Source organism: Actinocorallia aurea (genome assembly GCF_054783995.1).
In genome coordinates, this window is record NZ_BAAGPQ010000002.1 from 846,870 (window position 1) to 959,071 (window position 112,202).

At 71.3% G+C, this 112,202-nt stretch carries 102 protein-coding genes (2 of these 102 cut by a window edge); 61 read left to right on the top strand and 41 right to left on the bottom strand.

Features of this window, described 5'->3' with window-relative positions; all coding sequences use genetic code 11:
* On the bottom strand, positions 1–644 hold the 5' portion of the coding sequence (locus ACYVOM_RS04110; protein WP_460301845.1) for an alpha/beta hydrolase. The gene continues 298 nt to the left of window position 1, outside the view; 644 of the gene's 942 nt are visible here — the first part of the coding sequence; the start codon lies at positions 642–644; the stop codon falls past the left edge of the window.
* Positions 645–770: 126 nt separating this feature from the next.
* Here ACYVOM_RS04110 and ACYVOM_RS04115 point away from each other — a divergent pair, with 126 nt between their 5' ends.
* Both ACYVOM_RS04115 and ACYVOM_RS04120 read left to right on the top strand, forming a co-directional pair.
* Positions 771–2,021: a DNA recombination protein RmuC gene (locus ACYVOM_RS04115; RefSeq protein WP_460301846.1), complete on the top strand. Its 1,251-nt coding sequence runs from the start codon at positions 771–773 to the stop codon at positions 2,019–2,021.
* Complete coding sequence (locus ACYVOM_RS04120) at positions 2,018–2,569, top strand: DUF6542 domain-containing protein (protein ID WP_460301847.1); 552 nt, start codon at positions 2,018–2,020, stop codon at positions 2,567–2,569. The genes ACYVOM_RS04115 and ACYVOM_RS04120 overlap by 4 nt, the downstream gene beginning before the upstream one ends.
* A gap of 2 nt (positions 2,570–2,571) precedes the next feature.
* Here ACYVOM_RS04120 and ACYVOM_RS04125 read toward each other — a convergent pair whose 3' ends face one another.
* On the bottom strand, positions 2,572–3,561 hold the full coding sequence (locus ACYVOM_RS04125) for a 4-hydroxy-3-methylbut-2-enyl diphosphate reductase (protein ID WP_460301848.1): 990 nt from the start codon (positions 3,559–3,561) through the stop codon (positions 2,572–2,574).
* A gap of 196 nt (positions 3,562–3,757) precedes the next feature.
* On the opposite strand from ACYVOM_RS04125, the gene ACYVOM_RS04130 reads away from it, so the two are divergent.
* The gene (locus tag ACYVOM_RS04130; RefSeq protein WP_460301849.1) at positions 3,758–4,438 is read left to right on the top strand and encodes a hypothetical protein; all 681 of its coding nucleotides are present in this window, start codon (positions 3,758–3,760) and stop codon (positions 4,436–4,438) included.
* 65 nt (positions 4,439–4,503) lie between these two features.
* Positions 4,504–5,112 carry a DUF1707 SHOCT-like domain-containing protein gene (locus ACYVOM_RS04135; RefSeq protein ID WP_460301850.1) on the top strand — a complete coding sequence of 203 codons (609 nt, stop codon included), beginning with the start codon at positions 4,504–4,506 and terminating at the stop codon, positions 5,110–5,112.
* On the opposite strand, the gene glpX is transcribed toward ACYVOM_RS04135, so the two are convergent.
* A complete protein-coding gene (glpX, locus tag ACYVOM_RS04140; RefSeq protein ID WP_460301851.1) occupies positions 5,090–6,112 on the bottom strand; it encodes a class II fructose-bisphosphatase in 1,023 nt (340 codons plus the stop codon). The two genes, ACYVOM_RS04135 and glpX, sit on opposite strands and share 23 nt — an antisense overlap.
* A 130-nt stretch (positions 6,113–6,242) precedes the next feature.
* Between glpX and ACYVOM_RS04145 the strand changes: the two genes are divergently transcribed.
* Positions 6,243–6,851: a TetR/AcrR family transcriptional regulator gene (locus ACYVOM_RS04145; RefSeq protein WP_460301852.1), complete on the top strand. Its 609-nt coding sequence runs from the start codon at positions 6,243–6,245 to the stop codon at positions 6,849–6,851.
* A complete protein-coding gene (locus tag ACYVOM_RS04150) occupies positions 6,848–7,483 on the top strand; it encodes a DUF4245 domain-containing protein (protein WP_460301853.1) in 636 nt (211 codons plus the stop codon). Before ACYVOM_RS04145 ends, ACYVOM_RS04150 begins: the two co-directional genes overlap by 4 nt.
* A 26-nt stretch (positions 7,484–7,509) precedes the next feature.
* Here ACYVOM_RS04150 and ACYVOM_RS04155 read toward each other — a convergent pair whose 3' ends face one another.
* Entirely contained in the window at positions 7,510–7,728 is a 219-nt protein-coding gene (locus ACYVOM_RS04155) for an exodeoxyribonuclease VII small subunit (protein ID WP_460301854.1), read from the bottom strand.
* 39 nt (positions 7,729–7,767) lie between these two features.
* Between ACYVOM_RS04155 and xseA the strand changes: the two genes are divergently transcribed.
* The gene (gene xseA / locus ACYVOM_RS04160) at positions 7,768–8,988 is read left to right on the top strand and encodes an exodeoxyribonuclease VII large subunit (RefSeq protein WP_460301855.1); all 1,221 of its coding nucleotides are present in this window, start codon (positions 7,768–7,770) and stop codon (positions 8,986–8,988) included.
* Between the two features lie 39 nt (positions 8,989–9,027).
* On the top strand, positions 9,028–10,224 hold the full coding sequence (locus tag ACYVOM_RS04165) for an MFS transporter (RefSeq protein ID WP_460301856.1): 1,197 nt from the start codon (positions 9,028–9,030) through the stop codon (positions 10,222–10,224).
* Positions 10,225–10,235: 11 nt separating this feature from the next.
* On the opposite strand, the gene pdxR is transcribed toward ACYVOM_RS04165, so the two are convergent.
* A complete protein-coding gene (gene pdxR, locus ACYVOM_RS04170) occupies positions 10,236–11,561 on the bottom strand; it encodes a MocR-like pyridoxine biosynthesis transcription factor PdxR (protein ID WP_460301857.1) in 1,326 nt (441 codons plus the stop codon).
* A 156-nt stretch (positions 11,562–11,717) separates the two neighbouring features.
* Between pdxR and ACYVOM_RS04175 the strand changes: the two genes are divergently transcribed.
* From ACYVOM_RS04175 to ACYVOM_RS04190, 4 genes are all read left to right on the top strand, one after another.
* Positions 11,718–12,689, top strand: a complete 972-nt coding sequence (locus ACYVOM_RS04175) for a DMT family transporter (protein WP_460301858.1) — start codon at positions 11,718–11,720, stop codon at positions 12,687–12,689.
* Positions 12,620–14,263, top strand: a complete 1,644-nt coding sequence (locus ACYVOM_RS04180; protein ID WP_460301859.1) for a fumarate hydratase — start codon at positions 12,620–12,622, stop codon at positions 14,261–14,263. Before ACYVOM_RS04175 ends, ACYVOM_RS04180 begins: the two co-directional genes overlap by 70 nt.
* 98 nt (positions 14,264–14,361) lie before the next feature.
* Positions 14,362–15,684: a serine/threonine-protein kinase gene (locus ACYVOM_RS04185; RefSeq protein WP_460301860.1), complete on the top strand. Its 1,323-nt coding sequence runs from the start codon at positions 14,362–14,364 to the stop codon at positions 15,682–15,684.
* Positions 15,685–15,808: 124 nt separating this feature from the next.
* Positions 15,809–17,197: a class II fumarate hydratase gene (locus ACYVOM_RS04190; protein ID WP_460301861.1), complete on the top strand. Its 1,389-nt coding sequence runs from the start codon at positions 15,809–15,811 to the stop codon at positions 17,195–17,197.
* A gap of 64 nt (positions 17,198–17,261) precedes the next feature.
* On the opposite strand, the gene ACYVOM_RS04195 is transcribed toward ACYVOM_RS04190, so the two are convergent.
* The 6 genes from ACYVOM_RS04195 to ACYVOM_RS04220 form a co-directional block, all read right to left on the bottom strand.
* On the bottom strand, positions 17,262–18,449 hold the full coding sequence (locus ACYVOM_RS04195; protein ID WP_460301862.1) for an aggregation-promoting factor C-terminal-like domain-containing protein: 1,188 nt from the start codon (positions 18,447–18,449) through the stop codon (positions 17,262–17,264).
* 508 nt (positions 18,450–18,957) lie between these two features.
* Complete coding sequence (locus tag ACYVOM_RS04200) at positions 18,958–19,479, bottom strand: aggregation-promoting factor C-terminal-like domain-containing protein (RefSeq protein WP_460301863.1); 522 nt, start codon at positions 19,477–19,479, stop codon at positions 18,958–18,960.
* Positions 19,480–19,820: 341 nt separating this feature from the next.
* Positions 19,821–20,489: an aggregation-promoting factor C-terminal-like domain-containing protein gene (locus ACYVOM_RS04205; protein ID WP_460301864.1), complete on the bottom strand. Its 669-nt coding sequence runs from the start codon at positions 20,487–20,489 to the stop codon at positions 19,821–19,823.
* Positions 20,490–20,882: 393 nt separating this feature from the next.
* On the bottom strand, positions 20,883–22,202 hold the full coding sequence (locus tag ACYVOM_RS04210) for a PhoH family protein (protein WP_460301865.1): 1,320 nt from the start codon (positions 22,200–22,202) through the stop codon (positions 20,883–20,885).
* Positions 22,203–22,337: 135 nt separating this feature from the next.
* On the bottom strand, positions 22,338–23,150 hold the full coding sequence (locus tag ACYVOM_RS04215) for an isoprenyl transferase (RefSeq protein ID WP_460301866.1): 813 nt from the start codon (positions 23,148–23,150) through the stop codon (positions 22,338–22,340).
* 55 nt (positions 23,151–23,205) lie between these two features.
* The gene (locus ACYVOM_RS04220; RefSeq protein WP_460301867.1) at positions 23,206–23,736 is read right to left on the bottom strand and encodes a hypothetical protein; all 531 of its coding nucleotides are present in this window, start codon (positions 23,734–23,736) and stop codon (positions 23,206–23,208) included.
* A 138-nt stretch (positions 23,737–23,874) separates the two neighbouring features.
* Here ACYVOM_RS04220 and ACYVOM_RS04225 point away from each other — a divergent pair, with 138 nt between their 5' ends.
* Together ACYVOM_RS04225 and ACYVOM_RS04230 are read left to right on the top strand one after the other, a co-directional pair.
* On the top strand, positions 23,875–25,299 hold the full coding sequence (locus tag ACYVOM_RS04225) for an MFS transporter (RefSeq protein ID WP_460301868.1): 1,425 nt from the start codon (positions 23,875–23,877) through the stop codon (positions 25,297–25,299).
* The gene (locus ACYVOM_RS04230; RefSeq protein ID WP_460301869.1) at positions 25,277–25,915 is read left to right on the top strand and encodes a TetR family transcriptional regulator; all 639 of its coding nucleotides are present in this window, start codon (positions 25,277–25,279) and stop codon (positions 25,913–25,915) included. Before ACYVOM_RS04225 ends, ACYVOM_RS04230 begins: the two co-directional genes overlap by 23 nt.
* Here the strand turns inward: ACYVOM_RS04230 and ACYVOM_RS04235 are convergent.
* The 3 genes from ACYVOM_RS04235 to ACYVOM_RS04245 all read right to left on the bottom strand — a co-directional run bounded on the left by ACYVOM_RS04235 (position 25,881) and on the right by ACYVOM_RS04245 (position 30,235).
* The gene (locus tag ACYVOM_RS04235) at positions 25,881–27,050 is read right to left on the bottom strand and encodes a C40 family peptidase (protein WP_460301870.1); all 1,170 of its coding nucleotides are present in this window, start codon (positions 27,048–27,050) and stop codon (positions 25,881–25,883) included. The two genes, ACYVOM_RS04230 and ACYVOM_RS04235, sit on opposite strands and share 35 nt — an antisense overlap.
* A gap of 168 nt (positions 27,051–27,218) precedes the next feature.
* Positions 27,219–29,183, bottom strand: a complete 1,965-nt coding sequence (locus ACYVOM_RS04240; RefSeq protein WP_460301871.1) for a thioredoxin domain-containing protein — start codon at positions 29,181–29,183, stop codon at positions 27,219–27,221.
* 62 nt (positions 29,184–29,245) lie between these two features.
* Positions 29,246–30,235: a hypothetical protein gene (locus ACYVOM_RS04245; RefSeq protein WP_460301872.1), complete on the bottom strand. Its 990-nt coding sequence runs from the start codon at positions 30,233–30,235 to the stop codon at positions 29,246–29,248.
* Between the two features lie 470 nt (positions 30,236–30,705).
* Between ACYVOM_RS04245 and ACYVOM_RS04250 the strand changes: the two genes are divergently transcribed.
* From ACYVOM_RS04250 to ACYVOM_RS04260, 3 genes are all read left to right on the top strand, one after another.
* Positions 30,706–34,818 carry a hypothetical protein gene (locus ACYVOM_RS04250; RefSeq protein ID WP_460301873.1) on the top strand — a complete coding sequence of 1,371 codons (4,113 nt, stop codon included), beginning with the start codon at positions 30,706–30,708 and terminating at the stop codon, positions 34,816–34,818.
* Between the two features lie 62 nt (positions 34,819–34,880).
* Positions 34,881–36,269, top strand: a complete 1,389-nt coding sequence (locus tag ACYVOM_RS04255) for a lipase family protein (protein ID WP_460301874.1) — start codon at positions 34,881–34,883, stop codon at positions 36,267–36,269.
* 35 nt (positions 36,270–36,304) lie between these two features.
* Positions 36,305–38,290 carry a pentapeptide repeat-containing protein gene (locus ACYVOM_RS04260; RefSeq protein ID WP_460301875.1) on the top strand — a complete coding sequence of 662 codons (1,986 nt, stop codon included), beginning with the start codon at positions 36,305–36,307 and terminating at the stop codon, positions 38,288–38,290.
* Between the two features lie 13 nt (positions 38,291–38,303).
* On the opposite strand, the gene ACYVOM_RS04265 is transcribed toward ACYVOM_RS04260, so the two are convergent.
* The 3 genes from ACYVOM_RS04265 to mca form a co-directional block, all read right to left on the bottom strand.
* Positions 38,304–39,131 (bottom strand): glycoside hydrolase family 16 protein, encoded by an 828-nt coding sequence (locus tag ACYVOM_RS04265; RefSeq protein ID WP_460301876.1) that lies wholly within the window; start codon positions 39,129–39,131, stop codon positions 38,304–38,306.
* 64 nt (positions 39,132–39,195) lie between these two features.
* Positions 39,196–39,411 (bottom strand): hypothetical protein, encoded by a 216-nt coding sequence (locus ACYVOM_RS04270; protein WP_460301877.1) that lies wholly within the window; start codon positions 39,409–39,411, stop codon positions 39,196–39,198.
* A complete protein-coding gene (mca, locus tag ACYVOM_RS04275) occupies positions 39,411–40,292 on the bottom strand; it encodes a mycothiol conjugate amidase Mca (protein ID WP_460301878.1) in 882 nt (293 codons plus the stop codon). Before mca ends, ACYVOM_RS04270 begins: the two co-directional genes overlap by 1 nt.
* A 130-nt stretch (positions 40,293–40,422) precedes the next feature.
* On the opposite strand from mca, the gene ACYVOM_RS04280 reads away from it, so the two are divergent.
* The 7 genes from ACYVOM_RS04280 (at position 40,423) to ACYVOM_RS04310 (ending at position 47,374) form a co-directional block, all read left to right on the top strand.
* The gene (locus ACYVOM_RS04280; RefSeq protein ID WP_460301879.1) at positions 40,423–40,794 is read left to right on the top strand and encodes a DUF4307 domain-containing protein; all 372 of its coding nucleotides are present in this window, start codon (positions 40,423–40,425) and stop codon (positions 40,792–40,794) included.
* A 136-nt stretch (positions 40,795–40,930) separates the two neighbouring features.
* The gene (gene greA, locus ACYVOM_RS04285; protein WP_460301880.1) at positions 40,931–41,434 is read left to right on the top strand and encodes a transcription elongation factor GreA; all 504 of its coding nucleotides are present in this window, start codon (positions 40,931–40,933) and stop codon (positions 41,432–41,434) included.
* A gap of 95 nt (positions 41,435–41,529) precedes the next feature.
* A complete protein-coding gene (locus ACYVOM_RS04290; protein ID WP_460301881.1) occupies positions 41,530–41,844 on the top strand; it encodes a DUF4190 domain-containing protein in 315 nt (104 codons plus the stop codon).
* Positions 41,845–41,944: 100 nt separating this feature from the next.
* The gene (locus ACYVOM_RS04295) at positions 41,945–42,898 is read left to right on the top strand and encodes an RDD family protein (RefSeq protein ID WP_460301882.1); all 954 of its coding nucleotides are present in this window, start codon (positions 41,945–41,947) and stop codon (positions 42,896–42,898) included.
* A gap of 58 nt (positions 42,899–42,956) precedes the next feature.
* On the top strand, positions 42,957–44,444 hold the full coding sequence (locus ACYVOM_RS04300; protein WP_460301883.1) for a M1 family metallopeptidase: 1,488 nt from the start codon (positions 42,957–42,959) through the stop codon (positions 44,442–44,444).
* Between the two features lie 88 nt (positions 44,445–44,532).
* Positions 44,533–45,909, top strand: coding sequence for a M1 family metallopeptidase (locus tag ACYVOM_RS04305; protein ID WP_460301884.1), 1,377 nt, complete (start codon positions 44,533–44,535; stop codon positions 45,907–45,909).
* Between the two features lie 67 nt (positions 45,910–45,976).
* Complete coding sequence (locus ACYVOM_RS04310; protein ID WP_460301885.1) at positions 45,977–47,374, top strand: M1 family metallopeptidase; 1,398 nt, start codon at positions 45,977–45,979, stop codon at positions 47,372–47,374.
* Between the two features lie 4 nt (positions 47,375–47,378).
* On the opposite strand, the gene ilvA is transcribed toward ACYVOM_RS04310, so the two are convergent.
* The 3 genes from ilvA to ACYVOM_RS04325 form a co-directional block, all read right to left on the bottom strand.
* Positions 47,379–48,590, bottom strand: coding sequence for a threonine ammonia-lyase (gene ilvA, locus ACYVOM_RS04315; RefSeq protein ID WP_460301886.1), 1,212 nt, complete (start codon positions 48,588–48,590; stop codon positions 47,379–47,381).
* Positions 48,591–48,641: 51 nt separating this feature from the next.
* Positions 48,642–49,124, bottom strand: coding sequence for a hypothetical protein (locus ACYVOM_RS04320; RefSeq protein ID WP_460301887.1), 483 nt, complete (start codon positions 49,122–49,124; stop codon positions 48,642–48,644).
* Positions 49,125–49,223: 99 nt separating this feature from the next.
* Positions 49,224–49,760, bottom strand: a complete 537-nt coding sequence (locus ACYVOM_RS04325; protein WP_460302344.1) for a Dps family protein — start codon at positions 49,758–49,760, stop codon at positions 49,224–49,226.
* A 327-nt stretch (positions 49,761–50,087) separates the two neighbouring features.
* Here ACYVOM_RS04325 and ACYVOM_RS04330 point away from each other — a divergent pair, with 327 nt between their 5' ends.
* From ACYVOM_RS04330 to ACYVOM_RS04350, 5 genes are read left to right on the top strand one after another with little or no spacing between them, the layout of a single operon-like run.
* Positions 50,088–50,561: a hypothetical protein gene (locus tag ACYVOM_RS04330; RefSeq protein WP_460301888.1), complete on the top strand. Its 474-nt coding sequence runs from the start codon at positions 50,088–50,090 to the stop codon at positions 50,559–50,561.
* A 34-nt stretch (positions 50,562–50,595) separates the two neighbouring features.
* Entirely contained in the window at positions 50,596–52,056 is a 1,461-nt protein-coding gene (locus ACYVOM_RS04335; protein ID WP_460301889.1) for a catalase, read from the top strand.
* A 4-nt stretch (positions 52,057–52,060) separates the two neighbouring features.
* On the top strand, positions 52,061–52,672 hold the full coding sequence (locus tag ACYVOM_RS04340) for a sulfite oxidase-like oxidoreductase (RefSeq protein ID WP_460301890.1): 612 nt from the start codon (positions 52,061–52,063) through the stop codon (positions 52,670–52,672).
* 16 nt (positions 52,673–52,688) lie between these two features.
* Positions 52,689–53,435 carry an FAD-binding oxidoreductase gene (locus ACYVOM_RS04345; protein ID WP_460301891.1) on the top strand — a complete coding sequence of 249 codons (747 nt, stop codon included), beginning with the start codon at positions 52,689–52,691 and terminating at the stop codon, positions 53,433–53,435.
* A gap of 14 nt (positions 53,436–53,449) precedes the next feature.
* Entirely contained in the window at positions 53,450–53,710 is a 261-nt protein-coding gene (locus tag ACYVOM_RS04350; RefSeq protein WP_460301892.1) for a DUF6510 family protein, read from the top strand.
* Positions 53,711–53,713: 3 nt separating this feature from the next.
* Here ACYVOM_RS04350 and ACYVOM_RS04355 read toward each other — a convergent pair whose 3' ends face one another.
* Positions 53,714–55,660 carry a vWA domain-containing protein gene (locus tag ACYVOM_RS04355; protein WP_460301893.1) on the bottom strand — a complete coding sequence of 649 codons (1,947 nt, stop codon included), beginning with the start codon at positions 55,658–55,660 and terminating at the stop codon, positions 53,714–53,716.
* 58 nt (positions 55,661–55,718) lie between these two features.
* On the bottom strand, positions 55,719–57,107 hold the full coding sequence (locus ACYVOM_RS04360) for a sigma 54-interacting transcriptional regulator (RefSeq protein WP_460301894.1): 1,389 nt from the start codon (positions 57,105–57,107) through the stop codon (positions 55,719–55,721).
* Positions 57,108–57,196: 89 nt separating this feature from the next.
* Between ACYVOM_RS04360 and ACYVOM_RS04365 the strand changes: the two genes are divergently transcribed.
* Positions 57,197–58,387: an FIST signal transduction protein gene (locus ACYVOM_RS04365; RefSeq protein ID WP_460301895.1), complete on the top strand. Its 1,191-nt coding sequence runs from the start codon at positions 57,197–57,199 to the stop codon at positions 58,385–58,387.
* A gap of 17 nt (positions 58,388–58,404) precedes the next feature.
* Complete coding sequence (locus tag ACYVOM_RS04370; RefSeq protein WP_460301896.1) at positions 58,405–59,334, top strand: ROK family protein; 930 nt, start codon at positions 58,405–58,407, stop codon at positions 59,332–59,334.
* Between the two features lie 183 nt (positions 59,335–59,517).
* Here ACYVOM_RS04370 and ACYVOM_RS04375 read toward each other — a convergent pair whose 3' ends face one another.
* Entirely contained in the window at positions 59,518–60,669 is a 1,152-nt protein-coding gene (locus ACYVOM_RS04375) for a cystathionine gamma-synthase (protein WP_460301897.1), read from the bottom strand.
* A 263-nt stretch (positions 60,670–60,932) separates the two neighbouring features.
* Between ACYVOM_RS04375 and ACYVOM_RS04380 the strand changes: the two genes are divergently transcribed.
* The 4 genes from ACYVOM_RS04380 to ACYVOM_RS04395 all read left to right on the top strand — a co-directional run bounded on the left by ACYVOM_RS04380 (position 60,933) and on the right by ACYVOM_RS04395 (position 66,084).
* A complete protein-coding gene (locus ACYVOM_RS04380) occupies positions 60,933–63,086 on the top strand; it encodes an MMPL family transporter (RefSeq protein WP_460301898.1) in 2,154 nt (717 codons plus the stop codon).
* A 161-nt stretch (positions 63,087–63,247) separates the two neighbouring features.
* Positions 63,248–64,570 carry an AAA family ATPase gene (locus tag ACYVOM_RS04385; RefSeq protein WP_460301899.1) on the top strand — a complete coding sequence of 441 codons (1,323 nt, stop codon included), beginning with the start codon at positions 63,248–63,250 and terminating at the stop codon, positions 64,568–64,570.
* Positions 64,530–65,324, top strand: a complete 795-nt coding sequence (locus ACYVOM_RS04390; RefSeq protein WP_460301900.1) for an RloB family protein — start codon at positions 64,530–64,532, stop codon at positions 65,322–65,324. The genes ACYVOM_RS04385 and ACYVOM_RS04390 overlap by 41 nt, the downstream gene beginning before the upstream one ends.
* A 259-nt stretch (positions 65,325–65,583) precedes the next feature.
* A complete protein-coding gene (locus ACYVOM_RS04395) occupies positions 65,584–66,084 on the top strand; it encodes a hypothetical protein (protein WP_460301901.1) in 501 nt (166 codons plus the stop codon).
* Between the two features lie 52 nt (positions 66,085–66,136).
* Here the strand turns inward: ACYVOM_RS04395 and ACYVOM_RS04400 are convergent, their stop codons facing one another.
* Both ACYVOM_RS04400 and ACYVOM_RS04405 read right to left on the bottom strand, forming a co-directional pair.
* Complete coding sequence (locus ACYVOM_RS04400) at positions 66,137–66,325, bottom strand: DUF397 domain-containing protein (RefSeq protein ID WP_460301902.1); 189 nt, start codon at positions 66,323–66,325, stop codon at positions 66,137–66,139.
* Positions 66,309–67,064, bottom strand: a complete 756-nt coding sequence (locus ACYVOM_RS04405; protein ID WP_460301903.1) for a helix-turn-helix domain-containing protein — start codon at positions 67,062–67,064, stop codon at positions 66,309–66,311. Before ACYVOM_RS04405 ends, ACYVOM_RS04400 begins: the two co-directional genes overlap by 17 nt.
* Positions 67,065–67,252: 188 nt before the next feature.
* On the opposite strand from ACYVOM_RS04405, the gene ACYVOM_RS04410 reads away from it, so the two are divergent.
* The 3 genes from ACYVOM_RS04410 to ACYVOM_RS04420 all read left to right on the top strand — a co-directional run bounded on the left by ACYVOM_RS04410 (position 67,253) and on the right by ACYVOM_RS04420 (position 70,225).
* Entirely contained in the window at positions 67,253–67,513 is a 261-nt protein-coding gene (locus ACYVOM_RS04410) for a hypothetical protein (RefSeq protein ID WP_460301904.1), read from the top strand.
* A gap of 521 nt (positions 67,514–68,034) precedes the next feature.
* Complete coding sequence (locus ACYVOM_RS04415) at positions 68,035–69,855, top strand: reverse transcriptase/maturase family protein (RefSeq protein WP_460301905.1); 1,821 nt, start codon at positions 68,035–68,037, stop codon at positions 69,853–69,855.
* A 181-nt stretch (positions 69,856–70,036) separates the two neighbouring features.
* Complete coding sequence (locus ACYVOM_RS04420) at positions 70,037–70,225, top strand: ATP-binding protein (RefSeq protein ID WP_460301906.1); 189 nt, start codon at positions 70,037–70,039, stop codon at positions 70,223–70,225.
* Here the strand turns inward: ACYVOM_RS04420 and ACYVOM_RS04425 are convergent.
* Positions 70,210–71,577 carry a cystathionine beta-synthase gene (locus ACYVOM_RS04425; RefSeq protein ID WP_460301907.1) on the bottom strand — a complete coding sequence of 456 codons (1,368 nt, stop codon included), beginning with the start codon at positions 71,575–71,577 and terminating at the stop codon, positions 70,210–70,212. The two genes, ACYVOM_RS04420 and ACYVOM_RS04425, sit on opposite strands and share 16 nt — an antisense overlap.
* Positions 71,578–71,778: 201 nt before the next feature.
* Between ACYVOM_RS04425 and ACYVOM_RS04430 the strand changes: the two genes are divergently transcribed.
* The 3 genes from ACYVOM_RS04430 (at position 71,779) to ACYVOM_RS04440 (ending at position 75,512) form a co-directional block, all read left to right on the top strand.
* A complete protein-coding gene (locus tag ACYVOM_RS04430; protein WP_460302345.1) occupies positions 71,779–72,771 on the top strand; it encodes an SGNH/GDSL hydrolase family protein in 993 nt (330 codons plus the stop codon).
* 92 nt (positions 72,772–72,863) lie between these two features.
* Entirely contained in the window at positions 72,864–74,195 is a 1,332-nt protein-coding gene (locus ACYVOM_RS04435; RefSeq protein WP_460301908.1) for an outer membrane protein assembly factor BamB family protein, read from the top strand.
* Between the two features lie 99 nt (positions 74,196–74,294).
* Positions 74,295–75,512 (top strand): acetyl-CoA C-acetyltransferase, encoded by a 1,218-nt coding sequence (locus ACYVOM_RS04440; protein WP_460301909.1) that lies wholly within the window; start codon positions 74,295–74,297, stop codon positions 75,510–75,512.
* Between the two features lie 64 nt (positions 75,513–75,576).
* Here ACYVOM_RS04440 and ACYVOM_RS04445 read toward each other — a convergent pair whose 3' ends face one another.
* The 7 genes from ACYVOM_RS04445 to eno all read right to left on the bottom strand — a co-directional run bounded on the left by ACYVOM_RS04445 (position 75,577) and on the right by eno (position 81,879).
* A complete protein-coding gene (locus ACYVOM_RS04445) occupies positions 75,577–76,356 on the bottom strand; it encodes a Bax inhibitor-1/YccA family protein (protein ID WP_460301910.1) in 780 nt (259 codons plus the stop codon).
* Positions 76,357–76,448: 92 nt separating this feature from the next.
* Entirely contained in the window at positions 76,449–77,552 is a 1,104-nt protein-coding gene (locus ACYVOM_RS04450) for a class I SAM-dependent methyltransferase (protein WP_460302346.1), read from the bottom strand.
* Between the two features lie 266 nt (positions 77,553–77,818).
* Positions 77,819–78,436: a uracil-DNA glycosylase gene (locus ACYVOM_RS04455; RefSeq protein ID WP_460301911.1), complete on the bottom strand. Its 618-nt coding sequence runs from the start codon at positions 78,434–78,436 to the stop codon at positions 77,819–77,821.
* A gap of 173 nt (positions 78,437–78,609) precedes the next feature.
* On the bottom strand, positions 78,610–79,527 hold the full coding sequence (locus ACYVOM_RS04460) for a Ppx/GppA phosphatase family protein (RefSeq protein WP_460301912.1): 918 nt from the start codon (positions 79,525–79,527) through the stop codon (positions 78,610–78,612).
* Positions 79,528–79,636: 109 nt separating this feature from the next.
* The gene (locus tag ACYVOM_RS04465) at positions 79,637–80,143 is read right to left on the bottom strand and encodes a DUF501 domain-containing protein (RefSeq protein ID WP_460301913.1); all 507 of its coding nucleotides are present in this window, start codon (positions 80,141–80,143) and stop codon (positions 79,637–79,639) included.
* Between the two features lie 29 nt (positions 80,144–80,172).
* Positions 80,173–80,508, bottom strand: a complete 336-nt coding sequence (locus ACYVOM_RS04470; protein WP_460301914.1) for an FtsB family cell division protein — start codon at positions 80,506–80,508, stop codon at positions 80,173–80,175.
* Positions 80,509–80,595: 87 nt separating this feature from the next.
* Entirely contained in the window at positions 80,596–81,879 is a 1,284-nt protein-coding gene (gene eno / locus ACYVOM_RS04475) for a phosphopyruvate hydratase (protein ID WP_460301915.1), read from the bottom strand.
* A 239-nt stretch (positions 81,880–82,118) separates the two neighbouring features.
* Between eno and ACYVOM_RS04480 the strand changes: the two genes are divergently transcribed.
* The 4 genes from ACYVOM_RS04480 to ACYVOM_RS04495 all read left to right on the top strand — a co-directional run bounded on the left by ACYVOM_RS04480 (position 82,119) and on the right by ACYVOM_RS04495 (position 85,354).
* Entirely contained in the window at positions 82,119–83,195 is a 1,077-nt protein-coding gene (locus ACYVOM_RS04480; protein WP_460301916.1) for an ABC transporter substrate-binding protein, read from the top strand.
* A complete protein-coding gene (locus tag ACYVOM_RS04485) occupies positions 83,192–83,992 on the top strand; it encodes an ABC transporter ATP-binding protein (RefSeq protein ID WP_460301917.1) in 801 nt (266 codons plus the stop codon). The genes ACYVOM_RS04480 and ACYVOM_RS04485 overlap by 4 nt, the downstream gene beginning before the upstream one ends.
* Positions 83,982–84,863 carry an ABC transporter permease gene (locus tag ACYVOM_RS04490; RefSeq protein WP_460301918.1) on the top strand — a complete coding sequence of 294 codons (882 nt, stop codon included), beginning with the start codon at positions 83,982–83,984 and terminating at the stop codon, positions 84,861–84,863. The genes ACYVOM_RS04485 and ACYVOM_RS04490 overlap by 11 nt, the downstream gene beginning before the upstream one ends.
* An 80-nt stretch (positions 84,864–84,943) precedes the next feature.
* Positions 84,944–85,354, top strand: coding sequence for an Rrf2 family transcriptional regulator (locus ACYVOM_RS04495; protein WP_460301919.1), 411 nt, complete (start codon positions 84,944–84,946; stop codon positions 85,352–85,354).
* Between the two features lie 64 nt (positions 85,355–85,418).
* Here the strand turns inward: ACYVOM_RS04495 and ACYVOM_RS04500 are convergent, their stop codons facing one another.
* The 4 genes from ACYVOM_RS04500 to mfd all read right to left on the bottom strand — a co-directional run bounded on the left by ACYVOM_RS04500 (position 85,419) and on the right by mfd (position 93,052).
* Positions 85,419–87,785, bottom strand: coding sequence for a transglycosylase domain-containing protein (locus tag ACYVOM_RS04500; protein ID WP_460301920.1), 2,367 nt, complete (start codon positions 87,783–87,785; stop codon positions 85,419–85,421).
* 67 nt (positions 87,786–87,852) lie between these two features.
* Positions 87,853–88,755 carry a nucleoside triphosphate pyrophosphohydrolase gene (locus ACYVOM_RS04505; protein WP_460301921.1) on the bottom strand — a complete coding sequence of 301 codons (903 nt, stop codon included), beginning with the start codon at positions 88,753–88,755 and terminating at the stop codon, positions 87,853–87,855.
* Between the two features lie 157 nt (positions 88,756–88,912).
* Entirely contained in the window at positions 88,913–89,530 is a 618-nt protein-coding gene (locus ACYVOM_RS04510) for a hypothetical protein (protein WP_460301922.1), read from the bottom strand.
* A gap of 9 nt (positions 89,531–89,539) precedes the next feature.
* Positions 89,540–93,052, bottom strand: coding sequence for a transcription-repair coupling factor (gene mfd / locus ACYVOM_RS04515; protein WP_460302347.1), 3,513 nt, complete (start codon positions 93,050–93,052; stop codon positions 89,540–89,542).
* A 172-nt stretch (positions 93,053–93,224) separates the two neighbouring features.
* On the opposite strand from mfd, the gene ACYVOM_RS04520 reads away from it, so the two are divergent.
* The 6 genes from ACYVOM_RS04520 (at position 93,225) to ACYVOM_RS04545 (ending at position 98,476) form a co-directional block, all read left to right on the top strand.
* On the top strand, positions 93,225–93,962 hold the full coding sequence (locus ACYVOM_RS04520; protein WP_460301923.1) for a class I SAM-dependent methyltransferase: 738 nt from the start codon (positions 93,225–93,227) through the stop codon (positions 93,960–93,962).
* A 60-nt stretch (positions 93,963–94,022) separates the two neighbouring features.
* Positions 94,023–95,498, top strand: a complete 1,476-nt coding sequence (gene cysC, locus ACYVOM_RS04525; RefSeq protein WP_460301924.1) for an adenylyl-sulfate kinase — start codon at positions 94,023–94,025, stop codon at positions 95,496–95,498.
* Positions 95,499–95,649: 151 nt separating this feature from the next.
* Positions 95,650–96,576, top strand: coding sequence for a sulfite exporter TauE/SafE family protein (locus ACYVOM_RS04530; protein WP_460301925.1), 927 nt, complete (start codon positions 95,650–95,652; stop codon positions 96,574–96,576).
* A 150-nt stretch (positions 96,577–96,726) separates the two neighbouring features.
* Complete coding sequence (locus ACYVOM_RS04535) at positions 96,727–96,942, top strand: hypothetical protein (protein ID WP_460301926.1); 216 nt, start codon at positions 96,727–96,729, stop codon at positions 96,940–96,942.
* 10 nt (positions 96,943–96,952) lie between these two features.
* The gene (gene rfbD / locus ACYVOM_RS04540; RefSeq protein WP_460301927.1) at positions 96,953–97,819 is read left to right on the top strand and encodes a dTDP-4-dehydrorhamnose reductase; all 867 of its coding nucleotides are present in this window, start codon (positions 96,953–96,955) and stop codon (positions 97,817–97,819) included.
* A gap of 72 nt (positions 97,820–97,891) precedes the next feature.
* The gene (locus ACYVOM_RS04545; protein ID WP_460301928.1) at positions 97,892–98,476 is read left to right on the top strand and encodes a hypothetical protein; all 585 of its coding nucleotides are present in this window, start codon (positions 97,892–97,894) and stop codon (positions 98,474–98,476) included.
* A gap of 36 nt (positions 98,477–98,512) precedes the next feature.
* On the opposite strand, the gene ACYVOM_RS04550 is transcribed toward ACYVOM_RS04545, so the two are convergent.
* Positions 98,513–99,565: a hypothetical protein gene (locus ACYVOM_RS04550; protein WP_460301929.1), complete on the bottom strand. Its 1,053-nt coding sequence runs from the start codon at positions 99,563–99,565 to the stop codon at positions 98,513–98,515.
* 1 nt (position 99,566) lies between these two features.
* On the bottom strand, positions 99,567–101,018 hold the full coding sequence (locus ACYVOM_RS04555) for a sugar transferase (protein WP_460301930.1): 1,452 nt from the start codon (positions 101,016–101,018) through the stop codon (positions 99,567–99,569).
* Positions 101,019–101,390: 372 nt separating this feature from the next.
* Here ACYVOM_RS04555 and ACYVOM_RS04560 point away from each other — a divergent pair, with 372 nt between their 5' ends.
* The 5 genes from ACYVOM_RS04560 to ACYVOM_RS04580 are packed head-to-tail and all read left to right on the top strand — an operon-like array spanning position 101,391 to position 106,579.
* Complete coding sequence (locus ACYVOM_RS04560) at positions 101,391–102,044, top strand: polysaccharide deacetylase family protein (RefSeq protein WP_460301931.1); 654 nt, start codon at positions 101,391–101,393, stop codon at positions 102,042–102,044.
* Positions 102,041–102,964 carry a glycosyltransferase family 2 protein gene (locus ACYVOM_RS04565; protein ID WP_460301932.1) on the top strand — a complete coding sequence of 308 codons (924 nt, stop codon included), beginning with the start codon at positions 102,041–102,043 and terminating at the stop codon, positions 102,962–102,964. The genes ACYVOM_RS04560 and ACYVOM_RS04565 overlap by 4 nt, the downstream gene beginning before the upstream one ends.
* Complete coding sequence (locus ACYVOM_RS04570) at positions 102,961–104,043, top strand: GNAT family N-acetyltransferase (protein ID WP_460301933.1); 1,083 nt, start codon at positions 102,961–102,963, stop codon at positions 104,041–104,043. Before ACYVOM_RS04565 ends, ACYVOM_RS04570 begins: the two co-directional genes overlap by 4 nt.
* The gene (locus ACYVOM_RS04575) at positions 104,040–105,365 is read left to right on the top strand and encodes a nucleotide sugar dehydrogenase (RefSeq protein ID WP_460301934.1); all 1,326 of its coding nucleotides are present in this window, start codon (positions 104,040–104,042) and stop codon (positions 105,363–105,365) included. The genes ACYVOM_RS04570 and ACYVOM_RS04575 overlap by 4 nt, the downstream gene beginning before the upstream one ends.
* Positions 105,362–106,579 (top strand): glycosyltransferase family 4 protein, encoded by a 1,218-nt coding sequence (locus ACYVOM_RS04580; protein ID WP_460301935.1) that lies wholly within the window; start codon positions 105,362–105,364, stop codon positions 106,577–106,579. The genes ACYVOM_RS04575 and ACYVOM_RS04580 overlap by 4 nt, the downstream gene beginning before the upstream one ends.
* Here the strand turns inward: ACYVOM_RS04580 and ACYVOM_RS04585 are convergent.
* Positions 106,522–107,340 carry a glycosyltransferase gene (locus ACYVOM_RS04585; protein WP_460301936.1) on the bottom strand — a complete coding sequence of 273 codons (819 nt, stop codon included), beginning with the start codon at positions 107,338–107,340 and terminating at the stop codon, positions 106,522–106,524. The two genes, ACYVOM_RS04580 and ACYVOM_RS04585, sit on opposite strands and share 58 nt — an antisense overlap.
* Positions 107,341–107,360: 20 nt before the next feature.
* On the opposite strand from ACYVOM_RS04585, the gene ACYVOM_RS04590 reads away from it, so the two are divergent.
* A complete protein-coding gene (locus ACYVOM_RS04590; RefSeq protein ID WP_460301937.1) occupies positions 107,361–107,912 on the top strand; it encodes a dTDP-4-dehydrorhamnose 3,5-epimerase family protein in 552 nt (183 codons plus the stop codon).
* Here the strand turns inward: ACYVOM_RS04590 and ACYVOM_RS04595 are convergent.
* On the bottom strand, positions 107,845–108,627 hold the full coding sequence (locus ACYVOM_RS04595) for a phosphatase PAP2 family protein (RefSeq protein ID WP_460302348.1): 783 nt from the start codon (positions 108,625–108,627) through the stop codon (positions 107,845–107,847). The two genes, ACYVOM_RS04590 and ACYVOM_RS04595, sit on opposite strands and share 68 nt — an antisense overlap.
* 290 nt (positions 108,628–108,917) lie before the next feature.
* Here ACYVOM_RS04595 and ACYVOM_RS04600 point away from each other — a divergent pair, with 290 nt between their 5' ends.
* The 4 genes in view from ACYVOM_RS04600 to ACYVOM_RS04615 are tightly spaced (at most 11 nt apart) and all read left to right on the top strand, a layout consistent with a single transcriptional unit that may run on beyond the window.
* Entirely contained in the window at positions 108,918–109,775 is an 858-nt protein-coding gene (locus ACYVOM_RS04600; RefSeq protein ID WP_460301938.1) for a hypothetical protein, read from the top strand.
* A gap of 11 nt (positions 109,776–109,786) precedes the next feature.
* On the top strand, positions 109,787–110,440 hold the full coding sequence (locus ACYVOM_RS04605) for a YveK family protein (RefSeq protein ID WP_460301939.1): 654 nt from the start codon (positions 109,787–109,789) through the stop codon (positions 110,438–110,440).
* A complete protein-coding gene (locus ACYVOM_RS04610; protein ID WP_460301940.1) occupies positions 110,437–111,822 on the top strand; it encodes an O-antigen ligase family protein in 1,386 nt (461 codons plus the stop codon). Before ACYVOM_RS04605 ends, ACYVOM_RS04610 begins: the two co-directional genes overlap by 4 nt.
* A protein-coding gene (locus ACYVOM_RS04615) for an acyltransferase family protein (protein WP_460301941.1) crosses the window boundary here: on the top strand, positions 111,819–112,202 show its 5' end (the start). The gene runs 819 nt beyond the window's last position; only the first 384 of its 1,203 coding nucleotides appear in the window; it begins with the start codon at positions 111,819–111,821; its stop codon lies beyond the right edge, outside the window. Before ACYVOM_RS04610 ends, ACYVOM_RS04615 begins: the two co-directional genes overlap by 4 nt.

Sequence of the window (112,202 nt, forward strand, 5' to 3'; positions counted from 1 at the left end):
GCCGGGATCACGTGGTCGGTCTCGGCGTTGGACGTGTGCGAGCCCGCCTCGCACAGCAGGTCGGCCCAGGGCGAGATCGCCACGACGGCCCCGGGCTGCGCGTCGCCGCGCCGCTTGAGCGCGTGCAGCAGGGAGAGCGCGAGATGTCCGCCCGCCGAGTCTCCTGCCACGGTGATGTCTCCGGGCGCGTGGCCCATGTCGATCAGGCAGTCGTAGGCGGTGAGGGCGTCTTCGAGGGCGTCCGACGGGGTGTTCTCCGGAGCCAGCCTGTAGTCGAGCACCAGGACGGGACGCCTCGCGGCCGCCGAGAGCCGCCAGGACAGGCCCCGGTACATGAGGGGCCCGCCGAAGAAGTACCCGCCTCCGTGGAGGTAGAGGACGACTTTGCTCTCGTCGGTCTTCCCGGCCCGCACCCACTCCGCGGAGAAGGCGGGGAACTCGTGGGGGCTGATCCGGACGCCCTTGGGCGCGCGGGTGCGCAGCGCGCCGTTGATCTTCCGGAAGCGGACGAGTCCGGCGTCGGTCGAGGCCGACGCGGCCCACAGGCGCCGCCCCGAGTTGCGGATGACGGTGTTGAAGATCCGCGCCTGGCGGCTCGGGGGCGCGTCGGGGCGCAGCGCGAGATCGTGCCGGAAGGTCGTCATGGTCCGGATTCTTACGCCGGACGGGCCGCGCCACAACCGTCCCTGCCGCATTCGGGGACGACGCACAACCGAACTCGCCCTGCGTCGTGGAGAACGATTCCGCCGGGTCCGTGCAACGATCAGGTCATGAGTGCGGGACTCCTGGCCGGACTGGTCATCGGCGTTGTGGTGGGCTTCGCGCTCGCCACCGCCCGGCAGGCCGCCCTCATCGCCCGCGCCAAGGCCGCCGAAGACAAGCTCGCGTACGCCGAGAGCGCTATGGCCGAGCGTTTCGAGGCCCTGTCCGCCCGCGCCCTGGACGCGTCGAACCAGCGTTTCCTGGAGCTCGCCGACACGCGGCTGAAGGCCGCGGGCGCGGAGGCCGCCGGGGAGCTGGAGCGGCGCAAGCTGGCCGTGGAGCATCTGGTGGCGCCGCTGCGCGAGACGCTGGGCCGCGTCCAGGAGCAGCTCACCGAGCTTGAGGCGAGCCGCCGGGAGTCGCACGCGATGCTCGCCAAGCAGGTCGACTTCGTGCGCCAGACGTCCGAGCAGCTGCGCGGCGAGACCCGCACGCTCGTGCGGGCGCTCCAGCGGCCGGAGGCGCGCGGCAGGTGGGGCGAGCTCCAGCTGCGCCGGGTGGTGGAGCTGGCGGGCATGACGCCGCACTGCGACTTCTCCGAGCAGGCCTCGGCGGTGACGCCCGACGGGACGGTCCGGCCCGACCTCGTCGTCAGGCTCACCGGGGAGCGGACGATCGTCGTCGACTCCAAGGTGTCCCTCGCCGCCTACCTGGAGGCCGCCGAGGGCAAGGAGAACCGTCTGGACGCCCACGCGCGCCACCTCCGCGACCACGTCGACCGGTTGGCGGCGAAGACGTACTGGCAGGCCTTCTCGCCCGCGCCCGAGTTCGTCGTCCTGTTCGTCCCCGGAGAGGCGTTCCTGGCGCCCGCTCTGGACCGCGACCCCGCGCTGCTGGAGTACGCGATGGCCCGCCGGGTGCACATCGCCACCCCGACGACCCTGATCAGCATGCTCCGCACCGCCGCCTACACCTGGCAGCAGGCCGCGCTGTCCCGCAACGCCCGCCAGGTCTTCGACCTCGGCCGCGAGCTGTACGAGCGGCTGGGCACCCTCGGCGGCCATCTCGACGAGCTGGGGCGCGGCCTCACCGGCGCGGTGCGCGCCTACAACAGGACCGTCGGCTCGCTGGAGAACCGGGTCCTGGTGAGCGCCCGGAAGCTGCACGACCTGGGCGTCACCGACGCCGTCCTGGACGGTCCCCGGCCCGTCGAGGAGTCCCCCCGCGCGCTGTCGGCCGCCGAGCTGCTGCAAGGCGCCGTGCCGCCCGCCCCCGATCCCGTCCACCATGCCGGTCCGCGTCCGGAGGATGCCCGATGAGCAGCACGGAGACCCAGAAGACCCCGGAGACCCGGGAGAAGAAGCCCGCGGGCAGGAAGCGGCGCAAGCCCGCCGAGGCCCCGGCGGCGCGGGCGAGGAAGGGCCCCGCGGTCACGCTGACCGCGCGCGGGGCCGTCGCGGTGATCCTGGTGGGGACGTTCGCGGGGGCGCTCGCGGACTTCTGGATCCTGCCGGGCGTGCTGTTCGTGGCGGTCTGCGTGCTGGCGGCGCTGGCCGTCCGACCGGACGACCTGCCGGTCCTGGTCGTGGCGCCGCCGGTGCTGTACCTGATCGGCACGCTGCTCGCCGAGGCCGTCGCCATGTTCGGCGGGCGCTCGTTCGTGCAGAGCATGCTGGTGGCGCTGCCGCTGGACCTCGCCGTCCGGGCCCCCTGGCTGCTGGCGGCGACGCTGCTCACCGGGGTGATCGCGGTGCGCCGCGGCCTGCTCACGGCCTGGCGGGAGCTGTCGCTGAAGGCCGACGGCTTCCGGCTGACCCGCGAACGCCACGCCGAGGAGGATCCGGTCCGGTGGGACGAGCGGACGTGAGGTCAGGCGCGCAGGTCCTTGCGCAGCTCGTGCGGCAGGGCGAAGTGCATGCGCTCCTGGACCGGCTCGACCTCCTCGACGTCGTCGAAGCCGTGGGCGGCGAGGAAGTCCAGGACGCCGCGCACCAGGATGTCGGGGGCGGAGGCGCCGCTGGAGACGCCGACGGTCTCCACGCCCTCCAGCCAGGCGGGGTCGATCTCCTCGGCGTAGTCGACGAGCTTGCCGTCCTTCGCGCCGTAGTCCTTGGCGACCTCGACGAGCCGGACGGAGTTGGAGGAGTTGCGCGAGCCGACGACGATCACCAGGTCGGCGCGGGGGGCGATCTCCCGGATCGCGGTCTGCCGGTTCTGGGTGGCGTAGCAGATGTCGTCCGACGGGGGGCTCTGCAGCGACGGGAAGCGGCCCTTGAGCGCGTCGACGGTCTCGTTGGTCTCGTCGACCGACAGGGTGGTCTGGGACAGCCAGACGATCTTGTCGGGGTCACGGACGGTGACGCTCGCGACGTCCTCGGGCCCGTCGACGATCTGGACGTGGGCGGGCGCCTCGCCGGAGGTGCCGATCACCTCGGGGTGGCCCTGGTGCCCGATGAGCAGGATGTCGTAGTCGTCCTTCGCGAAGCGGACCGCTTCGCGGTGGACCTTGGTGACCAGCGGGCAGGTCGCGTCGATCGTCTTGAGGCCGCGCTCGGCCGCCTTGTCGTGGACGATCGGGGCGACGCCGTGCGCGGAGAAGATCACGATGGCGCCTTCGGGCACGTCGTCGGTCTCGTCGACGAAGATCGCGCCCTGGCCTTCCAGGGTCTTCACGACGTGCTTGTTGTGCACGATCTGCTTGCGCACATAAACAGGGGCGCCGTAGAGCTCCAGCGCCTTCTCCACCGTCTGGACGGCGCGGTCGACCCCGGCGCAGTATCCGCGGGGCTTGGCGAGAAGGACCTTGCCCCTCGCGGCCGTGCTCTGCTCGCCGGTCTCACGCGTGCCTGTAGCGGTCATGCCCACACTTTACGTTCCGCGATGCCCGGACCGATACCCGTGCGGGCGTGTGACCCAATGCACGCACCGCCCCGCGATATTTCCGTTTACCGGTGGTGACCGGAAACCCACGATTACGGCACAGTTGGAAAGAACACTTCCCCCGTAGTGCCCAAAATACGGTGTGTTCTCGGATGAGCAGGGAGCAGAGATAAAGATGTCGCGTAACCCGCGAGAGGTCGGCAAGCAGGTCCAGGAGTCCCTGAACGAGCAGGTCAGGGATCTGCCCATCCACGCGGCACGGCTCGCCATGTTCGGTGTGGGCCGCGCCCTCCTGCTCACCGACCGGGTGACCAAGGACGTCCGCAGCGTCCGGGACCGCGACTTCGGTCCCGTCCTGGACAGGCTGCTCGCGGACGCCGAGAAGCTGACCGCCAGGCTGGAGGGCACGCCCGTGGGCAAGGTCCTCGAACTCGTCGTGCCCAAGCCGTCGCCCGTGCCCGTCGAGGAGTCGGCGCCGACCCCGGTGGCCGCGCCGCCCTCGGAGATCTCCGTGGGCAAGCCCGCCAAGGCGCCCGTCCACCTGGAGGAGGAGCTCGACCCCGTGCCCGGTGTCGAGGCAGGGCCCGCGTCGGAGACCGTCGAGCTGGACGAGGCCGCGGACTCACCGGAGGCGGGCCTGTCCGCCACGATCGCCGAGGCCGCCAGGGTCAAGGTGACCGACCTTCCGGTCCCCGACTACGACGACCTCACCCACGCCTCGCTGCGGGCCCGCCTGCGCAAGCTGACGGCCGCCGAGGTGGCGCTCCTGCTGGACTACGAGACCGCGCACCTCGCGCGCCCCGAGATCGTCCGCATGTACGAGAACCGGCTGGCCAAACTGGCCGCCCAGCCCTGAGGACCGCCGGCACGAGGCCCCGTCGCGGAGGTTCCGCGGCGGGGTCTTTGGCTTAGGGTCGAAGGGTGGACTCCGACCGTTCAGTTCCGGCCCGCGACCTGCGCGCCTCCGACGCCGACCGCGACAGGGTGGCCGACGTGCTGCGGGAGGCCGCCGCGGACGGCAGGCTGACGCCGGAGGAGCACGCCGAGCGCGTCGAAGGGGTGTTCGCGGCGCGCACGCTGGGCGAGCTGACGGTCTTCACGCGGGATCTCCTGCCGGAGGACAGGCAGCCGTTCCAGGTGGACGCGCGGCAGGTGGTCGCGCTGTTCGGGTCGCATCGCCAGGACGGCAGGTGGGTCGTGCCCGGACGGCTCCCCGTCGCCGCCGTGTTCGGCAAGGTCGACCTCGACCTCCGGGAGGCGATCCTGCGGCACCGGCACGTGGTGCTCGACCTCTCCTCCCTGTTCGGCAGGATCCGCCTGCACGTGCCGGGCGAGGTCGTGGTGCGGTTCACCGGCCGCTCGATGGCCGGGTCGGTGAAGGAGCCCGTCCCCGCCTGGCCCGCGCCCGACGGCGAGGCCCCGGTCGTCGAAGTGACCGGGACCCTTCTGCTCGGCGCGGTCGAGGTGATCAGGCCAAGACCGCCCAGGCCGCCGAAGCGATCGCTGCTCAGGCGGGGGCGTCGAAGTTGATCGCCGAGTAGGCGCGCAGCTTGTTGAGGTGGTGCTCGCCGTCGACGCGGCGGACGGTGCCGCTGCGGCCGCGCATGACCAGCGAGTGGGTGGTCGCCACGCCCTTGACGTACCGGACGCCCTTGACGAGTTCGCCGTCGGTGATACCGGTGGCGGCGAAGAAGACGTCGTCGGAGCTGACGAGGTCGTCGGTGGTGAGGACGCGGCCGAGGTCGTGGCCCGCGTCGATCGCCTTCCGCCGCTCGGCGTCGTCCTGCGGCCACAGCCGGGACTGGATGACGCCGCCGAGGCACTTCATCGCGCAGGCGGCGATGATGCCTTCGGGGGTGCCTCCGATGCCGAGCAGGAGGTCGACGCCGGTGCCCTCGCGGGCCGCCATGATCGCGCCCGCGACGTCGCCGTCGCGGATGAACTTGATCCGGGCGCCGGCCTCGCGGATCTCCTTGACGATCCCCTCGTGCCGGGGACGGTCCAGGATCACGACGGTGACGTCCTCGGGCGCGCAGCCCTTGGCGCGGGCCACGGCGCGGATGTTGTCGCCGACGGGCCGCTCGATGTCCACCACGTCGGCGGCCTCGGCGCCGGTGACGAGCTTCTCCATGTAGAAGACCGCGGACGGGTCGTACATGGAGTGGCGGGGCGCGACGGCGAGGACGGCGATGGCGTTGGGCATGCCGAGCGCGTTCAGCGTGGTGCCGTCGATGGGGTCGACCGCCACGTCGCACTCGGCGCCGGTCCCGTCTCCCACCTCCTCGCCGTTGTAGAGCATCGGGGCGTTGTCCTTCTCCCCTTCGCCGATCACCACGACGCCCTGCATGGACACGGTGTTGATCAGCTGACGCATGGCGTTGACGGCGGCGCCGTCGGCACCCAGCTTGTCTCCCTTGCCCACCCAGCGGGCGGCGGCGAGCGCCGCGGCCTCGGTGACCCGGACGAGCTCCAGGGCGAGGTTGCGGTCGGGCGCCTGCGGCGCTGCGGCCAAAGGTGAGGTTTCAGACATTGCGGACCCTTCGGTCGAAGACGGGTTCCCGGTGATTCTCTGATTTCGCAAGCCCTTCTCACAAATTGGACCAGACCAGGGAGCCGGGCCGAGAACCGACCCGGCTTACTGTGGCGTAATCTCAGTGCCCATGAGCAGCGAGATCGAGGAGACCTCCACCAGGGTCTCCGAGCGGGGCCAGGCCACCCGCGGCGCCCTTCTCAGGGCCGCCCGCGAGGTGTTCGCCCAGGAGGGCTTCGCACAGGCCGCCGTCACGGACATCGTGGCCAAGGCCGGGGCCAGCGTCGGCAGCCTGTACCACCACTTCAACGGCAAGGCCGACCTCTACCTCACGCTGTTCGAGGAGTTCCAGGCACGTCAGCAGGACCGCACCCGCGAGGCGATCTACCGCGCCCGCGACGAGGGCGAGCGGGACCCGCAGCGGCTCTTCCTCTCCGGCGCCGCCGCCTACCTGGCCGGCTCCGTCGAGGAACAGGAGCTGTCCCGGTTGTTCCTGTCCGGCGACGGCCCGCCCGGATTCGACCGGATCATGCGCGAGCGCCTGCGCAAGTGGGCCCGCCGCAACGCCGCCCTGTTCCAGGCCGAGGACAGCCGCTTCAGCGAGCCGCTGGCGATCGTCCTCACCGGCTCGATGCTGGGCGCTGTGTCCGAAGTCTCCTTCGTCGACGACAAGGAGAAGGCCGCACAGCTCTCCGCGTCGATCATCCGCGTCCTCGGCACGGTGAAGAGCGACCAATGAGCACCGTCAAGCCGCGCACCGAGACCCGGGTGGTCTCCGAAGGCTTCCTCAAGCGCTACCTCGGCGGCCCCGGCCAGTTCTGGATCGCGATCGCCGCGTGCTTCCTGTTCGCGGGCGCCGCGTTCGCGCTCACCCCGGGCGACCCCGAGGACGCCCTGCCCAAGACCGTCGAGTACTCCTTCGACGCCAGGGGCTTCGCCCGCGAGGCCGACTTCGCCGTCTACGTCCCCGAGGGTCTGCCTTCGGGGTGGAACGCCAACACGAGCCGGGTCACCGGCCTCGGCGAGAAGGACTCCGGCAAGAAGAACAAGGTCCTCACCTGGCACCTCGGCTTCGCGACCCCCGGCGGGGCGCACGCGGCCGTCGTGCAGAGCGACGAGCGGGCCGACGGCGACAAGGGCTTCGTGCGCCGGATGACGAACGTGCCGCAGTCCGGGCCCGACCAGGCCCAGGGCACCCGCTCCATCGGCGGCGCGCAGTGGTCGGAGTACTTCCAGAAGGACAAGAACCAGAGTTCGCTCGTGCTGCGGCTCGACGGGAGCACCGTCGTGGTGACGGGCACCGCGTCGTTCGACGAGCTGACCGTCCTCGCCGGTTCGCTGAAGGCCCAGCCCGTCGGCGGCGAAGGCTGAGACCCGCTTTGGAGGGGGCGTCCTTCTTAGAAGGGGGCGTCCTCGTCGGCCTGCGGCGCCAAGGCGGCGGCCAGCCTTGCGCGGGCGCCTTCCAGCCACTCCTCGCACACCGAGGCGAGCCGCTCCCCCCGCTCCCAGAGCGCGAGCGACTCCTCCAGCGTGAGCCCACCGGTCTCCAGGCGCTTCACCACCTCCGCGAGTTCGTCGCGGGCCTTCTCGTACGAGAGCGTCTCCTCCTGGGCCATGCGGCCAGCCTATGGGGTGCCGCCCTCTAGGCTCGCCCTATGGCTCTGGATACCTCCGCGGACAACCCGGTCCCCGTCAGGACGGTGCTCAACCTCGTCGGCGGGTGGATCGGCAGGCTCGGCAGGGTCTGGGTCGAGGGCCAGATCACCGAGCTGAACCGGCGCGGCGCCACCGTCTACCTGACCCTGCGCGACCCCGCGGCGAACATCTCCGTCCGGGTCGTCGGGGCGCGCGGGATCTTCGACAACCCCGCCGTGGTGGACGGCGCCCGGGTCGTCGTCCACGCCAAGCCCGACTTCTACGTCAACCGCGGGTCGTTCTCGCTGACCGCGATCGAGGTGCGCGCGGTCGGCGTCGGGGAGCTGCTGGCGCGGCTGGAGCAGCTCAAGCAGGTCCTGGGCGCCGAAGGGCTGTTCCGGCCGGAGCGCAAGCGCCCGCTGCCGTTCCTGCCCGGCACCATCGGGCTGATCTGCGGGCGGGACTCCGCGGCCGAGCGCGACGTGCTGGAGAACGCCCGCAGGCGTTGGCCGGCCGTCGCGTTCCGGGTCGAGCCCGTCGCCGTGCAGGGCGCGCACGCGGTCGGCGAGGTGGTCGAGGCGCTGCGCAGGCTCGACGGCGACCCCGCCGTGGACGTGATCATCATCACCCGGGGCGGCGGCTCCCTGGAGGACCTGCTCCCCTTCTCCGACGAGACCATGGTCCGCGCGGTCGCGGCGGCGCGCACGCCCGTCGTCTCGGCGATCGGCCACGAGCAGGACGCGCCGCTGCTCGACCTCGTCGCCGACTACCGCGCGTCCACGCCGACGGACGCCGCCAAGCGGATCGTGCCTGACGTGCGGGAGCAGCAGGCGCTGATCCGGCAGCTCAGGGACCGGGGCCGCAGGTCGGTGACGGGCCGGATCGAGCGGGAGCTGACCTGGCTGAAGGGGGTGCGGTCGCGGCCGGCGCTGGCCGACCCCGTCCGGGAGGTCGAGCGCAAGCACGAGCAGGTGCTCGCCGCGCGCGACAGGGCCCGCAGGGCGCTCGGGGTGGCGCTCGACAGGGCCGAGGACAGGCTGACGCATACGCGGGCCCGTCTCACCGCGCTGTCTCCGGCGGCGACCCTGGCGCGCGGGTACGCGATCGTGCAGCGGCCCGACGGCTCGGTGCTGCGCGCGGCGGGTGATCTGGAGGCCGGTGAGAGCCTTTGGGTGCGGCTGCCCGATGGGCGCAGGTCCGTGACCGTCGACCCCCTTGACCTGGAATCTGACGATCTCTAGCCTTTCCCGAACCTATTTCATCTTTTCGGGGGGCGCCCAATGCGGGACCGCCAGGCCAGGCTCGCCACCTTCGGCGCGTTCGGCATCCAAGGACTGTGCTTCGCCTCGCTGGTCACCCGGGTGCCCCAGATCCAGGACGCGCACCGGCTCAGCGACGGCGACCTGGCGATCGTGCTCCTGCTCGTCCCGGTGATCGCCGGGGTCGGCAGCACCCTTTCCGGCATGCTCTTCGCCCGCTACGGCAGCGCCGTCGTCCTGCGCGTCTCCCAGCCCGCGGTGTGCGTCGCCTCCGTCCTCATCGGGCTCACCGGCGGCGAGCTCCTCCCCCTGTACGGGGCGGTCGCGCTGTTCGGCCTCTTCGTCGGCGCCGTCGACGCCTCCATGAACGCCCAGGCCGTGGCCGTCGAACGGCACGAGCGGCGGAGCGTCATCTCCGGCTTCTACGCGGTGTGGAGCGTCGCGGGCATCGCCGGCGGCCTGTGGGCGTCGTTCGCCAACAGCCAGGACATGTCGCTGTTCACGGGCTTCGTCATCCCGTCGGCCTTGGGGATCGCCGGGGCGCTCGGCATCGGGAAGTTCCTCTACCGGCGCGCCGAGGAGGCCGGAGGGCCGTCGGCGGAGGAGATCAAGGCCGCGGCCAAGCAGGTGCCCTGGCGGCCCATCCTCCTCATCGGCATCGCGATGGGCTCCTTCTACATCGCCGACGCGGCCATCTCGAACTACAGCGCCAAGTACCTCGAGGACGAGCTCTCCGCGAGCGCCACCGTCGCGCCGCTCGCCTACGTCGCCTACCAGGTGGCGATGGTGCTCAGCCGGAGCATCGCCGACTTCGGGGTCCGCAGGTTCGGGCCCGTGCCCGTCGTGCGGATCGGCGCCGTCGTCGGGTTCCTCGGCATGCTCGGCGTGGTCGTCGCGCCGAACGCGCTCGCCGCGATCGCCGCGGTGACCGTCATGGGCCTCGGGGTCTGCGTGGTCGCGCCGATCTCGTTCTCGGCGGCCGACCGGGTTGACGGGACGGGCCTCGGCATCGCCGTCTCCCGGGTCAACCTGTTCAACTACGTCGGGTTCGTCCTGGGCGCGGGAATCATCGGCGCGTTCGCCCCCGCCGAGGGCGAGAGCAACCTCCGCCTCGCCTTCACCATCCCGGCCGGGCTCATCCTCCTGATCGTCCTGCTCGCCTCCTCCTTCTCCCCGAAGGTCCCCCCGAAGGTCTCCACCGAGCCGTCCCCGGCCTGACCCGGGCCGGCTCAGCCCAGCGCGGCGGCCAGCCGCCGGACCCCGGCCGGGATCCGCCGCTCGTGGATCCCGCCGTAGCCGAGGACGAGCCCGGCCCCGCAGCGCTCGATCGCGACGCCGTGCCGGGCCGCCCGCGCCTCGGCGTCCTCGGGCAGCCCGAGGATCTCGACGTACAGGTGCAGGCCCGCGCTGACGCCGTCGACGCGGGCCGAGGGCAGGTCCCGCGCCAGCGCGGCGACCAGGGCGTCGCGGCGGGCCCGGTAGAGCCTGCGGGCCCGGCGCACCTGCCGGTCGTACGCGCCCGAGGCCAGGAAGTGCGCCAGCGCGTGCTGCTCCACGACGGGGCCGCCGAGGTCGGTGAGCGCGCGGTGGCGGGCCACCGCCCCGGCCAGCGCGGCGGGCGCGGCCAGCCAGCCCAGCCGCAGGCCCGGGGCGAGCGCCTTGCTCACCGAGCCGAGCAGCACCGTGCGGTCCGGGGCCAGCCCCTGGACGCAGCCGACGGGATCGCGGTCGTAGCGGAACTCGGCGTCGTAGTCGTCCTCGATGACCGTGCCGCCGACCGCGCGCGCCCAGGCCACCAGGGCGGCTCTGCGCGCCGGGGACAGCACGACGCCCGTCGGGAACTGGTGGGCCGGGGTGACGAGCACCGCCCGCGCGTCCGTCCGGGCGAGGGCCGCCACGTCCAGCCCCTCGGCGTCGACCGGCACCCGGACGAGCCGGACCCCGGCCTCGGCGAGCATGGGAAGCTGCCGCTGTGACGTGGGGTCCTCCACCGCGAGGGGCCCGCCGTGCAGCCGCGCGACCGTGGACAGCCCGTGCGCGACGCCGCCGGTGACGACGATCCGCTCCGGCACGGCGTCGGCGGCGCGGACCCTCCGCAGGTAGCCCGCGAGTTCCTCGCGCAGCAGGGGAACGCCCGCCGGGTCGGGATAAGCGAAGTCGTCGTGTGCCATCGTCTCCAGCGCGCGCTTGTGCGCGGCGGCCCAGCGCGCGCGGGGGAATCCGGAGAGGTCGGGTCGGCCCGGACGGAAGTCGAACTCGACCGCCGCGGCCGGCTCCTGCGGGCCGCCCACCTCCTCGGCCGCACGGACCGCGGCCGACGCGACCCGGGTCCCGTCGCCCGTGCGCGCCAGCAGGAAGCCCTCGGCCACGAGCTGCTCGTAGGCCGCCACCACGACGCCCCGCGAGACCCCGAGGTCGGCGGCGAGGCCGCGGGACGAGGGCAGCCTTGCCCCGCCCGCCAGCCGTCCCTCCCTGACCGCCGATCGCAGCCCTTCCGCGAGCTGCGCCGCGAGCCGTCCCGCCGCCCGGTCGATCGCGATGTGCAGGTCCGCCACTTCCGCCCCTTCACGTACCGCCCGCCGGAACCCGATTGGGCCCCGGCTCCGTAGGCGGGAGCCGGTGGCCGGTCGGGGCCGTGCGCCGAATGGTCCTGAATTCACGGTGTTGATTGGCTCTCAGTTTCGGGCCGATCGGCTCCTAACGTCAGCGGCATGGCGAAAGACGCGAGGTTCGCGGCCGGTGCGGCCGCGGGAATGGTCCTGGTCGGCACGATGGCCGCGGTGTCGGCGACGGTGACGGCCTATCCGGTGCTCATGGGGCAGGCGCTCAGATACGGGGTCGCGGCGGCCGTCCTGCTGCCGCTCGCCGCCCGCGCCCAAGGCTCACCGCCCAAGGGCGCGCGGGAGTGGGCACTGCTGGTCGCGCTGGCCGCCTCCGGCCTCGCCGGGTTCAACTACTGCCTCGTGGAGGCCGTCCGGACTGCCTCCGCGGCGACCGTCGGCGCGGTGCTGGGCTGCGCGCCCCTGGTGATCTCCGTCGCCGCTCCGCTCGTCCAGCGGCGCAGGCCGTCGCGGCGGATCGTGGGCGCGGCGCTGATCGTCAGCGCGGGGGCGGCCCTGGCCGGCGGGCTCGGAGGAGGCGATCTCCGGGGCCTCTCCTACGCGCTGGGAGCCTTGGCCGGGGAGGTCCTGTTCTCCCTCCTGGCCGTCCCCCTCCTGCCCAGGCTCGGCGCCGTGAGGCTGTCGGCGTACGCGGTGGCCGCGGCCGTCCCCCTGCTGGCCGGGGCCGCGCTGCTCACGGGCGAGTCCTTCCGGGTGCCCTCGTTCGCCGAAGGGGCCGCCCTGCTCTACATCGGGCTGGTGATCACCGTCGTCGCGTTCCTGCTCTGGTACCGGGCGCTGGGCCGCCTCGGCGCCGACAGGGCCGCCCCGTACGGCGGTCTGATCGCCGTCTCGGCCGCGGTCTCCACCGCGGTCGTCGGCGCCGGGCTCCCCTCGGCCGCGGAGATCGCGGGCTGCCTGCTGGTCGCCGTGGGCGTGACCTGCGGGGCGATCCGCCCAGGGCGACCCTTTACCCTTAGACGGCCTGCCGAACGAGATGTGCGAGGGATGAGATGGCCGATTTCGTACACACCGAACTGCTTCCCCTGGGGAAGGACACCGAGACGGAGTACCGGCTCCTGACCACCGAGGGTGTGTCGACGATCGAGGCCGCCGGGCGCACCTTCCTCCAGGTGGAGCCCGAGGCCATCCGGCTGCTCACCGAGACCGCCATCCACGACATCCAGCACCTGCTGCGCCCGGCCCACCTCGCCCAGCTGAGGAAGATCCTCGACGACCCCGAGGCCTCCCCCAACGACCGCTTCGTCGCGCTGGACCTGCTGAAGAACGCCGGCATCGCCTCCGGCGGCATCCTCCCGATGTGCCAGGACACCGGCACCGCGATCATCATGGGCAAGCGCGGCCAGAACGTGCTGACCGACGGCAATGACGAGGCCCACCTTTCGCGCGGTGTCTACGACGCCTACACGCGGCTCAACCTGCGCTACTCCCAGATGGCCCCGCTGACGATGTGGGACGAGAAGAACACGGGCACCAACCTGCCCGCGCAGATCGACCTGTACGCCACCGACGGCGACGCCTACAAGTTCCTGTTCATGGCCAAGGGCGGCGGCTCGGCCAACAAGTCGTACCTGTACCAGGAGACCAAGGCCGTCCTGAACCCCAAGCGGATGATGTCCTTCCTCGAGGAGAAGATCCGCAGCCTCGGCACGGCCGCCTGCCCGCCGTACCACCTGGCGATCGTCGTCGGCGGCACCTCGGCGGAGACCGCCCTGAAGACCGCGAAGTACGCCAGCGCCCACTACCTGGACTACATGCCCACCGAGGGCTCGATCGGCGGCCACGGCTTCCGCGACCTGGAGCTGGAACAGCAGGTCTTCGAACTCACCCAGCAGCTCGGCATCGGCGCCCAGTTCGGCGGCAAGTACTTCTGCCACGACGTCCGCGTGATCCGGCTGCCCCGGCACGGCGCGTCCTGCCCCGTCGCGATCGCGGTGTCCTGCTCGGCGGACCGCCAGGCCCTGGCGAAGATCACCGCCGAGGGCGTCTTCCTGGAGAAGCTGGAGACCGACCCGGCCCGCTTCCTGCCCGACACCACCGACGACCACCTCGACGACCAGGTCGTCCGGATCGACCTCAACCGGCCGATGGCGGAGATCCGCGAGGAGCTGTCGCGGCACCCGGTCAAGACCCGCCTGTCCCTTTCCGGCCCGCTCGTCGTGGCGCGCGACATCGCGCACGCCAAGATCAAGGAGCGGCTGGACGCGGGCGAGGGCATGCCGCAGTACCTCAAGGACCACGCGGTCTACTACGCGGGCCCGGCCAAGACCCCCGAGGGCTACGCCTCCGGCTCCTTCGGCCCGACGACCGCCGGGCGCATGGACTCCTACGTCGAGGAGTTCCAGGCCGCGGGCGGCTCGCTGGTGATGCTCGCCAAGGGCAACCGCTCCCAGGCCGTCACCAACGCCTGCAAGGCCCACGGCGGCTTCTACCTGGGCTCGATCGGCGGCCCCGCCGCCCGCCTCGCGCAGGACTGCATCCGCAAGGTCGAGGTGCTGGAGTACCCCGAGCTGGGCATGGAGGCGGTCTGGAAGATCGAGGTCAAGGACTTCCCCGCCTTCATCGTCGTCGACGACAAGGGCGAGGACTTCTTCGCCGACACCACGGGCCCCGTGCTCACCATCGGGCGCCGCTGACGCCCGGTCATCCCCGTGTCCGGAGCCTCATCAAACTGAGTCCTGCGGTCATTGCATACGGTGTCTGACAAGGCGGACGCTCCTGTATGTTGTCCGGCATGACTGAGACGGTGGACTTCGTATTGGCGAAGCGCTACCGCCTGCTCCAGGCTCTCGGACACGGGGCGATGGGCACGGTGTGGCGAGCCCACGACGAGCTCCTCGAACGCGATGTGGCCATCAAGGAGATCCGGTTCCCCTCGGAGCTGGACGAGGCCGATCGCGTCGTGTTCTACCGCCGGACGCTGCGCGAGGCACGAGCGCCCGCGCGCGTCCGGCACAAGTCGATCATCGAGGTGTACGACGTCGTGCAGGAGCACGCGCGGCCCTGGATCGTCATGGAGCTCATCGAGGCGCCCACCCTTGAGCAGCACATCAAGGAGAACGGTCCGCTGCGGCCCGACGAGACCGCGGCGATCGGCCGCCAACTCGTCGCCGCGCTGGCCGAGGCGCACGCCTCCGGTGTGCTGCACCGCGACATCAAACCCTCCAACGTGCTGCTCGCGCCCGGCCGGGTCGTCCTGACCGACTTCGGCCTGGCCATCACCAACGGCTCGTCGACCATCACCAAGGTCGGCACGTTCGTGGGCTCGCCCGCGTACGTCGCGCCAGAGGTGGCCCGCGGTGAGAAGGCGACACCCGAGTCCGACCTCTGGTCCCTCGGCGCGACCCTCTACTGCGCGGTGGAGGGCAGGCCCCCGTTCGACCACGAGAGCGTGATGGCGACGCTGTCCGCGGTCCTCACCGAGGACCCGAACCCGTCGCACCGCTCCGGCGAACTCGGGCCGATCATCAGCGGGCTGCTCCAGCGCAACCCCCGACGCCGCCTCACGCACGCCCGCCTCGCCGAACGGCTCGACCGAGCCGCGACGCCCAAGCGCAGTGCAGCAGGTCAGTCACCCGGGGAAAGCATGGTGAACGCCTTGTCCTCAAGCGGGATGCCCAGCCGCCGCAGCGGCGCTCACCGGGCCAAGCAGAACCGGCCGAAGTCCTCCAAGCCGCTCGTCTTCGGCGGGCTGGCCCTGCTGGGCGTCGGCGCGGTCGTCGCGGCGATCGTCGCCCTCTCCGGCGGCGATCCCGAGCCGCCCGCCGCCGAGCCCAAGGGCCAGGTCGGCACGAACGTGAGCGCCACGCCGGACGTCCTGGTCGTCAAGGCCGACGGCGGCGCCTGCAAGCTGACGATCCTGGCGGGCGAAGGGGGCGGCGCGGCCGCCTCCGACGTGCAGAACACCACGATCCCCGACGGGGAGTTCTTCCGCTCCAACAAGGTCCCCATGGACGTGACGGTCAGCGACGGCGAAGTCTGCCAGGTCACGATCAACGGCAAGGCCAAGGAGCCCGCTGCGGGCGAGCAGACCTACGTGGGCATCGACCGCGAGTAGCCGCTCCGCCGTGCCCCCCGCGCACGGCGGAGCCGGCCGGCCGCTCTTGCCGGACCATGTCGCCAGGGCCGTTGCCGGAATGTCTTGCTGGAATATCTTGGCCGCCCGCGGCGTCTGACCCGTCATGGGCGACTTTCGGGTTGAGCACGATTCGATGGGCGAGGTCCGGGTTCCGGCGGACGCCAAGTGGCGGGCGCAGACCCAGCGGGCGGTGGAGAACTTCCCGATCTCCGGCAGGCGCCTGTCGGGGCCGCACATCCGGGCGCTGGCGCTGATCAAGTCGGCGGCCGCGCGGGCCAACGCCGAGTTGGGCGTCCTGCCCGCCGACCTCGCCGACGCGATCGCGGCAGCCGCCGACGAGGTCGCCGAGGGACGCTGGGACGCCGAGTTCCCCGTCGACGTCTTCCAGACGGGCTCCGGCACCTCCTCGAACATGAACGCCAACGAGGTGATCGCCACCCTCGCCGAAGAGCGGCTCGGACGCCCCGTCCACCCGAACGACCACGTGAACGCCTCCCAGTCGTCCAACGACGTCTTCCCCTCCTCCCTCCACCTGGCGGCCACCGAGGCCGTCGTGAGGGATCTGGTGCCCGCGCTGGGGCATCTCGCGGACGCGCTGGCGGCGAAGGCGACGGAATTCGCGGATCTGGTCAAATCAGGGCGCACCCATCTCATGGACGCCACGCCCGTGACGCTCGGGCAGGAGTTCGGCGGATACGCGGCCCAGATCCGCTACGGCATCGAACGGCTGGAGGCGGCGCTGCCCCGGCTCGGTGAGCTCGCGCTCGGCGGCACCGCCGTGGGCACCGGCATCAACACGCCCGAAGGGTTCGCGCCCAAGGTCGTCGCGCTGCTCGCCGAACGGACCGGACTGCCCGTCCGCGAGGCGAGGAACCACTTCGAGGCGCAGAGCGCCCAGGACTCCGTCGTCGAGACCAGCGGAGCCCTGCGGACCGTCGCGGTGAGCCTCAACAAGATCGCCAACGATCTGCGCTGGATGGGGTCCGGGCCGCGCGCCGGACTCGCCGAGATCCGGCTGCCCGACCTCCAGCCCGGGTCGTCGATCATGCCGGGCAAGGTCAACCCCGTCCTGCCCGAGGCCGTCACGATGGTCGCCGCCCAGGTCGTCGGGAACGACGCGGCGATCGCCTTCGGCGGCGCGGCGGGCTCCTTCGAGCTGAACGTGCAGCTCCCCATGCTCGCGCGCAACCTGCTGGAGTCGATCTCGCTGCTCGCGAACGTCGTCCGGCTCTTCGCCGACCGTTGCGTCACCGGCATCGAGGCCGACGTCGACCGCCTCGCCGAATACGCCGAAGGCTCCCCCTCGATCGTCACGCCCCTCAACCGCCACATCGGCTACGAAGAGGCCGCCAAGGTCGCCAAGCAGGCCCTCGCCGAACGCAAGACCATCCGTCAGGTCGTCCTGGAGCGCGGCTACATCGAAGCCGGGAAGCTCACCCTCGAAGAGCTCGACACCGCCCTCGACGTGCTCCGCATGACCGGCCGCCGCTGAGACGGCCCGGCCCACCGCCCGACGGCCTGCCCGTCGCGCGGTGGGCGGGTGTGGAGCGCCGTCGCTAATACCAGTTGTGGGCGCCGAAGTGGGACCAGGCGCCGCACGGGTTGCCGTAGCGGGACTTGATGTACTTCAGGCCCCACTTGATCTGCGTCTCGGGATTGGTGCGCCAGTCCTTGCCGGAGGACGCCATCTTCGAGGCGGGCAGGGCCTGCGGGATGCCGGCTGCGCCCGAACCCGCGTTGTGGGCGCGGTGACTCCAGCCGCTCTCGTGCGCCCAGAGGCTGCGCAGGCAGGGCCACTGCCGGTCGCGGTCCCAGCCGTAGCGGCCGACCATCTTGTAGCCGAGGTGCCTGTTGTGCTCGGCGTGGCCCCTCTTGCCGTGGCCCCGCCGGGGACCTTCGCGGCCTTCACGGTCGTCATGGTCACGACCGCCCCGGTCCCGGCCGTCGCGGTCGTCGTGGTCCCGGCCGTCCCGGTCCCGGCCGTCGCGGTCGCCGTCGCGGCCTCGGTCGCCCTCGTGGTCGCGGTCGCCCTCGTGCCCACGGCCGTTCTCGTCGTGATCGCCGCGGCCGTCGCGGTCGCGGTCACCGTCGTGGTCCCGGCCGTCGTGGTCCCGGTCACCGTCGTGGTCGCGGTGCTCGCGGCCCTCGTCGTCGTGGTCCCGGCCGTCGTGGTCCCGGTCGCCCTCGCGGCCCTCGTGGTCGCGGTCGCCGTCATGGTCGCGGCCGTCGTGGTCGCGGTGCTCGCGGCCCTCGTCGTCGCGGCCGTCCCGGTCGTCGTGGCGGGAGTCGTAGCCTGCCGTCTCGTAGCCCCGGCCGTCGTGGTCGCGGCCCTCGTCGTCGTGGTCCCGGCCGTCGCGGCCTCGGTCGCCCTCGCGGCCCTCGTGGTCGCGGTCGCCGTCAGGGCCGTCGCCGTCGGAACCGTCGCCGTCACGGTCGTCGCGGTCTCCCGGGCCCTCGTCGTGGCGATCGTCGCGGTCGTCGCGGCCGCGGTCGTCGCCGTCCGGGCCGTCGTCGTCGCGGCGGTCCCAGTCGGGGCCGTCGCGGTCGTCGTCCTCGGCCAGGGCGGTGGACTTGTCGCGGGAATCGATCGGCTGCTGCGCGTGGCGATAGCCGGAGGTGGTCGGTGCGGACTCCGCGGCGGCGGCGTGCAGCGCGGGCGCCAGCAGCGCCGCGGACGCGGCGAGCGTGACGGTCACGCGGCGGACACGGGCGGGGACCTGGGACATCTGCGAGCGTTCGTTCACAAACGGTTCCTTTTTCGGTCGCGGCACCGGCCGGCCCGCGAACGTTTCCCGCCCCGTACGACGCGCCCGCCTAGACGGGCCTGCCGGACGCCGCTGCATGAGGCCCGGCGGGCCTCCGGGGCGCTGGCGGAGCACGGGGTCGCCCGTGCTCCGCTCACCGTGTGAGGTGACACGCTGCTATCCATCACCGCAAGCCGGGCATAGTGATCATCGCGGCGGCGCATCGGAACCGCGCCTTGGATGATCATCGGCGTGTCATGACCCGGCCGTGCTGATCTTGACGTGCCGTTTGCGCCCCTTCGGCGAGGCCGGTGATCGGGCGCGCGGAATCCCGGCGCCCGATCACGCGGACTGCGAACTTCGTTTCGGCCGTGCCCGGGGCACGGAAGCGCTCCGGTGTGCTTCCGCGGCCTCGCGTGCGGGCCGGAGAGTGCGGCCGAGCCCTGGCGGCGTCGCCAAGGCACCTCGACTGCCGTGTCGGGTGCTGGGGCTCAGCGGAGGCCGCGGCTCAGTACCAGCCGGTCGCGGCGGAGTGGGACCAGGCGGTGCAGGGCGTGCCGTAGCGGGACTTGATGTACTTCAGGCCCCACCTGATCTGGGTCGCGGGGTTGGTCCGCCAGTCCTTGCCCGAGGAGGACATCTTCGACGCGGGAAGGGCCTGCGGGATGCCGCCGGCGCCCGACGACGGGTTGTAGGCGCGGTGGTTCCAGTGGCTCTCCTTGTCCCACAGCTTGGCGAGGCAGCGGAACTGCGCCCTGGACCAGCCGCGCTTGGCCACGAGCTTCTTCGCGATGGCCTGGTTGCGCTGCTTGCGGGTGAGCTTCTTCTCGGCGGTCGGCGCCTTCGCGACGGCGACGGAGCCCGTCTCGGCGGAGGTGACGACCTTCTGCGCGGACGCGGCCTGCGCGGGCAGCGCGGAACCGAGTCCGAAAACCAGCCCGGAGGCCGTAACGACCGCGATCTTGCGGGCGATACCCCGGTGAACGGTACGACCGTTGCGGGGGGCCTGGGGGGAGGTCTGTCCGGACATAGGGGTTTCCTTTCGTCAGCCGGACGCCGGTCGCATCGCAGGCAGAGGCCACCCCGGGCAGAACCGTCACGCACGGGGCATGACGGACCGGGTTCCGGGAGAAGAGCGCGCGGCAGCGCGCAGGCGCGGACCGAAGGGTCCGCTCATCCGAGGTGGGCGCGGCGGGAGAGGCGTTCGCGCCTCATGGGGGTCCGCCGCTTATGGGATTGTGCGGCACTGCCTCGTGCCGAGATACGGCCCGCTGCCGGAACGATCCGGGCGGTGGTTGCCGGGCCTGGTGACCGGGCGCCTTGAGAGACCGGCTTGGCCGGGGCGCCCGAGCGTCGGCCCGGGAGTCGCGCCTAGTACCAGTGGTTCGACTGGAAGTGCGACCAAGCGCCGCACGGGGTGCTGTAACGCCCCTTGATGTAGCCGAAGCCCCACTTGATCTGTGTGGCCGCGTCGGTCTGCCACTTCGGGCCGGCCGACGCCATCTTGGTACCGGGGTTGGCCTGCGGGATGCCGTAGGGGCCGTTGACGCTACCGGCGGTGGTGCGCCAGCCGCTTTCGGCGTTCCACAGGGAGTACAGGCAGCCGAACTGGGTCTTGGGGTCCCAGCCCTGGCCCTTCATCATGCCCTTGGCGATCGCCTGCGCCGTGCCCGGCGACACGGCGGGTCCGGCCCCGCCCGTCACTTCGGCGGGCTCGGTCGGCTCGGGCGTGGGCACCGTCTTGTTCTTCAGCGTGGGGACGGTGTCCTTCGCCGCGGCGGCGATCGCGCGGTCCTTGAGCGCCTTCTTCTGCTCTTCGGCCGTCAGCGGCTTCGAGTCAGGGGCTTCTTCGTCCTTGGGCGCAAGGGTGGCGACCGCCTGGGTGGAGCCTTCCGCGTCGTCGAGCCCCACGATGACGGCCGCGGCCACTCCGGCCACGACGAGGGCGGCCGCGATGCCGCCCGCGATCAGGAACTTGCCCTTGGCGCCCTTGCGGTCGCGGATGACCAGATCGAGTGGTTCGCCCTCGGGGTCGGTCAACGGTGTACCGGCCACCTTCACGTCGGGATGCGGACTCTCGGGACCCGCCGGGTCCCAGGCCGTTGGAGGCGCCTGTGTCGTCACCGTCGAACTCCCTTCCCCAGCGCGCGGTCAAAGTGCGGTCATCCGGAGCCCAAGTGCTCCGGCACACACCCTGCCGCAGGGGCGGGGGTGCTCCGCAAGCGGAACGGGCTGTTCGGACACGCCCGGACCGTTGTCAGCGTGCCGGAAAAACCCCGCAAACACCGGTGGAGCTGGGATTCCAGGTTTCGGGCGGAAGTTGTGTGATTGTCGTCACATAACTCGCCACAGAAAGGGCGATGTGACCCTTGGCACCCAAAAATGTGACCGCCCGTGCCGTGGCCCGGGCGGTCGGTGATCGAGAAACCGGTGCTAGGCACCCATGTCATTGAGCAGATCGGTCACCAGCGCGGCGATCGGCGAGCGCTCGGACCTGCTCAGCGTGACGTGCGCGAACAGCGGGTGACCCTTCAGGCGCTCCACCACTGCCGCGACGCCGTCGTGCCTGCCGACCCGCAGGTTGTCACGCTGCGCGACGTCGTGGGTGAGCACGACCCGCGAGTTCTGGCCGATGCGCGACAGCACCGTGAGCAGGACGCCCCGCTCCAGGGACTGCGCCTCGTCGACGATCACGAACGAGTCGTGCAGCGAGCGGCCCCGGATGTGGGTGAGGGGCAGGACCTCCAGCATGCCGCGGTCCAGAACCTCGTCGATCACCTCGGGGGTCGTCACCGCGGACAGGGTGTCGTAGACGGCCTGCGCCCATGGCGACATCTTGTCGTTCTCCGAGCCGGGCAGATAGCCCAGCTCCTGCCCGCCGACCGCGTACAGCGGCCGGAAGACGACGACCTTGCGGTGCCGGCGGCGCTCCAGGACCGCCTCCAGGCCCGCGCAGAGGGCGAGGGCGGACTTGCCCGTGCCGGCCCGGCCGCCGAGCGAGACGATGCCGATCTCCTCGTCCAGCAGGAGGTCCAGCGCGATCCGCTGCTCGGCCGAGCGACCGCGCAGGCCGAACGCCTCGCGCTCGCCGCGCACCAGCCGCACCGACTTGTCGGGCAGCACCCTGCCGAGGGCCGAGCCGCGCGAGGACAGCAGCCGCAGGCCCGCGTGGACGGGCAGCTCGCGGGCCGCGTCGAGGTCGAGGCGCTGGGTGTCGAACAGCTCGTCCACCTGCTCGGCGGACACCTCGAGCTCGCGCATCCCGGTCCAGCCGGTCTCCACGACCATCTCCGCCCGGTACTCCTCGGCGGTGAGGCCGACGGCGGACGCCTTGACCCGCAGCGGCAGGTCCTTGGAGACCAGGACGACGTCCTTGCCCTCCTTGGACAGCCAGCGGGCCACCGAGAGGATCCTCGTGTCGTTGTCGCCCAGGCGGAAGCCGTCCGGAAGGACGCTGGGATCGGAGTGGTTGAGCTCCACGCGCAGAGTCCCGCCGAAGTCGCCTATCGGCAGCTCGTCGTCCAGCCGGCCGTGTTCGACCCGCATGTCGTCGAGCGAGCGCAGCGCCTGACGGGCGAAGTACCCGAGTTCCGGGTGGTCCCGCTTGGCCTCCAGCTCGGTGATCACGACGATCGGGATGACGACCTCGTGCTCCGCGAACCGCGTTATCGCGGCCGGGTCGGAGATGAGGACGCTCGTGTCGAGGACGTAGGTGCGCCGCACGGATGCGGATCGCGTGGAGGGAATGCCCACTCGCTCTCCTTCGGACGCTGGGGAAGCGCCCTTACCTGGGGGTTTGCTACCTCGGCTCCTGAAAGCGAACATCCCCGGCATGACAGCTGCATGACGGGGACGTGAACACGCAGTTCGAACCTGCGCGAGAGCCGGTCAGGTGCCGAAGCGACGGTGCCGCGCGGCGTAGGAGCGCAGGGCCCGCAGGAAGTCGACCTTGCGGAAGTCCGGCCAGTGGACCTCGCAGAAGTGGAACTCCGAGTGGGCGCTCTGCCAGAGCATGAAGCCCGAAAGCCGCTGCTCTCCCGAGGTCCTGATGACGAGATCGGGATCGGGCTGGCCGCGCGTGTAGAGATGCTCGGCGATGTGCTCAACATCGAGGCGCTCCGCAAGCTCCTCGATGCTGGTGCCCTGAGCCGCCCCCTCCAGAAGCAGGGAGCGAACCGCATCAGCGATCTCACGTCTACCTCCATACCCAACGGCGACGTTCACAATCAGTCCGTCCCTGTTGGATGTGGATTCCCCTGCCTTTTTAAGGACACGCGCGGTGTTATCGGGCAGGAGGTCGAGTGCGCCGACGGCCTGGACGTGCCATCCGTCGGTCACGAGCCCTTCGACGGTCTCCTCGATGATCCGCAGCAGGGGGTCGAGTTCGCGGGCCGGGCGCGTGAGATTGTCGGTGGACAGCAGCCAGAGGGTGACGACCTCGACGCCCGCCTCGGTGGACCACCGCAGCAGTTCGGAGATCTTGTCCGCGCCGACCCGGTGCCCGGAGTTCACGTCGGCGAGGCCCATCTCGCGGGCCCACCTGCGGTTGCCGTCGAGGATGACCCCGATGTGCCGGGGGACCTGGTCCTTGGGCAGGTGCTTCTCCACGCGGCCCTCGTAGAGCCGGTAGGCGAGGTCGCGGACGGCCCCGTAGAAGCGGCTGCTCTTGATCCGCGCCTTCGTGCTCCGTCGGACTGCCATCGCGTGGATTTCCCCCTCACTCGGCCGGTCAAAGGCCGATGACTCATTATCGCCGTTAATTACGCGATGTCTCCAAGTTCGTACGATCCATCCGGGAGAGCATTGGTTCGAGCCCGGCGCGTCCGGCTTCGGCGAGGACCGTCCGGACGAAGTCGGCGAGCTCCCCCGAGGTCAGCACCGCCCTGACCCCGCGGCCTCCCCCGTCCCACGCCTCGACGACGGCCCTGCGGACCACGCGCCAGTCTCCCCTTCCGCGGGCCCCCTCCCGCGGCACCCAGACCGGTGAGTCGCGGATGACGCAGCTGAGCTCGCTCTCGCCTCCGCCCCGCTGATCACGGCGGAAAGCGAACAGTTCGCCCTCGGGCGGCAGCCCTTCCGCATCGGAGCCTGCGGCCTCCGTGCGGGCCCTGTCGAGCCTCTCGGCGGCCCGTCCGAGGAAGTAGGCGCACCCGGGTCCGACGGCGCCGAACGGGCTGCCGTTCCTGCGCAGTTCGAGGCGGACCTCGAAGGGCCGCCCGCGCCTGTCGCACGTCGGCACGGGGCGGACCGTGAGCGACGAGCCGTCCACGCAGCGCAATGATCCCATGACGTTCGGTTACCCACCGATGTGGCCGAACCCACACTCCCGAAGAGGCGCGGAAACTGTCCGATCCGAAAAGTGAAAGCTACTGTCAAAATCTATCTACTTTCAAATCACAGTGACTTCCTGATCGGAGAGACTTCCATGACCGTCGGCAGCGGACAGCGCAGGTGGTGGGTGCTCGGCGCCCTCGTCCTCGCCCAGATCGTCGTCGCCCTCGACCTCACCGCCCTCAACATCGCCCTGCCCGTCCTGGCCCGCGACCTCGGCGCGGGCACGGGCGGCCTGCAATGGATCATCGACTCCTACACGCTCGTCTCGGCGACCCTCCTCATCCCCGCCGGGCTCGCCGCCGACCGCTACGGCCGCAGGAAGATGCTGGCCGCGGGGCTCGCGGTGTTCCTCGGCGGCTCACTGATGGCGGCCCTGTCCTCGACCACCGGCCCGCTCATCGCGGCGCGGACGCTCATGGGCGTCGGCTCGGCGATCATCATCCCGGTCTCGCTGACCGTCCTGCTCGTGGTGTTCCCCGCCGACGAGCGGCCGAAGGCCCAGGCCGCGTACGCCGCCGCGTCCTTCCTCGGGCTGCCCCTCGGGCCCATCCTGGGCGGCTGGCTGCTCGACCACTTCTGGTGGGGATCGATCTTCGCGATCAACGTCCCGATCGCGGCGCTCGCGCTCGTGGCCGTCCTCGCGCTCGTCCCCGAGTCCCGCTCGGCCGACGCGCCCGCGCTGGACGCGGTGGGCGTGCTGCTGTCCACCGGCGGTCTCCTCGCCCTCGTCTACGGCGCCATCGAGCAGCCCGTGCACGGCTGGGGCGCGCCCCAGTTCTGGGCTCCCGTGCTCGCCGGGGCCGCGGCGCTCGCGCTCTTCTGGAACCGGATCCGCCGCTCCGCCGACCCGCTCGTGGACCTGACGCTGTTCCGCGACCGCGCCTTCGCCGGCGGGGCGATCGCCGCGACCGCGCTCACGTTCTTCCTCTTCGGCGTCCTGTTCGTCGTCCCGCAGTACTTCCAGGGCGTCCTCGGCGCCGGCACCCTCGGCAGCGGGCTCCGGCTGCTGCCCCTGATCGGCGGGCTCGTCGTCGCGTCCCGGCTGGGCGCCAAAGCCGTCGAGAAGGCGGGAGAGCGCGCCGTCCTGATCACCGGCCTCGCCCTCATCGCCCTGTCCATGGCCTTGGGCGCGTTCACCGGCACGTCCTACGGCCCCGTCGCGGGCTGGCTCACCCTCTTCGGCCTCGGGTGCGGACTCGTCCTGCCCACCGCGATGCACCTCGCCCTGTCGGCGCTCGACGTCGACCGGGCCGGCGCGGGATCCGGGCTGCTCATGACCGTCCGGATGGTCGGCGGCTCGTTCGGCGCGGCGATCCTGGGCAGCGTCCTGGCCGCCTCCTCCGGCGACGCAGAGCCCTCGGCCATCGCCGCCGACCCCACGAACTTCCTCGACGGCATGGCCGCGGTCCTGTGGACGTGCTGCGCGGTCGCGCTCGCCGCGCTGGCCGCCACCGCGGCCGTCGCCCGGCGGGCTTCTGCGGGACAATCGGACGATGGAACAGTCCTTCTCGCTTGACCGGCTCCCGCTGCGCGAACGCAAGAAGCTCAAGACCCGGATCTCGATCCAGGAGCACGCGCTGCGGCTGTTCACCGAGCAGGGCTACGAGGCGACGACGGTCGAGCAGATCGCGGAAGCCGCGGAGGTCTCCCCGAGCACCTTCTTCCGGTACTTCCCCACCAAAGAGGACACCGTCCTCACCGACGAGTACGACCCGCTGATCTCCGAGGCGTTCCACGACATCCCGCCGGACGTGGAACCCGTCACCGGACTGCGGACCGTCTTCGACGACTTCCTCAGCGGGATGGGCGCGGAGGACAAGGAGCGGATGCTGGCCCGGCTCAAGCTCACCCAGTCCGTCCCCGCGCTACGGGCCCGGTCCTGGGACAACAGCCCGACCGGCACCGCGGCCGTCCTGCGCAACCTGCTCGCCGAGCGCACGGGGCGCTCCACCGAGGACTTCGAGATCGAGGTCTTCATCGGAGCGCTCCTCGGCGGCGTCCAGGGCGTCCTTGCCGAATGGGTGCGCGACGGCGGGAAGGGCGACATCGCGGCGCTGATGCGCCGGATGTTCGACTTCTTCGAGGCCGGGATGCCGCTCAGCCCGCGGCCTGGGCCGCCGCCTGCCGGTTGATCCGCACCGCGCCCCGGAACCCGTTGAAGTAGACGGTCTGGATCTTGATCACGTCGCCCGTCCGGGGGGCGACGAGCATCTTGTCGCCGCCGAGGTAGAGGGCGATGTGCGAGATCCGGCCGGGCGCCGTCGGGTCGTTGGCCCAGATGAGCAGGTCGCCGACGCGGGCCTTGTCGAACGGCACGACCGGGCCGGTCCTGGCCTGGTCGGCGGCCACCCGGGGCAGGCGGATGCCGGCCTGGGCGAACGCCCACTGCAAGAGGCCCGAGCAGTCGTAGCCGCCTTCGGCGTCGGACTCGCCGCCCCACACGTACGGCATGCCGAGCTTGGTCATCCCCGCGTCGATCGCCGTCTTGATCTCCCTGGCCGACAGGTAGCCGCCGCCGGAGGCCGCGCCCTTGAAGTCGAACGACGGGTTGATCGTCCGGACCGTCCCGGTCTTGTCCTTGACGAGCTTGCGGACGGCCTTGGCGATCTTCTCCCTGTCCTTGTCGGCTCCGGCGACGATGAGGACGTTGTCCTCGACCATGCCGAGCCGCTTCGCCGTCTCCTTGGACACGACGGCGTCGATGTCGCCGATGCCCATCGTGGCGACCGCGCCGACGCGGACCCTGTCGATCTCCGTCGCGCCGGAGACGGGGACCCTGCTGTCGAGTTCGACGCCTCCGTCGCTGTTCAGGACGAACGACACCGCGACGTCTCCGGACGCGATGTTGCGCCACAGGCCGTCGTGCTCGGCCGTCGGAGCGGGGGTGAAGTTGCGGAAGCCGGACGGGTCGACGCCGAAAACGCCGACCTCCTTGCCGGCGAGCTTCGCGCGTGCCCCGTCGGCGGTCTCGACCCCGGTGACGCCCTTGATCTTCGCGACCTTGGCGGCGATTTCGGCGGGGAGCGCGTTGCGGCCCTTGGCGACCACCATGACCTGCGGCTCGACCCGTTCGGCGAGCGGTGCGACGGGGGCGGTTCCGGCCGCGTCGGCGGCCGCGACGAGCTGACCGGGCGCGACCGAGGTGACGGACGGGGTCGCGGCGGGGCGCACGGCGCGTTCGACGAGCATCGCGACGTTCGCGGCGAGGGTCGTCGCGATGGCCACGCCGATCACCATCGGCGCCGCCCGGGGGCCAGGCTTGCGCACGCTGTTTCCTTAGGGGCAGGGGCTGGACTTCAGGCAAGACGGAAACACCGTATCGCCAGAGGAAACCCTCGGACGTTACGGCGCAATCGACACTAAACGAGCGAGGCCTAAGAGCCAACGGCCCCCTGCGGATTCTCAGACGGCGTTCAGGCCGGCGGTCCGCACTGTTCAGCTTGAGGTGATCTGTCGGGCCAGCTCACCCGGGGTCCCGACCGGCATCCGGCACGCGAAATCCCGGCACACGTAAGCCGCCGGAGCGCCGTCGAGCAGATCCCGGCCGCCCAGCAGCGGCACCGGCCCGTCCAGCGGGGCGCCCGGCGCGCCGACCGTGACGACCGCGCCCGGCGACGTGCTCATCAGCGCCGTCCGGTGCAGCTCGCGGGTCCGCCCGTCCGCCGGGTCGCCGACGACCGCGACCTCCACCGGGCCGCGCACCGCCGCAGCGGCGACCGCGAGGCCCCAGCCCGCGAACCTCGCGTGCCGGTCGGCCAGCGCGGCGGTCGGCGCGAGCGCGGCGAGCGCCGCGTCCCGGTGCCGGACCGAACCGGTGAGCGCCGCGTACGTCAGCAGCGCGCCGGCGGCGGCCGACTGGCCGGACGGGACCGCGTTGTCCGTCGGATCCTTGGGGCGGCGGAACAGGGCCTCGGCGTCGTCTGCGGTGTCGTAGAAGCCGCCGTCGCCGTCGGCGAACCTGTCGAGCACGACGTCCAGGAGCACGCCCGCACGCGTCACGTACTCCGCGTCGCCCGTGACCGCGTGCAGCGCGAGCAGGCCCTCGGCCACGTCGGCGTAGTCCTCCAGGACGCCCGCGTTGGCGCCTGCGACGCCGTCACGGGAGGTGCGCAGGAGCCTTCCGTCGCGGGTGTGCAGCCGGTCCAGCAGGTCGGCGACGCCCCGCGCCGCCTCGATCAGGTCGGGCCGGTCCAGCAGCGCCCCGCACTCGGCGAGCGCGGCGATCGCCAGGCCGTTCCAGGCGGCGACGACCTTGTCGTCGCGCGCCAGCCGGACCCGCTCGGCGCGCGCCTCCAGCAGCCGCGCCCGCAGGTCCTCCGGCAGGTCGCCCTCCAACTGGAGGGTGGACGAGCCGTGCTCGAAAGTGCCCCGCTCGGTCACCTTGAACGCGCGGGCCGCCCTCGCCCCGTCCTCTTCCCCGAGCACCTCGACGAGTTGCTCGGGCGTCCATACATAGAACTTGCCTTCGACGCCCTCGCTGTCGGCGTCCAACGCCGAGGCCAGCCCGCCTTCCGCGGTGCCGAGCTCGCGCAGCATCCAGTCGCACGTCTCCAGCGCGACACGGCGGGCCAGCGGCGCGCCGTCCTTGCGCCACCAGTGCGCGTAGACGCGGGCGAGCAGCGCGTTGTCGTAGAGCATCTTCTCGAAGTGCGGCACGACCCACGCCTCGTCGACGCTGTAGCGGGCGAAGCCGCCGCCGAGCTGGTCGTAGATCCCGCCGCGGGCCATCGCCTCCAGCGTCCGCGCGGCCATCCGCCCCTCGTCGCCGCGCCGCAGCAGGAACTCCAGCACCATCGACGGCGGGAACTTCGGCGCCCCGCCGAACCCGGCGAACCTCTCGTCGAACCCGCGCGCCAGCACCTGCACGGCCCTGCCGAGCGCCGCGTCGTCCGGCGCGCCCGACCCGACCGTGCCGCCCTCCTGCCCACCGAGCGCGTCGACGATCTGCCGCCCCTGGTCGACGAGTTCGGCCCGCTGCTCCCGCCAGGCCGCCGAAACCGCCTGCAGCAGCCCCTGGAACCGCTCCCGCGGGAAGTACGTCCCGCAGTAGAACGGATGCCCGTCCGGCGTCATGAACACCGTCATCGGCCAGCCGCCCTGCCCCGTCAGCGCCTGCACCGCCTCCATGTAGACGGCATCCACATCAGGCCGCTCCTCACGATCGACCTTCACACTCACGAACCCCTCGTTCATGAGCCCCGCCGTCGCCACGTCCTCAAAACTCTCGTGCGCCATGACGTGACACCAATGGCAGGCCGCGTACCCCACACTCAGGATCACGGGCACGTCCCGCCGCCTGGCCTCGGCGAACGCCTCCTCCCCCCACGGAAACCACTCCACGGGGTTGTCGGCATGCTGCAGCAAGTACGGGGACGTGGCCTCTGCAAGTCGGTTCGCCATGTCCCCATCCTCGCCCACGGCCGTGCGGGGCGCTCCCGAGGGGCCGCGGTACGGGCAGGGCGCTACCCGATCCTGGCCTGAAGAACGCGCTGCTCGGCTTCCTCCACCGCGAAGCGGGCGGCCGGGTCTCCGTCGGCGGCGAGCACGGCGGCTCGCACGAGGGCGAGGTAGAAGAGGGCCGGGGCGCACGGCGTCCACCTCTCCGGGGGCTGGTCGGCGATGAAGCCGAGGACGGACTCCGGGTCGCGGTCCACGAAGGCGAAGCGGTCGTGCTCCCACTTGTCGGTGACCCCGCGGGCCCAGCGGAGCTCCAGGGCCGCCTGGTCGAGATCCGGCAGCACCGCGCGAAAGAAGCCTGCCCACTGGTGGTTGGCGAGGTCGAGGCCGAAACCGAGCAGCTCAAGTTCGAGCGCGTCGGTGGAGTGCACGGCGAGTTCCTCGTACAAGGCCCGCCGGGCCACCGCGTGAAGGCTGATCGGGCCGTCCGCGGGCAGATCGTGCTGCCGCGCCAGCCCCTCATTGGCGGAGGAGTTCCACTTCGAGGTGTTCGGCCCCGCCACGTGGGCGCTGCGGCGCGAGAAAAGCATCTTGCCGTCCCTGCCCGTCTCCAGTGCCACATTGACGCCGAAGCTGCAGTTCATCCAGGCCGGCGCGTGCACCGGGTCCTCGCTTTCCAGATACTGCTCCCGCAGGGTCAGGCCGTTCTCCTGCTTGCGCTCCAGATTCAGCGATGTGGTGAGGAAGTCGTAGTAGTCGGCATCCAGCAGAGTGAGGGTCGCCACGGGTTCTTCCGCATGGTGGGTCCGGGTGACGACGACCCTTTCCACCGCGAAACGCGCGTTGTTCCAGCGATACGGAAGCCCGAGTGCCTCCTTGCGCCGTTCCTCTTCCACGATGACGTGCCGCCATCCCGCTATTTCCTCGGGGAACTCCACCTGCTCCGGCCGATACCGCACCCGCACGTCCTCCTCGCGGATGGGCCGGGTCCCGTCGCCTTCGAAGATGTGGCAGACGGTCTCGCGGCCGACCACGGTGAATCTGTCTCTGGGCATAGTCGACTTCCCTCCGAAGTAAGTAAGCTCTCCCGAACCGACAAAGCCAAGGCATGGGCACGTTCATAATACGGAGCGATGTGGGCTCTTACCCGGCACTGATCAGGTCCGAACGGCGTCGTTCCTCTCTGGTGGGCACCGTGGCGGTCGCCGAGTACGCGCATCCGGACGAGAACGCGCGGCAGGCACTCCGGCGCCCCCGCCTGGCGAATGTGCGCGACAGATTCACCGAGGTCGCGCGATCCTCGCTCGGTTTCGGCGAGAGCGTCCGCGTCGACGAAAGCGGCGGCACCCGTCGGCATCTGTGGGAAGGCCTTGAGGATTTCCTCGCGCATGACGTCGAGCGGAGGATCCTCTACTGGACCGGCCACGGCATGAGCCTGAGAAACAAGGGATATTTCCTTGCTTGCTCTGATTCATGGGAATCGGGCCGATTTGTACCGGAACGCTCTGTTTCTCTAAGTGATCTCGTGGACCGTCTCCTGCATCCGGACTGCGAGAGCGACACCCTCCTGATCATCGACGCCTGCTGGTCGCACGGCAATCTCACCGAGGCCCTGCGCCACGCGCTCGATCTGGAGCGGGCGTCCTCCAGCGTGGTGCGGGCCCGCGAGAGCCGCCGCGCGGGCTTCGTCGTCATCGGCACCTCGGGAATCGACGCGCAGGTCCCGGAGGGCCGCTGGGTCGGCTGGCTGGAGGACGCCCTGGCCGGACCGGACTTCGTGGCCCCGGACCACGCCCGGCCGTTCCACCCCTCGGCCCTGTACCTGCCGGTGCCCTACCTCCAGGACGCCGTGGACGCCCAGGCCGCAGCCGCCGGCCTCGACGAGCCCGCGCAGCGCCCGGGCCGAGCCGAGATCCGCTCGCTGCCCAACGGCTTCCTTGAGAACCCCTACTTCCAGGAGACCGGGAAGCCGTCCTACACGACCGCGGTGCTGACCGGGCGGAAGCCGTGGATCGACGCCGAGCAGTTCGGCATCGAGGAGGGCAGCCATCTCGACCTCCACTTCTCCGGGAGGCGGGACGCCCTGTCCCGCATCGTGCGCTGGATGGACACCCACCCGAAGGGACTGCTCGCGGTCGGCGGACTCGCCGGGACGGGGAAGACGGCTCTGCTCAGCCGCCTCGCACTGACCTCGCTCCCCGACTGGCGGGACGCGCTGGGCTCCGGCCTCGACCCCGCCACCCTGCCGAGGGCGGGCACGGTGCACGCCGCCCTGAGCTGCCGGGGGCACTCGGTCCACTCGCTGGTCGCGGCGCTCTGGGGGGTGCTCTCCCACTTCGAGGGCATGCGGCCGCGACCCGACGGGCCCGCCTCACCGGAGCAGTGCTGCACCGCCGTCGACGCCCTCGTGTCCCGGGCGGGCTCCCTGAACCTGCTGTTCGACGGACTCGACGAGGCCCTTCCCGACCAGGCGCACGACATCGCCCGCCTCCTGCTCAACCCCCTGTCCGACCTCGACGGCGTCCGGGTGGTCGTCAGCACGCGCCAGCAGCCCCGCAGGCGCACCACCGCGCCCGCCGAGGGGGAGTCGCTGCTCGACACCCTGGACCAGAGCACGGACGCCGTGGTGCTGGGCGACGACGAGGAAGCGAAGCGGAGCATCGCGGGCATGGCCATGTCGATACTGGACACCGAGGGCTCCCCGTACGCGGGACCGCGGCGGAGCGAGGACCGCTCCTGGACCGCGGCGCACATCGCGGCCGCCGGTCGCGGCTCGTTCCTGGTGGCCCTGCTCGCCGCCACGGGGCTCACCCGGCGTTCCCAGGTGGCCACCGAGGCGGAGCTCGCGGAGCGAACGGGCTCGGGCGGCCTGGACCTGCACGACCTCCTCGCGGAGGAGGTCGCCCACCTCACCGCCCAGCCCGGGGCCGGGCGGGCCGCCGAGGTGCTGCGCGCGCTCGCGGTGGTCCAGGGCCGCGGCCTGCCCCCGCACAGGACGTGGCTCACGATCGCCAACGCGCTGCGCGACCCGGACACCGACCGGCTCGGCCTGGGCGATCTGCGGAGCGTTTACCGCAGTGCCGGCGGTGGCATCGTCGCCGCGCACAGGGAGCCGCAGGGCGACGGCGCGGCCGCGCTCACCACCTACCAGCTCGCCCATCCCGGCTACGGCGAGTTCTTCCTCAACGGCGCCGGGCTCGACGCCCAGGAGGCGCACCGCAGGGTGACCGCCGCGCTCCGGGCGCAGGCCGGGCCGGACTGGCGGACCGCCGACGACTACACCTTCGACTACCTGGGCGCCCACGCCGCACAGGTGGGGACCGCGCGGCTGCGCGAACTCTTCGAGGATCCGCGCTTCCTGCTGCGGACGAACCCGGACGTGATGCTGCCTCTGGCGGCCTCCCTCGCCCGGGACTGCGACGGGGCCGCGCTGTACGGGCGGGTGGGCGGGTCCTTCCGGGAGCCGTCGGCGCGCCTGTCCGCAGATGCGCTGGCGGCCCGCAAGACCATCCTGCGGGCCGCCGCCTTCGTCAGCCACCGAGATGCGAGCTATCGGACGCTGGCCCGCATGGAAGGGTTCCTGCCCTGGCAGGAATACTGGACCGACCAGCGGCCCGCCCCGGTGGAATGGCGCAGGTCCGCGCCCCTGGGCGGCGCGCGGACGCTGAGCTGGCGCCCCGGGGCCGAGCCGGCGGAGCGCCGCGACGAGGGCACCCTGGCCGCCGGGGGGCGCGGCGAGATCCTCGTCCTGCATCCGGAGTCGGGCGCGCGGCTGATGACGCACCGGACTCAGGCGCCGTCGGGCGACCGCGGCAGCGCCCTCACCGAGGTGTGCGAGGTCGGCGCCGGACCGCACCGCACCACGATCGCGCGTGACGACGGGGCCGTGTACTTCTGGCGCTCCGGCTCGCGCCTGCCCGACCATGTCCACCGCTGGGGCGGTTCGGTGACGGCCCTGGCCGCGGCCGAGCTGGCGTCGGAGACCGTGGTCCTGGCGGCGGACGGCCTGCGGATGTGGACGTGGTCGTGGAAGGGAGACCTGCGCAGGCACGGGACCCGCCTTGCCGATGTCAGCCCGATGGACGTCGAGCGCGTCGCCGCCTTGCGCATGGGCCCCCGCCTGTTCGTCCTCGTCGCCGGGAGCCGGGCAGGGCTGCTGGAGATGGCCAGGGGCGCCGCGGGGCCCGAAGGACCTTTCTCCCACAGGACGGATCTCGGCCCGCTCGACGCTCCCGCTCTCGCCGCCGCGGCGGTCGGCGACCCACGGACCGGGCCCGGGGCGGGCCGAGAGGGCTGGATCGCGGTCGCGGACGGGCGGCACGTGCGCGTCTGGCACTGCGCGACGGACCCGGCGGCACCCCATGAACCGCCCGCGATCCGGCCGGTCGCGGAGATCGGCTCGCAGGCCCGCGGACTCGCCTTCGGCCGGCACGGCGAGGAGCTGCTCCTCGCCGGATACGAGGCGATGACCGTCCGGATCTGGGCGGTGGCCGATCCCCGGCGGCGGGCCTCCTTCCCGATGGCCGCACCCAGGGACCGGGCCATGGTGTTCGATCCGGCCGGACGCGGGCTGCTCGCGGTGGCCGACGGCGCCGACATCCGCATGCTCGACGCCGCCTTCGCGCTGGCGTCCGGCCACGGCGCCCGGCGGCGCCCGACCAACCACAGGCCCGCCGTCGCCCTCGCCGAGGCGACGGACGGACCGCCGCTGCTCTGCCGCGCGCAGGGCGAGCGGGTCCTGGTGTCCCGCCCCGGCGAAGGCGCGGCGGCCGACCTCGCGGCCGTGGAGCTGACCCATCTGGGACCGGTGTCCGCACTGGCCGCGGTGCCCGTGACCGGCGCGTGGATCGTCGCCGCGGCGGCCGGACGCACCCTGCGGACCTGGCTCCTGGCGGCAGATCTATCCGTCTTGTCCGAAGACGATCTCGTTCTCGGAGGCGATGCGGGAGACGACGTCCCGTCCTTCGGGATCTCGGTGGACGCAGCCGCAGCCGCAGCCGCAGCCGCGGCCGCGGCCGCGGTGAAGGTTCGCATCCATGTGGCGGACGGCCAGCGCGTCGTCCACGCGGAGATGCCCGCGGACGCCTCGCACGGCTGGCGTGCCGGAGCGCCGACATGGACGGGGCGGAGCTGCGGCGTCGCCGCGCTGGCCCTGCGGGACGGGACGCGCCGGCTCGCCGCGGATCTCGGGGACGAGGTGCGGCTGTGGCGGGAGGACGGCGAGGTGGAGTACACGCTCTCCGGCGTGCGCCCGGCCCATCTCGCGCTCGGTGAGCTGTACGACCCGGAGGACGAGGAGTCCTATCCCTTGCTGGCGTGGGAGGACGGCGGCGTCCACCTGAAGACCCGTGCCGACGACGACCTGCCGCGACGGCTCCCCGGGACCTTCACGGAGGTCGTGTCCCTGGTCTTCGCCGGACCGCCGGAGCGGCCCGTCCTGCTGGTCTGCGAGCGACGCGAGGGGCTGCGCGTGTGGGACGTGACGGCCCGCACGTGGCTGGAGCGCATCCCGTCGCGCGGGTACGCGGTGAGCGCCGTGGCGGCGGCCCGGGACCGGGAGGACGGCCTCGTCGTGGCGCTCCAGGGCGTCGGCCGTTGCGACCTGATCCGGCTGCCGCGCGCCTTCTTCCCCTCTTGAGAATCGCGTCCGTGAAACCCCCGCGGTGGCGCGCCGCACCGACGAGCGATGACGGAGTGTCCATGGAGCACGATCTTGTGGTCTTTGTCCCCGGGTTCCTCGGCAGCAGCCTGCGCAGGGACGGCAGAGACCTCTGGGCCGAGGGCACCGAAAGGCTGCTCGCGCCCCGGCCGTCCGCGCACGCGCTCGCGGAGCTCGCCCTTCCCCCCGGCCTCGGTGACGAGCCGCCCGAGGCCCGCTTCGCGCTGGAGGCCGACCGGCTGCTCGCGCAGCCGGACACGATGCCCGGCCTGCTCTCCTGCGGAGGGTATGCCGACCTCCGCGCGGCTCTCGGCGACCTCGCCGACGGGCAGTATGTGCCGTTCCCCTATGACTGGCGCCTATCCCACCGACTGAACGCCGCCCTGCTGGGCGCCCGGGTCGCGCGGGAGCTCATTCGGTGGCGGGAGCGGGTGGACGCCCACTACCCGGACCGTCCGGACGAGCCGAAGGTCGTCTTCGTCTGCCACGCGACGGGGGGACTGATCGCCGGGCATCACCTCGAGTGCGCGGACGGCCGGGAGACCACGAGGACCCTGGTGACCCTCGGCACGCCGCAGAGCGGCATCGTCCAGGCCGCCCGGGTCCTGTCCGGCCACGCGGTCGCCGAAGACGGCGGCCTCGGCGCCACCGCGTCCGTCCTCAACGAGGTGCTGCGCGACTTCGCCCTCGGCCTTCCCTCGCTGGCGCAGATGCTGCCGACCTACGAGGCGGTCCGGGTGGAGGGCAAGACGCGCCCGCGCAAGATCGACGACCGCCGCCATCCGCTCCGCGGCCTCCCCTCCGCGGCCGTCGAGGACGCCTTCGCCTTCCACCGGGACTTCGCCGCCGCCCGCCAGGCCCATCGGCGCGCCGACGCGGACCCGCGCCCTCCCTACGGGGTGTACCGGGTGGCGAGCACGGCCTACACGACGGTGGAGCTCATCGGGCTCTCCGCGGACGGATCGCGGTTCGTGGACGTCGGGGGCGGGATCGGTGACGGCACGGTGCCCCGGACGTCCGCGCTCGCCGGGTGGGCGCCGGACGAGGCGGAGACGATCTGGATCGACCACCGGAACGAGGACATGGCGAGCGCCGCGGCCCTCGGCGGCATGCTCGCCGCCATCCGCAAGGGAGCTCCACCGGACGGCATGCTCGCAGGGGACGAGCGGATCACCCTGCACGTGCCCGACCAGGCCCTCGCGGGGCGGCCTTTCGAGGCCGCGGTCCTGGGGTTCGACCTCAAGGAGCGGGAACTGCGCGGGTTCATGTGGCGCGCGGGCCGGCGCGACCGGCGCCCGATCGTCTTCGTGGACGTGGGAGGCCGGTTCCAGACGGAACTCGAAGCCGGCCCCGGCAAGTGGATCATCGAGGTGACCGCCGCACGGCCGAGCCGCACCGAGCGCAGGATCATCACGCTCCACGCCCACTAGCCCCTCCGCGCACCCCTGGACCCGTTCGAAGGAGCATGGTCATCGAACCCCCAGCCGCCGCTTCCGCGGCTCCCCTCTGGCCGCAGTGTGAGCACATCCCCGACGGCGGCTGCCGCGGACGCAAGGTCGAGCCGTACCGCGCGTGCCTGGCGCACCTCAGCGGCACCGAGAGGGCCGCGCACCTGAGCGGCCTCGCACCAGGCGCCGACCTGGACCACCGCGGCACGCCCTTCACGCAGCGGCTCCTCGACGAACTGCTCGCCGCGGTCGCCGATCCGCTCACGGGCCTGCGCCGCCTCGGCCGGGTGGAGTTCGACGAGGCGGGTTTCACGGAGGACGTCGCCTTCGACCGCGTGGAGTTCACCGGTCCCGCGGGTTTCGGCGGGGCGGAGTTCACCGGTGAGGTGTGCTTCCACCGGTCGAGATTCGCCTCCGAGCTCCGCTTCGGGGAGGTGCGGGCCGCGGGGGACGTCCGGTTGGACGCCGTCGAGCCGACCGCCTCCGTCTGGTTCTCCCGCGCCGTGATCGGCGGCTCGCTCCGCCTCGATGTCGAGGAGATCGGCGGTGACGCGGTCTTCGAGGAGATCAGCGTCGCCGGAGACGTGGTGTGCGACGGCGTCGTCTTCGGCGGCATCACCCGGTTCTCGGCGGCGGACATCGGCGGCCAGGCATGGTTCGGCGGCGCCCGGTTCCGGCACGACGCCGGGTTCGACGGGGTGCGCTTCGCCCGGCCTGCCTGGTTCGACGGAACGGTCTTCGAACGGGACGCCCGGTTCGACGGTGCGGCGATGGAAGGCGCCGTCTCCTTCGATGAGGCGTCTTTCGAGCGCGGAGCGGGCTTCCGTGCGGCCTGCATCGGCGGCGACATCGGATTCGACGGCTCCGTCATCGGCGGCGACATGATCTTCCGCAAGGCTGTCTTCCAGCGCACGGCACGGCTGGGCCCGCTGGTGTTCGCGGGGGCGCTGGACCTGTCCGACGCCGTCTTCCAGGCCGCGGTGACGATCGAGGCCGAGGCGCGGTCGCTCGACTGCCTGCGGACGCGCTGGGCATCGGCCGCCGCGCTCCGGCTCCGCGGCGCCGAGGTCGATTTCAGCGACGCCGTGCTGGAGTTCCCGGTGACGATCGCGGGCCGCTCCCGGCCCTTCGCCGAAGAGCACCGGACCGCCGCCGAACGGGCGGGGTCCGGCGACGCGCCCGTCCGCGTCACGTCCCTGCGCGGTGTGGACGCCGCACACCTGGTCCTGGCGGACGTGGACCTGACCTCCTGCCTGTTCGCCGAGGCCGTGCATCTCGACCAGCTTCGGCTCGAAGGCCGGTGCGTCCTCCCGTCGTCACCGTCGGGGCTGCGCCGCAACGGCAGGCTGCCGACGCGCTGGACCCGCCGCCGGACCCTCGCCGAGGAGCACCGCTGGCGGGCGACCCGGCGCTCCGGAGACGGGTGGACCTCCGCGCCGGAGGGGGCCGACGTCCCGGACCCGGCGGTCCTGGCCCCGGTCTACCGGCGGCTGCGCAAGTCTCTGGAGGACGGGAAGAACGAGCCGGGGGCCGCCGACTTCTACTACGGCGAGATGGAGATGCGCAGGCACGACCGGGGCACGCCGGGCGGTGAGCGGACGCTCCTGACGCTGTACTGGGCGCTGTCCGGATACGGCCTGCGGGCCGCCCGCGCGCTCGGATGGCTGCTCCTCACCATGACGGCCACACTGCTGGCGATCATGGTCTGGGGCCTCCCCCAGGACGATCCGAAGCAGGTGAGCCACGGAACGATCGTCGGCGGCGTGATCACGATGACCACAGGCAAGCCGGATCCCGTCAACCCCCACGGCCCCTGGACGCGGCGTCTGACTTCGGAGCGCTTCGAGAAGTCGCTGCGGGTGATCGTCAACTCGGTGGTCTTCCGAGCGTCCGGGCAGGATCTGACGACCGCGGGGACCTACGTCGAGATGGGCTCCCGCCTCGTCGAGCCGGCCCTGCTCGCACTCGCCGTCCTCGCCGTCCGCGGCCGCCTGAAGCGATAGCGGCGCCCGGGGCTCAGGCGGGGACCTGCCAGGCTCTCGCCCAGTCGATGCGCATGGTGACGCGGGCGGGGGTGGTGCGGGAGCGGCATTGGACCTTGGAGTAGCAGATGACGTCGTTCTGGAGGGCCAGGTGCATGTCGGCCTTCTGGGGGATCAGGGGGCCGGTGTAGTTCCAGGCGCGGCGGCCGTCGATGGAGTAGGTGATGCGGGTGGGGAGCCATTCGAGGGTGAAGGTGTGCCATTCGGTGAAGTCGCGGTAGAGCCGGCGGCTCGCGACCTTCTCTGGGTTGCCCTTGTGGACGAAGAGGCCCGTGGACAGGCGGGTCGGGTCGGGCATCTCGGCGAAGTTGATCTCGGCCCATTCGGGGGCGCCCTGCTTCGTCGGCCACAGGAGCAGGACCGGGGAGAAGCCCGCGCCGGCCTCGGCGCGCATGCGGACCTCGAAGCGGCCGTAGGTGAAGGCCTTCTTGGAGGCGATGCCTCCGGACAGGATCTTGCCGTCGTACCTGCCGCCCGTCAGGCGGAGCTCGCCGCCCGAGACGCGGACGGCCTTACGGGTCCGCGGGTTCTCCCCCGTCGGCGAGTCGTAGACGGCCCACCGGCGCGGGTCGACGCGGCCGCCGGAGAAGGTCTCGGTGAAGGCCGGCCGGCCCCAGGCGCGCGGAACCGGGTAGGACTGGGCGAGCGGGGGCTCCTTGCGCTGGTGGGCGGCGCCGGCGCCCGGACGGCCGGCGGCCCGCCCGGGCTTCGTCTCGACGTTGGCCGCGTTCTCCATCACGGGCTTGCACCCGACGGCGGCGAGCAGCAGCGCGATACCGGCGATCGTTGCGAGCGGCTTCATGACTAGCCATGCAACCGACTCCCCGTCGCGCCGCAACGCGACCTACCGGGCAGAGCCCGATCCTTTACCCCTCGTGGGAGGCCTTTTCAGCCTCGGCGGCCTCCCATTCGGCCTGGGCGAGGTCCTCGGCGCGGGGAAGGTGGTCGATGTTGCGCATCCGGCGGTTCATGGAGCGGATGAGCAGCACGGTCACGAGGATCAGCACCGCGAACACGAGGCTGCCGACCAGACCCGGCGAGACCGACTCGTTGGTCAGCTCGAACGTCTCGGCCAAGATCATCACGTGCCCACTTTCTCCCGGATTCCGGCGAACAGGTCGTCCTCCGGCAGCTCGGTGTCCACCAAGGACCTGGCCAGATGGTAATCCTCGGTCGGCCATGCCTCGCGCTGGAGGTCGGGCGGGCAGGCGAACCAGAAGCCGTTCGGGTCGATCTGGGTGGCGTGGGCGATCAGGGCGGCGTCCCTGACCTCGAAGAAGTCGCCGCACGGGACGCGCGTCGTCACCGGCCAGCGGGGGCCTTCGCCGCTCGGGGAGCGCTCGGCCAGCCAGTCCATGTACGGGGACTCCTTGCCGTGCGCGAGCAGGACCTCGTGCATCGCGAGGAAGCGGTCGCGGTGGAACGTGACGAAGTAATACATCTTCAGCGGCTGCCAGGGATCGCCCGCTTCGGGGTATCTGTCTGGGTCACCCGCGGCGTCGAAGGCCTCGGCGGAGATCTCGTAGGTCTTGATGTGGTCCGGGTGCGGGTAGCCGCCGTTCTCGTCGTAGGTGAGGATCACGTGCGGCCGGAACGTGCGGATCTGCTCCACCAGCGGGGCCGTCGCCTGCTCCAGGGGCACGAGGGCGAAGCAGCCCTCGGGCAGCGGAGGCAGCGGGTCGCCTTCGGGCAGACCTGAGTCGACGAAACCCAGCCATTCCTGGCGAACGCCCAGGATCTCGCGGGCGGCCTCCATCTCGGCCTGCCGCACCGCGGGGAGGTTCGCGAGGACCTCGGGGCGATCCATCGCCGGGTTGAGGATGTCGCCGCGCTCGCCACCGGTACAGGTGACCACGAGCACCTCCACGCCGTCGGCCACGTAACGGGCCATCGTCGCGGCGCCCTTGCTCGACTCGTCGTCGGGGTGGGCGTGCACGGCCATGAGCCGCAAGGTCTCGGCCACTGAAGGCTCTCCCTATCCTTGGTGAGATGGTGGTACCGCCGGTCAGAGCCTCGCGGCTCCCACGGCACCGGCGCCAAGCGCGCTGTTAAAGATTGTTGCAAACAACGCAGACAGAACCGCGAGGATTCCCATGGCCGAACGCTCCGCCCGCACCATCGTCGGCTACGGCGTGATCGGCCTGGTCTGCGCCGCCTGCGCCGGCGGCTTCGGGATCATCATGATGAACGCGGGCGACGGCGCCGACGGCATCAGGGGCATCTCCGCCAAGACCATCTCCTACAGCGTCAAGGACGCCGGGTCCACGAGGCTGACCGTGCAGATCCTCAAGCCCGCCGACACGACCGTGACGTGCACAGCGCGCGCGCAGCGCGAGGACGGCCTGGTCGTCGGCTCCGAGCAGATCACCGCCGCCAAGGGCAAGACCTCCTCGACGCAGCTCATCGTGCTGAAGACGACGGACCTGGCCCACACCGCCAATGTCTTCGACTGCAACCCCTCCTGACCGTTGATTGGCAGGTTGCAGATCGCAACCGGTGGGAACCTTTACCCTCATCGACCGGATAGGCTTGAGGTTTCCGTACGGTTCCCGAACAGGGGTCCGAGACACCCCGGCCACATCGCGTGCAAGAGGAGTACCCGTGACCGAGACCCGTTCAGATAACGTCACCTGGCTCACCCAGGAGGCGTACGACCGCCTTAAGGGCGAGTTCGACTACCTCTCGGGTCCTGGCCGCAAGGAGATCGCCGCGAAGATCGAGGCCGCCCGTGAAGAGGGCGACCTCAAGGAGAACGGCGGGTACCACGCGGCCAAGGAGGAGCAGGGCAAGATGGAGGGCCGCATCCTCCAGCTCCGCCAGATCCTCGACAACGCCCGCGTGGGCGAGGCTCCGGTCAGCGCCGACGGCGAGGTCAGCCCGGGCATGACCGTGACCGTCCTGTTCGAGGGCGACGACGAGGAGGTCACCTTCCTGCTCGCCTCCCGCGAGGAGCAGGGCGCCCCGATAGACGTCTACTCCCCCAAGTCGCCGCTGGGCGCGGCGATCAACGGCAAGAAGGTCGGCCAGAAGGCGTCGTACACGATGCCCAACGGCCGCGCGATGACCGTCGAGATCATCGACGCCGTCCCCTACGCCGGGGTCTGATTCCGGAACGGTCCGCGCCGCCTCCCGGGCGGCGCCCCTCCCCCTTGTGACGCCCTTGGGATTGGTTCGTCCCGAACGGGGCGATGTTCCGCTGCATGGGGCTGCCTGCTTCACCGCGCGGGCCGGGTGAGCCGCCCGGTCCGCGTTCCGGGCCTTCTGCGGCCCGTCCCGACGCCGAGACCGTCCCGCTCGCGGTGGTCGCGCTGCTCAGCGCGCTGCTGTGCTGGCCGGTCGGCAGCGTGGCGGGGGTGCTGCTCGGCCATCTCGCGCTGCACCGCATCAGGCGGACGGGCGAGCCCGGCCGCCGCTTCGCCGTGTCCGGGCTCGTCCTCGGCTACGCGGGGCTGGTCTGCGCCGCGGTCGTGCTGGTGGTCGTCGTGGCGGGCCTGCGGCGCGGAACGGCCGGGTGACGGCGCGCGCACGGTGACCACGTGTCAAGCGACGCCCAAATGACGGCCAATCCCGACCGTCCGGCGGTTCACCGAGCGCCACTCAGGCGATCTTGCGGATATGACGCAACCGCCAGAGGAACCGCGAGAGGGCGCATCGGAGGGTCAGAGCGGCCCCGAGGGCGGCCCGTCGTTCGCCAAAGAGCAGCCTGACCCCTACCGGGGCGGTGGACCCTACGGCGCCTCGTCCGAAGGTTCGGCCGGCGCTCCGACGGACAAGCCGTTCGGACAGGACCCCGGCAACCAGTACGGCGCCTACGGCCAGCCGGGACAGCCCGGCCAGCCCGGCCAGTACGGGCAGCCGGGCCAGTACGGACAGGCCGCGCAGGACCCCGGCCAGTACGGGGGCTACGGCCAGCCGGGCCAACCCGGCCAGCCGGGTCAGTACGGCCAGCCGGGTCAGTACGGCCAGCCCGGGCAGGGCGACTACGGCCAGGGAGGCCAGTACGGCGGCTACGGCGGCGGACACGGGGGCCCTCCGGGCGGCTACGGCGGTGCTCCGATGATCGCGAGCAAGCTCAAGCGCCTCGCCGGCATCCTCATCGACTACGTGATCTTCTGGCTCGTCGGGTGCTGCCTCTCGCTGCCGTTCAGGGGCAACCAGAAGAGCGTCCACATGACGAACCCGGACGGCAGCCTCAACGTCGACGGCATCGAAGACGTCTACTCGCCGGGCCAACTCGTCTCCACCCTGCTCCTGGCCGTGCTGGCGTTCCTGTACTTCTGGCTGCTCACCACCAAGTGGCACGGCCAGACCCTCGGCAAGAAGGCCATGGGCACGCGGGTCGTCCGGGAGGACACCGGCGGCGCGATCGACTCCGGGCAGGGCGCGATCCGGTCGCTGGTCTTCGTGTTCCTCGCCTACGTCTGCTGCATCGGCGTGGTGGTCGACGCGATCTGGATCTTCACCAATCCGAAGAACCAGACCCTGCACGACAAGGCCGCCAAGACCGTCGTGGTCGACGCGACCGGGCCCGACCCGTACGAGACGGGCGCGCCCGCACGGCCTTACTGATCGTCGTCCGCGGCCCGACCGGTTGCCCAGCCCGCCCTTACCGGGCAGGCTGGGCACCGTGCACATCCCTCGCGCGTCGCGGCGTGCCGCAGCCCTCGCCACGCTGACCACAGTCCTCACCGCGGCGGCGGCCTGCCAGGTGCCGGGCCGCGATCCCGAACCCGCCCCCCCGACCGCCGCGACCACCTCCCCGGCGCCCGGCCCCATCGCGGGCAACGGCCCGGTCCTGGATCCGCTCCAGCCGACGCAGGCCGGCGCGGGCGACGCCTACGTCCCCACCGACGGCAACGGCGGCTACGACGTCCAGCACTACGCCCTCGACCTGACGGTCGATCCGGGCAAGCCGGCCAAGACCCTCGACGCGGTCGCGACCATCCGCGCCCGCGCGACCCAGGACATGATCCAGTTCAACCTCGACCTGACGGGCCTCGACGTGTCCTCGGTGAAGGTCGACGGCAAGGACTCGGAGTTCACGCGCGACGGAAGCGAGCTCACCGTGAGCCCGCGCGCCACGATCGCGGGAGGGCGCGACTTCACCGTCACGGTCGCCTATTCGGGCACCCCCCAGGCGGTGAACGACCCGATCCTCGGCCAGTACGGCTGGATCAAGACCCCGGACGGCGTGTCGGCGGCCTGCCAGCCGAGCGGCGCCCACACGTGGTTCCCCGGCAACGACCACCCGGGCGACAAGGCGACTTTCGCGATCACCCTGACGGTCCCGAAGAACCTGACCGCGATCTCCAACGGGGAGCGCGGCGAGGTCGTCACCGAGGGCGGCTTCTCCACGGTGACATGGAAGGCCGACCAGCCGATGGCCACCTACCTGGCGATGATCTCGGTCGGCAGGTTCAAGGTGAAGGAGGGCGTCACCAAGGGCGGCATCCCGATCCTCGTCGCCGTGGACGACACGGTGCGGTCGCCGTCGGTCGACGAGTTCTACCGGATGAAGGCCGACATCACCGATGCCTGGTCGGAGCTGTTCGGTCCGTACCCGTTCTCCTCGACGGGCGGCGTCATCGACAACGCCGCCGTCGGGTTCGCGCTGGAGACCCAGACCCGGTCGATCTACGGCGACTTCGCGCCCGGCGAGTCGATCATCGCGCACGAGTTGGCGCACCAGTGGTTCGGCGACAGCGTCGGCGTCACCCGATGGCAGGACATCTGGCTGAACGAGGGGTTCGCCAGCTACGCGGAGTGGATCTGGAGCGAGCAGCAGGGCTCGATGACGGCCGAGGAGTTCTTCCAGGCGCGCTACAACGAGCCGGGGAGCAGCGCGTCGTGGTCGGTCCCGACGGGTGATCCGGGCCGGGAGCGGATGTTCGACGGATTCGGCGTCTACGAGCGCGGCGCGATGACGCTGCACGCGCTGCGCAAGCGGATCGGCGACGAGAAGTTCTTCACGGTGCTGCGCACCTGGGCGACCGAGCACAAGTACGGCAACGCGACGACCGAGGAGTTCGTGGAGCTCGCCGAGCGCGTCTCGCAGACCGAACTGACCGAATTCTTCAAAGCCTGGCTGTACGGCACGACTCGTCCCGCGCTCTAGCGGAAGATGTCGGCCAACGCTCGGCAAAGACCGGGGCGGAACCGTACGGACGTGCCCGTGATCGCGCAGTGTGGTTTCCGTGCACGGCATGCGGACAGCCGGGATGGCTGCGGCGGCGTTGGCCGCGACGATGACGGTCGGGGCGTCGGCGGCGGCCGACGTGGCGGGTTCGTCCGGCGTGGGCGACCCGTACTTCCCCGCGAGCGGCAACGGCGGCTACAACGCGCTCCACTACGACGTCGTCCTGAGGTTCACGCCGAAGGGCCACCGGGTCGCCGCGGCCGTCACGATGACGGCGAAGGCGACCAAGGCGCTCAGCTCGTTCAATCTCGACTTCCGCGGCCCCCAGATCAGCTCGGTCACGGTCGACGGCAGGCGCGCGACGTTCAGGCGGGAGGGTGACGAGCTCGTCATCACCCCCGCGGCGCCGCTCACCGTGGGCTCCGAGTTCAAGGTGGCGGTCGCATACGCGGGCACGCCGGGCGCCCAGCAGAACGGCACGCTGGGCACCTACGGCTGGGTGAAGACGCGGGACGGGGCCGTCGTGCTGGCCGAGCCGGACGGCGCGGCGAACTGGATGCCCGTCAACGACCACCCGGTCGACAAGGCGGCCTACGACTTCACCATCACCGTCCCGAAGCGGCTGAAGGCGCTGGCCAACGGCGAGCCCTTGGCCCCCGTGACGAAGGGGAACCAGACGACGTACCGGTGGCACCAGTCCGAGCCGATGGCCTCGTACCTGGCTTCGGTGGCCATCGGGAAGTTCGAGATGGCCTACGGCAAGGTCGGCGGCATCGCGGTCATCACCGCGGTGGACCCGATGTTCAAGAAGGACCTGGCCAAGGTGCACCGCAGAACAGTCCGGGCGCTGCGCTGGGGCCGCAGGACGTTCGGGCCGTACCCGTTCAAGACGTCCGGCGGCATCGTGGACGACCCGCGCCTCGACTACGCGCTGGAGACCCAGGACCGCCCGGTCTACGGCGGTTTCGTGCCCAATGACGACTTCATCGTGCATGAGCTCGCGCACCAGTGGTTCGGCAACAGCGTGACGGTCCGGCGCTGGAAGGACATCTGGCTGAACGAGGGCTTCGCGACGTACGCCGAGTGGATGTGGCGCGAGCACAGGTCCAAGAGCGACGGCACGGCCAAGACGTTCCGCAGCTACTACCGGCAGCCGAAGACCTCGGCGATCTTCTCCTCCCCGCCCGGGGCGCCCGGCCGGGACCAGATGTTCGGGTTCCCCGTGTACGTGCGGGGCGCGATGACCCTGCACGTGCTGCGCAAGCGCGTCGGCGAGGAGAACTTCTCCCGCATCCTGAAGACGTGGACGTCCGAGCAGGCCCGCGGACACGGGACGACGGAGCAGTTCATCGACCTCGCCGAGCGCGTGTCGGGCAAGGACCTGGACAAGCTGTTCGACGTATGGCTCTATCGCAAGGGCAAGCCCAAGCGTGGTTCCTGGTGAACCCCGAGCGGTACGGTGTGATCTGATCGAGTCCCGTCTGAGGGACTCCGGTGACAGGAGATGCCGGATGGCCGCCCCCCGCCTCTTCGCAGCCGCGACCGTCGGCGCCGCGCTCGTCCTGGCCCCCGTGTCCGCGGGGGCCGCAGGGTTCACGCCCGGTGCGGCGGGCTCGGGAGAGAAGTACTTCCCCGGCATGGGCAACGGCGGCTACGACGTCGCCCACTACGGGATCAAGCTGGACTACGACCCGGCGTCGCTGGTGCTCACCGGGAAGGTGCGGATCACCGCGACGGCCAAGCAGGGCCTGTCCCGGTTCAACCTCGACCTGCGCGGGCTCAACGTCCGCACGGTGACGGTCGACGGCAAGTCCGCGAAGTTCCAGCGGACGGGCGCGCAGGAGCTCGTCATCACCCCGGCCAAGGGCATCGCGAACGGCAGGCGGTTCACCGTCGTCGTCGCCTATGACGGCAAGCCCGCGCAGATCAACGACGACCCGCTGGGCTCGTCCGGCTGGGTCGCCACGTCCGACGGGGCTGTGGCGCTGAACCAGCCGTTCGGCGCGGCCACGTGGTTCCCGGTGAACGACACGCCGAAGGACAAGGCGTCCTACGACTTCACCATCACCGTCCCGCAGGGCCTCACCGCGATCGCCAACGGCGAGCTCCTCGGCCGCAAGACCGCCAAGGGCGAGTCGGTCTACCGGTGGCGGATGAAGCAGCCGATGTCGAGCGAGCTGTCGATGGTCGCGATCGGCAGGTACAAGGTGCTGCGCACCAACACCGGCGGTCTGGCGAGCTACACCGCGATCGACTCCGCGCTCGCGGCGCCCGGACAGCTCAAGAAGTACGACAAGAAGACCCGGACCGTGGTGCGCTGGCTGTCGGGCAGGTTCGGGGCCTACCCGTTCGGCTCTACGGGCGGGATCGTCGACGAGGTCAACGTCGGGTACTCGCTGGAGACGCAGGGCCGCCCGGTGCACGACTGGAACACCAAGGGCAAGAACCCGCCCGACGATCTCATCGTGCACGAGCTCGCCCACCAGTGGTTCGGCGACAGCGTCACCCCGGCGAGGTGGAAGGACATCTGGCTCAACGAGGGCTTCGCCACCTACGCCGAGTGGCTGTGGAGCGAGAAGACCGGCGGCGACTCGGCGGCCGAGCTGTTCAAGCAGGCCTACTCGGCCGGCCCGAACGCCGACGTCTGGAAGGGCGTCCTGGCCGAGCCGGGCCGCGACCACATCTTCGACAACTTCATCTACCAGCGCGGCGCGATGACCGCGCACCGGCTGCGGGTCGCGCTCGGCGACAAGGTCTTCTTCGGCATGTTGAAGTCCTGGCTGAGCACCCATCGGGGCGGGACGGCCGGTACCAAGGAGTTCCAGGCGTTCGCCGAGAAGTACTCGGGCAAGCAGCTCGACTCGCTGTTCGCCAAGTGGGTCTACCAGGACGGCAAGCCCAAGCTCTGAGGCGTCAGCTGAACTTCACCGCGTAGGCCTGGCGGCGCAGGCGGGTCAGCACCTCCTGGGTGTGCTCGGGCCCGCGCGTCTCCAGGTGCAGCACCACCTCGGCGTCCTCCAGGTGGAGCCTGGCGGCGACGCGCTCGTGGGTGACGTCCAGGACGTTCACGCCGACCTCGGCGAGCTCCGACAGCAGCCTGACGAGCGCGCCGGGCCGGTCGGTGAGCCGGACCCGGACGACGAGGTAGCGCCCTGCCGTCACCAGCCCGTGCCGAACGACCTTGGCCAGCAGCACCGGGTCGATGTTGCCGCCGGAGAGCACCGCGACGACGGGCGGGCGCATCGCGTAGGTGTGCTCCAGGATCGCGGCGATGGAGGCGGCCCCGGCGGGCTCGACGACCTGCTTGGCCCGCTCCAGGCTGAGCAGCATCGCCCGCGACAGGGACTCCTCGGAGACGGTGACGACGGAGTCGACGTACCGGGAGACCAGGTCGTAGGTGAGGTCCCCGGGGCGTCCCACGGCGATGCCGTCGGCCATGGTCGGGCTGATCGCGACGGTGACGGGCCGGCCCGCGGCCAGGGAGGCGGGGAAGGCCGCCGCGCGCTTGGCCTGGACGCCCAGGAGGGTGCCGTCCCAGCCGGAGCCCTTGAGCGCGACGCCGAGCCCGGAGGCGAGCCCGCCGCCGCCGACGGCCGCGATGACCGTCCGGGCGTCGGGGCACTCCTCCAGCAGCTCCAGGCCGAGCGTGCCCTGCCCGGCGACGACGTCGGGGTGGTCGAACGGGTGGATGAAGACCGCGCCGCGCTCGTCTGCGTGGGCGCGGGCCGAGGTGAGGCACGCGTCGACGGTCTCGCCGCCGAAGACGATGTCGGCGCCGTAGGCCCGGGTCGCCTCGACCTTGGGCAGCGGGGCGCCCTGCGGCATGAAGATGGTGGCCTTGCAGCCGAGCAGTTTCGCCGCGAGCGCGACCCCCTGCGCGTGGTTGCCCGCGCTCGCCGCGACGACGCCGCGGGCCCGCTCATCCTCGGTGAGCCGGGAGATCCGGGTGAACGCGCCGCGGATCTTGTAGGAGCCGGTGCGCTGGACGTTCTCGCACTTGAGGTACACCGGTCCGCCGACCAGTTCCGACAGGTGGCGCGAGTGCAGCAGGGGGGTGCGGACGAGGACGGGGCGCAGGGCTTCGGCGGCCTTGGCGATGTCCTCGGCGGTGACGGGCTCGGTCATCACCCCATCCTCGCAGGTGGCCGGTGGCGCGCGGCGCTCACACCGTGATGCTCACTGCCAGACCATGAGGACCAGGATGACGATCCAGATCAGCGCGATGATCCCGGAGAGGGCGGCGATGCGGCCCTGCTCGGCCTTGGTGTCGACGATCCGGCCCGCGCTGCGCTCGGCGGAGGCCGCCTTCTCGGCGCCCGGCGCGGTGACCCCGGCGCCCGCGCCCGTCAGCACCGACAGCGACTTGCGCTGGTCGCGCTCGACGACCAGCAGGAGCAGCCAGCCCACGATGAAGAGGGTCATCGAGACCGAGATCCACATCTCGGCGAACCTGCCGCGGGCGAGGATCATGCCGATCACGAAGATGCCGAGCGCGGCGATCCCGTAGACGCGCGTCGTGCGGTTCAGAAAGCGCAGCACCGTGGTGTTGCCCGCGCGGATGTAGCGCGGAGTGGACATGATCGCCGCCGTCAGCGGGCCCAGCGTGAAGATCGCGAACCCGATGTGCAGGATCAGCAGCAGCCGGTCACCAGTGGACATGGTCCGACCATAACGCCTGGTCAGGCGCCTGCGGGTCTGGCGCGCCCCCGGAACACGCCAAAGCGCCGCCGTCCCCGACGGCGGGCGCTCGGGCGCGGCTCACTGGAGGCGGAAGTGCTCCGGCGACTCGATGAGCGGCGTGTCGACCAGGTGCTCGATGAGGAACCAGCTCTGGAGTTCGCCGGTGCGGATGACGTCGGAGACCAGGATGTCGTTGGTCCCGTCGTCGCCCATCTCCTGGCAGCGTTCGGCGGCGTCGTGCGCGGCGACGAGGATGGTCTCGTGCGCCTCGATGAGGCGGGTGATCATCGCGGGGACCTCTTCGGCGCCGTCCGGCGGCCGCGGGATGACGGTGATCTCCGCGACGTGCCTCGGGTCGCCGACGGCCACGCCGCCGAGGGTCTGGACCCGCTCGGCGACGGTGTCGACGAGCTTGAGCTGCTCCTCGGCGTGCTTGTCGAGCAGCAGGTGGAGCTGGTAGAACGTCGGCCCGCGCATGAGCCAGTGGTGCTTCTTGTAGAGGTTGTAGAGGATCTGGGTGTCGGCGAGGATCTGGTTGAGGCGCTGGCACGAGTACATCCGCGCGTCGGCGGACAGGCCGAGCGGGAACATCCGGATCGTGCCGAACTCCTGGATCTCCTGGCCGTGGAAGTCCGGGAAGGGCTGGCTCTCGCCCTTGCCCTTGCGGCCGGTGGAGGAGCTGCTGCTGGTTCGCTTGGTGGCCAAGGTGTCGGCTCCTGATCGTCGCTGAGGGGTCCCGGGCTGGACCCGTTAATGCGGTACCCGGACACACCACCCCAAGCCCTCCCCAGACCCCCAACTCCATCCCTCATTCGCTTTACCTTTGGGCTCGTTTATCGCTTTTGAAGGTTATTGCTGCTTTGTCCGGGCAACGGAAGCTGTGGGGACTGCGTACGCGACGTACGAGACGCCCCGGTGTCCGAGCGAAGAGGGAGGCAGCAGATGACGACGGGCGGCCCACCCGAACCCGACGACGACCTCGACTTCGACGAGCCGTTGCCCGACAAGTCCGAGCAGCTCGACGTCGAGGACCCGGCGTACTCCCTCATGGACGACGACGCCTCCGCCGACCCGCTCGACGAGGGCATCGACGCGCCCGAGCACTGGTCGTCGGCCGAGAGCTACGGCACCACCGAGGACGAGCAGCGCGAAGGCGAATCCCTCGACCGCCAGCTCTCCGCGGAGGTCCCCGACCCCGTCCTGGAGGAGATCAACGGCGACGCTCCCCAGCGGCAGCGCGCCAAGGAGACCGACCGGCCCGCCGAACGGGCCGCCGTCAGCGTCGTCGACGAGGACACCGACCGGGACGCCGTCATGCACGACGGAGGCCCGGAGGAGACGCTCCAGGAAGCCGAGCAGGCGGTCGAGGAGGACATGGCGGCGGACGCCGGAGCCGCTCGGGACGACGAACGGTAAGACGACGAACGACCACCATCGGGGAGAGAGATCCATGACCAACCCGGTCAGCAGCACCACCACCAACAGCGGCATCCCGGTCGGCAGCGATGAGAACTCGCTCAGCGTCGGCCGCGACGGACCCCTGGTCCTGCACGACTTCTACCTCATCGAGAAGATGGCCCAGTTCAACCGCGAACGGGTGCCGGAACGCGTCGTCCACGCCAAGGGCGGCGGCGCGTACGGCGTGTTCGAGGTGACGCAGGACGTCAGCCACTACACCAGCGCCGACCTGTTCCAGCCGGGCCGCAGGACGCCGATGCTCGCGCGCTTCTCGACCGTCGCCGGCGACCTGGGCACGCCCGACTCGTGGCGCGACCCGCGCGGCTTCGCCCTGAAGTTCTACACGCAGCAGGGCAACTACGACATGGTCGGCAACAACACGCCGGTCTTCTTCATGCGCGACCCGATGAAGTTCCAGGACTTCATCCGCTCGCAGAAGCGCCACCCCGTCACCCACCTGCGCGACAACGACATGCAGTGGGACTACTGGTCGCTGTCGCCCGAGTCGTCCCACCAGGTGACGTGGCTGATGGGCGACCGCGGCATCCCGCGCGACTGGCGCCACATGGACGGTTTCAGCTCGCACACCTACATGTGGGTCAACTCCGCGGGCAAGCGCTTCTGGGTGAAGTACCACTTCCTCACCGACCAGGGCAACGAGTTCTACACCCAGGCCGAGGGCGACGCGATGGCGGGCGAGGACCCCGACCACAACATCCGCGACCTGTACGAGGCGATCAAGCGCCGCGACTTCCCTTCGTGGACGCTGAAGATGCAGATCATGGAGTACGAGGACGCCGCGTCGTACCGGTTCAACCCGTTCGACCTCACCAAGGTCTGGCCGCACGGCGACTACCCGCTGATCGAGGTCGGCCGGTTCACGCTGAACGAGAACCCGGAGAACTACCACATCCACATCGAGCAGGCCGCGTTCGAGCCGTCCAACCTGGTGCCGGGCATCGGGCCGTCGCCGGACAAGATGCTGCTCGGCCGGCTGTTCTCCTACCCCGACACGCACCGGTACCGGATCGGGGTGAACTACAACGAGCTGCCGCCCAACCGGCCGCGCGGCACCGAAGTCGCGTCCTACGCGAAGGACGGGCCGATGCGGCAGTTCCCCGCGAACGTCGCCGCGCCCTACCACCCGAACTCCTACGGCGGCCCGGACGCGGCCGTCCAGGCGGGGCAGGACATGGCGAGCTGGCTCGTGGAGAACGCCGAACTCGTCCGCGAGGCGGCGACCCTGCACAAGGACGACGACGACTTCGTCCAGCCGAAGGCGCTCATCAACGACGTCATGGACGACGCGGCGAGGGAACGGCTCGTCTCGAACGTCGTGGGCCACCTCAAGAACGGCGTCTCCGACCCGGTGCTGGAGCGGGCCGTCCAATACTGGCGCAACATCGACAAGCCCGTAGGCGACCGGATCGCTTCGGGTGTGGGAAAGGGCTGATCCCTTGAGCGAACTGTCTCCCGGCTTCCGCCGGCGTGCGTCATCAGACGGCGGAAGCCGGGCCGACAGGCTGCCGCCCGGGCAGTACCTCACCGAGGACTTCCCGGTGCTGTCGGCCGGTCCGACCCCGCGCGTGGACACCGACTTCTGGCGGTTCACCGTGCGGACCGAGACCGGCGAGGAGCGGGTCTGGACCTGGCAGGAGTTCCTCGACCTCCCGCAGGAGGAGCCGACGTTCGACATCCACTGCGTCACCCGGTGGTCGAAGTTCGACACCCGCTGGCGGGGCGTCTCCCTTGACGTCCTGCTGAGCGGGCTGGAGACGTCCGCGACGCACGCCGTGGCCGACTGCTACGGCGGCTACACCACCAACGTGCCCCTGCCCGAGCTGACCGGCGGCAAGGCGTGGGTCATGCACGGCTACAACGGGCTGCCGCTGCAGTCCGCGCACGGCGGTCCCGCGCGGCTTGTCGTGCCGCACCTGTACTTCTGGAAGTCGGCCAAGTGGATCCGCGGCCTGCGCCTGCTCACCCACGACGAGCCGGGCTTCTGGGAGCGCGCCGGATACCACAACCACGGCGACCCGTGGCGCGAGCAGCGGTACGGGGCCTTCTGATGACCGAGGGGGCCTGATGACCGAGGAGGCGACGGACACGGCCGTCCGGGAGGGCGCGCCCGCCTGGCGGCGGGCCAGGCTCACCGCGGAGCGGCGGGAGAACGCCAGCGCCCGGACCCTGGTCTTCGACGTGCCGGGCTGGCCCGGCCACCTGCCCGGCCAGCACGTCGACGTCAGGCTCACCGCCGACGACGGCTACCAGGCCACCCGCAGCTACTCCGTCGCCGCGCCCGCGCGCGGCGACCGGGTGGAGCTGACGGTCCAGCGGGTCGCCGACGGCGAGGTCTCCACCTACCTGGTCGACGACTTCCCCGTCGGCGCCTCGGTGGAGATGCTCGGCCCCGTCGGCGGCTGGTTCGTGCGGCGTCCCGGCGCGGCCGAGCCCGCCGTCCTCATCGGTGGAGGCTCCGGCATCGTCCCGCTGCGCGCCATGATGCTCGCCCAGGTCCACGGCTCGGCCCCGCTGCGCGTGATCTACTCGCTGCGCTCGCCCGCCGAGCTGTACTTCGCCGCCGACATGACTGCCCCGGCCGAGGGCCTGGACCGCGAGGTCTTCCTCGCCTACACCCGCCGCGCCCCCGAGGGCTCGGCTCGCCCGCCGGCCCGCCTCACGGCCGCCGACCTGGCCGCGCACGGCCTCCCGCCGTCCCTCTCCCCCGCCGTCTACGTCTGCGGCCCGACCTCCTTCGTGGAGGCGGTCACCACCCTTCTCCTCCACGCGGGCCACCCCGCGTCCTCGATCCGCACCGAACGCTTCGGCTGACCGGAGGCCACACCATGTCCGACTTCCTCGACGGCAACGCCCTGGCGGCCTCCCTGAGCCGCGTCTTCCTCCCCGACATGACGCTCGCCACCGGCCTCTGCGGCTCCTGCCACCACCCGGCGGCCCTCCCCGAGAGCACCGTCTACCTCGACGCCCCCGGCGCGGTCATGCGCTGCCCGTCCTGCGGCGAACCCACCCTCATCCTCACCACGACCTCCACGCACACCCTCCTCACCCTCCCCCACGACACGACGTTCCGGCTGCCGGGCGTGTAAAGGTCAGCGGCGAGTGCGGCGGGGGGTGCGGGTGCTCAGGTAGTCGCTGACGACCTGGACGCTGAGTTCGTCGGCGTCGGTGGTGAAGACCCGGCCGCCGTTGCGGTGGGCGATCTCGTCGACGAAGGCGATGAGGCGGGGTTCGTCGCCGAGCATGAAGATGTTGAGGGTGGCGCCTCGCCGCGTCATCTTGTCGACCTCGGCGAAGGTGAGGACGAGGGTCTCGGGGGACGGCGGGTAGTCGAAGAGGTAGCGGCCGTCGGGGCGGAGGTGGGCGGTCGGCTCGCCGTCGGTGACGATCATGACGATCGGGTCGAAGTCGGGGTGGGCGTCGAGGTGGCGGCCCGCGAGGAGAAGGGCGTGGTGCAGGTTCGTGCCCTGGACCATGTCCCAGTTGAGCGAGGTCATCTGCTCGGGCGTCAGGGGCCTGGCGTAGTTGTTGAAGCCGACGATCTGGACGGCGTCGCGCGGGAACTTCGACTTCACCAGCGTGTGCAGGGCCAGCGCCGTCTGCTTGGCGGGCGCCCAGGTGCCGTTGATGACCATCGAGTAGGACAGGTCGACCAGGAGGCAGACGGCGGCGGCCGTGCGGTTCTCGGTCTCGTGCACCTCGAAGTCGTCGGGCGTCAGGGCGATGTTCGACGGGTCGCGCAGCACCGCGTTGGTGACGGTGCGGACCACGTCGAGGGGCTGCTCGTCGCCGAACCGCCACGGCCGGGAGGTTCCGGTCATCTCGCCCGCCTGGCCCGCGTCGCGCTGCGCGTGGTCGCCGCGCGGCCCGCCCGCGAGCTGGGAGAAGGCGCGGCGCAGGGCGGTGTCGCCAAGGCGGCGGACGGCCTTGGGCGTCAGTTCCAGGCGGCCCTTCTCCTGGGAGACGTAGCCCTGGCGCTGGAGCTCGTTCTCGATCCGGCGCAGTTCGGCGAGGTCGTCGACGGCGTTGCGGCCGAGGGCGCGGCGGACCGCCTCCTCGTCCACGTCGGTGAGGCTCGCGCCCGGGTAGTCCTGGCGGAGCGCCGATTCGAGGTCGGCGAGATCCGCGAGGTCGGCCAGCGCGCTCGTGGCGTCGCCGAGGCCGAGGGGGTCCTCGCCGCTCATCCTTTCGCCGCCCGTCCAGTCGAGGTCGGGGCGGCGGCCGCGCAGCGCGTCGCCGAGCCGGGACATCTCGGCTTCCAGACCGGCGTCCTGGAGCGACTCGGCCATCAGCTGGGCGAGTTCGGCGCGCTGCTCGGGGCTGAGGGAGTTCATCAGCCGGTTCATGGCGGCGCTGCGCCGGGCCAGGGAGTCGACGAGCTCTTCGAGGGTCTGCGGAGCGTCGGGGAAGAAGTCCCCGTATTCCGCCATGAACTCCTCGAAGTCCTGCTGACGGTGCTCGCCGCGCGCGTCGGCGTCCAGCATCGCGTTGAGCGCGGCCATCATGTCCTTGACCCTTGCCGTCTCGGCAGGGTCGCCGCCTTGGAGAGCCTGCTTGAGGCCCTGGAACTGGGCGTCGAGGACGTCGTCGCGCAGCATGTCCTTGAGCCGCTGGAACGTCTGGCGGGCCGCGTCGGAGCGCCACTCGTAGTCGCGCAGCGCCCGGACCGCCGAGGCAGTGTCGGACGGCACCTGGTCGAGTTCGGCCTCGCGCAGGCGCGCGTCGTCCGACGGGTCGGGGAACAGCTCGGCGCGCTCCTGCCCGATCGCGGTGTCCAGCAGGGCCCTGGCCTCTTCCAGGACTCCGTCGAGCCTTCCGCGCTCGCGCAGCTCCCTGCGCCGCTCCCGGACCTGGCGGAGCAGGTCGTCGAGGCCCTGCCTGCCCTCCCCCGCGCCCCTGCGCAGGAGGCGCCGGAGCGCTTCGGAGACGTCGGAGCCGTTCATGACGTCGTCGCCGACGGCGTCCAGGGCCTCGCGGACGTCGAAGGGCGGGGCCAGCGGGTCGGGGCCCTCGCGGTACTGGCCGTAGCGGTATCTCAACGTTCCCCCTCGCGGTCCCCCGCCGCGGGGCAGGCCCCGCGGCGGGCGGAAAGTGCGGTCAGAGCCGGTAGGTCGAGCCTTCGCCGGAGGCGTCCTTGGACAGTCGGCGCGTCAGGTACAGGCCCTCCAGCGCGAACTCGATCGCGGCGGCGGCCTGGCCCGGCGAGTCCCCGGCGAGGTCCAGCGCGGACATGATCTTGGCGAGGCCGCGCACCGGGCCGAGCCTGGTCAGCAGGTCGCCCGCGGCGACGAGTTCGCCGACCTCGACGGTCTCGCCCGCGTCGAACCGCTCCAGCAGCCCGGACAGGTCGGCGCCGCCGATCCTGCGCCGGAACGTCTCGGCGACCGCGCGGCGCAGCAGGTGCTCCATGACCTCCTGCTCGCGGCCCTCCTCGCTGACCTCGAACTCGACCTTGCCCATGAGGCTCGGCACGATCGCGGGCAGGTCGGCGACGCGGGCGACGGCGGTCTCCTCGCCGGTGATCGCGGCCCGCCGGGCGGCGCCCGCCGAGACGGTCTCGGCCGCGGCGATCGCGAACCGGGCGGACACGCCGGACCGCGCGTCGACCGCCTTGGACTCCCGGACGTTCCGGGTGAACCGGGCGAGGATCTCCATCAGGTGCCGGGGCACCTCGGCGACGAGTTCGGCCTCCTGGCCGATCAGGTCGACCTCGGTCTCCAGGGACAGCGGGTAGTGGGTGCGGATCTCCGCGCCGAACCTGTCCTTGAGCGGGGTGATGATCCGGCCGCGGTTCGTGTAGTCCTCGGGGTTGGCCGAGGCGATGAGCAGGACGTCCAGGGGAAGCCGCAGCGCGTAGCCGCGGATCTGCACGTCGCGCTCCTCCAGCACGTTGAGCAGGGCCACCTGGATGCGCTCGGCGAGGTCGGGCAGCTCGTTGACGGCGAAGATCCCCCGGTTGGTGCGGGGCACGAGGCCGTAGTGGACGGTCTCGGGGTCGCCGAGGGTGCGGCCCTGCGCGACCTTGATCGGGTCGACGTCGCCGATGAGGTCGCCGACGGACGTGTCCGGGGTGGCGAGCTTCTCGGCATAGCGCTCGTCGCGGTGCCTCCAGACGATCGGAAGGTCGTTCCCCGCCTCCGCCGCCAGCCTTATGCACCGTGTGCACACGGGCGCATACGGATGGTCGTTGATCTCGCAGCCTTCGACGGCCGGAGTCCACTCGTCGAGAAGGCCGGAAACGGTCCGGATCAGACGCGTTTTGCCCTGCCCGCGCTCTCCCAGGAGCACCAGGTCGTGCCCGGCGAGCAGAGCCCGTTCGACATGGGGCAGAACCGTCTCATCGAAACCGACGATTCCCGGAAAACGCGATTCGCCGGATTTCAATCGTGACAACAGGTTCGTACGCAGCTCTGCCTTGACCGAGCGGTGAACATGTCCGGAGTCGAGTAGCGCGCCGAGAGCGGCCTCACGCGGTTGAGAAGACACCTAAACGAGACTACGTCCCCGATGTCCCGTCCGCACTGTTTACATGGGAGTGGTTTCGAAAAGACGTGACGCCCGGTTGAATCGAAGGTATGACTCGTTTCGGGGACGGACTCGCGACGGGGCTGGACCTCGCCGCCGCGGCGGAGGAAGCCGTCCGGCAGGCGACCCGGGCCCTTGACGGGCGGGCCGATCTGCTCTGCGTGTTCGTGAGCGGATCGGATCCGGCCGAGATCGATCAGGCCGCCCGCCGCGCCATGGAGGTCAGCGACGCCAGGACCGTCCTGGGGTGCAGCGCCCAAGGCGTGATCGGCGGCGGCCGGGGCATCGAGCGGGAACTCCAGGAACTGGGCGAGGTGGGGGCCGTCGCCGCGTGGGCGGCGATCCTGCCCGGCGCCCGGCTCACCCCGTTCGAGCTGGAGACCCTGCGCGCCGAAGACCGCCTCGTGGTCGTCGGCATGCCCGAAGCCGAAGCCGACGACGTCGTCGGCATCCTCCTCGCCGACCCTCACACCTTCCCCGTGGACGCCTTCGTCGAACGGTCCGAGGAGGTCCTGCCAGGGCTGCCCCTCGTGGGCGGGCTCGCCGGCGGCGGTCCAGGCGAGTCACGACTCTTCGTCGACGACAAGATCATCGAATCCGGGGCCGTTGGGGTGGTCATCGGAGGGCCCGTGGAGGCGACGACCCTGCTCAGCCAGGGCGCTCGACCCATCGGGCCGCTCATGACCGTCACCAGCGCCGAACAGAACATCCTCTTCGAACTGGCGGGCTCCCCCGCCCTGGACAAACTAGAAGAGGTGGTGGCGAACCTCTCCGGAACGGAACGGGAACTCGCCGCCGAAGGCCTGCTCATCGGCGTCGCCATGGACGAGTACGCCGACCAGCACGAACAGGGCGACTTCCTGGTGCGCGGCGTCGTCGGCGTCGACCCCGACACCGGTGCGCTGGCCGTCGGGGACGTCGTGCAGACCGGGCAGACCGTCCGGTTCCAGGTGCGGGACGCCGGCGCGGCCGACCACGACCTCGCCGCCCTCGTGCGCGGCTTCGACGTGGGCCCCGTGGAAGGCGCCCTCCTCTTCTCCTGCAACGGGCGGGGCCGCGCCATGTTCGGCGGCTCCGACCACGACATCCGGGCCTTGGACGGGTTCGGATCCGTCGGCGGATTCTTCGCCGACGGCGAGATAGGGCCGGTCGCCGGCCGCAATCACGTGCACGGGTTCACGGCCTCCATCCTCGCCTTCGGAACTCTCCGGAAGGCCGGAGCCGGCGCACGGCAAACATAAAAACGGAAGGACAGCGCATGGGCGATGAGCGCGTTCTAGCCATAGACATCGGCGGCACGAAGATGGCCGTGGGGATCGTCGATCCGGGAGGACGGGTCGAATCCTACGAAAGGGCCGAAACACCCAAGGTCGACGCCGAAGGCCTCTGGCGCCTCGTCGAGGCCCTCCTCGACAAACTCCCAGAAACAGACCTCATCGGTGTGGGCGTCGGCTGCGGCGGGCCCATGCAGTGGCCGGCCGGCGAGGTCTCCCCCCTGAACATGCCGGGCTGGCGGAACTTCCCTTTGCGGGCGCGCTTGCGCGAGCGCTACCCGTCGCTGCCCGTCCGGGTCCACAACGACGCCGTGGCCGTCGCCGTCGCCGAGCACTGGCGCGGCGCGGGCAAAGGCACCGACAACGTGCTGGGAATGGTCGTGTCGACCGGAGTCGGCGGCGGACTGATCCTCGGCGGCAGGCTCATCGACGGGGCCAGCGGCAACGCCGGCCACATCGGGCACATCGTCGTCGACCCCGGCGGCATGCCGTGCGCGTGCGGAGGACGCGGCTGCCTGGAGGCCATCGCGCGCGGACCCGCCCTCGCGGCCTGGGCGCAGGCCGAAGGGTGGCGCCAAGAGCAGGACCTCGCCAGCGCGCGCGACCTCGCCGCCGACGCCGCGCGCGGCCACCCCATCGCGGTCGCCGCCATGAAGCGCGCGGGCCGCGCCCTCGGCATCGGCATCGCCTCCGCCACCCACCTGTGCGACCTGGACGTCGTCGCCATCGGCGGCGGCCTCGCCCAGGCCGGACCCCTCCTCTTCAACCCCCTCGAAGAGACCTTCCGAGCCCACGCCCGCATGGAATTCGCCCGCCACGTCCGCGTGGTCCCCGCCGCCCTCGGCCAGACCGCAGGCCTCGTCGGCGCGGCCGCCCTCGTCTACGAAGGAGAGTCGTACTGGCACGCTGATTGATTGCCGCGCCTTCGGCGCGGCGATGATCGGGCGCTTGCGCGCCCTGGGCTGCCCCTCCGGCCCTGGGGCCTACGGGGCAGCCCAAGGGCGCCCGATCACGTGCGCGGCCGCGCCTGGCGGCGCTCCCTGGAAACGGCTCCTTTGCGGGGGCCGCGCGGGGTTTCGCGGGGTGGTCCTGGGTTCTCAGGCCAGTGCTTGTTCCAGGTCCGCGAGGAGGTCTTCGGCGGATTCGATGCCTATGGAGAGGCGGACCAGGTCAGCGGGGACTTCGAGGGGGGAGCCGGCGGCTGAGGCGTGGGTCATGCGGGCGGGGTGCTCGATGAGGGACTCGACGCCGCCGAGGGACTCGCCCAGGATGAACAGCTCGGTGGACTCGCAGACCTTGACGGCCTCGGCCTCGGTGCCCATGCGGAACGAGACCATGCCGCCGTAGCCCTTCATCTGGCGGGTCGCGACCGCGTGCCCGGGATGCGAGGCCAGGCCCGGGTAGAGGACCTGGGACACCTTCGGGTGGCGCGAGAGCAGGTCGGCGACCTTCTCGGCGTTGGCGCAGTGCCGGTCCATCCGCACGCCGAGCGTCTTGATGCCGCGCAGCGTCAACCACGAGTCGAACGGCCCGGCGACCGCGCCCATCGCGTTCTGGTGGTAGGCGAGGCGCGCGCCGAGTTCCTCGTCGCCGGTGACGAGGGCGCCGCCCACGACGTCGGAGTGGCCGCCCATGTACTTCGTCGTGGAGTGCACGACGACGTCGGCCCCCAGCGCGAGCGGCTGCTGCAGGTACGGGCTGGCGAAGGTGTTGTCGACGACGAGCAGCGCGTCGGCCGTGCGGGAGATCTCGGCGAGCCCGGCGATGTCGGCGATGCCGAGCAGCGGGTTCGTCGGGGTCTCGGCCCAGATCGCGACGGTCTCGGGCCGCATCGCGGCGCGGACCCTGGCGAGGTCGGCGAGCGGGACGGGGGTGAACTCGACGCCCCACTGCGCGTAGACCTTCGCGAAGAGGCGGTAGGTGCCTCCGTAGGCGTCGCCGGGGATGACGACGTGCGATCCGGGGCGGCACACCGTCCGCAGCAGCGCGTCCTCGGCGGCGAGGCCGGAGGCGAAGGCCAGGCCGCGCACGCCGCCTTCGAGGGCGGCGAGGCATTCCTCCAGGGCGGTGCGGGTGGGGTTGGCGCTGCGGCTGTACTCGTAGCCGCCGCGCAGGCCGCCGATCCCGTCCTGCTTGAAGGTGGAGACCTGGTGGATGGGCGGGACTACCGCGCCCGTCACCGGGTCCGGCTCCTGCCCCGCGTGGATCGCGAGCGTCTCGAAGCCCTGTGTGTTTCCCCGTGCGTTCATGCCCGCAAGGCTAAGGCTCCTCCTCCTTCAGGAGGTGGAGGTCCGCCCGAGGTAGGGCGGTGGATCTCAGTACTGAGCACGTTGTGCCGCCGGGTGCCGACGGCTTAGGGTGTCGTCAACCTCAGGTTGACGATGGGGCGGGCGTCATCTCGGGTTTTCCACAGGGTTTTCCAGAGCTGTGGATAACTTTTTCGGCATGTCGGCCCTTCTCGCTAACTTGTGATCTGGCAGCGCGTCCCTTACCCGAGAGAGGCCCTATCAACATGTTCGGACGGCTGGGGAATGCCGTCGTCAGGCATCCGTGGTGGACCATCGCCGCGTGGCTGGTCACGGCGGCACTCATCATTGCCTTCGCCCCCAAACTCGACACCGAGGCCGACCAGGCCAATTTCCTTCCCTCCTCCTACGAGTCCGTCCAGGCCATGAAGATCGCGGCCGATGCGTTCCCGCAGCAGGAGGCCGCCTCAGCGCTGATCGTCATCAAGCGGTCTGATGCGGCGGCGCTCACCGAGGCCGATGTGGCCAAGGTCACCGAGATCGCCGGCAAGCTGCCCAAGCCCGAAAGCGTCACCGGCATCGTCACCGGGCCGCAGGCGGTCTCCCCCAACAAGCTCATCCAGGTCGTCTCGGTCTCGATGACGGGAACCGACCTGAAGGCGCAGGAGAGCTGGATCAAGGCGGTCCGGGAGGTCCGCGAGGCCCTGCCAGGGCAGCTCCAGGGCACCGGGCTGGAGGCCAAGGTCGGCGGCGACGTCGCCATGTTCGCCGACAACGAGGACTCGTTCACCAAGTCCACGGAGATCGTGAGCATCGCGACGTTCGTGCTGATCGTCGGTTTGATCCTGCTCATCTTCCGCGCGCCACTGGCGGCCTTCCTGCCCCTCGTGGTCATCGGGTTCACGTCGGCGGTCGCCACGAGCCTGGTGGCGATAGCGGCGAAAATCTTCGACTTCGCGGCCGACCAGTCGCTGTCGCTCGTCATCGTCATCGTGCTGTTCGGCATCGGCGCCGACTACTACCTGTTCCTGATGTTCCGCTACCGGGAGCGGCTGCGCGCGGGCGACGACCCGAAGACCGCGATGATCACCGCGGTGGAGCGGGTCGGCGAGGTCATCGCCTCGGCCGCCGCCGCCGTCGCGGTGGCGTTCCTGGTGCTGCTGCTGGCGAAGTTCGAGGCGTTCACCGCCTGGGGACCCGCTCTGGCGATCACCGTCCTCACGATGGCCGTCACGGGCGTGACCCTCATCCCGGCGCTCGTCTCGCTGATGCGCACCGCGGTCTTCTGGCCGTCCAAGTCCTGGAAGACGCAGCCGGAGGGCAACACCGCGCGCAAGCTCGGCAAGCTCGTCGGCGGTCGGCCTGTGCTGTCCGCGGTCGCGTCCGGCGCGGTGCTGATCGCGCTGGCCGCGGGCGCGCTGTCGTTCAAGGCCGACTACGACTTCCAGGCGGGCTTCCCGCAGGACACGGAGTCCGCGAAGGCCGTCGAGGACATGCAGACGGGCTTCCCGCCCGGCCTGACCACGCCGGTCCAGGTGTTCCTGAAGAGCGAGAGCGGCGCAGCGCTCACCGCGCAGCAGCTCGCGGAGTTCGGCGAGAAGGCCAAGTCGCTGCCGGGCGTCGGCCAGGTGCAGCCCGCCATCCCGGGCCAGTCCACCCAGGCCATCGCCCGCGTGGACCTCCTGCTCAAGGAGAACCCGCTGGCGAACGAGGCGATCACGCTCGTCAAGGACGAGCTGCGCCCTGCCGTGCACAAGATCGAGCCATCGGGCGTCAAGGCCTACGTGGGCGGGCAGACTGCGCTGTTCGCCGACATCAACGCCGTCAACAACCGGGACCTCTCGGTCATCCTGCCGGTGGCGGCGCTGCTCATCGCGCTGATCCTCGCCCTGCAGCTGCGCAGCCTCATCGCGCCGCTCTACCTGGTGCCCGCGGTGCTGCTCGGCTTCGCGGCGACGATCGGCGCCTCGGTCTACCTGTTCCAGTTCGCCATGGGCAAGCCGGGCCTGACCTTCCAGCTCCCGATCATTCTGTACCTCTTCGTCCTGGCGATCGGCACCGACTACAACATCCTCATGACCGCCCGCCTCCGCGAGGAGGCCCGAGAAGGCCACGAACCGAAGAAGGCGGCGGCGCTGGCCGTCGAACACGGCGGCCCGACGGTCATGGCCGCCGGTCTGATCCTCGCCGGCACCTTCGCCGCCCTCATCCTGGCCCCGGTCGCGATGATGCAGCAGATGGGCTTCGGCGTGGCCATCGGCATCACCCTGGCCGCGTTCGTCATGTCCGTCTTCCTGGTCCCCGGCATCACCGCCCTCCTGGGCCACTTCGCCTGGTGGCCCGGCCACGCCGACCGCGCCAAGACCCCATCCACCCCCGACCTCACCCGCCCCACCGAATCCGAGCTCACCGGCAGCTGACCGCCCCTGGAAGCGGTCGCGCGGCCTCAACCCCCGCCCGACCGCTTCCAGCGGTTCACCCCAGGACGCCGCACGGCACCGCGTACTGTTTGCAACAGCTTGCTGAGGGATTTTCGCACCAGGGCGGGTAAGGCTAGCGCTGAGACGGGATCGGAGGATCCATGCTGCTGAGTTTCCGCGCGGCCAATCATCGGTCACTGCGCGACGAACAGCATCTCCTCCTCACTCGCGTGTATCAAGGAGACGGCCAGGAAGGCGTCCGGGGGCCTGTACCGGTGGCAGGCATCTTCGGCCCCAACGCCTCCGGAAAGTCCAACGTCCTCGACGCGCTGACTTACATGCGCCATCTGGTCGACAGTTCGTTCAGCAGGAGCTCACACGGCTTCGGCTTGGGGCGGCGACCGTTCTCTCTTGATCCCGCCGCAGCCCATGAGGACTCGTGGTACGTGGTCGACCTGCTGCTCAACGAACCCGATCATGAGCCGCGCCCCGGCACCGCGATCGAGGCATCGGGGATCCGGTACGAGTACGGCTTCTGCGTCGACGACCGACGCGTGACCGAAGAGTGGATGTACAGCCACCCGCGGGGGCGCCGCCGCAAAATCTTCCACCGGAAGCTCGACGCCTACACATGGGGCGCCCATACAGCCGAGACCATGAAGAGCGTGGCGGAACTCGTCGACTCCAACGTGCTCTTCCTCTCCGTCGCGGCTCGAGCCCGGCAGACCCAGGTGCACCCGGTCTACGACTGGTTCCTCGCCATGACGACGTGGAAGCAAGCGGGCTCCCCGATGTTTCCGATCCTCAAGGAAAGGCGTCCGCGGGAGAGCGACGAGTCCTATCTCCCCTGGCTCACCGGTCTGCTGCGCGCGGCCGACACCGGAATCGAGGAAGCCGAGGTCATCGAGGAGACCGATGACGAGTTCGCGGCGCGCATGAAGTCGACCGGCGGCGCGGACTTCCCGTCGGAACGGAACCGAACGATCGTGTTCCGGCATCGCGGCGAAAACGGAACCAGCCGGCTCGGGCTCCGCGACCAGTCCGCGGGCACTCGAACCCTTTACTCCTTGAGCCTGCCCATCTTCCGAGCGCTGCGCCAGGGCGGGACCCTCGTCGTCGACGAACTCGACGCGTCATTGCACCCGTACGTCTCTGCACATCTGATCGAGCTGTTCCAATCACCCGAGACGAACCCGCAGCGCACGCAGCTGATCTTCAGCGTGCATGACGCCGCCCTGCTGGGCCGTATTCAGGGCAAAGAAGTCCTGCAACGGGACCAGATCTGGTTCACCGAGAAGGACGAGTGCGGGCGAACCGAACTTTTTCCTCTTACCGAGTTCAAACCACGTAAAGATGAAAACCGAGGGCTGCGCTACCTGGCTGGACGATACGGTGCGGTACCGATGGTCACGGATGAACTCATCCTGACGACCTTGGCCCGACGTGGAGCCGCTGACGATGTCCCCCCGGACCCCCAAGCCTGATGGTCGTGGCTCCAGGCAGAACGCCGCAAGAACGACCTCTCTGAACCCGCGCCGTGGCCCCCGCCGGGAAAGGCCCCGCTACCTCGTCATAGGCGAAGGGCTGACGGAGGTCGGCTACTTCAAGGGGCTGAGGCGACGCGGCCTGCACCTCGAAGTGATCGAATTGAACGGTCGGGACCACGTGGGAATCGTCAAGGCCGCAGGGGCGCGACGCTCAGACGACTACGACGCGATCTGGTGCGTGCTGGACACCGAACTCGATCCCGAATTGACCAGCAGGATGCTCGACGCGGCAGAGGCCGGGGGCGTTCGGCTCGCCCTGTCGGCACCGTGCTTCGACTTCTGGCTCCTCCTGCATCATGTCGATCACCGGCGTCCTTTTCAGCATGCCGGAGAGGTCGAGAAGGAGCTGAAACGGCTCCTGCCCGGCTGGACCAAGGGGCGCACGAGCTTCCAAGACTTCGCGGCCGGCCTCTGCGCAGCGCGGCAGCGCGCCCGGCAGCTCCCGACTGGGCCCAGATGTGAGGAGAGGCTGTCAGCGATGTCTGGCGGCTTGTGGAGTTCCTTGAAGCCGGATGACACTGATATTTCGCCCGGCCTGCTTTCCTTAGGTGGTGCGTGGCGGCGGCGTGCGATGGACGGCGGGGAGGGGGCGGCGCCGTTGGAGGAGGGGCGACCTCTGGCGTCGGAGCATGGGCAGGCAGGTGGGATGTCGGGGACTCGGGGTGGTAAGTCAGGGGTTGTCAACCGCTGAAAGCAAGGGCATCCTCATCACCGAGTCGGTGCGCGGTGACGGCCGTCTTCAGGGGTTCGCTTCAGCCTCACCCTTGAAGCTTTTCATGGGGATATCGCGCCCGGTTCGACCGCCGTGAACCGTTCACGCGGTGGACGCGTTGGGACTGGTCGTGTAGTTCGCGTTAAGAATGGAACGCGGCCGGTCAGGACCGCCATTCCGGGGAAATTCTGTGCATATCGGGGCTTGCGCGGAGGTGCGGGAATGGGAGGATCGCGGAATGTCGAACAGGTATGGGGTGGCGGTCAGGAGAGCCGGGTTCGCCGGGGGCGCGGGCGGGGCGGCGGCGGTGGCGGCCGGGGTGCTGGCGTTGCTGGTCTACGGGATCGGGCGCGCGATCGAAGGCGATAGTGGGCGTGGCATGCCGGACGACATGGACTTCACCGGGCTGGCCTCGGCCATGGTGGGGGTCCCGTGCGGGGCGGTGGGCTTCCTGGTCTTCTCGTGGCTTCTCGTGCGGCGGGCGGGGCTGGACGGGGATCGGACCCGCGAGGTGGTGGTGCTCGGGGTCATGCTCACCGGGATCGTGCTCGCCGGGCTCATGATGTCCACCGAGCGGCCGGGGTCCGCGCTCGGGTTCGCGGTGGTCGGGCCGCTGGTCGCGGCCGCGTGCTTCGGCCTTGTCGCGTTCTGGTTCGACGAGCGGGCCAAGGTCAGCCACCGGCTGGCCGTCTGGGTTGTCCTGCTTGCCCTGATTTCAGGCTTCTCGCACTTCTTCTGACCGGCGGGGGTTAATGCGAGGACCCCGCGCGTTACTGCGGGGTCCGATGAGGTCAGAGGTCCAGGTTGCCGGACTTGATACGGGCCACGAAGGCGGCCAGGTCGGCGGGGGTCAGGGTGAGGTGGGGACCCGGGGCCTTGGAATCCTGGATCAGGGTGACTGCGGAAGCGTTGGTGGAGACCTCGACGCAGTTGCCCTGGGCGTTGCCCTGGCTGCGACTGCTCTTACGCCACTCGATCATCGTGCATCGTCTCCATGATGTGCCGGATGAGTTCGCGGGACGCGTCCTCGGAGAGAGCAGCGCCTCGAATCTCATCGAATCGTACCGAGAGCCGCCAGCTCTCATGCTGGCCCTGGATGACACGACCGCCGAACTGCGCCTCCACGTATCCGACGCGCTTGATCTCAGGCGTCGTGAAGACGGTGAGCGCGCCGTTGAATCCGGGATGCCATTGCGCGTCCATGGGCGCGACCTGGATGTGCACGTGAGACAGCGCGCTCATCGCGAGGAGGTGCCGGAGCTGCTCGCGCATCGCCTCCCGGTTCCCCAGGGAGCGGAGCAACGCACTTTCTTCGATCACCGCGAAGAGATGCGGCGGGTCCTCATCCCTGTGCAGGATCGCCGCGCGAGACAGCCGCCGCGCGATGTCCTCCTCATTGACCTGCCCGGAAGTGGAGGTGATGCGGATATAACCCTCGGTCTGGAGCAGGCCGGGAACGTATGCCGGTTCGTAGGTGCGGATCTCTACGGACGTGGCCTCGTGGCCGAGAAAGAACTCGAACCAGCTCGCGAGGTGCTCCCGCTGGCAGTGCTCGCGGAGGTCCTTGATGAGCGGGCCGGTGCCGAAGAACTCGTCAAGGGCCGTGCAGTTCTCTTCATCCGGGAGGGATCGCTGGTTCTCCCAGCCGGTGTAGGTCTCGCGGGCCACGAAGATGGCCTTCGCGGTTTCGAGTTGGGTGGCGCCTTTGAGCTGGCGCACGACGCGCAGGGTCGTGGCGAAATGGGAGTGCAGGCTGCCCTGCGGCTCCGGGAGATGGGTTATTTGGGACATCTCACCGCCCCCTCAGTGGGTGTTCGGCCGGTCACCATCCGTCCGGCTCCCTGAGCGTAATTCGATGGCCCAGGCTTTGGTGGCAGAAATCCGAAACGCCACACCCTGGAGTTCACATGACATTTGACGACGCCGGACGCAACGCTTCCGGCCCTTTCCCGCCCCGTTCCGGGCCGCCCGTCCAGCCCGTCCAGCCGCCCCTTCCGCCCACGGGGGACACGCTGTTCGACGGCGGGTTCCTCGCCTCGCCGGGGGCGGTGGCGATCGCGCGGCGGGCGGCCGTCGCGGCGGTGAGCGTGCGAGGAGGCGACGCCGGGAGCAGCGACGAGCTGGCGCTCGTGGTGTCGGAGCTGGCCACGAACGCGGGTGCGCCGTGAGGCGCTCTGTCATATCCCCGGCGCAGCCGGGAGGAACTGAAGGGAGGTTTCTGGGCCTGATGGCTTACCGGAGCTCGAAAGGGCAAAAGGGACCATAGCATGCCAGGAAATCAACGGTCGTGTCCAGGCATGGGAACGATGCGTTGAGGGGCCCGTGCGATAAGGCGAAACCTGTATTGGCTGAACCCCGATCTCCAGTCGATGAAACGTGTCGCATCCATCGGAAATCGTGCCTGACACCGATGCCTTCCCCTGTGCTGGATTAACTGCGTTATGGCACAACCTTCGGGGAGGGAGCGATTCCCAGCGAGGGAATTCAAGGAGATGAATGGGGCGCCTAAGTCGTGCTAGACACGTATGACAGAGACGAACACGGGATCGCCTAAGGGGCGCGAGCCCTATGGTGACGGAGACTTCGTAGTAGTCGCAGGAGTCACGACCTGCCAAGGGGAACGGGAAATCCGTTCACAGGGCGAAGGAAGTCAGGCGGTCCGGAAGTCCACTGCTGGGAGGTATGCGTAATGCAGAGTGCCGAAACAGTCCTGGACGTCCTGCGTGAGCGCGGCAGGCGTGGCCTGCCGTGTGAGGAGATCTATCGGCAACTGTTCAACCCGCACCTGTATCTCATGGCCTACGGGCGTATCTACTCCAATCGTGGGGCGATGACTCCCGGGGCCTGCGGGGAAACCGCAGATGGCATGTCACAAGCAAAGATCGGAGCGATCATCGACGCGATCCGTCATGAACGCTACCGATTCAAGCCCGTCCGGCGCGTTTACATCCCGAAAAGGAACGGGAGACGACGTCCGCTCGGATTGCCGTCCTGGTCGGACAAGATCGTCGGTGAAGTGATCCGCCTCCTTCTGGAAGCGTACTACGAACCACGATTCTCTGGCCGCTCACATGGTTTCCGCCCCGCACGGGGATGTCACACGGCATTGTCCGAGGTGAACATGAACTGGACGGGGACGAAATGGTTCATCGAAGGAGATATCTCTGATTGCTTCGGGACGCTCGACCATCAGGTCATGCTCTCGATCCTTCGGGAGCAGATCCACGATAACCGTTTCCTGCGCCTCATCGAACAGATGCTGAAGGCGGGATATCTCGAAGACTGGAGATGGCATGGAGCCCTCTCGGGCGCTCCGCAAGGAGGCGTGCTCTCTCCACTCTTGTCCAACATCTACCTGGACCGGCTGGACAGGTATGTCGAGACAATCCTGATCCCGGAATACACGCGCGGCAGGGCCAGGGCCAAAAACCCGGCCTACCACGCGGTCGAGAATGAGATCAACCGCGTCCGGAAACGCAATGCCTACAGGAAAGAGCGACAAGAGACCGCAGAAGTGCGAAGGCTCCGTCAAGAGCTCCGCACTCTTCCGGCCGGCGATCCGAACGATCCCGGATACAGGAGACTCCGGTACATCCGATACGCGGACGACCACCTTCTCGGCTTCACCGGACCGAAATCCGAAGCCCTGGAGATCAAACAGCGGATCGCCGAATTCCTGCACGAAGAACTCGGACTGGAACTCAACGAACAAAAGACGCTGATCACCCACGCCCAGACTGGCGCGGCTCATTTCCTCGGCTATGAGATCACCGTCCAGTACGCCAACGGCAAGATATCTCGTGGAGGACGCGTAGACCGCGGTCTACGCGCCGTCAACGGGAAGATCGGCCTGCGCGTGCCGCTCTCGGTGCTCAAGGCAAAATGCGAGCCTTACCTGAAACACGGGAAACCCTGGCACCTGGATCATATGAGGAACCTGAGCGACCACGACCTGGTCGGCAGGTTCGGTGCCGAATACCGGGGCATCGTCCAGTACTACATGATGGCAGCAGACGTCTGGAGATTTGACAGACTCAACTGGGTCATGCTGACCTCGCTCCTGAAAACCCTGGCAGCGAAGCATGGAACAACGGTGACGAAGACGGCGCGGAAACACATGGCGACCGTCATGACTCCCTATGGGAAACGCCGGTGCTTCGAAGCCAGGCTGGAACGAGCGGGGCAGAAGCCGCTGGTTGCACGGTACGGTGGAATTCCACTCATCCGACGGAAGTACCTGGTCCTCGATGACCAGCCGGGATCTCCGCTCTCCCGACGCAGAGGCAAACAGCTCATCGAACGCCTCCGAGTCGGAAAATGTGAACTCTGCCTGAAATCCGGAGCGGTGGAAACCCACCAGATCCGAAGTCTTGCAGAACTCGACGGCGGAAACCCGCGTCCCGCGTGGGATGAACTCATGGCGAAAATGCGACGCAAAACCCTGATCACCTGCGCCGCCTGCCATGAACAGATCCACAAAGGCCGACCCTCGGAAAAGCTCACGCAGTGACCGCTGGAGAGCCGGATGCATCGAAAGGTGCACGTCCGGTTCGGGCCGGGGGCCACTGGAAAAGGACCGATCACAAGAACGGCACCTCGCCAGTGGCCTACCGGTACTGAACGCCTCGGCGGGCATCCCCGGGGCGCGCTTCCACCTGCGGGTCCTGCGCGAGGGGCTCGGGGGCGTCACCGTGGAGGTGTGGGACGCGGCGCCCGCGCTGCCGGCGGTCCGGCCGCTCACCCTCGACGACGAGTGCGGGCGCGGGCTGCACCTGGTCGCCGCGTTCGCGACGGCCTACGGGGTGCGGCCCGCGCCGCACGGGAAGTGGACCTACGCGACGGTGCCCTGGCCCGGGGAGGCGGCTCAGGCGGCCAGGTAGGTGAGGAGGTCCTGGCGGGTGAGCATGCCCTTGGGCTTGCCGTCGACGAGCACCACGGCGGCGCCGTTGCGCTCCAGGATCTCGACGGCGCGGGCCACCGAGTCGCCCGAGCCGAGGGTCGGCAGCGGGTCCGACATGTGCCGGGACAGCGGGTCCTCCGGACGGGCCTTGCCCGCGACGAGGAGGGCCAGGAGGTCCTTCTCGCTGATGGAGCCGACGACCTCGGCGGCCATGACGGGCGGTTCCTCCTTCATGACGGGAATGTGGGAGACCTCGTATTCGCGCATGAGTTCGATGACGGCGTGCACCGTCTCATAAGGATGGGCGTGCACGAATTCGGGGAGTTCACCGCCCTTGGTGGCCAGCACGTCGCCGACGGTGGCCTCACCCGTCGCGGGGGTGAGGAAGCCGTAGTCGCGCATCCACTCGTCGTTGAAGATCTTGGAGAGGTAGCCGCGCCCGCCGTCCGGCAGCAGGACGACGACGACCGCGTCCGGCCCGGCCTTCGCGGCGGCCCGCAGCGCCGCGACGACGGCCATGCCGCACGAGCCGCCGACCAGGAGCCCCTCCTCGCGGGCGAGGCGGCGGGTCATGGCGAAGCTGTCCTTGTCGGAGACGGCGATGATCTCGTCGCAGACGTCCCGGTCGTAGGTGTCGGGCCAGATGTCCTCGCCGACGCCCTCGACGAGGTAGGGACGCCCGGAGCCGCCGGAGTAGACCGAGCCTTCGGGGTCGGCCCCGATGACCTGGACCCGGCCGCCGGAGACCTCCTTGAGGTACCGGCCCGCGCCGGAGATGGTGCCGCCGGTGCCGATCCCGGCGACGAAGTGGGTGACCCGCCCGTCGGTCTGCGCCCAGATCTCCGGACCGGTGGACTCGTAGTGGGAGGCCGGGTTGCCGGGGTTGGCGTACTGGTCGGGCTTCCAGGCGCCGGGGATCTCGGCGGCGAGCCTGTCGGACACCGAGTAGTAGGAGTCGGGGTGGTCGGGCGCGACGGCGGTCGGGCAGACGACGACCTCGGCCCCGTAGGCGCGCAGGACGTTCACCTTGTCGGACGCCACCTTGTCGGGCACCACGAAGACGCACCGGTAGCCGCGTTCCTGGGCGACGAGGGCGAGGCCGACGCCGGTGTTGCCGGAGGTCGGCTCGACGATGACGCCGCCGGGCTTGAGCGCGCCCGAGGCCTCGGCCGCGTCGATCATCTTCACCGCGATCCGGTCCTTCACCGAGCCGCCCGGGTTCATGTACTCGACCTTGGCGATCACTTGGCCCCGGACGCCTTCGCTGACGTTCCGCAGCCGAACGAGCGGGGTGTCGCCGATGAGCGAGACGAGAGAGTCGTGTACCTGCACTTGGATCCCCCTTGCGGACACTGTGGGAGACGCCACAGCGCGCCCCCGGGCCCGTCGATTAATGTCTGAAATGACCGAATTAAGGGAATAACTTCGGTGTTTCGACACTGTTTCGTCCGGCAATGGAGCCTCCGAGCCCCCGGACGCCTCGGATAGATTCCGAAACGACACTAACGCAGTTCGTCAGGGGTGAGCGAGCACATGCTGAGGGCGCTGACGACCCGCCGGATCGTGACGGCGGCGGCATTCGGGAGCGGGGGCCTGACCGTGCTGGGCGGGCTGACCTTCGGGCTGCTCGTCGCCGAGGCCAAGGCCGCCCGGAAGATCATCCAGGGCTCGGCGGCCTTCATCCCGCCCTTCACCGACGGCCTCTACGGCGCCCACCTGCCCGGTGAGCCCCTCTCCTTCACGATGCTCGGCGACTCCACGGCCGCGGGCATCGGCGTCGTCGCGCCCGACGACACCGCCGCGGGCCTGCTCGCCGCGGGGCTGTCGGCGAGCGCGGGACGGCCCGTGCGGCTGACGAACGTCGCGGTGTCCGGATCCCGGTCGGCGGCGCTGGAGGAGCAGACCACGAAGGCGCTCGCCGAGGTGCCCGACATAGCCGTCATCATGATCGGCGCGAACGACGTGACGGCGCGGGTCCCCGCCGCCGAGTCCGTCCGGCACCTTGAGCGCTGCGTCTCGCGGCTCGTCGCGGCGGGCGCGCAGGTCGTCGTGGGCACCTGTCCCGACCTGGGCTCGGTCGAGCCCTTGCTCCAGCCGCTGCGCTGGATCGCGCAGCGCACCAGCCGGCAGCTCGCCGCGGCGCAGACCGTGGTGGTGGTGCGCGCCGGAGGCCGCTCGGTGTCGCTCGGCGACCTCCTCGGCCGCGACTTCGCCCGCGAGCCCGGCGAGTTCTTCTCCGCGGACCGCTACCACCCGTCCGCGCGAGGTTACGGCGCGGCAGCGGCGGCCCTGCTACCGTCGGTGACGGCCGCACTGGACCTCGAACCCGAGGACCGGTTCGCCGAGGGAGTCCTGCCCATCTACCTCGCCGCGGCCTCGGCCGCCGAGAAGCCGGGCACCGAGGTCGCCGCGCGTGGCGACGGCGCCCCCCGCTGGGTCACGCTGCTGCGCCGCAGGACAGCGGCTCCCGCCCGTCCCCGCCCCTCCGGCCCGAGCCTGCCGGAGGTCGCGCCCGGCATGGCCTGAGTCCCGCTCGGGCCCCGCACCCTTTCGGAGTACCAGCAATGGCCGCCCGCGCTCACCTCCCGACACTCTCCGACGCCGTCCAGGCACCGAAAGTGGCAATACTCAGGCGGGCGCTGTGCGTGCTGTCCGCCGCCGCGCTGCTGCCGGGGTGCTCGGCGCCCAAGGAGGGCGGCGACGACATCCCCCGCATCACGCGCTGGTCGGACCCCCAGGTCAACGTCGTCAGCCGGCCGATGACGGGCGGTGGTGTCGCCGCCGCCACCGCGCTCGGCGAGCGGGGCGCGCTGCGGACCGTCGTGCACGACATCGCCACCGGCGCGCCGCTGTGGACGGAGCGGGCCACCATGGCGGGGCGGCCGAACGTGCTGGGTGTCCAGCCTCCCGCCATCGTCGGCGACCTCGTGGTCGCGGTGGAGCCGCGCGGAGGCGGCAGGAAGGCGCTGGTCGCGCGGGAAGCGCGCGACGGGCTGGAGCGGTGGGCCAGGCCCGTCACCTCCACGTTCGGGCCCGCCGAGTGCGGCCCGAACGTCTGCCTCACCGAGGACGCGGGCAACGCCAAGGCCCGGTTCACCGTCCTCGAAGGGGCGACCGGGCGACCGCTGTGGCGGGTGCCCGGCGTCGCGGAGGTCCAGCACGCCGACGCCGACCGGCTCGTGCTGCTGCGCCGGACCGCGCGCCCGTCGGTCGCCGCCTACGGGGCCGTCACCGGCGTCCGCGAGTGGGCGTTCCCGCTCGCCGCCGCCGTCGGGCCCGACGCCGACCTCGACGGCGGATGGGCGTCCGGCATCGCGCACGGGATGCTCCTCGGCTACGTCGGCCCGAACCGCAAGGGCGCGCGCCTGACGTCGTTCGGGTACTTCGCGCTGCGCCTCACCGACGGCCGCCGGATCTGGACGCGGCCCGGCATGCTGCGCGTCCACCCCAGCGCGAGCCCCGCCGTCGCGCTCGTCGGCCGCGAACTCGGCAAGCGCGGCGCGTACGGCGGCTTCACCCGGCTCGACCCGAAGACCGGGGCGAAGGGCCCGATCGTGCCCGCCTCCGCGCTGCCGCAGGACACGCCGTGGTGGCTGTCGTTCTCCGACGACCTCGGATACGTCGGATTCCTCGCCGGACGCCGCCAGGGCACCGCCTACTCGCTGCTCAAGGGCAACGCCGTCAACGCCGACGGGATGCGCACGTGGGGCTTCTGCACCGTCGAACCCGCCGTGCTGAAGCTGAAGGGCGGGCTCAAGGGCTTCTACCCGACGGCCTCCCTCTGCCCGTACGAGGTCGCCGAAGGCCGCCGCGCCGCCGACCAGACCGTTCCGCCGCCGTCCTGGTACACCGGCGCGAAGGACGGCTGGCGCGTCTGGCGCGATGAGAAGGGGGCGCTGCACGGCGTCAATGACGGCGGAGGCACAATTCCAGGTATGTACGGGCGCTGACCCGCACACCGTTCTCTGGATCGGCGCCTGGAGACGGACTAAGAACTGACGGGTAGGTAACTTGAGGCTACCCGTCCCGGTCCGAGGAAAGAGGCATCAATGCCCGAGGCTGTCATCGTCGCCACCGCCCGATCCCCGATCGGCCGCGCGTTCAAGGGGTCCCTGAAGGACCTCCGCGCGGACGACCTCGCCGCCACCATGGTCAAGGCGGCGCTGGACAAGGTCCCGCAGCTCGACCCGACCACCATCGACGACCTCCTGCTCGGCTGCGGCCTGCCCGGCGGCCGTCAGGGCTACAACATGGGCCGCGTCGTCGCCGTCCTGCTCGGCCTCGACACCGTCCCGGGCGCGACCGTCACCCGGTACTGCTCGTCGTCGCTGCAGACGACCCGCATGGCGCTGCACGCGATCCGCTCCGGCGAGGCCGACGTCATCGTCTCGGCGGGCGTCGAGCACGTCAGCGGGTTCGCGTTCGGCTCGTCCGACGGCCCGAAGGGCACCACCAACCCGCTCTTCGCCGACGCCGACGCGCGCACCGCGGTGCTCGCCGAGGGCGGCAGGGACTGGACCGATCCGCGGGCCGAAGGGCTGCTGCCCGACGTCTACATCGCGATGGGGCAGACCGCCGAGAACGTCGCGCGGCTGAAGGGCGTGTCCCGGCAGCGGCAGGACGAGTTCGGCGTCCGCTCCCAGAACCTCACCGAGAAGGCCATCGCGAACGGCTTCTGGGCGAGCGACATCACCCCCGTCACGCTGCCCGACGGCACCGTCGCGAGCACCGACGACGGCCCCCGCGCGGGCACCACCTACGAGGCGGTGTCCCAGCTCAAGCCGGTGTTCCGCCCCGACGGCACGGTCACCGCGGGCAACTGCTGCCCGCTCAACGACGGGGCCGCGGCGCTCGTCGTCATGAGCGACACCAAGGCGGCCGAGCTCGGCATCACGCCGCTGGCCCGGGTCGTCAGCACCGGCGTCAGCGGGCTGTCGCCGGAGATCATGGGCCTCGGCCCGGTCGAGGCGAGCCGCAAGGCCCTCGCGCTGGCCGGGATGACGATCGGCGACATCGACCTCGTGGAGATCAACGAGGCGTTCGCCGCGCAGGTCCTGCCGTCGGCCGACGAGCTCGGCGTCGACTACGACAAGCTCAACGTCAACGGCGGCGCCATCGCCATCGGCCACCCGTTCGGCATGACGGGCGCCCGCATCACCAGCACCCTCATCAACGGGCTGAAGTTCCACGACAAGCAGTTCGGCCTGGAGACGATGTGCGTCGGCGGCGGCCAGGGCATGGCCATGGTCCTGGAGCGCCTGAGCTAGCGGCGGCATGACGAAGGCCCCGGCGCGGGAAGCGCCGGGGCCTTCGTCATGAGCGGGTGGCCGGTCAGTCGTCGCCGCCCTGGAGGATGGCCAGGAGGCGCAGGATCTCCAGGTAGATCCAGACGAGGCTGCTGGTGATCGCGAAGGCGCAGGCCCACGCGAACTTGGCGGGGACGCCCGCCTGGATGCCGCGCTCGACCATGTCGAAGTCGAGCATCAGGAAGAAGCAGCCGATGAGGATCGCCGCGACGCTGAACGCGATGCCGAGGAAGCCGTACTCGCGGATGCCGAGGCCGCCGTCGACGAAGAAGCCGGCGATGAGGTTGACCAGCATCAGGCCGACGAGGCCGAAGCCCGCAGCGATCACGAAGCGGGTGAACTTCGGCGTCACGCGGATGATGCGCAGCGCGTAGACGGCGAGGACGGCGCCGAACGCGAGGGCGGTGCCGAGGACCGCCTGCAGGACGATGCCGTTGTAGAAGTCGTTGTAGGCGTGGCTGATCGTGCCGATCGCGATGCCGTACAGCGCCGAGTAGGCGAGGGTCAGCGGCCCGCTGGACTTGCCGCTGAAGCTCAGGTACAGGCCGATGCCGAAGGCGGCGAGGACGGCCACCATCGCGACGCCGAAGCCGAGGTTGAGCACCCAGGCCGCGGTGCCGGTGAGGGCCAGCACGCCGAAGCTCGCGAAACCCTTCATGACGACGTCGTCGATCGTCATGGGCCGCTCGGCCGGGGGCGCGTAGGCCGGCTGGTCGTACATACCCTGGAGCTCGGCGGGTGAGGGCGTGTAACCCGTCCGTGCCTGCTCCCCGATCTTGCGGAACACGGGGTTCCTGCTCTCCATCACTGCCTCCAGCAGTCGTACTTCTTCATCTCATAGACGGACGGTGCCCGACTATCGTTCCGTTTCGGGGCGATCTTCTTCAACGGTAGTGGTCAGCGGAGCACGGCCTCGACCTCGTACACGCCGATTCTGCCGTTCTCACACGCCAGCGCGGTAGTGGCGAGGTGCAGCGACCAGACGCGGGCGATCCCGTCCTCGGGCCCGGGGCCGGCGAGGTTCTCCGCCCAGGCGCGCAGCGTCCGCGCGTACTCCTCGCGCAGGGCCCGCACCCCGCGCACCTCGAGGCCGACGGCGTCCAGCAGACCGGTGAACTCGCCCAGCGTGGGCGTCTCGCCGCCCTTGCCGTAGACGTAGTCGCTGGTGAAGGGCCTGCGCAGGGCGTCGGGCCGGTGCACGGTCTGGCGGGCCAGCAGCCGCCCGCTCGGCCGCAGGGCCTTGACGATCCGGTCGAGTTCGCGGTGCACGGGGGTGGTCCCGGCCGCGGAGACGACCGCGTCGTACCTCGCGACGGCGTCCGCGGGGAACTCCGGCTCCAGGACGACGCCGGGGGCGGCCCGCTCGGGGAACGGGGTGACCGCGGTCACCTCCACTTCCGGATGATCGACGGCGAGTACCCCGGACAACACCGCGAACCCCGCGTTCATTTCCAGGACCGACTCGCCGGGCCGGGGCGCGATCCGGGCCGCGAGATCCCGGGCGTCGGCCTCCTGCGCCTCGGCCAGGCGGCCCGCGCCGTCCCACCTGCCCACGGCGGTGCCGCGGCCCTCCCCCGTCATCCGGCCGTACAGCGCGGCGGACGTCTCGGCCATCAGGCCGCCGCCGTCCTCCTCTGGGGGCGCCTTCGGCTCGGGGCCGACCGCGCCGAGCATCACCGCGGTCCGCACGATCTCCCGCTTGTCGTCGGCGCTCAGCGCGATCGGCTCGTCGCCGCGGCGCAGCACCCGCTGGAGCGCGCCGAGCGCGGCGTAGACGTCGCCCTCGATGTCGAGTTCCCCGGCGACGAACGCGCGCACGAGACCGACCTCGCCCGGCTTCCACAGCAGCCGCCGCAGCGCCCTGCGGTCCCGGATGACGAACGCCGGCGCGTCCCGCGGCCCGGTCTCGCTGCCGTCCCAGGCCCTGACCCGGACGGGCGGCTCCGGTCCCAGCAGCCGGACCAGCAGCGGCTCCAGCCGCCCCGCGACCCCGTCCCCCATGCTCACGTCCCCTTCCACCCGTCGGCGCACCGCCGATCCTAGGCAGTCCGACCCGTACCCCGGGCCCCCTACCCCGCGCGCCGCAGGACGGGTGTGCCGTGCGCCACGGGTCCGGCGGCCGAATCGGGACGGGAAAAATCCTTGGAAACCGCAAACCTATGGGGCCTGCGGGGCATCCCACTTCGTGGGGAAGGGACAGGGCCCCACGGGGGCGTTCAGCGGCGAGCCGCTGAACCCGGTCCTGTCCCACCTCCCCCGATCCCGGCTCACCGCCCGGCGAGGGCTCTGGCCCGCCGGAACGCGGTGTCCAGCATCTCCTCGGTGACGCGCCCGGTGAACGTGTTCTGCTGCGAGGGGTGGTAGCAGCCCAGCACCGTCACGTCGCCCGCGACGGCCTCCACGCCGTGTCCGAAACGGGGGCGCGGACGCGGCACGGGCAGGCCCGCCGCGGCCAGCGAGGGCCACAGGGCCTGCCAGGCGAAGCCGCCGAGCACCACGATCACCTTGGGGCGGGTCAGCTCCAGCTCCCGCACCAGCCACGGACGGCACGCGTCGCGTTCGGAAGGCAGCGGCTTGTTGTCCGGCGGAGCGCACAGCACCGTCGCGACGACCCGGGTGTGCAGCAGCCGCTGGCCGTCGCCCGCCCGGACGCTGGTCGCCTTCTCGGCGAGGCCGCACCGGTGCAGCGAGGCGAAGAGCCAGTCGCCGGAGCGGTCGCCGGTGAAGATCCGGCCGGTCCGGTTGCCGCCGTGCGCGGCGGGGGCCAGCCCGACGATGAGGATCGGCGCGTCCTCGGCCCCCCAGGAGGGGACGGGACGGCCCCAGTACCGCTCGTCGCGGAACGACCTGCGCCGCTCGACCGCGACGGTCTCGCGCCACTCCACCAGCCGCGGACAGGCCCGGCAGACCGACTGCCTGGCCTCCAGCTCCGCGTGGTCGGCGGCACCGCGCGCCAGTGCCGCGACGTCGGCGGCGTCGCGCGCGACGGGGGTCGCGGGGGTGGCGGGATCCTCCGGCCACCCGGTGCCGGGCGGGACGAACGGGGGGTTCGGCCCGCTCAGGCGAGGCTCCAGGCGATGCCGTCGAGGATGTCGTGCTCGCTGACGACGACCGCGCCGAACCCGTACTCGCGCATGATCCGGTCCAGGATGAGCGCGCCCGCGCCGATCACGTCGACCCGGCCGGGGTGCATGACGCCCAGCGCGGCCCGCTCGTCGTGCGTCATCTTCAGCAGGCGGCGGGTGATGTCGTGGACCTGCGCGGCGGTGATCCGGGACAGGTGGATGCGCTCGGAGTCGTACTCTTCGAGGCCCAGGTTGATCGCCGAGATCGTGGTCACCGAACCGGCGAGGCCGACCAGCGTGCGCGCCTCCCCGACGGGCACCTCGGCGCGGACCGCCGCCAGCTGGGCGTCGATGTCGGCGACGGCAGCGGCGATCTGCTCGGGTGAGGGCGGGTTCGCGCCCTTGAAGTGCCGCTCGGTCATCCGGACGCAGCCCATGTTGACCGACTTGGCCGCCTGCACGCCGCTCGCGCCGACGACGAACTCGGTGGAGCCGCCGCCGATGTCGACCACGAGGTAGGGGCGCAGCGGGCGCAGGGCCGCGAGCTCGCCGGTGGCGCCGGTGAAGGAGAGCGCGGCCTCCTCCTCGCCGGAGACGACCTCGGGCTCGACCCCGAAGATCTCCTTCACCCCGGCGACGAAGTCGCCGCGGTTGCGCGCGTCGCGGGTCGCGCTGGTCGCCACGACCCTGACCTTCTCGGCCCCGTGCCGCTCGATGAGCCCGGCGTAGCCGCGCATCTCCTTGAAGGTGCGCTCCAGCGCCTCGGGAGCCAGCTCGCCCGTCTGGTCGACGCCCTGGCCGAGCCGCACGATGCGCATCTCGCGCTCGATGTCCTTCAGCTCATCGCCCACGTCGGCGATGAGGAGCCGGACCGAGTTGGTCCCGCAGTCGATCGCGGCAACCCGCGTCATGAAGCGCCTCCCAGCCCTCGCCCGCTCAGGGCTCGTCAGGCAACCGTGCCAGCGTAACCGGTCCCGGAGCCGGGCGCGGCCCGGCCCGAGAACCCGCGGGGCCGACCGGCTACGGCAGTTCGGCGTCCGGGACGCACGGGCCGGAGAGCCACCAGTCGGGGAGCTCGTCGAGGGCCTCGCGGCCGAAGGGGTTGGCGCCGGGGGCGGCGAGTTCGTGGCCGACCAGGGCGTGGAGGCACTTGACGCGCTCGGGCATGCCGCCGGCGGTCTGCATGCCTTCGGGCAGCGAAGGCATGCCCGCGGCTTCGGCTGCCTTGTCGCGGCGGGCCTTGTAGTCCTCGTGGGCGGCCCGGTAGCGGGCGGCCAGCTCCGGGTCCTCGGCGAGGCGCTCCTGCATGCGGCGCATGTCGCCGCGCTCCTCCAGCCGGCCGATGGCCGAGGCGGCCTTGGGGCACGTGAGGTAGTACAGGGTCGGGAACGGCGAGCCGTCCTCCAGGTAGGGCGCGGTCTCGATCACGTCCGGCAGGCCGCACGGGCAGCGGTGCGCGACCTCCGCCGCGCCGCGGATCTCCCGGCCGAGCTGCGCCTGGACGGCGGCGACGTCACGCTCTTGCACTGCGGGCCCTTCTCAAGGTGGTGGGGTTGCTACGGCCGCTCGTCGGCGGCCTCGACGGACCCCCACAGCGTCTCGTACCAGGGCGGCGCCTTGCGCTGCTCCTGCTCTCCACCACCGTACTGGGACGCGCCGCCCTCGCCGTCCAGGACGACGAAGCACTGCTCGCCGGGGTCGCAGTAGTGCAGCCGCCGACGGGCCTCGCCCTTGATGTAGTCGGGGTCGCCGAGCCGCGACTTGCGCGCGGTGAGCTCCTCGACCTCCTCGCGCGCGGCGGCCTCCCGCTTCTGGAGCGCGGAGATCTGGGAGCGCTGGGCGATGTACTCCCGGACGGGGTAGGCGAGGCTCAGCGCGATCGCGCAGAGCACGACCGCGAGGATCGCCGCCCGCGAGGTCAGATGCGACCGGCCCCCCGCGCTGTCGCGGGGGGCTGGCGCACTGCTCCTCGGGCTGATCTAGCCCTCCCGGCCGAATCGGGGGAAGGCCGCGGCGCCGGCGTAGCGGGCCGCGTCGTCGAGCAGCTCCTCGATGCGCAGGAGCTGGTTGTACTTGGCGACCCGGTCGCTGCGGGCGGGGGCGCCGGTCTTGATCTGGCCGCAGTTGGTGGCGACGGCGAGGTCGGCGATCGTGGTGTCCTCGGTCTCACCGGACCGGTGACTCATCATGCACTTGAAGCCGTTGGTCTGGGCGAGGGTGACCGCGTCCAGGGTCTCGGTGAGCGTGCCGATCTGGTTGACCTTGACCAGCAGCGCGTTGGCGGTGCTCGTCTGGACACCGCGCGTCAGGCGCTCGGGGTTGGTGACGAAGAGGTCGTCGCCGACGAGCTGGACCTTGCTCCCGATCGCGTCGGTGAGGGCCTTCCAGCCGTCCCAGTCGTTCTCGTCCAGCGGGTCCTCGATGGAGACCAGCGGGTAGTCGGCGACGAGGGAGGCGTAGTACTGCGCCATCTCCTCGGCGGAGCGGGAAGACGCCTCGAAGGTGTAGGCGCCGTTCGCGTGGAACTCGGTGGCGGCCACGTCGAGGGCGAGGGCGACGTCGCGGCCCGCGCGCAGGCCGGCCTTCTCGATCGCGACGAGGATGAGGTCGAGCGCCTCGCGGTTGGAGGGCAGGTCGGGGGCGAAGCCGCCCTCGTCGCCGAGGCCGGTGTTCAGGCCCTTGGCCTTCAGCACGGACTTCAGCGCGTGGTAGACCTCGACGCCCCAGCGCAGGCCCTCGGAGAAGGTGGCCGCGCCGAGGGGCGCGATCATGAACTCCTGGATGTCCACGTTGGTGTCGGCGTGGGCGCCGCCGTTGAGGATGTTCATCATCGGGACCGGCAGCACGTGCGCGTTCGGGCCGCCGACGTAGCGGAACAGGGGGAGGTCGGCGGAGTCCGCGGCGGCCTTGGCGACCGCGAGGCTGACGCCGAGGATGGCGTTCGCACCGAGCTTGGCCTTGTTGGGGGTACCGTCCAGGTCGATCATGACCTGGTCGATGATCCGCTGGTCGTCGGCGTCGTAGCCGACGATCTCCTTGCCGATCACGTCGTTGACCGCCGCGACGGCCTGCTGGACGCCCTTGCCGCCGTAGCGGTCGCCGCCGTCGCGCAGCTCCACGGCCTCGAACTGGCCGGTCGAGGCGCCGGACGGGACGGCGGCCTGAGCCTGGGTGCCGTCTTCGAGCAGGATCTCGACCTCGACAGTCGGGTTGCCGCGGGAGTCGAGGATCTCCCGGGCGTGTACGGCCTCGATCGCAGACACGTGGCACTCCTTGTTCAGCATCGCGGGGGTTGCCCCCAGAGCCTATCGAAGCCCGTCATGACGTCCGTGCCTGGACTCGCCGCCCGGCCGAGTCCGAGCCGTTACCCGACCGGACCGACTATTCCTACCTATCGTGTTGACTTCGTAGGCTTCCCCTGGTCTACTTTTCGCATCAAACCAGTCGGAAATATCCAACCGGTGCGAACGCACGACTCATCCCCCCTTAGACAGTAGGAAAGATGGAGTGGAGCGCGATGAAGCTCAGCAGGAGAAAAGCCCTCGCGGCGACCGCGGCGCTGGTGATCGGCCTCCCGGCGCTCGCCGCCTGCGGTGGTGAGGACTCCGGCTCTGGTGGCGGAGGCGACGAGAAGGTCACCGTCAACCTCGGCTTCTTCCCCAACATCACGCACGCCACGGCGCTCGTGGGCCTGGAGAAGGGCATCTTCGCCGAGAAGCTGGGCTCCGACGTCACGCTGAAGAGCAGCGCCTTCAACGCCGGCCCCGCCGCCATCGAGGCCCTCTTCGCCAAGGGCGTCGACGCCACCTTCGTCGGCCCGAACCCGGCCATCAACGCCTGGTCGCAGTCCAAGGGGCAGGCCATCAAGATCATCTCGGGCGCCGCCTCCGGCGGTGTCGCCCTCGTGGTGAACCCCGACAAGATCAAGAGCGTGGACGACCTCAAGGGCAAGAAGATCGCCACCCCGCAGCTGGGCAACACCCAGGACGTGGCGATCCGCTACTACCTCAAGGAGAAGGGCCTCACGGCCAACCAGGACGGGACCGGCGACGTCTCGATCGTCCCGCAGGAGAACTCGCAGACGATCGACACCTTCAAGCAGGGCGCGATCGACGGCGCCTGGGTGCCCGAGCCCTTCGCCTCCCGCCTGATCCTCGAGAGCGGCGGCAAGAAGCTCATCGACGAGAAGACCCTGTGGCCCGACGGCAAGTTCGTCATCACCCACCTGATCGTCCGGCAGGACTTCGCCAAGGAGCACCCGGACCTCGTCCAGAAGCTCGTCGAGGCCACCGTCGCCTCCAACGACTTCATCAACAGCAACCTCGAAGAGGCCAAGACCGCGGCCAACGCGCAGCTGCAGAAGCTGACGACCAAGTCGCTGTCCAAGGAGGTGCTGGACTCGGCCTTCAAGGAGATCGAGTTCACCAACGACCCGATCGCCGCGTCGCTGACGGGCGGCGCCGAGCACGCCGAGGCCGTCGGCCTGCTCGACCCGGTCGACCTCAAGGGCATCTACGACCTGTCCTACCTGAACAAGGTCCTGACGGCGGCCGGCAAGCCGGAGGTCGCGACCCCATGACCAAGGCCCCCGAGGCCGCCGAGAGCCGGACCGCCGCCGCGGTCCGGCTCGCCGGTGTGTCCAAAGCGTTCGGATCCGGGAGCTCGGCGCTGCTCGCGCTCGACAACGTCTCCCTGGACGTCAGGCCCGGAGAGTTCGTCTGCCTGCTCGGCGCGTCCGGCTGCGGCAAGTCGACCCTCCTCAACCTCGTCGCCGACCTCGACAAGCAGAGTTCCGGCACCATCGACGTCGGCAACGCGCGCGTCGCGCTGATGTTCCAGGAGCCCGCGCTCTTCCCGTGGCTGACCGTCGGCGGCAACCTGGAGCTGGCGCTGCGCCAGCGCGGGCTGCCCCGCAAGGAGCGCGGGCCGCGCGCCGAGCAGCTCCTGGAGTCGGTGCACCTGGGCGGCTTCGCCAAGAAGCGCCCGCACCAGCTGTCCGGCGGCATGCGCCAGCGCGTCGCCCTCGCCCGCGCCCTCGCGCTCACCGAGTCCTACCAGGGCCGGCGCTCGACCCTGCTGCTCATGGACGAGCCGTTCGGCGCGCTCGACGCCATGACCCGCGACCTGCTCCACGACGAGCTGGAGCGGATCTGGCGCGAGCGGAACCTCACCGTCCTGTTCGTCACGCACAACGTCCGCGAGGCGGTCCGGCTCGGCGACCGCGTCGTGCTGCTGTCCAGCCGGCCCGGCCGGGTCATCCAGGAGTTCCCGGTGGAGTTCGACCGGCCCCGCCGCATCGACTCGCCCGAGGTCTCCGCCCTGGCCGCCGAGATCACCGACCGGCTCAAGGAGGAGGTCAGCCGCCATGGTGCTTGAGAAGACGAGCGACACGGGCCCCAAGCCCGTCAACCGGGAGCTCGCCGGGCTCGACGCCCTGGAGCTGACCGCGGGCTCCCGCAAGAACCCGCTGATCCGGGTCTACTCGGCGCTGTGGCCCATCGTGACGGCGCTGGCGATCTTCCTGTTCGCCTGGCAGTGCGTGGTCTGGTCCGGCTGGCGCGACCCGTGGGTGCTGCCCGGCCCGGCGGAGGTCCTCCCGGTCTTCTGGGACACCGTGACCTCCGGCAAGACCTGGGACGCGGTCGGCCTGACCATGCAGCGCGCGGTCGTCGGCTTCGCGCTGGCCGTCCTCATCGGCGGCGCCATCGGCGCGCTGGTGTCGCAGTCGTGGGTGCTGCGGCGGGCCTTCGGCTCGCTCATCACCGGCCTCCAGACGATGCCTTCGATCGCCTGGTTCCCGCTCGCCATCCTGCTGTTCAAGCTGAGCGAGGGCGCGATCCTGTTCGTGGTGGTCCTCGGCGCCGCGCCGTCGATCGCCAACGGGCTCATCTCGGGCGTGGACTACACGTCGCCGATCCTGCTGCGCGCGGGCAAGGTGATGGGGCTCAAGGGCTTCGGCCGGTACCGCCACCTGGTCATCCCGGCGTCGCTGCCGTCGTTCGTCGCGGGCCTCAAGCAGGGCTGGGCGTTCGCGTGGCGCTCCCTGATGGCCGGTGAACTGCTGGTGATCATCGGCGTCCAGTCGCTGGGCACCCTGCTGACCTTCAGCCGCGAGCTCAACCAGACGTCCGAGATGATCTCGGTGATGTTCATCATCCTGATCATCGGCGTGGTGGTGGACCAGCTCTTCGGCCTCGCCGACCGGTCGCTCCGCAACCGCTGGGGACTGGACGACTCCAACAGATAAGTCCGAAGGTGCCACATCGTGAGATGTGGCACTTTTCGGACGATAATCCAACTTAACGAGTCGAAATAATCGGGGAGCCCGTGCAGATCACCGCCCGAGTGGAATACGCGCTCCGCGCCCTGCTGGCCCTTGCCTCCGCGGAACCCGCCCCCCTCACCGCCGCCGCCCTCGCCGAGTCCCACGCGCTGCCGCTGACCTTCCTCCAGGCCATCCTCGGCGACCTCCGGCGCGCCGACCTCGTGCTCAACCAGCGCCTGCCCGACCCCGGCTACCGCCTTTCCAGGCCCGCCGCGACCATCACCGTCGGACAGGTCCTGCGCGCCATCGACGGCAAGCCCGCCGGACGCCGCGCGGAACCGCCCGCGAACGGGGCCGCCCAAGACGTCGTCCGCAGCCTCGACCGCCTCTGGGAAGCCGCCGACACCGCCCTCCTCGGCGTCATCGACGCGGTGTCCCTCGCGGACCTCCGCGACGGCAGACTGCCCGGCTGAACCGCGCCGCAGTGCCGTCCGGCAGGCGAACGGCCCGCGCCATCGGCGCGGGCCTCTTCCCGCTCTAGGGGGTCTCCCAGTCCGTGCCCTCGGGCCAGCCCGGGTCGGTCGGCTCGGGCCACTCGGGCCCGGCCGCGGGGTCCTTGCCCTTGGAGACGGTGAGGACGACGGTCAGACCGGAGTCGCCCGGGTCGATGAGGGCGCCCGCGGACGGATCCGTCGCGATGATCTTGTCCTCGTCGTACTTGTCGCTGTACTCGTGCGAGCCGACCTTGAAGTCGATGCCCATCCTGCCGAGGCGCTGCATGGCCGCGTCCAGGCTCATGCCGCGCAGATCCGGCATCCTGACCTCGTCCTCACCCGAGCCCTTGCGGAAGAAGAACGACGTCGGGCGGACGAACCGGCCGGCGTCGACCCCGCGCAGCGCCTCGGACATGGTGTCCTGCCAGATCGGGCCCGGGATCGTCGCGCCGTAGACGGGACCGCCGCAGTGCGTCGGAAGGCAGGTGTTCGTCATCGGGTACTTGTAGCCGCCGCGCGGGTCGCCCACCCAGACGGCCGAGGCCAGCTGCGGGGTGTACCCGGCGAACCAGGCGGCCGAGTAGTTGTCGACCGTGCCGGTCTTGCCGGCCGCCGCCCTGCCGATGCCGAGGCCCTTGCCGGTGCCCCGGGTGAGGACGCCCGACAGCACGTAGTTGACGGCGTCGGCGACCTCCTTGTCGAGCACCTGCTCGCAGTCCGCCTTCGGCACCGGGATGCTCTTGCCCGCAGTGTTGGTGATCCGCTTGATCGCGATCGGCTGGCAGTACTTGCCGCGCGCGCCGAACGCCGCGTAGGCGGCGGCGACCCGCAGCGGCGAGACGTCGTTGAAGCCGAGGGTGAAGGACGCGAACTCCTGGAGCGCGTTGCCGTCGGCCCGCTTGATGCCGAGCTTCTTGGCCATCTTCACCGTGTCGCACAGGCCCACCTTCTTCTCCAGCAGCAGGAAGAAGGTGTTCACCGAATGCCAGGAGCCGGTCAGCAGGCTGAAGCTCCGGCCGCCCTCGCCGTCGGAGGAGTTCGTGAGGACCTTGGTGTCGCTGACGTCCTTGCCCTTGCAGTCCTTGAAGCCGCTCGGGGCGTAACCGGTCGGCGCGGTGATCCGATCGCCGATCGCCATGCCCTCGTCGAACGCGGCGGCCAGGGTGAAGGCCTTGAAGGTGGAGCCGGCGGCCATGCCGATGCTGGTGCCGTGGTCGGCGTCGGCGGCGAAGTTGATCCAGGTCTTGCCGCGCTGCTCGTTCGGGCCGAGTTCGCGGCCGACGTCCATGCCCTTGATCTCGCCCGTGCCCGGCTCGACCAGCACCTGCGCAGCGGCCTTGCCCTCGTCGTTCTTGGCCGGGACATGCCGTAGCAACGCCTTGTGGGCGGCGTTCTGGGTCTGCCAGTCCAGTGTCGTGCGGATCGTCAGGCCGCCGTTCCACAGCAGCCGCTCGCGCTCCTGCGGGGTCTTGCCGAAGATCTTGTTGGTGAGGATCTCGCGCTGCACGTAGTCGCAGAAGAACGCGGCCTTGCTCTCGGTGCAGCCGTTCTTGGTCTCGGTGAGCTTGACCTTGAGCGGCTTGTCCTTCTCGGCCTCGGCCGTCGCGGCGTCGATGACGCCGAGCTCCGCCATCCGGTCCAGGACGACGTTCCTGCGGTTGACCGCGCCCTCCGGGTTCAGCCGCAGGTTGTACTGGTTGCCGTTCTTCAGGGCCCCCGCGAGCGTCGCGGCCTGGCCGAGGGACAGCTTGGAGGCCGGGACGGAGAAGTACCGACGCGACGCGGCCTCGATGCCGTAGGCGCCGTCGCCGAAATAGGCGACGTTGAGGTACTTCTCCAGGATCTCGTCCTTGGGGAACCGCTCCTCGACCGCGATCGCGTAGCGCAGCTCGCGGATCTTGCGGCCGGGCGTCGCCTCGACCGCGTCCAGCCGCTCCGCGTCGGTCTCGGCGTTCACGTAGAGCAGGTTCTTCACGTACTGCTGGGTGATGCCCGAGCCGCCCTGCGGCGCGGTGCCGCCGGAACCGTCGAGGTTGGAGGCCAGCGCCCGCAGGGTGCCCTTCAGGTCGAGGGCGCCGTGCTCGTAGAACCTCTCGTCCTCGATGGCGACGACCGCCTTCGCGGCGATCGGCGCGACCTTCGCCAGCGGGATGTCGACCCGGTTCTGGCGGTAGAAGGTGGCGATCGTCGTGCCGTCCGCGGCGAGGATGGTGGACCGCTGCGGCGTCGTGAGGTCGCCGAGGTCGACGGGCTCGGTGAGGAGCCAGTCCGCCGAGTCGCGCGCGCCCACCCCCGCCACGCAGGCGAGCGGCAGCACCAAGAGCGCGCTCAGCAGGCCCGCGAGGGCGCTGTACCCGGCCAGACGCCTTACGGCACCGGCTTTCCCGCGCCCACGGGCGTCCGAGTCCATGGCGGACACCATAGACCGGACGTATGTCACAAAACCAGCAGCCCCCCGAGGCCAGACCATGTACCGGTCATCCCCGCGAGCGGCCTTCCCATGCCTCCACCAGCGACCGGAACTCGCCATTCCAGGCCTTGAGCTCATCATTCGCGGTGCGCGCAGCGGCCACACGGGCCTCGAAACCCGCGAACAGCCCCTCCGGCACTCCCGCCTTGCGGGCCTTGCGCACAAGGTCCTCGGACTCCGGCACCGCGGGCATCGACCGGGGCACACCGCCCAGAAGCGGACGGCCCGCCTTCTCGGCCTTCTTGATCTCGTCCCAGTTGGCGACGACCTCGTCCGCGCCGGACACGTCCACGTCGGCGAAGACGTGCGGATGGCGGCGGACGAGCTTCTCGACGATCCCGGCGGCCACGTCGTCGATGGTGAAGCCGTCCTCGCGCTCGGCGGCCACCGCGGCGTGGAAGGCGACCTGGAACAGGACGTCGCCGAGTTCCTCGCACAGCTCGTCCGGGTCGCCCGAGGCGATCGCGTCGACCGCCTCGTAGGTCTCCTCGATGAGGTACGGCACGAGGGAGGCGTGGGTCTGCTGCCTGTCCCACGGGCAGTCGCGGCGCAGCCTGCGCATCACCTCGACCATGTCGAGCAGGCGGGCGCCCGGCAGGTCGTACGAGCCGTGCACGACCTCGACGTCCAGCGGATCGGCCACCACGAGCTCACCGACCCGGGCCGCGAAGGCCGCGTCGCCGTCAGGGGCCGCCAGCCAGACGACGTCCCCCTCCCGGGCGGCGGCCACGACCGCGCGCGCGTCAGGCTCGACCTCCTCGACGGCGACGCCCGCGTCCCGCAGGTACGGAAGCTGGGGATGGTCGCCCGAGGCGGTCAGCACCCTCCCGGCATGCAACGCCGACCAGGCCCGCCACGTCAGCAGCCCCGGCGCGACCCGATGCGAAGTCGCCAGCAGAACCAGACTCACCTGACCTCCTCTTGGGGCCGGTGACCATGGGGCCTGTCCTCATGGGGCCGGAGACCGGCTCTTTGAGAGCCCGGCTGCGCCGGGGAGCCGGTCACCGGGCGGTCCTCATCGGGCCGGAGACCGGCTCTTTGAGAGCCCGGCTGCGCCGGGGAGCCGGTCACCGGCCCGTGCCCGTCGCGAGGGCCGAGAGGTGCTGGATCGGCGGGTAGAGCATGCCGAGGCGCACGCCCGAGGCGTAGTCGTCGCCGAAGCGCGGGTTCACCTTGATGCCCATTGCGCGGGCCGACGCGCCGAACGCGTCGCCGACCTGGCGGACCGCGGCGTCCTCGTCGGCGGCGCCCTGGGAGAGGCGGTCGGTGATGAGGAGGGTCCTGGCGAACTGGCGGCTGTGCGAGGGGGCCACGCCGAACCGCATCGCCACCTGGTCGAACCGCGCGGTCTGGCCGCCGGTGAGCTGGGAGACGAACTGATCGACCTGGGCGTCGGTCACCTCGATGCCGCGCTCCGCGGCCGTCCGATCGGCGACCCGCATGCCGATCAGGCCCGCGAGGATGCTGCCCTGGAGGGAATCGGCCTGCGGGAGCAGGAGAATGCTGCGGTCCAGCGGGTGGCGGGCGTAGAACCGCTGCCATTCCTCGGTGGCCGTGCCGAGGTCGTCCTGGCTGATGCGCGGGGCGTCGGCGAAGGTCGCCGCCGCGCCCATCCTCACCTGGCCGCCGCCGCAGGCCGTGGTAGTCAGGAGGAGGGCCACGACCGCGAACGTCATTCTGATCACCCGGTTACCTTACTGACGGGTGATCTGTTCCAGGAAGAGCGCGTCGACGGCGTCCGTGGCCCAGCGCAGCATGTCCCCGTCCTTCAGCGGCCTGCCGCCGATGGGGCTGGTCTTCGGCGTCGGGATGAGCAGGTGTCCCGTCTTCATGATGCTCTTGGGGTAGAGGCGCTGCATCCGCAGGAAGCGCGACTCGGGCAGCATGTCGCCCTCGTGGCCCGACTTGGCGAACCTGACATAGTTGCCCTGGAGCACGATCTCGGTCAGGCCCGCCTCGCGCGCCTTGGACCGGAACCTGGCGACCTCCATCAGGTTGAGCACGGCGAGCGGGGGCGCGCCGAAGCGGTCCTTCAGCTCCTCCAGCACGCCGGGGATCTCGTCGGGCGAGGTGATGCCCGCGATCCGGCGGTAGGCCTCCAGCCGCAGCCGCTCGCCCGGCACGTACTCGTGCGGGATGTGCGCGTCCACGGGCAGTTCGACCTTCGTCTCCGGCGGCGGCGCCTCGACCCCGGTCTCCTTCAGCTCCCGGACCGCCTCGCCGACCATCCGGACGTAGAGGTCGAAGCCGACGCCCGCGACGTGGCCGGACTGCTCGCCGCCCAGGATGTTGCCCGCGCCGCGGATCTCCAGGTCCTTCATCGCGACGAACATGCCCGCGCCGATCTCGGTGTGCTGAGCGATCGTCGCGAGCCGCTCGTGCGCGGTCTCGGACAGCGGCGTCTCCGGCGGGTACAGGAAGTAGGAGTAAGCGCGCTCGCGGCCTCGGCCGACGCGCCCGCGGAGCTGGTGCAGCTGGGACAGGCCGTACATGTCGGCCCTGTCCACGATGAGGGTGTTGGCGTTGGGGATGTCCAGGCCGGACTCGACGATGGTCGTGGCGACCAGGACGTCGTAGTTCTTCTCCCAGAAGTCGACCATCACCTTCTCGAGCTGCTGCTCGTTCATCTGGCCGTGCGCCGTCGCGATCCGCGCCTCGGGCACCAGCTCCCGCAGCGTCGCCGCGACCTTGTTGATCGACTTCACCCGGTTGTGCACGAAGAAGACCTGGCCCTCGCGCAGCAGCTCGCGCCGGATCGCCGCGCCGATCTGCTTGGTGTCGTAGGGGCCGACGAAGGTGAGGACGGGGTGCCGCTCCTCCGGCGGGGTGAGGATCGTCGACATCTCCCGGATGCCGGTGAGGCCCATCTCCAGGGTGCGCGGGATCGGCGTGGCCGACATCGCCAGCACGTCGACCTGGGTGCGCAGCCGCTTCAGCTCCTCCTTGTGCTCGACGCCGAAGCGCTGCTCCTCGTCGATGATCACCAGGCCCAGGTTCTTGAACCTGGTCGACGGGCTGAGCAGCCGGTGCGTGCCGACCACGAGGTCGACGGTGCCGTCGGCGACCCCGCGCAGGGTCTCGGCCACCTCGGCGTCGGACTGGAACCGGGAGATCGGCTTCACCACGACGGGGAAGGTGCTGAACCTCTCGGAGAACGTCGAGAGGTGCTGCTGGACCAGCAGGGTCGTCGGCACCAGGACCGCGACCTGCTTGCCGTCCTGGACCGCCTTGAACGCCGCCCGGACCGCGATCTCGGTCTTGCCGTAGCCGACGTCGCCGCAGATCAGCCGGTCCATCGGGACGGGCCGCTCCATGTCGCCCTTGACCTCGTCGATGGCGGCGAGCTGGTCGGGGGTCTCGGCGTAGGGGAACGCGTCCTCCAACTCCCGCTGCCAGACGGTGTCGGGGCCGAAGGCGTGGCCGGGGCTCGCCATGCGCGCGGAGTAGAGCCGGATCAGCTCGCCCGCGATCTGCTTGACGGCCTTCTTCGCCCGCGACTTCGCCTTCTGCCAGTCGGCGCCGCCGAGCCGGTGCAGCGACGGGGACTCGCCGCCGACGTACCTGGTCAGCTCCTCCAACTGGTCGGTCGGCACGAAGAGGCGGTCGCCCTTGGCGTATTCGAGGATGAGGTACTCGCGGGTCGCGCCCTGGACCGTCCGGGAGACCATCTCCACATAGCGGCCGACGCCGTGCTGCTCGTGCACCACGTAGTCGCCCGCCGACAGCTGGAGCGGGTCGATGCCGCCGCGGCGGCGCGACGGCATGCGCCGCATGTCCTTCGTGGAGGACTTCTGGCCGGACAGGTCGGTCTCGGTGAGCACGACGAGCTTCACGTCCCCCTTCCCCCCGTCCCGCCCTCCGGAGTCCCAGATGAAGCCGTGCTCCAAGCGCGCGGTGGTCACCCACACCGTGCCCTCGACCTGGGTGCGCTGGGCGGGGATGCCCGCGTCCTTCAGCACCGCGGTGTAGCGCTCGGCGGGGCCCGCGCCCTCGCTGGTGAGGACGACCTGCCAGCCCGCCTCGTGCCAGCCGCGCACGTCGGCGACGACCTTCTCGCGGTCGCCCCGGTAGGAGTCGGCGGCCTGGACGCCGAGCACGATGTCGTCCTCGCCCGCCGCGAGCGGGCTGGTGCTCCACCACGGCACGTCGAGGGCGTCCGCGCGCTCCTGGACCTCGTCAAGGGTGCGGTAGGCCGCGCCGCCGAGGTCGATCGGGGCCTCGCCGCCCGCCGCCGCGTTCACCCAGGACGCCTCAAGGAACTCCTGGCTCGTGGAGACGAGGTCGGCGGCCCTGCCGCGGATGCGCTCGGGGTCGCACACCAGGACCCGGCTGCCCTTGGGCAGCAGGTCGACCAGCAGCTCCATCCCGCCCGCGAGGATCGGGGAGAACGCCTCCATCCCCTCGACGGCCTCGCCCTCGGCCATCCGGGTGAGGACGTCGGCGAGCGCGGGGTGGTCGGCGGCCAACTGCGCGGCCCGCGCCCTGACCTCCGCGGTGAGCGGCAGCTCCCGGCAAGGCGGCGCCCACAGGCCGTCCTGGGCGACCTCCAGCGAGCGCTGGTCGGCGGCCTTGAAGTAGCGGATCTCCTCGACCTGGTCGCCCCAGAACTCGACGCGCAGCGGGTGCTGCTCGGCGGCCGGGAACACGTCGAGGATGCCGCCGCGCACCGCGATCTCGCCGCGCTTCTCCACCAGGTCCACCCGGTCGTAGCCGGCGGTGACCAGGCGCGTGACGACCTCGTCCATGTCGATCTCGTCGCCCGCGCGCAGCCGGACCGGCTCCAGGTCGCCCAGACCCGCGACGACAGGCTGGAGCACCGCCCGCACCGGCGCGACCACGACCTTCAGCGGGCCGCTCGCCGGGTCGGCGGGCTCGGGGTGCGCGAGGCGGCGCAGCACCGCGAGGCGCTGGCCCACGGTGTCGCTGCGCGGCGACAGCTTCTCGTGCGGCAACGTCTCCCAGGACGGGAAGTGCGCGACCGCGTGCGGGTCGAGCAGGCTCGTCAGCGCCGAAGCGAGGTCCTCGGCCTCCCGGCCCGTCGCGGTGACGGCGAGCACCGTCGCGCCGTCGGCGGCGGTCCGCGACAGGGCGGCGGCCAGCAGCGGGCGCAGCGACGGCGGCCCGACCAGCGGATGCCGCGCGGATTCCAGCCCCGCGCGCAGACGCGGGTCGGTGAGGAGCAGATCGAGCAGTGGGATGAGAGACATCATCGACCTTGGGGTAGGCGGGCAGCCCGAAAATCCCGAAGACCTCAGGTTGACTCCGGGCAGGATTCAAGGGTACGCGCCGCCGCGGGCCCTTCCGGAGGCGAGGACACGTTTCCCGCGAGAAAGCCCGAATACCGGACCGCGCCCCCATCCATGGCTACGCTGCGGGATCATGACCGAGCTATCTGTGAGGGACCGCCCGGTCTCGGGCCCGGCTCCCGTCGCCGAACTCTTCGCCGAGCGGGTCAGACTGCACGCCCTGGACAAGGGACTGGCGAAGATCCATGTGCTGGAGGCCGGCTGCGGCCGGGGCCCCGGCCTCGACCTGCCCGAGGGGGTGGCCGGGCACGTCACCGGCATCGACCTCGACACGCCCGCGCTGCGCGCGCACACGATGGCGCGCACCGGCCTGCACACCTACCACCTGGGCGACCTGCGCAGCGCGCCGCTGCCGCCCCGCTCCTTCGACGTGGTCCACGCCGACGGCCTGATCGAGCGGATCACCAACGCCGAACTGGTCATGGACCGGATGGTCGCCGCGCTCAAGCCCGGCGGACTGCTCCTGGTCCGCTTCATCGACCGGGACAGCGCCCAGGGCCTGCTGCGTCGGACCCTGCCGCGCCGCGTGCTGGGCGCGCTCGGGGTCGGCGGATCACGCGGCGAGAGCCCCCGGGAGAGCCCCGCGCCGGTCTTCGAGCCGGTCAGCTCGCTCGCCGGGTTCCGCAGCTGGTGCCTGATGCGGGGACTGGTGATCGCCGAGGCGCACGTGCACCGGGTCCCGGTGAGCACCCCGGTCCGGATCCTGGCCCGGCTCATCGCGATCTTCACGCACGGCCGCTTCACCTCCGGCCACGCCGAGCTGTCGCTGGTCATCCGCAAACCCGAGAACCGGTTCGCCCGGATCATCTGAACCCCGTCCCTACCGTCCGGTCGTGCTCTCGGGGACGCGGCCGGGCGGTAGTTTTGCGGCGTGAGCAACCCACTGCCTGAGGACCTTCACGGGCTGGCCTCGACGACCCCCGCCCCGGCCGAACTCGCCGACCTGGAACAGCTCCTCGCCGGGGCGTTCCGGCCCCTCACGGGATTCCTCGGCCCGCTGGACGCCGCCGCGGTCGACGCGGGAGGTCGCCTGCGCGACGGGACGCCGTGGCCCTCCCCCGTCCTGCTGACGGTGCCCGAGTCCCTGGCCGGCGAGAAGCGGATCATTCTCCAGGACCCCGAGACCGTGCCGCTGGCCGTCCTGGACGTCACCGAGGCGTGGAGCGACCCCGCGGCCCCCGCCGGGCACTTCCGGCTCGCCGGGACCCTGACACCGCTGCGGGAGCCGTCCTACGGGGCGTTCCGCAGGCTGCGCCGCCGCCCGCCCGCGGAAGGCGCCGACGCCCCCGCCGTGCTGGCCGTCGCCACCCGCGAGCCGCTGCACCGGGCCCGGCTCGGCCAGATCAAGCAGACCGCCGAGCGGCTCGGCCTGCCCGTGCTGGTGCTGGCGCTGCTGTCCGGGGCGCACGACCAGGAACTGGTCCGGGCGCTACTGGCGGTCCAGCGGGAGCTGCCCGAGGGCGCCGAGATCATCACCGTGAACCTCGCGCCCCGCGCCGACGCGCTGCGCGACCAGGCGCTCGCCGCGCACGTCGCCGCCGCCTACGGGGCGACCCACCTGCTGAGCGACGCCCCGCTGACCGAGGTCCCGCTGACGGTCGTCGCGCCGGAGGAGTGGGCCTACGACACCGAGCACGAGGTGTGGAGGCCGCTCGCCCGGATCGCCGAGCGCCGCGCCCGCGCGGCGCTGACGGCCGAGGAGCTGGGCGGGATGCTGGACCGCGGCGAGCAGGTCCCCGAGTGGTTCACGCCGCCCGCGGTCGCCGCCGAGCTGCGCCGGGCCCGCCCGCCGCGGCACGAGCGGGGCGTCACCGTGTTCTTCACCGGCCTCTCCGGCTCAGGCAAGTCGACGGTCGCGCGCGCGCTGGGCGACGCGTTGGTCGAGAGCGGCGAGCGGACGGTCTCCCTGCTCGACGGCGACGTCGTGCGGCAGATGCTGTCGTCCGGGCTGACCTTCTCCAAGGCCGACCGCGACCTCAACATCCGTCGGATCGGCTTCGTGGCCGCCGAGATCTCCCGGCACGGCGGCCTCGCGATCTGCGCGCCGATCGCGCCCTACGCCGCGACCCGGGCCGAGGTCCGCCGGATGGTCGAGGCGGTCGGCGACTTCGTGCTGATCCACGTCGCGACCCCGCTGGAGGAGTGCGAGCGGCGCGACCGCAAGGGCCTGTACGCCAAGGCCCGCGCGGGTCTGATCCCGGAGTTCACCGGCATCTCCGACCCGTACGAGACGCCCGAGGACGCCGAACTCGTGATCGACACCACAGGGCGTCCGGTTTCCGAATGTGTCGACGAGGTGATGAAGCACCTCGCGGCGGGCGGCTGGCTCCGCTCCCAGGGGGCTTGAGCAGGGTCGCCCGCACCTTCGCGACCGGCGTTCTCGCAGGTCAAGGCCACGTAAGGTAAGGGGCCGTCCACCTTCCGCAACTTGCCCGGGGGGAGGGCGGCCCCTATAGTTTGTGACGAATTATTTCCTAGTATTTCCATGGGATATACCGATGCACTTTGACGTGACGATGGCCATCGGATCGTTCCTCGTGGCGATCGTCGTCGGGCTGACCGGCATGGGCGGCGGCGCCCTCATGACGCCGATGCTCGTGACGTTCTTCGGTGTCCCGCCCCTCACCGCGGTCTCCAGCGACCTCGTCGCCTCGGCCGTGATGAAGCCCGTCGGCAGCTTCGTGCACCTCCGCCGCGGCACCGTGCATCTCAGGCTCGTCGGCTGGCTGTGCCTCGGCTCCGTGCCCGCCGCGTTCTGCGGTGTGCTCATCGCCCGCGCGCTCGGCGACGGCGAGGCGACCCAGGAATTCATCGAGAAGGCCATGGGCGTCGCCCTGCTGATCGCCGCCTTCGGCATCGTCTACCGCCTCTACCAGGGTATGCGCGACAAGAAGGCGGGCGTCCAGACCACCGAGAAGGCCGCCGAGCCCCTCCGGATGCGGCCGCTGCCGACCGTGCTCGTCGGCGCCGTCGGCGGCGTCGTCGTCGGGATCACCTCGGTCGGGTCCGGCTCGCTGATCATCGTGGCGCTGCTCGCGCTCTACCCCATGCTCAAGGCCAACCAGCTCGTCGGCACCGACCTCGTCCAGGCCGTCCCGCTGGTCGCCGCCGCCGCGCTCGGCCACATCCTCTTCGGCGACTTCCAGCTCGCGGTCACCGCGCCCCTCCTCGTCGGCTCCATCCCCGGCGTCTACCTCGGTGCGCGGATCTCCGCGCACGCCCCCGGCGACCTCATCCGCCGTGCCCTCGCCGTCGTCCTCGTCGCCAGCGCGCTCAAGATGTTCGGCGTCCCGGTCACCGCCCTCGCCTGGATCATCGCGACCTTCGCCGTCGCCGCCCTCGCCACCTGGATCACCCTCCGCCTCCGCCGCCGAGCCGCCACCCCGGCCCCCGAAGAGATCACGGCGGGCGCGGCCGAGCGCTGAGCCCTGCCGGACGGCCCGAAACCCGGGCTACGGGCGGCTCACCTCGGGAGATCCACGGCAATCACGCGCTGACGGGTGCGGTCGATCTTCCTTACCGGGGACGATGGAAGCGCGCCCCCGCCTCCTTTCCAGCCGCGTGTAAGGCCGCCCATGGACCCCGAGCAGATTCCCGACCGCGTCTTCTCCTCCGACGGGCTCGGCAAGGCCCAGCGCGCAGGGGGCGCCTGCGCCTCGTGCGGCAAGCGGTGGCCCCGGCCGCGCCGGCCGATCGGACGGCTCACCGACGGGACCGTCCTCCATGTCTGCGACGACTGTTCGCCGGACGTGGAGATCGTCGATGATGGGGGCGATCCGCCGCCGACGTGAGGAGCACCCGATGGCCGACGCGTGGCTCGTGACCGGGGCGGGCGGCATGCTCGGCGCGGACCTGACGGCCCTGCTGCGGGCCGTGGGGCGGCCCGTCACCGCCGCGGCGCGGACCGATCTCGACCTCACCGACGAGGCCGCCGCGGCCGAAGCCGTCCGGGGGCACGCCACGGTGGTCAACTGCGCGGCCTGGACCGCCGTGGACGCGGCCGAGGAGGCCGAGGAGTCCGCGCTGGCGGTCAACGGCACCGCCGTCGGCCCGCTGGCCCGCGCCTGCGCCGCGCGGGGCGCGACGCTGATCCAGATCTCCACCGACTACGTCCTGCCCGGGACCGGCCCCGAACCCGCACCCGAGGACGCGCCCACGGGGCCACTCAACGCCTACGGGCGCACCAAGCTCGCCGGGGAGCGGGCGGCGCTCGCGCACGGCGGCCTGGTGCTGCGGACGGCCTGGCTCTACGGGGCGCACGGACCCAATTTCGTCGCGACCATGGCCCGTCTGGCCCGTGAGCGCGACACCGTGGACGTCGTCGCCGACCAGCACGGCCAGCCCACCTGGACGGCCGACCTCGCCGCCCGGATCATCGCGCTGGCCGACTCGGGCGCGCCCTCGGGCGTCTACCACGGCACCAACTCCGGGCGGACGACCTGGTACGGGCTGGCCCGCGCCGTCTTCGCCGGGCTCGGGCTCGACCCCGACCGGGTGCGGCCGACGACCACGGACCGGTTCCCCCGGCCCGCCGCCCGCCCCGCCTACAGCCTGCTCGGCCACGACGGCTGGAAGGCCGCGGGCCTGCCTCCCCTGCGCCGCTGGGAGGACGCCCTCGCCGAGTACCTCCGCACGGCGTCCCCGACGGAGGATCTGGCCCCGAGGTGACAGGCCGGTTCCTGCCACGGATCTTCCCGCGCCGGACGCCCGCCGGGCCGCCCGCTCGGTTTGAATGAGGGCATGCGCCTGACGACACGGCTGGGGAACCTCTGGTGGGAACAGCGCCTCGGCGTCTCCACCCGCGGGATCGTGGCGGCCGACCATCCCGACGGCACCCACTACGCGACGATGTCCTACACGGCCGTCCGGCGGATCCTGGAGGCCCTCGAACTCGGCCCGGACGACGTCCTCGGCGACCTCGGCAGCGGCCTCGGACGGGTGCTGTGCTGCGCGGCCCGCCTGCCGGTCCGGGAGGTGATCGGCTTCGAGGTCAACGACGCGCTGACCGAGGCGGCGCTGGCCAACGCGGCGCGGCTGCGCGATCGCAAGGCCCCGGTCTCCGTGCGGCGCGGCCCCTGCGAGGACGCCGACTTCGCCGGGATCACCGCCTTCTTCCTGTTCGACCCCTTCGGCGAGCGCACCCTGCGCGCCGTCCTCGACCGGATCGAGGAGCAGGCGCCGAAGACCTCACCCCGCTTCGCCTACGCCAACCCCGGCCACGCGCACGTGTTCGCCGAGCGGCCCTGGCTGGCCGAGACCGCCGTGTGGGACGCCGCGGACACGGGCCTTGAGCACACGGTGCGGTTCTACCGGACGATCGGCTAGGCCGCTTCGCCGGCTGGGCCGCCTCCTCCGTTGGAGTCAGCCGCACGGGACGGTGCGCACCGTCCCGGTGACGCGGTAGTCGGTGTCCATCGTGACGACGGCGTTGTCCTCCCAGGTCCGGATGCGGGCGCACGACCCCGTGTCGTCCACGGTGTAGGGGGCGTAGAACCAGCTCCCGTCGACCACGCGATTGCCCCGGATCGTCCACGTGCCGCCCCCGGGGGCCGCCCAGATGCCGTAGAGGCCGCCGATCACCAGGTTGTCCTCGACCGTGACGTCGGTCGAGCCCTTCTCGGGGGGACGCGACGGCCTGCTGTAGATGAAGACGCCGCCGTTCATCCCGGGATAGGCGCCGGACGAGCAGGCGGGCCTGCTTCGGTCGGTCGCCCAGCCGCCGCACATGTCGAACGTGGTGTGCCGGACGGTCAGCCGCTGCGACCCCGGATAGTCCTGGAGGCCGTCGCTGTGGCTCTCGGGGTTGGTGACGCACGCCCGGACGAACGAGTCGGTGATCAGGATGTCGGGGCCGCCCGTGCGGAAACCGTCGTCGTGGCCCTGGAGCAGGACCCGCGTCGCGGTGTAGGTGCCGGTGTCGTAGCCGGTGTTGATCGCGGGGCTCACCAGGCAGTCGCCGGGCGAGCCGACGGTGCTGTCGGTGATCGTCAGTTCGGCGCCGTCCTGGTCGTTCTTGGTGACGCCGCCGTCGATCCTGGTCCGGCGCACGGTGACGTCGGCGTAGGTGATGAGCTGGCCCTTGATGTGCCAGCCGTCGATGACCTCGCCCGGCGTGCGCGCCTCGTAGTCGCCCTCGACGGTGCGCCGCACCTCGGTGCCCTCGGGCACGCCCGTGCAGGCGGGCGTCGGGTACGACGGGCAGGTGCGCGCCGGGCCTTCGGTCGGCGGCGGCGTGCTCGGCACGGAGGTGGGCGGCGGGGCGCCGGTGGTGGGCCAAGTGGTGGGCGCTGCGGTGGGCGCTGCGGTGGGGGCCGTGCTCGTCACCGACGGCGGCGGCACGGGATCGACCGCCCCGCTCTGGCAGGCGGCGAGCACGAGCGCGAGCGCCGCGAGCGCGGCCGATCCACGGATCACTTCAGTAGGCTCCCGAGCCGCGCAGGACGGCCCCGACCGTCTTCCAGAGGATCTGGAGATCCATCATGAGCGACCAGTTCTCGACGTAGAGGAGATCGAGGCGGACCGCCTCGTCCCAGGGCAGGTCGCTGCGCCCGCTGACCTGCCAGAGGCCCGTCAGGCCCGGCTTGACGACGAGCCTGCGGCGCACGTCGTGGCCGTAGACGGCGACCTCTTCCGGCAGCGGCGGACGCGGCCCCACGAGGGACATCTCGCCGCGCAGCACGTTGACGAGCTGGGGCAGCTCGTCGAGGGAGTAGCGGCGGAGCCGAGTGCCGACCGGGGTGATCCGCCAGTCGTCGCGGAGCTTGAACAGCGCCCCGTTGGTGGCCGGCAGCTCCGCGCGGTGCCGGTGCGCGTCCGGGATCATCGTGCGGAACTTGAGCATCCGGAACTCGCGCCCGTCCCGGCCGGTGCGGGTCTGGGAGTAGAAGACCGGGCCCCGGTCCCCCGCCTTGACCAGGACGGAGACGAGCAGCAGCAGCGGGGACAGCGCCGCCAGCGCCGACGCCGCGCCGACGAGGTCGAAGGCGCGCTTCAGCAGCCGCCGCGGCCCGTCGAGGTCGGGGTGGTCGACGTGGATCAGCGGGAGGCCCGCGATCGGCCGGATCGTCGTCCGCGTCCCGGCGACCTCCAGCAGGGCGGGGGCGACGTAGATCTCGGTCTGCTCCTTCTCCAGCTCCCACGCGAGCCGCCGCAGCGCCTGCCCGTCGAGTTCGGGGCAGGCGAGCACGGCGACGCTGTCGGCCCCCGCCTCGCCGACCGCGCGGGCCACCTCGTCGAGGTCGCCGAGCACCGGCACGGCGACGTCCGGCTCCGCGCGGCCCGGCGTGCAGGCCGCGACGACCTGCATGCCGTGGTACGGCGTGCGGTGCAGCTCCGCGACCAGCGCGCTCACGGCCACGGGGTGGCCCGCGACGACGACGCGGCGCATGTATGCGCCGTCCGCGCGCCTGCGGTGCAGCCACTTGCGGGCCCTCCAGCGCACGAAAACGCCGAAAACAGTCAGCGCGGGCAGCGCCACCACGACGAAACCCCGGGCGACCTCGGCCTTGGTGGCGTAGGAGGCGATCGCGACGGCGGCGGTCAGGCCGACCCCGGCGTGGACGACCCGCCGGTACTCGTCCGAGCCGACCCCGTAGAGACGTCCGTCGTAGGCTCCGGAGAAGGCGAGCCACGGCAGCCACAGCAGCGGGAGCGCCACCGCCACCGCGAGGTTCGCGCCGAACGCGACCTCCTGGCCGCCGAAGCGGGCCAGGTAGCCCAGCGTGCCCGCCGCGGCTCCGCAGACCGCGTCGCAACCGATGATCAGCGCCGTGTACTTCCTGACCCAATGCCCGGCGCCCGCGACGACCGCCCCGTCCGTCGCGGAGACGCCGGTACCGTCGATGACGGTCACGGTGGACCCCTCCATGCTCCCCGTATGCACGTCCGCTCAGCGCCCGGGACGTACGCCTCTGGGTCCGCCCGGCGAGGCGAACGATCAGCAATAACAGGTCTAACGCGCCGGTCCGGAACACTTCCAGCCATCATGACGGCCGGATCAGGTCAGAAAATCTCCAAATAATGCATGGCATGTTTATAAAAATCACGCAATGGATGCGCTAAGGAGATCAGAAATGATCTTCCGGGAGGTCGCGGAGACACTCCGCACATATCAAGAAAGGCGATTCTCACCTTGTAGAGATATGTCCGGAACAGGACACAGCAGACCCATGCGCACCCCTTTCCCAAGGTGTGCGCCGCGCCACAGAATGATCAGCCGGGGGTGGCTGATCTGTCTGCAATGTTCACTGTCACCGTGCACGGCATCGGGGAGCCGCGGCGCGGACTCGATCCCGGCGAGGACGGCACCTGGATCACGGTCGCGCAGTTCGAGACGGTGCTCGACGCCGTCGCCGAGCGGCCCGACGTGCGGTTGACCTTCGACGACGGCAACTCCTCCGACCTGGAGGTGGCGTTGCCCCGGCTCAGGGACCGCGGCCTCACCGCGGCCTTCTACGTCCTGGCCGGCGAACTCGGAAAGCCCGGAAGAGTGAGCGCCGAAGGGGTCCGCGAACTCGCCGCCGCGGGCATGGCCGTCGGCTCGCACGGCTGGGCCCACCGCGACTGGCGCCGCCTCGGCCCCGGCGAGGCCGACGAGGAGTACGTCCGGGCGCCCCAAGTGCTCGCCGACCTCCTCGGCGGTCCCGTGACCGAGGTCGCCATCCCGTTCGGCTCCTACGACCGGCACGTCCTGCGCGCCCTGCGCCGCGTCGGCGTCACCCGCGCCCACACCAGCGACGGCGGGCCCGCGGGCCCCGGCGCGTGGCTCCAGGCCCGGACCAGCGTCCGCGCCGATCTCACCCCGGCCACGCTCGCCGCCGCGCTGCGCAGCCCCGCGCTCCCCCTCCGCGCCCGGCGGCTCTGCGCCCGCGCCGTCAAGCGGGTGCGCGGATGAGCGGGCCGCGCGTCGCCGTCGTCATCGTCTCCTACAACAGCGCCGACGTTCTGCCGGGCTGCCTCGCCTCGCTGACCGGCCAGGACGTCGAGCTGACCCGGGTGATCGTCGCCGACAACGCCTCGTCCGACGGCTCCGTCGCGGTCGCCGAGGCCGCTGGACAAGGCGTCGAGGCCGCCGTCGACGTCCTGGCCACGGGCCGCAACGGCGGCTACGCCGCGGGATTCAACGCGGGGCTCCGCGCCCTCGACCTCGCCGTGCTCGACGCGGTCCTCGTCCTCAATCCCGACTGCAGGCTGCACCCCGGCGCGCTCGGGGCGCTCGCCGAGGCCCTGCGGCGGCCCGGGATCGGCGTCGCCGCACCCCGGCTCGTCAACCCCGACGGCACACTCCAGCCGACCCTGCGCCGCACGCCGACCGTCGGCCGCGCGCTGGCCGAGGCGCTCCTCGGCGGCACGTTCACGGGCCGCCACGGCGGGCTCGGCGAGCTCATCACCGCGCCGGGCCCGCACGAGCGGGAGGGGCGCCACGCGTGGGCGACCGGCGCGGCGCTGCTGATGTCGGCCGACGCGCTGCGCGCCGCCGGGGAGTGGGACGAGTCGTTCCTCCTCTACAGCGAGGAGACCGAGTTCATCTTCCGCGCCGCGGGCCTCGGCTTCGGCCTCTGGTACCGCCCGGACGCGGTGGTCGAACACATCGGCGCGGCCTCCGGGGCGGGCCCCGCGCTGACCGCGCTCAGCGTCGTCAACCGGGTCCGGCTGTTCCGCAGGTTCCGGTCGCGCTCGGCCGCCGCCTGCTACTTCCTCGCCATCGCCCTCGGGCAGGGCCTGCGCGCCCTCGCCGGGCAGCGCGCCGCCCGCGCCTCGTTCGTCGCGCTGGTCCGGCCGTCGCGCAGGATGACCAGGCTGGCGGGCGGATGACGGTCCTGCTCAAGCCCTTCGGCGCGCTGTCGGCCGCGGAGCTGGACGCCTGGCACGCGCTGCGCGCCGCCGACCCCGCCTGCGACAGCCCGTACTTCCATCCGGAGTTCACCGCGGCGGTGGCCTCCAGCGGCGCGGACGTCCATGTCGCCTTGGCGCATGCCGCCTCGGGGAACGCCGCTCTGCGGAACGCCGCTCTGGGGAACGCCGCTCTGGGGAAAGACACCGCCGGGGCCGTCACCGCGGTGCTGCCCGTGCAGCGGACCGGCTCGGTGCTGCGCCCGGTCGGCTGGCCCGCCGCCGACTTCCAGGGCCCGGTAGGCGGCCCGATGCCGCCGCGCGCGCTGCTGCGCGGCCCCTTTCGCACCTTCGAGTTCGACCATCTGGCCACCGGCCTCGCGGAGTTCGAGCCGTACATCGAATCGCGGCGCGTCTCGCCCTTCCTCGACGTCACCGGCGGCCTCGACGGCTACGTCGGCAGGGCCGCCAAGAGCGGTCGCGACAGGATGACCCAGGCGCGCCGCGACCTGCGCAGGGCCGAACGCGACCACGGCCCCGTCCGGTTCACCGCCGACGACCCCGACAAGGACGCGCTCGACCGCCTCATCGACCTCAAGCGCGCGCAGTACGCCGCGACCGGCGCCAAGGACTACTTCGCCGATCCCGGCCACCGCGAGCTGCTCCACACGCTGTTGGCGACCCGCAGCCCCGGCTTCGCCGGCCTGCTGACCACGCTGCGGGCGGGCGACCGGCTGGTCGCCGCCCACTTCGGGCTGCGCGCCGGAAGCGTCCTGCACTGGTGGTTCCCTGCCTACGACCGGGAGTTCGCGCGGCTGTCGCCCGGCTGGATGCTGCTGCGCGAGGCGATCGCCGCGGCCCCCGCGCTCGGCGTCGCCCGCATCGACCTGGGCCGCGGCGAGGACGACTACAAACGGCGCGCCAAGACGGGCGAGACCGTCGTCTGCCAGGGGATCGCCACCCGCGACCCGCTCCGGCTGGCGCGCCGCCGCGCGCTCGCCGCCCTCCGCGGCTCCCCGCTCGCCCCCGGTCTGCGCCGGCTCGTTCGGAAGGTCAGATGAACATGCGCGTCAGCGTCTTCGGGCTGGGCTACGTCGGCTGCGTCTCGGCCGCCTGCCTCGCCGAACTCGGCCACGACGTGGTCGGCGTCGACGTCAACCCCGTCAAGCTCGACCTGCTGTCGCGGGGGGTGGCGCCGCTCGTCGAGGCCGACATCGGCGAGCTGACCGAGAAGGCCGCCCGCTCCGGCCGGCTCACCGTCACCGCGGACGGCGCGGCCGCCGTCGCCGCGACCGACGTCTCGCTGGTCTGCGTCGGCACCCCGTCGGCCCCCAACGGAAGCCTGTCGACGGAGTACCTGGAGCGGGTCGCCGAGCAGATCGGCGGCGCGCTCGCCGGCCGCGACGGGCCCCGGCACACCGTCGTCATCCGCAGCACGATGCTGCCGGGCACCTGCGAGCGGCTGCTGGCGCCGCTGCTGGAGAAGCACTCCGGCGGCGTCGCGGGCACCGACTTCGGGCTCGCGGTGAACCCCGAGTTCCTGCGCGAGGGCAGCAGCGTCCGCGACTTCTTCGCGCCGCCCAAGACCGTCATCGGCGAACTCGACCCGGCCAGCGGCGACGTGGTCGCCGCGCTGTACGAGGGGCTGCCCGGCGAGGTGCTGCGGGTACCGGTCGCGGTCGCCGAGATGACCAAATACGCCGACAACTCCTTCCACGCCCTGAAGATCGCCTTCGCCAACGAGCTCGGCTCGATCTGCCGCGCCCTCGGCGTCGACTCCGGGCCGGTGATGGACGTGTTCCTCAGCGACCGCAAGCTCAACATCAGCCCCGCCTACCTGCGGCCCGGCTTCGCCTTCGGCGGGTCGTGCCTGCCCAAGGACGTGCGCGGCCTCGTCCACGCCGCGCACCGCGCCGACGTGGCGGTGCCGCTGCTGGACCACCTGCTGCCCGCCAACGAGGCGCACCTCGCCCGCGCGCTCCGGCTGGTCGAGGAGACCGGGCGGCGCAGGATCGGGCTGTTCGGCCTCTCGTTCAAGCCCGGCACCGACGACCTGCGCGAGAGCCCCCTGGTCGAACTCGCCGAACGCCTCCTCGGCAAGGGCTACGACCTGCGCATCTACGACGCCAACGTGTCGCTGTCGCGGCTGATGGGCGCCAACCGCGACTACATGCGCGCCAGGCTCCCGCACCTGGGCGAGCTGCTCAGCAGCGACGCCGCCGAGGTGCTCGACCACGCGGAGGTCTGCGTGATCGGCTGCGCCGACCCCGCGGTGCTGGCCGCCTTGGACGACGCGGGCGACCGCGTGCTCGTCGACCTCGTCCGCCTCCCGGACGCCGCGGACCGCCGCGGCGCCCCCGGATACCTGGGACTCGCCTGGTGAGCGCCGTGAAACGCACCCTGATCATCGTCGAGAACCTGTCCGTCCCGTTCGACCGGCGGGTCTGGCAGGAGTGCCAGGCGCTGCGCGAGGCAGGCTGGGAGGTCGACGTGATCTGCCCGCAGGGCACGGTCCGCGACACCGAGCCGGAGGCCGTGATCGACGGCGTCCGGATCCACCGGTACCCGCTGAAGGCCGCCGAAGGGGGCCCGGCGGGCTACCTGAAGGAGTACGGGACCGCGCTGTGGCACACCTGGCGGCTCGCCCGCAGGGTGGGGCCCGTGGACGTCGTGCACGCCTGCAACCCGCCCGACCTCTTCTTCCCGCTCGCCCGGCGGATGCGGCGGCGCGGCGCCAGGTTCGTCTTCGACCAGCACGACCTGGTGCCCGAGCTGTACCTCTCGCGGTTCACCGGACGCGGCGAGGACCTGCTGTACCGGGCCGTCAAGCGGATGGAACTGGCCACCTACAAGACCGCCGACGTCGTCATCGCCACGAACGAGAGCTACCGGGACGCGGCGGTCCGGCGCGGCGGCAAACGGCCCGAGGACGTGTTCGTGGTGCGCAGCGCCCCGGTCGTCGAGCGGTTCCACGAGGTGCCCGCCGAGCCTGAGCTCAAGCACGGCAGGCCCTACCTGCTCTGCTACCTGGGCGTGATGGGGCCACAGGACGGCGTCGACTACGCGCTGCGCGCCCTCGCCGAGCTGCGCGGCGAGCGCGACGACTGGCACGCCACCTTCATGGGCGCGGGCGACACGTTCGAGGCGATGAAGGAGCTCGCGGTCGCGCTGGGACTCGGCGAGCACGTCGACTTCACCGGCCGGATCTCCGACGCCGACCTGCTGCGCCACCTGTCGACCGCCGACGTGTGCCTGTCCCCCGACCCGCGCAACCCGCTCAACGACGTCTCCACGATGAACAAGGTGATGGAGTACATGGCGATGGGCCGCCCCATCGTCTCGTTCGAGCTGCGCGAGGCGCGGGTGTCGGCGGGAGACGCCGCGCTGTACGCCCCGGCCAACGACGAGGCCGCGTTCGCCGCGCTGGTCTCCCGGCTCCTGGACGACCCCGAGGAGCGCCGCAGGATGGGCGAGCTGGGCCGCGCCAGGGTGGCCGGCCCGCTCTCGTGGGAGCACTCCAAGAAGGCTCTGGTCGCCGCCTACGAGGCGGCCCTGGACGTCGCGTCCGCGCCCCAGCCGGAGCCGCCGGGCCAATGAGCCGAAGCCTTGTCCAGCAGCATGACCGCGGTGTAGCAGGCCAGGTCGAGCGGCCCCGCCTCGCCGCGCCGCGCCAGGGCGCGCAGGTCGCCGACGCCCAGGGGGCGCGCCGTCACCGGCCTGCCGAGCGCGGCGAGCTGCCGGTTGCCGCGCCGCACGCGGGCCCGCCGGCGCAGGTGCGCCCGGACGGTCCTGGTCTGCCGGACGACGGTGACGGCCCCGGGCACCGCCGTGCGCTCCCCGTCGGCGAAGGACGCGTGCGCCCAGCCGTCGTCGGCGAGCAGCCCGTCGGGCAGCGGGAAGACCCTGCGGTGGCCTTCCTCGCCCAGCAGGTACGCGCCCGCTCCGGCGAGCACGCGGGCGGGGGCGATGAGCCTGTCGTGGACGCGGTGGACGCGCCGGACCACGGGGCCGCAGCCCGTCAGGTCCCAGCGCGGGACGGGCGCGCAGGCCAGGACACCGGGCCTGGCGATCTCCGCGAGGAGCGCGGCCAGGCCCGTCAGCTCGACGTCGGCGTCGAGGTACAGGCGGGGGAAGACGGTGCACGCCGCGTCGCCCAGGTGCAGGGCGTGGCCCTTGCCGGGCACGTCGGTCTCGATCACCCGGACGCCGTGGGCGCGGGCGGCCTCGGCGGTGCCGTCCGCGCAGGCGTTGGCGACCACGATCACCTCGACCTCGCCCGGCCGGGTCCCGGCGAGCAGCCGCCGCAGCCCGGCGCCGATCACCGCCTCCTCGTCGTGCGCGGGAATCACGACACTCACCACCGGAAGGGTCACAGCACATGAGGGTAGAGCGCACGGCCCTGGAGGGGGTACTGCTCTTCAGGCCCGTCCCGTTCCACGACGACCGTGGCTTCTTCACCCGCACGTTCGACGCCGCGGTGGCCGCCGAGCACGGGCTCGACGCCGCCTCCTTCGTCCAGGACAGCCAGTCGCGCTCGCGCGCGGGCACGGTCCGGGGCCTGCACGGCAGGTCCGGCCGCGGCGAGGCCAAGCTGGTGCGCGTCGCGCGCGGCGCGATCCTCGACGTGGTGGTGGACATCAGGCCCGCCTCGCCGACTTTCGGCGAGCGCTGCGAGATCCGGCTCGACGACGAGGAGTGCACCACCCTCCACGTGCCGCCCGGCCTGCTGCACGGCTTCCAGGCCCTGTCGGACGCCGACGTCTGCTACCGGATCGACCGCGAGCACGACCCGGCCGAGGATCTGGCGGTCCGCTACGACGACCCCGATCTGAAGATCGACTGGCCGCTGGAGGCCACCGCGATCAGCGCACGCGACCTGGCCGCCGGATCGTGGCGGGACCTGCTGGCACGCCTGGACCGTCCGGCTTGACGGTCTGCGACCCGCGCGTCAGGGCCACCAGGCCCAGCACCGCGCCGACGGAGCCGAGCAGCGCCGTCGCCTGCCCCGCCCAGAACGCCGCGGGGAGCACCAGCTCCTCGGGCGCGGGGCTGCCGAGCAGGGCGAGCGCCGCCGGAGCGCCCAGCGCGGCGGCACATCCCGCGAGCGCCCACGCCGCGACGGCGAGCCCCGCGACCGTCCACCGCTCGGCCCGCGCCGCGCCGGGCGCCGCGCGCAGCACGCCTCTGCGGGCGAGGAACGCCAGCGCCCCGGCCGTCCAGCACAGGACGACAAGATCGCTGCCGAGGGTGTCGGACGGCCGGTGCCAGCCCGCCGCGACCGTCGCCGCGCCCGCGAGCACCCCCGGCAGGGCCGCCAGCAGCACGGGCGCGCGCCACCGGTGCGGTGCGACGAGGACCGCGGCGCACACCACCGCCATGCCGACGGCGGTGTGGCCGCTGGGAAAGCCCTGGTCCTCCCGGCGGATGCCGTGCGCCAGCAGCAGCGGCCGGGGCAGCACCGCCTGGAGCAGCTCCACGGTCAGCAGCGATCCCGCGATCACCGCGACGGCGGCGCACGCCAGCGGCAGCCCGCCGCGGCGCCTTCCGGTCTCGAACACCGCGACCAGCGCGACGGCCACCGAACCGACCGAAACCGGTCGCAGCAGGCGCGCGACCGAAGCCGCGGCATGGCCGTTATCCGCCACCCGCAACACCGCGTCCTCAAGAATCTGCCCAGGGGCGGAGGCCACTGCCAGGAGATACAACGCGCAGAGCGCGAGGCCGCATATGAGGGCGACCTTTCCCGGTTTGCCCTTGATGGCAACGATTGACATGCACGTCCCCGATCGGTCTAGTGCCCAACCTACTGATCGCGTAGCTTCGGAAACGCGACTCAGGCGACAACGGGTGGACCCACGGGGCGAACGACGTTCGAGGCGGTGTTACGGGGCGGATGAAACTCTGGCCGACAATTCTCGGGCTCCTGAGGCGTCCGATGTTCACGATTCCGGTCCTGCTGGTCGCGGTGGGGCTGGGCATCGTCGCGTTCCAGGCGGTGCCGGTGCGCTACCAGTCGTCCGCGACGATGATCCTCACCGCGCCGACGTCCGGGGGGTCGCAGCAGCAGGCTGAGGACGAGGAGGCCGAGGACACCGAGTACAACCCGCTGCTCCAGTTCAACGAGAGCCTCCAGACGACTGCCGCGCTGCTCATCCTGTCGGCCAACACCGAGGACGTGAAGAAGCGCATGGGCGCGCCCACCGCCGGGGACACCCGGCTCCAGGTCGACGACGGCCGCTCCAACACCGACCTGCTCGCGGCCACCCAGACCGGGCCGTTCATCTACATCACGGCCGAGGCCCCCACCCCGGAGAAGGCCGCCTCGGTCGTCGCGGCGGTCCGCACGTTCGTGCGCGGCGACCTCCGGCGCCTCCAGGACTCGCTGAAGGCGCCCGGGCGCACCTACATCTCGGTGTCCGACGTCTCCACCGACCCGCCGAAGACCGTCCAGAAGACACGGCTCGCCGCCACGGTCGGCGTACCCGCCGGCGTGGTCGTCGCGGCGCTCCTGATCGCCTTCCCGTTCGCCCGGAGGCGGCCCCCCGAGGCGGAGCGGCCGGTGCCCGCCTCGTACCCCGTGCCTCCCCAGCGGACCCTGCCCGGCGCGGCCGAGCCCGTCGAGCACCGCGCGCGACCCGGCCTCCCGGCCGCGGAGATCTCCCACGATGACTACGGGGACGCGGACGGGGACGAAGACGGGGAGCTCCCGCTGCTCGGCGCGCCCGACGGCAGGGAGGACACCGTGGTGTTCGGCGCCATCGGCTCCGACGACGAGATCACCCGCCCGGTCTAGAGGGAACGCCGATGGACTTCTGGGCTACGGTGCGGGTCCTGTTCCGCCGCTGGTACATCACCTTCACCGCCTTCGCGCTCGCGATCGCCGCCATGGGCGTCGCCTACGTCACCGTCCCGACCGAGTACGCGTCGGGCGCGACCCTCCTCATCACCAAGCCGATAGGCCCGGTGGACGCCAATCCGCTGCTGGACTTCGACAAGGGCCTGAACCTCACCGCGTCGATCCTCGTCGCCGCGCTCCAGACGCCCGAAGCGCTCGCGGAGCTGGGCGTCTCGCCCGACGAGGACCCGACCTTCACCCTCAACAACGGCTCGGACAACCCCGAGCTGCTCCTCCAGACACCGTTCCTCTTCATCGCGGGCACCAGCACCCGGCCCGCCGAGGCCAAGGCGATCGTGCAGCGGGTCGCCGACAAGCTGGTGCGCGAGCTGGTCCGCCAGCAGGAACTGGTCAAGGCGCCCCGAGAGAGCTATCTGACGATCAGCGTGATCACCCCGCCCAGCACGCCCCTGCCGGAGAAGGCGGGCAAGTCGCGCGCCGCGGTGATCACCCTGGGGATCGGCGGGATCGCCGGCCTGTTCTCGGCGTTCGCGGCCGAGAGCTTCGCCGCGTCGCGCAAGATCCGGAGGCTGCGCAGGATAGACGTGGCGAGCGCAGCGTGAGCGGGTCGGAGGCCCCCCGGGTCGACGGCGCGTCGCTGGGCATGGTCCACGTGCTCCTGCTCACCGTGCTGCCCGCGCGGCTGGTGCTCGCCGGCCTGCCCATCTCCCTGTCGCCCGCGGACATCGTCGCCCTCGGCATGGCGCTGACGTGGGCATGCGCGACCTGCACGACGACGCTCGGGGTGGCCAAGGGCCGCAGCCCCGTGCGCACCGCGCTGTTCGCGTACGCGGTCGCGTGCCTGCTCAGCTACGGCCTGGCCACCATGCGGTACACGCCCGGCGACGAGCTGACGCTGGCCGACCGGACCCTGCTGATCCTGCTCGGCCTGACCGGGTTCGCCATCGCGATCTGCGACGGCGTCCGCACGTCCGAACGGCTGGAGCGACTGCTGAAGACCGCCGTGGTCGGCGGCGCGATCATGGGCGTGTTCGGCGCGCTCCAGTTCCTCTTCGGCTACGACGTGACGGACCTGCTCGACCTGCCGCTGCTGCGCCCCGGCACCGAGGGCGGCGCCGTGCTCGACCGGGGCGGCCTGCCCCGGGTCGCCGCGACCGCCGGGCATCCCATCGAGTTCGGCGTGGTGTGCGCGATGCTGCTGCCGATGGCGGCGCACTTCGCGTTCGCCGCGCGGGACGCCGGCGCACGGCAGGCCCGCTGGTGGACGTGCACCGGCCTGATCGCCTCGGGGCTGCTGTTCTCGGTCTCCCGGTCGCCGATCCTCGGCGTGGCCGTGGTGTTCCTGGTGCTGCTGGTCGGCTGGCCCGCGGCCCGGATGATCCGGATCACCGCGGTCTCCGCCGGACTGCTCACGGTGGTCGCCTTCGCCTACCCGAAGATCATCACGACGATCTACGGGCTGTTCGCCAACTTCGGCGCCGACTCCAGCGTGGAGTACCGCAAGCACCGCTACGAGATAGCCCAGGCCGAGTTCGCCAAGCATCCGCTGTTCGGCCGCGGCATCGGCACCTGGTACGTCCCCAAGTACATCGCGTTCGACAACCAGTGGATCATGACGGCGCTGGACGCGGGCGCGGTCGGCGTGGTCACGCTCGCCGGAATCCTGCTGGCCGGGATCTACGCCTGCGCGCGGGTGCGGTGGGCGGTGGAGACCGACGCGCGGACCCGCAGCCTGGCCACGGCGCTCGCCGCCGCGATCGCCGTCCCGGTGATCGGCGCGCTCACGTTCGACCTGCTCGCCTTCCACATCGCGACGGGGCTGATGTTCCTGTCCGTCGGCGCGGCGGGCGCGATGCTGCGCGTCCACCGGGAGCGGACGCGGCCGCCCGTCGTCGCCTTCGAACCCGTCGAACCCCACGAGTCCCATGAGCCCTACGGACCCGTCGAACCCGCGCAGGCCCGCGAACCCGGGACGCGCCGGTGACCGGAACGACGCCGGGGCCGCGCCGGATCGCGGGCCTCGACGGCCTGCGCGGGATCGCCGCCCTGTTCGTGGTCCTGCACCACTGCCTCCTCACCGCCTACGCGGGCTTCCCGGACGAGAGCGGGCCGGCCGGCCTCGCCGTGCTGCGGTACGGGCACTTCGCCGTCGTCCTGTTCATCGCGCTCTCCGGGTTCTCGCTCGCGGCCTCGCCCGCGCGGCGCGGCTGGCGGCTCGGCGGCGTCGGCCGGTTCGCGCGGCGGCGCGCCTGGCGGATCCTCCCGCCGTACTGGGCAGCCCTGCTGTTCGCGCTCCTGATGGCCTGGCTCGTCGTGCCGCAGCCGGGCGAGGGCCCACCGAACGCGCGGTCCGTGATCGTGTTC

Excerpts from the sequence above, each read along its gene's own strand:
- ACYVOM_RS04115 (WP_460301846.1), top strand. The coding sequence starts at position 771 with ATGAGTGCGGGACTCCTGGCCGGACTGGTCATCGGCGTTGTGGTGGGC.
- ACYVOM_RS04120 (WP_460301847.1), top strand. The coding sequence starts at position 2,018 with ATGAGCAGCACGGAGACCCAGAAGACCCCGGAGACCCGGGAGAAGAAG.
- ACYVOM_RS04125 (WP_460301848.1), bottom strand. The coding sequence starts at position 3,561 with ATGACCGCTACAGGCACGCGTGAGACCGGCGAGCAGAGCACGGCCGCG.
- ACYVOM_RS04130 (WP_460301849.1), top strand. The coding sequence starts at position 3,758 with ATGTCGCGTAACCCGCGAGAGGTCGGCAAGCAGGTCCAGGAGTCCCTG.
- glpX (WP_460301851.1), bottom strand. The coding sequence starts at position 6,112 with ATGTCTGAAACCTCACCTTTGGCCGCAGCGCCGCAGGCGCCCGACCGC.
- ACYVOM_RS04145 (WP_460301852.1), top strand. The coding sequence starts at position 6,243 with ATGAGCAGCGAGATCGAGGAGACCTCCACCAGGGTCTCCGAGCGGGGC.
- ACYVOM_RS04150 (WP_460301853.1), top strand. The coding sequence starts at position 6,848 with ATGAGCACCGTCAAGCCGCGCACCGAGACCCGGGTGGTCTCCGAAGGC.
- ACYVOM_RS04155 (WP_460301854.1), bottom strand. The coding sequence starts at position 7,728 with ATGGCCCAGGAGGAGACGCTCTCGTACGAGAAGGCCCGCGACGAACTC.
- xseA (WP_460301855.1), top strand. The coding sequence starts at position 7,768 with ATGGCTCTGGATACCTCCGCGGACAACCCGGTCCCCGTCAGGACGGTG.
- ACYVOM_RS04165 (WP_460301856.1), top strand. The coding sequence starts at position 9,028 with ATGCGGGACCGCCAGGCCAGGCTCGCCACCTTCGGCGCGTTCGGCATC.
- ACYVOM_RS04175 (WP_460301858.1), top strand. The coding sequence starts at position 11,718 with ATGGCGAAAGACGCGAGGTTCGCGGCCGGTGCGGCCGCGGGAATGGTC.
- ACYVOM_RS04180 (WP_460301859.1), top strand. The coding sequence starts at position 12,620 with ATGGCCGATTTCGTACACACCGAACTGCTTCCCCTGGGGAAGGACACC.
- ACYVOM_RS04185 (WP_460301860.1), top strand. The coding sequence starts at position 14,362 with ATGACTGAGACGGTGGACTTCGTATTGGCGAAGCGCTACCGCCTGCTC.
- ACYVOM_RS04190 (WP_460301861.1), top strand. The coding sequence starts at position 15,809 with ATGGGCGACTTTCGGGTTGAGCACGATTCGATGGGCGAGGTCCGGGTT.
- ACYVOM_RS04200 (WP_460301863.1), bottom strand. The coding sequence starts at position 19,479 with ATGTCCGGACAGACCTCCCCCCAGGCCCCCCGCAACGGTCGTACCGTT.
- ACYVOM_RS04215 (WP_460301866.1), bottom strand. The coding sequence starts at position 23,150 with ATGGCAGTCCGACGGAGCACGAAGGCGCGGATCAAGAGCAGCCGCTTC.
- ACYVOM_RS04220 (WP_460301867.1), bottom strand. The coding sequence starts at position 23,736 with ATGGGATCATTGCGCTGCGTGGACGGCTCGTCGCTCACGGTCCGCCCC.
- ACYVOM_RS04225 (WP_460301868.1), top strand. The coding sequence starts at position 23,875 with ATGACCGTCGGCAGCGGACAGCGCAGGTGGTGGGTGCTCGGCGCCCTC.
- ACYVOM_RS04230 (WP_460301869.1), top strand. The coding sequence starts at position 25,277 with ATGGAACAGTCCTTCTCGCTTGACCGGCTCCCGCTGCGCGAACGCAAG.
- ACYVOM_RS04240 (WP_460301871.1), bottom strand. The coding sequence starts at position 29,183 with ATGGCGAACCGACTTGCAGAGGCCACGTCCCCGTACTTGCTGCAGCAT.
- ACYVOM_RS04245 (WP_460301872.1), bottom strand. The coding sequence starts at position 30,235 with ATGCCCAGAGACAGATTCACCGTGGTCGGCCGCGAGACCGTCTGCCAC.
- ACYVOM_RS04255 (WP_460301874.1), top strand. The coding sequence starts at position 34,881 with ATGGAGCACGATCTTGTGGTCTTTGTCCCCGGGTTCCTCGGCAGCAGC.
- ACYVOM_RS04260 (WP_460301875.1), top strand. The coding sequence starts at position 36,305 with ATGGTCATCGAACCCCCAGCCGCCGCTTCCGCGGCTCCCCTCTGGCCG.
- ACYVOM_RS04265 (WP_460301876.1), bottom strand. The coding sequence starts at position 39,131 with ATGAAGCCGCTCGCAACGATCGCCGGTATCGCGCTGCTGCTCGCCGCC.
- ACYVOM_RS04270 (WP_460301877.1), bottom strand. The coding sequence starts at position 39,411 with ATGATCTTGGCCGAGACGTTCGAGCTGACCAACGAGTCGGTCTCGCCG.
- ACYVOM_RS04280 (WP_460301879.1), top strand. The coding sequence starts at position 40,423 with ATGGCCGAACGCTCCGCCCGCACCATCGTCGGCTACGGCGTGATCGGC.
- ACYVOM_RS04290 (WP_460301881.1), top strand. The coding sequence starts at position 41,530 with ATGGGGCTGCCTGCTTCACCGCGCGGGCCGGGTGAGCCGCCCGGTCCG.
- ACYVOM_RS04295 (WP_460301882.1), top strand. The coding sequence starts at position 41,945 with ATGACGCAACCGCCAGAGGAACCGCGAGAGGGCGCATCGGAGGGTCAG.
- ACYVOM_RS04305 (WP_460301884.1), top strand. The coding sequence starts at position 44,533 with ATGCGGACAGCCGGGATGGCTGCGGCGGCGTTGGCCGCGACGATGACG.
- ACYVOM_RS04310 (WP_460301885.1), top strand. The coding sequence starts at position 45,977 with ATGGCCGCCCCCCGCCTCTTCGCAGCCGCGACCGTCGGCGCCGCGCTC.
- ilvA (WP_460301886.1), bottom strand. The coding sequence starts at position 48,590 with ATGACCGAGCCCGTCACCGCCGAGGACATCGCCAAGGCCGCCGAAGCC.
- ACYVOM_RS04320 (WP_460301887.1), bottom strand. The coding sequence starts at position 49,124 with ATGTCCACTGGTGACCGGCTGCTGCTGATCCTGCACATCGGGTTCGCG.
- ACYVOM_RS04330 (WP_460301888.1), top strand. The coding sequence starts at position 50,088 with ATGACGACGGGCGGCCCACCCGAACCCGACGACGACCTCGACTTCGAC.
- ACYVOM_RS04335 (WP_460301889.1), top strand. The coding sequence starts at position 50,596 with ATGACCAACCCGGTCAGCAGCACCACCACCAACAGCGGCATCCCGGTC.
- ACYVOM_RS04345 (WP_460301891.1), top strand. The coding sequence starts at position 52,689 with ATGACCGAGGAGGCGACGGACACGGCCGTCCGGGAGGGCGCGCCCGCC.
- ACYVOM_RS04350 (WP_460301892.1), top strand. The coding sequence starts at position 53,450 with ATGTCCGACTTCCTCGACGGCAACGCCCTGGCGGCCTCCCTGAGCCGC.
- ACYVOM_RS04365 (WP_460301895.1), top strand. The coding sequence starts at position 57,197 with ATGACTCGTTTCGGGGACGGACTCGCGACGGGGCTGGACCTCGCCGCC.
- ACYVOM_RS04370 (WP_460301896.1), top strand. The coding sequence starts at position 58,405 with ATGGGCGATGAGCGCGTTCTAGCCATAGACATCGGCGGCACGAAGATG.
- ACYVOM_RS04375 (WP_460301897.1), bottom strand. The coding sequence starts at position 60,669 with ATGAACGCACGGGGAAACACACAGGGCTTCGAGACGCTCGCGATCCAC.
- ACYVOM_RS04380 (WP_460301898.1), top strand. The coding sequence starts at position 60,933 with ATGTTCGGACGGCTGGGGAATGCCGTCGTCAGGCATCCGTGGTGGACC.
- ACYVOM_RS04385 (WP_460301899.1), top strand. The coding sequence starts at position 63,248 with ATGCTGCTGAGTTTCCGCGCGGCCAATCATCGGTCACTGCGCGACGAA.
- ACYVOM_RS04395 (WP_460301901.1), top strand. The coding sequence starts at position 65,584 with ATGTCGAACAGGTATGGGGTGGCGGTCAGGAGAGCCGGGTTCGCCGGG.
- ACYVOM_RS04400 (WP_460301902.1), bottom strand. The coding sequence starts at position 66,325 with ATGATCGAGTGGCGTAAGAGCAGTCGCAGCCAGGGCAACGCCCAGGGC.
- ACYVOM_RS04410 (WP_460301904.1), top strand. The coding sequence starts at position 67,253 with ATGACATTTGACGACGCCGGACGCAACGCTTCCGGCCCTTTCCCGCCC.
- ACYVOM_RS04415 (WP_460301905.1), top strand. The coding sequence starts at position 68,035 with ATGCAGAGTGCCGAAACAGTCCTGGACGTCCTGCGTGAGCGCGGCAGG.
- ACYVOM_RS04430 (WP_460302345.1), top strand. The coding sequence starts at position 71,779 with ATGCTGAGGGCGCTGACGACCCGCCGGATCGTGACGGCGGCGGCATTC.
- ACYVOM_RS04440 (WP_460301909.1), top strand. The coding sequence starts at position 74,295 with ATGCCCGAGGCTGTCATCGTCGCCACCGCCCGATCCCCGATCGGCCGC.
- ACYVOM_RS04445 (WP_460301910.1), bottom strand. The coding sequence starts at position 76,356 with ATGGAGAGCAGGAACCCCGTGTTCCGCAAGATCGGGGAGCAGGCACGG.
- ACYVOM_RS04450 (WP_460302346.1), bottom strand. The coding sequence starts at position 77,552 with ATGGGGGACGGGGTCGCGGGGCGGCTGGAGCCGCTGCTGGTCCGGCTG.
- ACYVOM_RS04460 (WP_460301912.1), bottom strand. The coding sequence starts at position 79,527 with ATGACGCGGGTTGCCGCGATCGACTGCGGGACCAACTCGGTCCGGCTC.
- ACYVOM_RS04480 (WP_460301916.1), top strand. The coding sequence starts at position 82,119 with ATGGAGTGGAGCGCGATGAAGCTCAGCAGGAGAAAAGCCCTCGCGGCG.
- ACYVOM_RS04485 (WP_460301917.1), top strand. The coding sequence starts at position 83,192 with ATGACCAAGGCCCCCGAGGCCGCCGAGAGCCGGACCGCCGCCGCGGTC.
- ACYVOM_RS04490 (WP_460301918.1), top strand. The coding sequence starts at position 83,982 with ATGGTGCTTGAGAAGACGAGCGACACGGGCCCCAAGCCCGTCAACCGG.
- ACYVOM_RS04500 (WP_460301920.1), bottom strand. The coding sequence starts at position 87,785 with ATGGACTCGGACGCCCGTGGGCGCGGGAAAGCCGGTGCCGTAAGGCGT.
- mfd (WP_460302347.1), bottom strand. The coding sequence starts at position 93,052 with ATGTCTCTCATCCCACTGCTCGATCTGCTCCTCACCGACCCGCGTCTG.
- ACYVOM_RS04520 (WP_460301923.1), top strand. The coding sequence starts at position 93,225 with ATGACCGAGCTATCTGTGAGGGACCGCCCGGTCTCGGGCCCGGCTCCC.
- ACYVOM_RS04530 (WP_460301925.1), top strand. The coding sequence starts at position 95,650 with ATGCACTTTGACGTGACGATGGCCATCGGATCGTTCCTCGTGGCGATC.
- ACYVOM_RS04535 (WP_460301926.1), top strand. The coding sequence starts at position 96,727 with ATGGACCCCGAGCAGATTCCCGACCGCGTCTTCTCCTCCGACGGGCTC.
- rfbD (WP_460301927.1), top strand. The coding sequence starts at position 96,953 with ATGGCCGACGCGTGGCTCGTGACCGGGGCGGGCGGCATGCTCGGCGCG.
- ACYVOM_RS04545 (WP_460301928.1), top strand. The coding sequence starts at position 97,892 with ATGCGCCTGACGACACGGCTGGGGAACCTCTGGTGGGAACAGCGCCTC.
- ACYVOM_RS04555 (WP_460301930.1), bottom strand. The coding sequence starts at position 101,018 with ATGGAGGGGTCCACCGTGACCGTCATCGACGGTACCGGCGTCTCCGCG.
- ACYVOM_RS04560 (WP_460301931.1), top strand. The coding sequence starts at position 101,391 with ATGTTCACTGTCACCGTGCACGGCATCGGGGAGCCGCGGCGCGGACTC.
- ACYVOM_RS04565 (WP_460301932.1), top strand. The coding sequence starts at position 102,041 with ATGAGCGGGCCGCGCGTCGCCGTCGTCATCGTCTCCTACAACAGCGCC.
- ACYVOM_RS04570 (WP_460301933.1), top strand. The coding sequence starts at position 102,961 with ATGACGGTCCTGCTCAAGCCCTTCGGCGCGCTGTCGGCCGCGGAGCTG.
- ACYVOM_RS04575 (WP_460301934.1), top strand. The coding sequence starts at position 104,040 with ATGAACATGCGCGTCAGCGTCTTCGGGCTGGGCTACGTCGGCTGCGTC.
- ACYVOM_RS04590 (WP_460301937.1), top strand. The coding sequence starts at position 107,361 with ATGAGGGTAGAGCGCACGGCCCTGGAGGGGGTACTGCTCTTCAGGCCC.
- ACYVOM_RS04600 (WP_460301938.1), top strand. The coding sequence starts at position 108,918 with ATGTTCACGATTCCGGTCCTGCTGGTCGCGGTGGGGCTGGGCATCGTC.
- ACYVOM_RS04605 (WP_460301939.1), top strand. The coding sequence starts at position 109,787 with ATGGACTTCTGGGCTACGGTGCGGGTCCTGTTCCGCCGCTGGTACATC.